94 protein-coding genes, 1 pseudogene and 4 riboswitches (2 of these 99 cut by a window edge) are annotated in these 115,343 nt (G+C 52.3%); of the genes and pseudogenes, 21 read left to right on the forward strand and 74 right to left on the reverse strand.

Going from position 1 to position 115,343, the window contains the following annotated elements:
• The 4 genes from MHH82_RS18350 to MHH82_RS18365 form a co-directional block, all read right to left on the reverse strand.
• A protein-coding gene (locus MHH82_RS18350; protein WP_015735825.1) for a VOC family protein crosses the window boundary here: on the reverse strand, positions 1-303 show its 5' portion. It extends 123 nt beyond the left edge of the window; only the first 303 of its 426 coding nucleotides appear in the window; the start codon lies at positions 301-303; its stop codon lies beyond the left edge, outside the window.
• Between the two features lie 113 nt (positions 304-416).
• Positions 417-1,220: a helix-turn-helix transcriptional regulator gene (locus tag MHH82_RS18355; RefSeq protein WP_340970036.1), complete on the reverse strand. Its 804-nt coding sequence runs from the start codon at positions 1,218-1,220 to the stop codon at positions 417-419.
• An 80-nt stretch (positions 1,221-1,300) separates the two neighbouring features.
• Positions 1,301-1,744, reverse strand: a complete 444-nt coding sequence (locus MHH82_RS18360; protein ID WP_340967221.1) for a hypothetical protein — start codon at positions 1,742-1,744, stop codon at positions 1,301-1,303.
• Positions 1,745-2,965 (reverse strand): aminotransferase class I/II-fold pyridoxal phosphate-dependent enzyme, encoded by a 1,221-nt coding sequence (locus MHH82_RS18365; protein ID WP_340967222.1) that lies wholly within the window; start codon positions 2,963-2,965, stop codon positions 1,745-1,747.
• A gap of 149 nt (positions 2,966-3,114) precedes the next feature.
• Here MHH82_RS18365 and MHH82_RS18370 point away from each other — a divergent pair, with 149 nt between their 5' ends.
• Positions 3,115-4,320 (forward strand): MFS transporter, encoded by a 1,206-nt coding sequence (locus MHH82_RS18370; RefSeq protein ID WP_251496670.1) that lies wholly within the window; start codon positions 3,115-3,117, stop codon positions 4,318-4,320.
• Between the two features lie 1,252 nt (positions 4,321-5,572).
• Here the strand turns inward: MHH82_RS18370 and MHH82_RS18375 are convergent.
• The 11 genes from MHH82_RS18375 to MHH82_RS18425 form a co-directional block, all read right to left on the reverse strand.
• A complete protein-coding gene (locus MHH82_RS18375; protein WP_015735831.1) occupies positions 5,573-5,902 on the reverse strand; it encodes a four-helix bundle copper-binding protein in 330 nt (109 codons plus the stop codon).
• A 245-nt stretch (positions 5,903-6,147) separates the two neighbouring features.
• Entirely contained in the window at positions 6,148-6,801 is a 654-nt protein-coding gene (catA, locus tag MHH82_RS18380; RefSeq protein ID WP_015735832.1) for a type A chloramphenicol O-acetyltransferase, read from the reverse strand.
• A gap of 356 nt (positions 6,802-7,157) precedes the next feature.
• Positions 7,158-9,401 (reverse strand): stalk domain-containing protein, encoded by a 2,244-nt coding sequence (locus tag MHH82_RS18385; protein WP_340967229.1) that lies wholly within the window; start codon positions 9,399-9,401, stop codon positions 7,158-7,160.
• A gap of 288 nt (positions 9,402-9,689) precedes the next feature.
• A complete protein-coding gene (locus tag MHH82_RS18390; protein ID WP_340967231.1) occupies positions 9,690-10,316 on the reverse strand; it encodes a histidine phosphatase family protein in 627 nt (208 codons plus the stop codon).
• Positions 10,317-10,346: 30 nt separating this feature from the next.
• Positions 10,347-10,721, reverse strand: coding sequence for a VOC family protein (locus MHH82_RS18395; RefSeq protein ID WP_015735835.1), 375 nt, complete (start codon positions 10,719-10,721; stop codon positions 10,347-10,349).
• Between the two features lie 84 nt (positions 10,722-10,805).
• On the reverse strand, positions 10,806-11,246 hold the full coding sequence (locus MHH82_RS18400) for a hypothetical protein (protein WP_015735836.1): 441 nt from the start codon (positions 11,244-11,246) through the stop codon (positions 10,806-10,808).
• A 51-nt stretch (positions 11,247-11,297) separates the two neighbouring features.
• Positions 11,298-11,810, reverse strand: coding sequence for a GNAT family N-acetyltransferase (locus MHH82_RS18405; RefSeq protein ID WP_036660828.1), 513 nt, complete (start codon positions 11,808-11,810; stop codon positions 11,298-11,300).
• A 189-nt stretch (positions 11,811-11,999) separates the two neighbouring features.
• On the reverse strand, positions 12,000-12,731 hold the full coding sequence (locus tag MHH82_RS18410) for a class I SAM-dependent methyltransferase (protein WP_340967235.1): 732 nt from the start codon (positions 12,729-12,731) through the stop codon (positions 12,000-12,002).
• Between the two features lie 160 nt (positions 12,732-12,891).
• On the reverse strand, positions 12,892-13,167 hold the full coding sequence (locus tag MHH82_RS18415) for a CD3324 family protein (protein ID WP_036660830.1): 276 nt from the start codon (positions 13,165-13,167) through the stop codon (positions 12,892-12,894).
• Between the two features lie 344 nt (positions 13,168-13,511).
• Positions 13,512-14,258 carry a type I methionyl aminopeptidase gene (gene map / locus MHH82_RS18420; RefSeq protein WP_036660831.1) on the reverse strand — a complete coding sequence of 249 codons (747 nt, stop codon included), beginning with the start codon at positions 14,256-14,258 and terminating at the stop codon, positions 13,512-13,514.
• A gap of 26 nt (positions 14,259-14,284) precedes the next feature.
• Entirely contained in the window at positions 14,285-15,025 is a 741-nt protein-coding gene (locus MHH82_RS18425; RefSeq protein WP_340967237.1) for a TetR/AcrR family transcriptional regulator, read from the reverse strand.
• A gap of 451 nt (positions 15,026-15,476) precedes the next feature.
• Between MHH82_RS18425 and MHH82_RS18430 the strand changes: the two genes are divergently transcribed.
• Together MHH82_RS18430 and MHH82_RS18435 are read left to right on the forward strand one after the other, a co-directional pair.
• Positions 15,477-16,757, forward strand: a complete 1,281-nt coding sequence (locus tag MHH82_RS18430; protein WP_340967239.1) for an XRE family transcriptional regulator — start codon at positions 15,477-15,479, stop codon at positions 16,755-16,757.
• A gap of 248 nt (positions 16,758-17,005) precedes the next feature.
• Positions 17,006-17,419, forward strand: coding sequence for a hypothetical protein (locus MHH82_RS18435; RefSeq protein WP_015735843.1), 414 nt, complete (start codon positions 17,006-17,008; stop codon positions 17,417-17,419).
• Positions 17,420-17,461: 42 nt separating this feature from the next.
• Here the strand turns inward: MHH82_RS18435 and MHH82_RS18440 are convergent, their stop codons facing one another.
• Positions 17,462-18,565, reverse strand: a complete 1,104-nt coding sequence (locus MHH82_RS18440) for a threonine aldolase family protein (RefSeq protein WP_340967242.1) — start codon at positions 18,563-18,565, stop codon at positions 17,462-17,464.
• A gap of 251 nt (positions 18,566-18,816) precedes the next feature.
• Between MHH82_RS18440 and MHH82_RS18445 the strand changes: the two genes are divergently transcribed.
• Positions 18,817-19,740 carry a cation diffusion facilitator family transporter gene (locus MHH82_RS18445; RefSeq protein ID WP_340967244.1) on the forward strand — a complete coding sequence of 308 codons (924 nt, stop codon included), beginning with the start codon at positions 18,817-18,819 and terminating at the stop codon, positions 19,738-19,740.
• Positions 19,741-19,896: 156 nt separating this feature from the next.
• Positions 19,897-20,106 carry a hypothetical protein gene (locus MHH82_RS18450; RefSeq protein WP_036660837.1) on the forward strand — a complete coding sequence of 70 codons (210 nt, stop codon included), beginning with the start codon at positions 19,897-19,899 and terminating at the stop codon, positions 20,104-20,106.
• 49 nt (positions 20,107-20,155) lie between these two features.
• On the opposite strand, the gene MHH82_RS18455 is transcribed toward MHH82_RS18450, so the two are convergent.
• From MHH82_RS18455 to MHH82_RS18480, 6 genes and pseudogenes are all read right to left on the reverse strand, one after another.
• Positions 20,156-21,943 carry an ABC transporter substrate-binding protein gene (locus MHH82_RS18455; RefSeq protein ID WP_340967247.1) on the reverse strand — a complete coding sequence of 596 codons (1,788 nt, stop codon included), beginning with the start codon at positions 21,941-21,943 and terminating at the stop codon, positions 20,156-20,158.
• Between the two features lie 179 nt (positions 21,944-22,122).
• The gene (locus MHH82_RS18460; protein WP_145038083.1) at positions 22,123-23,409 is read right to left on the reverse strand and encodes a histidine--tRNA ligase; all 1,287 of its coding nucleotides are present in this window, start codon (positions 23,407-23,409) and stop codon (positions 22,123-22,125) included.
• Positions 23,410-23,662: 253 nt separating this feature from the next.
• Entirely contained in the window at positions 23,663-25,732 is a 2,070-nt protein-coding gene (locus MHH82_RS18465; protein ID WP_340967248.1) for a catalase, read from the reverse strand.
• Positions 25,733-25,982: 250 nt separating this feature from the next.
• Positions 25,983-26,843 (reverse strand): RNA polymerase sigma-70 factor, encoded by an 861-nt coding sequence (locus MHH82_RS18470; protein ID WP_340967250.1) that lies wholly within the window; start codon positions 26,841-26,843, stop codon positions 25,983-25,985.
• A gap of 38 nt (positions 26,844-26,881) precedes the next feature.
• Positions 26,882-28,069, reverse strand: a pseudogene (locus tag MHH82_RS18475) (NAD(P)/FAD-dependent oxidoreductase).
• Positions 28,070-28,241: 172 nt separating this feature from the next.
• Positions 28,242-29,690 (reverse strand): aminotransferase-like domain-containing protein, encoded by a 1,449-nt coding sequence (locus tag MHH82_RS18480; RefSeq protein WP_051425306.1) that lies wholly within the window; start codon positions 29,688-29,690, stop codon positions 28,242-28,244.
• 101 nt (positions 29,691-29,791) lie between these two features.
• On the opposite strand from MHH82_RS18480, the gene MHH82_RS18485 reads away from it, so the two are divergent.
• Positions 29,792-30,709 (forward strand): DMT family transporter, encoded by a 918-nt coding sequence (locus MHH82_RS18485; RefSeq protein WP_036660846.1) that lies wholly within the window; start codon positions 29,792-29,794, stop codon positions 30,707-30,709.
• 112 nt (positions 30,710-30,821) lie between these two features.
• Here the strand turns inward: MHH82_RS18485 and gcvH are convergent, their stop codons facing one another.
• Positions 30,822-31,211, reverse strand: coding sequence for a glycine cleavage system protein GcvH (gene gcvH / locus MHH82_RS18490; protein WP_036660848.1), 390 nt, complete (start codon positions 31,209-31,211; stop codon positions 30,822-30,824).
• Positions 31,212-31,381: 170 nt separating this feature from the next.
• Positions 31,382-31,504: riboswitch (glycine riboswitch) on the reverse strand.
• A 185-nt stretch (positions 31,505-31,689) separates the two neighbouring features.
• Positions 31,690-31,792, forward strand: a riboswitch (glycine riboswitch).
• Positions 31,793-31,795: 3 nt separating this feature from the next.
• A riboswitch (glycine riboswitch) is annotated at positions 31,796-31,901 on the forward strand.
• Between the two features lie 108 nt (positions 31,902-32,009).
• Between gcvH and gcvT the strand changes: the two genes are divergently transcribed.
• Genes gcvT through gcvPB form a run of 3 tightly spaced genes read left to right on the forward strand, consistent with a single transcriptional unit; the run spans position 32,010 to position 35,922 of the window.
• Positions 32,010-33,122 carry a glycine cleavage system aminomethyltransferase GcvT gene (gene gcvT / locus MHH82_RS18495; RefSeq protein ID WP_096774154.1) on the forward strand — a complete coding sequence of 371 codons (1,113 nt, stop codon included), beginning with the start codon at positions 32,010-32,012 and terminating at the stop codon, positions 33,120-33,122.
• On the forward strand, positions 33,119-34,468 hold the full coding sequence (gene gcvPA / locus MHH82_RS18500) for an aminomethyl-transferring glycine dehydrogenase subunit GcvPA (protein WP_036660850.1): 1,350 nt from the start codon (positions 33,119-33,121) through the stop codon (positions 34,466-34,468). Before gcvT ends, gcvPA begins: the two co-directional genes overlap by 4 nt.
• Entirely contained in the window at positions 34,465-35,922 is a 1,458-nt protein-coding gene (gene gcvPB / locus MHH82_RS18505; RefSeq protein WP_036660851.1) for an aminomethyl-transferring glycine dehydrogenase subunit GcvPB, read from the forward strand. The genes gcvPA and gcvPB overlap by 4 nt, the downstream gene beginning before the upstream one ends.
• Before the next feature lie 365 nt (positions 35,923-36,287).
• On the opposite strand, the gene MHH82_RS18510 is transcribed toward gcvPB, so the two are convergent.
• Complete coding sequence (locus tag MHH82_RS18510) at positions 36,288-37,934, reverse strand: DUF4901 domain-containing protein (RefSeq protein ID WP_036660852.1); 1,647 nt, start codon at positions 37,932-37,934, stop codon at positions 36,288-36,290.
• Positions 37,935-38,053: 119 nt separating this feature from the next.
• On the opposite strand from MHH82_RS18510, the gene MHH82_RS18515 reads away from it, so the two are divergent.
• Complete coding sequence (locus MHH82_RS18515) at positions 38,054-38,836, forward strand: arylamine N-acetyltransferase family protein (protein WP_036660853.1); 783 nt, start codon at positions 38,054-38,056, stop codon at positions 38,834-38,836.
• Positions 38,837-38,880: 44 nt separating this feature from the next.
• Here MHH82_RS18515 and MHH82_RS18520 read toward each other — a convergent pair whose 3' ends face one another.
• A complete protein-coding gene (locus tag MHH82_RS18520) occupies positions 38,881-39,360 on the reverse strand; it encodes a nucleoside deaminase (RefSeq protein WP_015735860.1) in 480 nt (159 codons plus the stop codon).
• 221 nt (positions 39,361-39,581) lie between these two features.
• Between MHH82_RS18520 and MHH82_RS18525 the strand changes: the two genes are divergently transcribed.
• The 3 genes from MHH82_RS18525 to MHH82_RS18535 all read left to right on the forward strand — a co-directional run bounded on the left by MHH82_RS18525 (position 39,582) and on the right by MHH82_RS18535 (position 42,301).
• On the forward strand, positions 39,582-39,926 hold the full coding sequence (locus tag MHH82_RS18525; RefSeq protein WP_051425307.1) for a hypothetical protein: 345 nt from the start codon (positions 39,582-39,584) through the stop codon (positions 39,924-39,926).
• A 62-nt stretch (positions 39,927-39,988) separates the two neighbouring features.
• Positions 39,989-41,695, forward strand: a complete 1,707-nt coding sequence (locus MHH82_RS18530) for an ABC transporter ATP-binding protein (RefSeq protein WP_340967259.1) — start codon at positions 39,989-39,991, stop codon at positions 41,693-41,695.
• A 258-nt stretch (positions 41,696-41,953) separates the two neighbouring features.
• Entirely contained in the window at positions 41,954-42,301 is a 348-nt protein-coding gene (locus MHH82_RS18535) for a hypothetical protein (protein ID WP_015735863.1), read from the forward strand.
• 75 nt (positions 42,302-42,376) lie between these two features.
• Here the strand turns inward: MHH82_RS18535 and MHH82_RS18540 are convergent, their stop codons facing one another.
• Complete coding sequence (locus MHH82_RS18540; RefSeq protein ID WP_009593355.1) at positions 42,377-43,036, reverse strand: response regulator; 660 nt, start codon at positions 43,034-43,036, stop codon at positions 42,377-42,379.
• The gene (locus tag MHH82_RS18545) at positions 43,033-43,860 is read right to left on the reverse strand and encodes a sensor histidine kinase (RefSeq protein WP_015735864.1); all 828 of its coding nucleotides are present in this window, start codon (positions 43,858-43,860) and stop codon (positions 43,033-43,035) included. Before MHH82_RS18545 ends, MHH82_RS18540 begins: the two co-directional genes overlap by 4 nt.
• A 245-nt stretch (positions 43,861-44,105) precedes the next feature.
• Between MHH82_RS18545 and MHH82_RS18550 the strand changes: the two genes are divergently transcribed.
• Positions 44,106-44,951: a chemotaxis protein gene (locus MHH82_RS18550; RefSeq protein WP_145038061.1), complete on the forward strand. Its 846-nt coding sequence runs from the start codon at positions 44,106-44,108 to the stop codon at positions 44,949-44,951.
• A gap of 144 nt (positions 44,952-45,095) precedes the next feature.
• On the opposite strand, the gene MHH82_RS18555 is transcribed toward MHH82_RS18550, so the two are convergent.
• From MHH82_RS18555 to MHH82_RS18580, 6 genes are all read right to left on the reverse strand, one after another.
• Positions 45,096-45,575, reverse strand: a complete 480-nt coding sequence (locus MHH82_RS18555) for a GNAT family N-acetyltransferase (protein WP_340967265.1) — start codon at positions 45,573-45,575, stop codon at positions 45,096-45,098.
• Positions 45,576-45,651: 76 nt separating this feature from the next.
• Entirely contained in the window at positions 45,652-47,508 is a 1,857-nt protein-coding gene (locus MHH82_RS18560; RefSeq protein ID WP_340967267.1) for an ABC transporter ATP-binding protein, read from the reverse strand.
• On the reverse strand, positions 47,505-49,292 hold the full coding sequence (locus MHH82_RS18565) for an ABC transporter ATP-binding protein (protein WP_340967270.1): 1,788 nt from the start codon (positions 49,290-49,292) through the stop codon (positions 47,505-47,507). Before MHH82_RS18565 ends, MHH82_RS18560 begins: the two co-directional genes overlap by 4 nt.
• Before the next feature lie 231 nt (positions 49,293-49,523).
• On the reverse strand, positions 49,524-49,772 hold the full coding sequence (locus MHH82_RS18570) for a hypothetical protein (protein WP_036660860.1): 249 nt from the start codon (positions 49,770-49,772) through the stop codon (positions 49,524-49,526).
• A 213-nt stretch (positions 49,773-49,985) separates the two neighbouring features.
• Positions 49,986-50,468 carry a tetratricopeptide repeat protein gene (locus MHH82_RS18575; RefSeq protein ID WP_145038054.1) on the reverse strand — a complete coding sequence of 161 codons (483 nt, stop codon included), beginning with the start codon at positions 50,466-50,468 and terminating at the stop codon, positions 49,986-49,988.
• Positions 50,469-50,605: 137 nt separating this feature from the next.
• Positions 50,606-52,843, reverse strand: a complete 2,238-nt coding sequence (locus MHH82_RS18580) for an MMPL family transporter (RefSeq protein WP_340967273.1) — start codon at positions 52,841-52,843, stop codon at positions 50,606-50,608.
• Between the two features lie 170 nt (positions 52,844-53,013).
• Between MHH82_RS18580 and MHH82_RS18585 the strand changes: the two genes are divergently transcribed.
• Positions 53,014-53,652: a TetR/AcrR family transcriptional regulator gene (locus MHH82_RS18585; protein ID WP_340967275.1), complete on the forward strand. Its 639-nt coding sequence runs from the start codon at positions 53,014-53,016 to the stop codon at positions 53,650-53,652.
• Between the two features lie 108 nt (positions 53,653-53,760).
• On the opposite strand, the gene MHH82_RS18590 is transcribed toward MHH82_RS18585, so the two are convergent.
• The 4 genes from MHH82_RS18590 to MHH82_RS18605 form a co-directional block, all read right to left on the reverse strand.
• Positions 53,761-54,402: a nitroreductase family protein gene (locus MHH82_RS18590; RefSeq protein WP_015735873.1), complete on the reverse strand. Its 642-nt coding sequence runs from the start codon at positions 54,400-54,402 to the stop codon at positions 53,761-53,763.
• Positions 54,403-54,524: 122 nt separating this feature from the next.
• Complete coding sequence (locus tag MHH82_RS18595; RefSeq protein ID WP_015735874.1) at positions 54,525-54,974, reverse strand: RrF2 family transcriptional regulator; 450 nt, start codon at positions 54,972-54,974, stop codon at positions 54,525-54,527.
• A 127-nt stretch (positions 54,975-55,101) separates the two neighbouring features.
• On the reverse strand, positions 55,102-57,105 hold the full coding sequence (locus MHH82_RS18600; RefSeq protein ID WP_340967276.1) for a Na+/H+ antiporter: 2,004 nt from the start codon (positions 57,103-57,105) through the stop codon (positions 55,102-55,104).
• A gap of 190 nt (positions 57,106-57,295) precedes the next feature.
• Complete coding sequence (locus MHH82_RS18605) at positions 57,296-58,054, reverse strand: SDR family oxidoreductase (protein WP_251496717.1); 759 nt, start codon at positions 58,052-58,054, stop codon at positions 57,296-57,298.
• A gap of 222 nt (positions 58,055-58,276) precedes the next feature.
• On the opposite strand from MHH82_RS18605, the gene MHH82_RS18610 reads away from it, so the two are divergent.
• Positions 58,277-58,885 carry a TetR/AcrR family transcriptional regulator gene (locus MHH82_RS18610; RefSeq protein ID WP_015735877.1) on the forward strand — a complete coding sequence of 203 codons (609 nt, stop codon included), beginning with the start codon at positions 58,277-58,279 and terminating at the stop codon, positions 58,883-58,885.
• Between the two features lie 189 nt (positions 58,886-59,074).
• Here MHH82_RS18610 and MHH82_RS18615 read toward each other — a convergent pair whose 3' ends face one another.
• Positions 59,075-59,491 carry an Lrp/AsnC family transcriptional regulator gene (locus MHH82_RS18615; RefSeq protein WP_015735878.1) on the reverse strand — a complete coding sequence of 139 codons (417 nt, stop codon included), beginning with the start codon at positions 59,489-59,491 and terminating at the stop codon, positions 59,075-59,077.
• A gap of 169 nt (positions 59,492-59,660) precedes the next feature.
• Between MHH82_RS18615 and MHH82_RS18620 the strand changes: the two genes are divergently transcribed.
• Positions 59,661-60,641, forward strand: a complete 981-nt coding sequence (locus tag MHH82_RS18620) for an oxidoreductase (protein WP_340967281.1) — start codon at positions 59,661-59,663, stop codon at positions 60,639-60,641.
• Positions 60,642-60,871: 230 nt separating this feature from the next.
• On the opposite strand, the gene MHH82_RS18625 is transcribed toward MHH82_RS18620, so the two are convergent.
• The 14 genes from MHH82_RS18625 to MHH82_RS18690 all read right to left on the reverse strand — a co-directional run bounded on the left by MHH82_RS18625 (position 60,872) and on the right by MHH82_RS18690 (position 81,364).
• Complete coding sequence (locus MHH82_RS18625; RefSeq protein WP_340967283.1) at positions 60,872-61,882, reverse strand: LacI family DNA-binding transcriptional regulator; 1,011 nt, start codon at positions 61,880-61,882, stop codon at positions 60,872-60,874.
• A 136-nt stretch (positions 61,883-62,018) separates the two neighbouring features.
• The gene (gene iolB / locus MHH82_RS18630; RefSeq protein WP_340967285.1) at positions 62,019-62,819 is read right to left on the reverse strand and encodes a 5-deoxy-glucuronate isomerase; all 801 of its coding nucleotides are present in this window, start codon (positions 62,817-62,819) and stop codon (positions 62,019-62,021) included.
• Positions 62,820-62,868: 49 nt separating this feature from the next.
• Entirely contained in the window at positions 62,869-63,900 is a 1,032-nt protein-coding gene (gene iolG, locus MHH82_RS18635; protein WP_340967287.1) for an inositol 2-dehydrogenase, read from the reverse strand.
• A 24-nt stretch (positions 63,901-63,924) separates the two neighbouring features.
• On the reverse strand, positions 63,925-65,370 hold the full coding sequence (locus tag MHH82_RS18640) for a CoA-acylating methylmalonate-semialdehyde dehydrogenase (RefSeq protein WP_340967290.1): 1,446 nt from the start codon (positions 65,368-65,370) through the stop codon (positions 63,925-63,927).
• Positions 65,371-65,422: 52 nt separating this feature from the next.
• The gene (iolC, locus tag MHH82_RS18645; RefSeq protein WP_340967293.1) at positions 65,423-66,436 is read right to left on the reverse strand and encodes a 5-dehydro-2-deoxygluconokinase; all 1,014 of its coding nucleotides are present in this window, start codon (positions 66,434-66,436) and stop codon (positions 65,423-65,425) included.
• A gap of 257 nt (positions 66,437-66,693) precedes the next feature.
• A complete protein-coding gene (gene iolE / locus MHH82_RS18650; RefSeq protein ID WP_340967295.1) occupies positions 66,694-67,608 on the reverse strand; it encodes a myo-inosose-2 dehydratase in 915 nt (304 codons plus the stop codon).
• A 232-nt stretch (positions 67,609-67,840) separates the two neighbouring features.
• The gene (gene iolD, locus MHH82_RS18655; protein WP_340967297.1) at positions 67,841-69,706 is read right to left on the reverse strand and encodes a 3D-(3,5/4)-trihydroxycyclohexane-1,2-dione acylhydrolase (decyclizing); all 1,866 of its coding nucleotides are present in this window, start codon (positions 69,704-69,706) and stop codon (positions 67,841-67,843) included.
• A gap of 127 nt (positions 69,707-69,833) precedes the next feature.
• On the reverse strand, positions 69,834-72,056 hold the full coding sequence (locus MHH82_RS18660; RefSeq protein ID WP_340967299.1) for a glycoside hydrolase family 88/105 protein: 2,223 nt from the start codon (positions 72,054-72,056) through the stop codon (positions 69,834-69,836).
• Positions 72,053-73,828 carry a hypothetical protein gene (locus tag MHH82_RS18665; RefSeq protein WP_340967301.1) on the reverse strand — a complete coding sequence of 592 codons (1,776 nt, stop codon included), beginning with the start codon at positions 73,826-73,828 and terminating at the stop codon, positions 72,053-72,055. Before MHH82_RS18665 ends, MHH82_RS18660 begins: the two co-directional genes overlap by 4 nt.
• A gap of 25 nt (positions 73,829-73,853) precedes the next feature.
• Positions 73,854-74,729, reverse strand: coding sequence for a carbohydrate ABC transporter permease (locus tag MHH82_RS18670; RefSeq protein WP_036660879.1), 876 nt, complete (start codon positions 74,727-74,729; stop codon positions 73,854-73,856).
• Positions 74,730-74,755: 26 nt separating this feature from the next.
• Positions 74,756-75,658, reverse strand: a complete 903-nt coding sequence (locus MHH82_RS18675) for an ABC transporter permease (RefSeq protein ID WP_036660881.1) — start codon at positions 75,656-75,658, stop codon at positions 74,756-74,758.
• Positions 75,659-75,742: 84 nt separating this feature from the next.
• Complete coding sequence (locus MHH82_RS18680) at positions 75,743-77,368, reverse strand: extracellular solute-binding protein (protein WP_251496734.1); 1,626 nt, start codon at positions 77,366-77,368, stop codon at positions 75,743-75,745.
• A gap of 440 nt (positions 77,369-77,808) precedes the next feature.
• Positions 77,809-80,115, reverse strand: a complete 2,307-nt coding sequence (locus MHH82_RS18685) for a helix-turn-helix domain-containing protein (RefSeq protein ID WP_251496737.1) — start codon at positions 80,113-80,115, stop codon at positions 77,809-77,811.
• A 199-nt stretch (positions 80,116-80,314) separates the two neighbouring features.
• On the reverse strand, positions 80,315-81,364 hold the full coding sequence (locus tag MHH82_RS18690) for a Gfo/Idh/MocA family protein (RefSeq protein WP_015735893.1): 1,050 nt from the start codon (positions 81,362-81,364) through the stop codon (positions 80,315-80,317).
• A gap of 190 nt (positions 81,365-81,554) precedes the next feature.
• Here MHH82_RS18690 and MHH82_RS18695 point away from each other — a divergent pair, with 190 nt between their 5' ends.
• Positions 81,555-82,442, forward strand: a complete 888-nt coding sequence (locus MHH82_RS18695; protein ID WP_015735894.1) for a helix-turn-helix transcriptional regulator — start codon at positions 81,555-81,557, stop codon at positions 82,440-82,442.
• Between the two features lie 170 nt (positions 82,443-82,612).
• On the opposite strand, the gene MHH82_RS18700 is transcribed toward MHH82_RS18695, so the two are convergent.
• From MHH82_RS18700 to MHH82_RS18740, 9 genes are all read right to left on the reverse strand, one after another.
• Positions 82,613-84,982: a DUF4962 domain-containing protein gene (locus tag MHH82_RS18700; protein ID WP_251496746.1), complete on the reverse strand. Its 2,370-nt coding sequence runs from the start codon at positions 84,980-84,982 to the stop codon at positions 82,613-82,615.
• Complete coding sequence (locus MHH82_RS18705) at positions 84,966-87,200, reverse strand: heparinase II/III domain-containing protein (RefSeq protein ID WP_340967309.1); 2,235 nt, start codon at positions 87,198-87,200, stop codon at positions 84,966-84,968. The genes MHH82_RS18700 and MHH82_RS18705 overlap by 17 nt, the downstream gene beginning before the upstream one ends.
• 8 nt (positions 87,201-87,208) lie before the next feature.
• Positions 87,209-87,976: an SDR family NAD(P)-dependent oxidoreductase gene (locus MHH82_RS18710; protein ID WP_015735897.1), complete on the reverse strand. Its 768-nt coding sequence runs from the start codon at positions 87,974-87,976 to the stop codon at positions 87,209-87,211.
• Positions 87,977-87,991: 15 nt separating this feature from the next.
• Positions 87,992-89,863, reverse strand: a complete 1,872-nt coding sequence (locus MHH82_RS18715; protein ID WP_015735898.1) for a cache domain-containing sensor histidine kinase — start codon at positions 89,861-89,863, stop codon at positions 87,992-87,994.
• Entirely contained in the window at positions 89,860-90,909 is a 1,050-nt protein-coding gene (locus tag MHH82_RS18720; RefSeq protein ID WP_340967312.1) for a response regulator transcription factor, read from the reverse strand. Before MHH82_RS18720 ends, MHH82_RS18715 begins: the two co-directional genes overlap by 4 nt.
• Positions 90,910-91,019: 110 nt before the next feature.
• A complete protein-coding gene (locus MHH82_RS18725; RefSeq protein WP_340967313.1) occupies positions 91,020-92,597 on the reverse strand; it encodes an extracellular solute-binding protein in 1,578 nt (525 codons plus the stop codon).
• 125 nt (positions 92,598-92,722) lie between these two features.
• Positions 92,723-93,595: a carbohydrate ABC transporter permease gene (locus MHH82_RS18730; protein WP_036660892.1), complete on the reverse strand. Its 873-nt coding sequence runs from the start codon at positions 93,593-93,595 to the stop codon at positions 92,723-92,725.
• Positions 93,596-93,613: 18 nt separating this feature from the next.
• Positions 93,614-94,576: an ABC transporter permease gene (locus tag MHH82_RS18735; protein ID WP_015735902.1), complete on the reverse strand. Its 963-nt coding sequence runs from the start codon at positions 94,574-94,576 to the stop codon at positions 93,614-93,616.
• Between the two features lie 6 nt (positions 94,577-94,582).
• Positions 94,583-94,765, reverse strand: a complete 183-nt coding sequence (locus MHH82_RS18740) for a tautomerase family protein (RefSeq protein ID WP_009590941.1) — start codon at positions 94,763-94,765, stop codon at positions 94,583-94,585.
• A gap of 293 nt (positions 94,766-95,058) precedes the next feature.
• Here MHH82_RS18740 and MHH82_RS18745 point away from each other — a divergent pair, with 293 nt between their 5' ends.
• Positions 95,059-96,252: a glycoside hydrolase family 88 protein gene (locus MHH82_RS18745; RefSeq protein ID WP_340967317.1), complete on the forward strand. Its 1,194-nt coding sequence runs from the start codon at positions 95,059-95,061 to the stop codon at positions 96,250-96,252.
• 18 nt (positions 96,253-96,270) lie between these two features.
• Here the strand turns inward: MHH82_RS18745 and MHH82_RS18750 are convergent, their stop codons facing one another.
• From MHH82_RS18750 to MHH82_RS18810, 13 genes are all read right to left on the reverse strand, one after another.
• Complete coding sequence (locus MHH82_RS18750) at positions 96,271-97,356, reverse strand: sensor histidine kinase (protein ID WP_340967320.1); 1,086 nt, start codon at positions 97,354-97,356, stop codon at positions 96,271-96,273.
• Entirely contained in the window at positions 97,353-98,045 is a 693-nt protein-coding gene (locus MHH82_RS18755) for a response regulator transcription factor (protein WP_340967322.1), read from the reverse strand. The genes MHH82_RS18750 and MHH82_RS18755 overlap by 4 nt, the downstream gene beginning before the upstream one ends.
• A 160-nt stretch (positions 98,046-98,205) precedes the next feature.
• Positions 98,206-99,042 (reverse strand): sugar phosphate isomerase/epimerase family protein, encoded by an 837-nt coding sequence (locus tag MHH82_RS18760; RefSeq protein ID WP_340967324.1) that lies wholly within the window; start codon positions 99,040-99,042, stop codon positions 98,206-98,208.
• Complete coding sequence (locus MHH82_RS18765; RefSeq protein ID WP_096774193.1) at positions 99,043-100,116, reverse strand: Gfo/Idh/MocA family oxidoreductase; 1,074 nt, start codon at positions 100,114-100,116, stop codon at positions 99,043-99,045.
• 183 nt (positions 100,117-100,299) lie between these two features.
• On the reverse strand, positions 100,300-101,319 hold the full coding sequence (mglC, locus tag MHH82_RS18770; protein ID WP_096774194.1) for a galactose/methyl galactoside ABC transporter permease MglC: 1,020 nt from the start codon (positions 101,317-101,319) through the stop codon (positions 100,300-100,302).
• Positions 101,291-102,829 carry a sugar ABC transporter ATP-binding protein gene (locus MHH82_RS18775; protein ID WP_285857466.1) on the reverse strand — a complete coding sequence of 513 codons (1,539 nt, stop codon included), beginning with the start codon at positions 102,827-102,829 and terminating at the stop codon, positions 101,291-101,293. Before MHH82_RS18775 ends, mglC begins: the two co-directional genes overlap by 29 nt.
• Before the next feature lie 117 nt (positions 102,830-102,946).
• Complete coding sequence (locus MHH82_RS18780; RefSeq protein WP_374705882.1) at positions 102,947-103,972, reverse strand: galactose ABC transporter substrate-binding protein; 1,026 nt, start codon at positions 103,970-103,972, stop codon at positions 102,947-102,949.
• A gap of 199 nt (positions 103,973-104,171) precedes the next feature.
• Complete coding sequence (locus MHH82_RS18785) at positions 104,172-105,170, reverse strand: substrate-binding domain-containing protein (protein ID WP_340967333.1); 999 nt, start codon at positions 105,168-105,170, stop codon at positions 104,172-104,174.
• Complete coding sequence (locus MHH82_RS18790; protein WP_340967335.1) at positions 105,163-106,995, reverse strand: cache domain-containing sensor histidine kinase; 1,833 nt, start codon at positions 106,993-106,995, stop codon at positions 105,163-105,165. Before MHH82_RS18790 ends, MHH82_RS18785 begins: the two co-directional genes overlap by 8 nt.
• A 7-nt stretch (positions 106,996-107,002) precedes the next feature.
• Positions 107,003-108,637: a response regulator gene (locus tag MHH82_RS18795; RefSeq protein ID WP_340967337.1), complete on the reverse strand. Its 1,635-nt coding sequence runs from the start codon at positions 108,635-108,637 to the stop codon at positions 107,003-107,005.
• Between the two features lie 196 nt (positions 108,638-108,833).
• Positions 108,834-110,192, reverse strand: a complete 1,359-nt coding sequence (locus MHH82_RS18800; RefSeq protein WP_340967340.1) for an MATE family efflux transporter — start codon at positions 110,190-110,192, stop codon at positions 108,834-108,836.
• A 318-nt stretch (positions 110,193-110,510) separates the two neighbouring features.
• On the reverse strand, positions 110,511-111,671 hold the full coding sequence (gene purT / locus MHH82_RS18805; protein WP_340967342.1) for a phosphoribosylglycinamide formyltransferase 2: 1,161 nt from the start codon (positions 111,669-111,671) through the stop codon (positions 110,511-110,513).
• Between the two features lie 82 nt (positions 111,672-111,753).
• Positions 111,754-111,834: riboswitch (ZMP/ZTP riboswitch) on the reverse strand.
• A 60-nt stretch (positions 111,835-111,894) separates the two neighbouring features.
• On the reverse strand, positions 111,895-112,770 hold the full coding sequence (locus MHH82_RS18810; RefSeq protein WP_340967343.1) for a LysR family transcriptional regulator: 876 nt from the start codon (positions 112,768-112,770) through the stop codon (positions 111,895-111,897).
• Positions 112,771-112,881: 111 nt separating this feature from the next.
• On the opposite strand from MHH82_RS18810, the gene dapA reads away from it, so the two are divergent.
• On the forward strand, positions 112,882-113,757 hold the full coding sequence (gene dapA / locus MHH82_RS18815) for a 4-hydroxy-tetrahydrodipicolinate synthase (RefSeq protein ID WP_036660911.1): 876 nt from the start codon (positions 112,882-112,884) through the stop codon (positions 113,755-113,757).
• A gap of 265 nt (positions 113,758-114,022) precedes the next feature.
• Positions 114,023-115,343: the 5' portion of a PAS domain-containing sensor histidine kinase gene (locus tag MHH82_RS18820; RefSeq protein WP_036660913.1), read on the forward strand. 122 nt of this gene lie beyond the right edge of the window; only the first 1,321 of its 1,443 coding nucleotides appear in the window; its start codon is at positions 114,023-114,025; its stop codon lies beyond the right edge, outside the window.

Below are 115,343 nucleotides of genomic sequence, written 5' to 3' on the forward strand. Positions count from 1 at the left end.
TCCCGCTCTACTGGCTTGCTCCATCACCTCATCCACTTCTTCCTTGCTGCCGACGTTGTGGCCGATCGTGAATTCCGAAGAGCTTGGGGACGATAAGGGAACATTCGCTTCAACCGACAGATCCCTGCGATTCCATATCGCCAGCTTCACACCGGCTTGCAAGTCAAAAAATGCTACAGCCCCATGCTCAAATTCAGTGCCAATGATTCCTTCGGTCGGGAGCCCGAGTCCGTCACGATAAAACTTCAGGGACCGTTCCAGGTCATCAACGCCAATCGTAAGTACGGATATGCTTGCTCTCATTTTACGTTACCTCCTGTACATCATCATTGATACTTCTACCCCATTGTCGTTCAACACCCGAATGAAAGATTGTAAAAAACGGACAAACCTTGCCGCCGCCATGCATGCAAAATTTATGGTTGAAAAGCCTGCTTCGGCGACATGCCGTATAAGCGTTTGAAGGTGTTAATAAAATGAGGCTGATCATAATATCCGTATTGGGCAGCGATATCAGGAAACCGATTAGGCTTGGAACGGCGCATCTCCTGCAGCAAATTCTGGAATCGTATGATGTCCGTCATTTCCTTCGGCTTCATGCCCAATTCCTTCTGAAACGTTCTTCTTATGTTTCTCTCGCTGTAATTCATTTTTTCGGCCAGGGCATGAATCGTTATTCTCCCCTTGGAGGCGTATAAATGCTGCATGCCTTGCTCCACCAGCGGCTCAGAACGTATGTTACTCCGTCTTAACGCGTTGAATAAAAACGTCTCGATCAGCTCGATGCGTCGGGCGGAATCAAGAGCTGTCACCATTTCTTCGTTCAAGTGATTCACTTCTGCCCCCCACGCTTCATCCAAGAGGATGGGACCCTCCCGAAATTCGGAAGCGGGAAATTGGATGAACGGACGAACGGTTTCCGCATAGAAGCGAATACCGAACAGAGACTGCTCCTGCGTGAGTATCGCCGCTTCATAACGGGACATCAGACCCGTAACGAAGCCGGTGGCCGAGGCGGTCCGTGCCTTCATATTAAATATGATATCCACGCAACCGTCGGGAAGGATGCGATGGAGCGGAGCTTGAATGGACGTGACTCGGTATTCCAAGCTCCAATAACAGGCTACATATGGCATCAATGGCTGGCACGGCCTATACTCCGTATAGGCATAATCTGAAGCAGAAGATTGAATCTCTATGGCCGGTGCTTGTACAGGCATAAAATTCCGCAAAGTGCTCACCCTTAATTATGCTTGAATTAGCAAACAACTTGAATGGAAAAATGTAGTCTTAGCGTCTATCAATCATGCTGTCCTGCTTGAATCTGCAGGTTCATAATTTGACCGTTTCGCGACGTAATGTAAACCTTCCAATCCCCCGTTACTCCACGCCCGTCATGCATGGCGAATGTCCGGGTTCCCTCCGTGCCGGCTTTGACATCCGCGTATCCGAATTCCTCCGTTCCCCGGTAGACCTTCAGCATCACGTGGCCCGTGCTGTTCTTGTTATGAACCTTAACGGTTAATTTGCTGCCCTGCTCCGGCATGGTGGTAAACGTGTTTTCGTACGCATTGACGCTTTGGTACTTATCCAAGTCTATATATTGCACCGTAAAAGGCGTGTTGCTGTCAGCACCCTCAACTTCCTCTATGTACGATGCCTGGTGATGAACGAGTTCGCCCGCACTCTGAGGGAACAGCGCCAGCGTCAGAAACATGGCGAAGCCGACTCCAAGCCATTTCATTTACGGCGAAACACCTCCAATAAATTTCCCTATGCGCACCGCCGCCTCGCGCAGCGCTTCCTCTTCCTGGACCAGCGCGATTCGCACGTAGCCTTCACCTTCAGAGCCAAAAGCATCCCCTGGAATAACCGCCACGCCTGTATTCAACAGCAATTCGCGGGCGAACCGCCGCGAACTCCATGCTTCCTCGCGAAAAGCTACAGGCAGCCGCGCCCATAGAAACATCGTGGCCTGCGGTTTAGGGACGTCCCACCCCGCTTCGGCCAAGGAAGCTGCGAGGACATCACGGCGCTGTTCATACAGCGAAGCAACACCTCGTTCCTCGTTGGAAGCAGCCATGGCTTGACGCAATGCATGGACCGCCGCTGTCTGAACCGGCTTGAACACGCCGAAATCGATGTTGCTTTTGTATTCCCGCAGCGCGCCGACAGCTTCCACATGACCGGCAAGAAAACCGATGCGACAGCCTGCCATATTAAAGCTTTTGGAGAAGGAATGAAACTCCACCGCGATGTCGATGGCGCCTGGAGCCTGCAGTACGCTTATCGGACGATAACCGTCAAAGCCCATTTCGGAATAGGCCAGGTCATGGACGATGAGCACGTCCCATTTTTTCGCCAAACCGACCAACTTTTCAAAAAAAGCAAGATCGGCCTGAACCGCAATCGGATTCCCCGGAAAATTCAGCAGGATGAAGGTCGCTTTCATCCAAATCTCCTCCGGTATGCTGTCCAGATCGGGCACGAACCCCCGCTCTTCTTTCAGTGGCAAATACCAAGGCGTTACCCCTGCGATCGCAAGGGCTCCGGCATAAATCGGATATCCCGGATTCGGAACAATAGCCAAATCCCCCGGATTGCATATGGCTTGAGCCAGATGCGATAATCCGTCCTGAGAGCCCATTAAGGCCAGTATTTCCGTATCGGGATCGACGTTCACGCCGAAGCGGTGCTTCATCCATGCTGCCGACTGCTCTCGGAATTCCATGGTTCCTCTGGTGCCCGGATATGTATAGTTATCTTCTTTCAGCGCTTCTTGGCTCAGGATCTCGCGTATATCCTCAGAAGGACCACGGTCAGGACTGCCAATACTCAAATCGATGATATGTCTTCCCGCCTGGGCAGCTTCTTGTTTCCATTCGCTGACCTCGGCAAATATCGAAGAACCGATCTGTGATAATTTGTCTGCACGCCATGATCGCTTTGAAGTTTGATTCGGCATGGTATTCACCCACTCCACTTTTTTTCCTATATTATAGCATGATGCCGGCTGAGCTTCTCTTGGAATTAAGATCTGGGGCTTGACTTGAAAAGCCTTTCATAACGTAAGATCGAACCATACAAAAAGAGAAACCAGGAGAAGAGACAACCATGACCAGATTGAGAGAAACCATTTTTATTATCGCGTTTACGTTTGCAGCCTTTGTGCTGGGTACCACCGAATATGTCATTGTTGGATTATTGAAGGACATTAGCGCAACTCTCAGCATTTCGCTTGCGGCTGCAGGTGTCCTCGTATCCTGCTTTGCTATCGCTTATGCGCTCGGAACGCCTTTTGCAGTGACGCTGCTCGGACGCATTCCACGGCATGTTACCATCCTGTCAGCGTACATTGCGGTGTTGGTGTTTAATTACTTGACCATCTTCGCCACCACGTATCCTGTCATGCTGTTCATTCGCATCATCACCGCCATTCTGTGCGGATTGACCTTGTCGCTGGCCATTGCCGCAACCAGCGAGCATATGAGCGCTTCCCGCAGGGCTGGCGCGGTTGCCTGGATCATTGGAGGTTTTTCCATAGCGAATGTCCTGGGCGTTCCCGTCGGGACGCAGATCGGCCAAATGGCTGGATGGCAAACCGCTTTTATCGTCACTTCACTTGTGGGGATCATCCCGCTTGCGTTCATGTTGGCCGTTATGCCCAAGAGCAATACGATTAGCGTAAGCTCCATGAAGCAGCAATTTGCCTTGTTCAAAAATCAACGGATTCGTCTTGCATTCTTCATTCCGGTTTTCGGCGTAGGCTCCGTATTTATCGTATACACGTACATCACGCCGCTGTTAGAGAACGTGCTGGGGATACCGCAGCAATGGATCAGCACCGTCCTGCTGGCTTACGGCGCTTTCACGATTCTAAGCAACTGGCTTGGCGCCAAGGTAGCGCAAGGCAATTCCAGGGTTAAATTGAAAGTGATTTTCACCATCCAAGCGATGATTATGACGGCTCTGGCCCTCACCCTATCGCTCCCGTGGATGGCATTGGCATCCTTGATGCTGGTCGCCTGCTTCTCCTTTGCACTCAGTACCGCCGTTCAGTTATACCTGATTGACTTGGCAGATGAATCTTCGCCCGGCTCCAAGGACTTCGCTTCCACGCTCATGCCGGTTGCATCCAACATGGGAATTGCGCTCGGCTCCCTTCTGGGCAGCCTGGTCGTGGACAGCATTGGCCTGGCCTACCTGCCGTGGGCCGCAGTTGCATTCGCTATCGGAGCTTTTGCCATAACTTCCCGCTGCCATCAGCTCGACCAAGAGCAATCGGAGTTAACGCTCCTGACATCGGTTAAAGCTTCATAGAAATATTTTAATCCTTCTCATGATCAGATGAGAGGGATTTTTTTGTACGGCGGAAATCGGTCATTCTCGCTATAACAGATACCTTATCACTAAAGCGGCACAGTAAACTCGTATTCATTCGATGGTCAACCAAATCCAAAGCCTATTTGGAATTCAAAAAGCTTACCCGTTATGTAACGGCGTAAGCTTTTTGTTATGCTGTTATTCAGTTCAGCAGGAATCGGCATGAGTCCAATATCATGCCGATTCGAGCAAATAGCGAATCCGCTGTCCTCACAATCTCCTTATTCGGCTGATTTCACCGAAAAAAACACCAGGGGTTGCGTCGCATTACCGATTGCCTAAGTAGGATAACGCCATAGATACAGCTTTGTTAAACCCCTTGGACTTGCCGATATTAGAGGACACTGGTTCCGCTATTCCTTTGTTTTTACCTATTTCATGGCATTATGCGGACAAGAGATCCGCTATTGTCGGATTTAGCGTGGATTCGTCCGTGATTATGGTGCAATAACGGATCCTGTGTCCGCTTGATCACCATAATAGGCCCATTTCGGCGAAATAGCGGATCCTCTGTCCTCATCGTCTCCTTATTCGGCTGATTTCACCGAAAAAAACACCAGGGGTTGCGTCGCATTACCGATTGCCTAAGTAGGATAACGCCATAGATACAGCTTTGTTAAACCCCTTGGACTTGCCGATATTAGAGGACACTGGTTCCGCTATTCCTTTGTTTTTACCTATTTCATGGCATTATGCGGACTTGAGATCCGCTATTGTCGGATTTAGCGTGGATTCGTCCGTGATTATGGTGCAATAACGGATCTTGTGTCCGCTTGATCACCATAATAGGCCCATTTCGGCGAAATAGCGTATCCTCTGCCCTGATGGACTCCATTTCGGCGTAATAACGGATCCTCTGTCCTCATCGACTCCATTTGGGGCAACTTTCAGTCTGTAGCAGAGCCTCCGTCTGTGTATATGTGTCCAATATCGTACCGATACCAGCAAATAGCGGATCCTCTGTCCACACAATCTCCCTATTCGGCTGATTTCACCAATATAGGGGTTGCGACGTATTACCGACTCACCCATTAGCTGTCCTCACAATCACCATAACAGTCTCACTCCAGCAGGCAGCGGTGCCCCCTCATTCTACATCTGCCCACTTAGTCTACATGTATCCAATTTCAGGACCATTCCAGCATATAGCGAGCCTCCGAATCGTCCATCTGCTCGATCGATCCCCTGCTTAAGCCGCCATCTCCCGGCATGCCTTCGCACATCTGAAGCAGGCTTCCGCACATTCCTGACAGTGCTTAGCATCATGCTTCTTGCACTCGTTTCCGCAAGCTTCACAAACATCGGCACAGATCCTGCATATTTCTCTGGCATACATGCTGTTCGTGGACATGGCCTGAGCCGCGAAATTACATATATCCGCGCACTGTCGATCCAATCGTATGCATTCCTTCATCATCGCAACATCCTGCTCCTCCAAACATGCGGTGTAACAATGGTTACAAGCCACCATACAGCGCAAGCATTCCTCGATGCATTTTTGAAATGATTCGTGTGACATACAACATTCTCCTTTCGGTGTTAGCGATTATAGGATTACCTTGTACCAAGGTTGTATGTCATTAACCAAAACTTGTGAAGATTCAATGAGGATTTTTTGGAGCATCGAGTTGTCGAGCTTAAAGGTGTGATTAGATTAGATAAAAAAAGACGACTGCGCAGCAGCCGTCTCTCCTTTTTCATGATGCCATGAATGCACCATTTCCCGTTAATATACTTCGAGTTGAGCATTCATCGAACATCCCATTATTTTAGCCAGTCCTCACAGGAATCCGCCATTTTTTGCAAAGCTTGAAAGAACATGCTGGCATGGTAACCATCACACACCGCATGGTGCACCTGCATTGAAACCGGCAGCAGCATACGCCCTCCCTGCTCGGCGTATTTGCCGCCCGTGATGATCGGCAGCAAATATTCTTTATCATTGGCAATATTCAGATTGAACCCGCTAAACCTTGCCCAGGGGATCATGGATATGGGAAACGTATTGGGTGGTGGATTCTCCTTAACGAAGATCCCTTTGACATCCCGATAACGTTCCATGTCCTGCTCATATAGATCATGGAATCGATCAAAATCGTTCACAAATTCAGTCCATAAACAGGAGAAGGTATGATCATCCTTGTGAAAAAAAGTATAACTTGGCGTCATGGAATCCCAGTACCCCAGCTGCCCCTCTGGGCTATACGAGGTTTTGAATTCTGCGCGTTCATTGACAACCCGGGTCACCATGTAAATAAAAGCCGGGTAAAGCTTATACCCCCGAATCTTCAGCGCTTGAAGCAACAGCGTGATATCCGTGTCTAGAGTCATGCTGTAGGTGCATTGATTTACGTTTGTGTAATGCTCGAAATACGGCAGTCTGTTCCACCGCTCAATATCAATGGTATGGAAATTCATTTTTTTGCCCTCCTAAAATAAAATCGTTCTATTTCAGGAGGGTACATCCACCGCTTTAACCACAAGCCATCACTCCAAAGTTTTATATATCAGTCAGCAAGCTCAACGATTACATTTAAAATCCCGTACGACTTTCACGCATCAGAGAAAAAGGCCGTGTTGAACGCTCATATTGCGTTGTGTCCCTATTATAAATCATCACGCTCTTAAAAAATAGAGAATGACAATCCATGCTCCCGCCTGCTTATGTACCTTTGAACTCAACTCAGCGCGTCTCGTCGACGGGATACGCTCAAAAGAAAAGGCTTCGCTCCTCAAGCAGAAGCTCAAGTTGCAAAGCCTTTATCCTTCCAATCTTAATGAATCACTTCCGGCAATTGGGTAAACAGCAGGTTTACCGGCAAATTGCTTCCCGGCGCAGCCGTCAGCATGATTTCAACCTTTTGCTCGTAATCGCCCGTACGGTAGAGAACCGCTTGCTCTCCTGGGGATACCTGGCCCAAGGAATAAATCGGTACGATCGTTCCATTCATCATGGCATAACCCGAGTACTTGCCGCCCCGCGGGTTAAACGAGATCAGAGTATTCGGTGCTACGCGATCCAGCGTGATTTTATACAGGACGCCGAAGTTGCCGGTATTGTGCGTAATATCTCCGACCATAGGATCCATGCCTTGCAGGTTAGGGTCATCCTGGTTGTCTCCAAGAACGAGACGCTGGGATTCTGCCCCCACCAGCTCGGAATAACGAATGATCCGCGTCGAATCCGGATAGGTGCCGCGGTTATGAACGCCATCGCGATCCAGGATCGGCAGCGTGCTCAGCACCTTTAATGGATCGGATTTTTCGTCAATCATCACGACGTCAAACTGGATCGGAAGGTCGCTATACATATCCGAGTACAGGGAAATGACATGCCCCTGCTTCATTCGTATCTCGCTCAGCTCCGTCATGACCAGCTTCTGTTCGCCAGGTGCAAGCGTTACGGAAGTTCGCTTCGAACCGTCTTGCATGGATTGGAAATAGTTCAGCACGGACTTTTTGCCTGCTGCCGTCGCAATCGGCGATGGACCTGCAAATCCCAGGTAATCTTGTCTGAGCGTTACCGGGGTAGTGTTCTTGTTAGTTGCAATCACGTACATCTTCACATTTTTGTTCAGATTGTTCACGTGGTGAATCATGAAGCGCATGTCGCCTACCGCTGTCTCTTGATACACGATGCCCTCGCTGTTTACGGTTTCAGGGCTGTTGCTGCGGATCAGCGTGCTCGGCTCGTCGTAAAAATCATAATTGATTTTCGGACGCGAAGTGACGTTGCCGAGGAACGAGAATTTCTCTCCTTCCGGAATGAAGAGCATATTGAAATCGTCTTGCTCATACAACGTCTCGTTCGTTACGTTGATAGTCGTCTCGTAAGAGGAGCTAAGTCCCTTCTTATCGGTGACGGTCAACTTGATGGTGTACACGCCAGGCGAGAAGAAGGCATACTCTTTGTTCTCCCACTTGTACGTCAGGTCCTCGTTCTTGTCCTGGTCGTCGTAGCTTTGATCCGTATAGGTGATCAGCTCACCCATTTTATACTCCATCTTGTCGGTTTCGAACATGGCTACAGGCGGAAGGTTCGGCTGAACGACCGTAATCGATTGGCTGTATGGTTCACTCCAAGCTCCCGTCGAATCCTGAACCGAGTAAGTGACTATGTATTGACCTGGCGCATCAAATATATCTTGCTTGCCTTCCCAACGTTCGTCGATGATTTCACCTTGCACATTCTCAACCTGAGGTGTATAGGTAACTGTAGTCTGCCCTGCAAAGATCTCTTTAGGGCCTACCGTAAACTTCGCAACCGGCTTGCTTTCCAGACTCATGATAACACGCTTGCCAACATTGTCCACTTTATATTGAATGTCCAGCGCTTGCGTGATGGCTGTCAGCGGAACCATGAAGGTGCTCTTGGTTTGGTAAGAGGTGCCTTTCATCGTTTTGGTCACGCCGTTGACGGTATACTTGCTGCTGTCCGTTTTGAAGCGGAGCTCATTGCTTCCTTTGGTAATAATCGTTTCTTTGGTCTTCTTATCGTAAGTGACCTTGAAGCCTACACGATCCACAAGGGCACGAATGGGAACATAGGATACTCCCTTCTTGACTTGCATCGGCTGCGGTGCATTGTAGGTAACGCCGTCTTGGACCATCTTCGTGCTATTAAAATAAAGAATAAGTTCCTTGCCCGTCACGGATGGCGTGTTATTCTGGTTGTTCTGCCCTTCCGTAGTCGTTCCCGGTTCTTGCACTTCACCGGTTTCCGTCCCCGGCACTTCGGTCGTTCCTGTTTCGGTTGTACCTGTTTCGTTGGTTCCTGCTTCATCCGGCGCTTGAGTTCCTTCTGTCTCTGTCGTATCGGATGACTCTTGAACAGCGCCTGTAGCGTCTGTACCCCCGGATTTCAGTGATTTCGTTGCCGCTGAATTTTGCTCATACACTTCTTGGGTGACTGACGGTTGCGTTGGGTCTGCGGCATTGGCATCCGCGCTCGCCGGATAAGCTGCGGCCAGTTGGGCAACAGCCAATACGGTTAGCAATGATCGTTTCTTCAGTTTCATTACATAACTCCTTCTAATCCTTTTTGATATTTTAATGAGGTCATACTATTAGACGTAAATTTTGGTAAAAAAGTTTCTCTGAACTGTGAATAATATTTAAGATGATGTAGAACTTTGTTAAAAACCTATAAAAAATCCCGAAACAGCATCAAAGCTGTAACGGGACTAATAAGTCACACGGCAGATTTCATATAGATGCTCCTAGATATCATCAATCCACTAACCTTCCTCAGGTTCCGATTCATCACCATTTTGGAATATACAATATAGACATTGTAATCACCGAGCTCATTGTTCGACGTTCAGATGCTCCTGCAAATTCGTAACCGCAATAACCTTTCTCCCGCTTGCCGGGTCATATTTCCACAGATGAAGACCCGTATCACCTGTCGGAATATGAATGTCGGTATGATAAGGAAGATTCAAGAAGCTCCGAAATAACATCGAGATCATCCCGCCGTGAGAAACAATGCAGACGCTTTTCAACTCACGTTCGTTATCGAAGGTAGTAAACAGCTTGGACATGAATTGCTCGGCCCTTGCTCTGAGCTGTACTTCAGATTCCCCACCATCAATAGCATCATGCCGTTTCCTTCCGCCCAGGGGCAGAGGGTACTTTATCAAAGCCTCTTCTCTCAGCATCCCCGCGATAACCCCATTATTTTGCTCGATCAAATCAGGATCATAGGTGACGGGAACTTTTGTCGTTTCGGCGATCATGATAGCGGTCTGCTTGGCCCGCTGAAGCGTGCTGGAAAAAATCGCATCCAACGCATAAACACGATGAATCCAATCCGCCAGCAGCCGTGCTTGCTGTTGACCGAGGTCTGTTAAAGCATAATCTGCCCATCCTTCACATCGATTCAGAATATCCGCTTCCGACTGTCCATGTCTGACGACTAGAATTTCAACCATATGCAGTCCCTCACTTACATCCTTCAGCGTTTATTGTTTGTTGCCAACGGCGATCCAGCGCCCGTCCACATCCTCAAACACAAGCTCATGATTGTTATAATCCGTTATGGTTAACGGTCTGACAATCTTCACGTTCAATTCCATGAGCTCCTGCTCGATCTCTTGTTGTCCATCCGCAACAAAATAGGCATCGTACCCGTAACCGTAACGGATTCGATTCGGCACGACCTCCACGTCTGTCATCGTTAATACGATTTCAATGGAGTCCCTGTATAGGCACACATGCGGTTCGTCTGCATCAAGATAGTTCACGGCACGGAACCCGATTTCCTCATAAAACTGACTTGTCCTCTTGATATCAGATGTCGGAAAGATTTGCAAGCAATGGGAAAACCCTGTACTCATGGTTCTGTCTCCTTATCTCCTGTTCTAGCCCTCTTCATGACGACTCTACTGCTAATCCTTCATTTCCCGTATATCCCGGATCGCTCATGTGATCGGATCTTCTCCCGGATCCCCAGAAATTGACGCAATGCCAAACAGATGAAGAACCGCTAAGTAGAATGGGTAAAGCGCCAATCCCGCTATGGCAATGAGTCCTGTTACAGGGGTGGGTTTGTCGGCCGGATTCGTGATCGGGAACCATGCAGCCGTAATGTATACCAGCATCATGAAATAGGGAATCCATAAAATTAGAGCAAAAAAACTTGCTTTGCGACCGTTTAACCAATATCGGACCAGCTTCGGAACCCCCCAACCCGACAGAATGAATCCAGCAACGCAATAGACTAAGGTCAGCGCATTCACGTGATCCAGGTCCCACCCTGTCAATCTGCCAATCCGGTACACGTTGACCATCAGTTCAATCCCGGCAAAAGGGAACAGCGCATACAAAGCAGCCGCCATATTTAATCGAATGATGAAGTTCATATCCACTCTCCTTGCACGCATTCAACTGTAACCGATATGCGGCAGGCCGCTTTATGAAATCAGCTCTTTAATCAAATACAAGTTCAGATCATCATCCGCGCATACCATGTCGCCCGGCACCACAGGTTCGTTGTTGTACATGATCCCGTTGCCGTCCGGAATATAACCGCGCCGTACATATATTCTTTGAGCCGCTCCATAGTCTCTGTATAATCCCACCCCGATGCCGATACGCGGCAGTTTCTTGCTCACGATGATCTCGAATTCTTCTATGATCCGATTGGCGATCCCGTTTCTCCGATACTCGGGAAACACGTTCAGATCATTGATTTCCGGAATGTTCTGATCCCGAAAATACGGATAAGCCGACTCATATTTCAAATGCGATACGCCGGCCAGCTCACCCTGTACAAAAGCCAACAACGTGATGCGTATGCCGATTTGGTTTTCAAATTCACAACGATCATAATACTCATCCGATCTTTGTATCTTTTGCTGTTCAAATGTTTCTTTCCAAATACGTTTAAGGTCTGCGTTATCCAAAACTTTCAATGTAATGTCCATAGGGTTACCTCGCTGTTATGTATTGGTATGGTGAGTACCGTCAACCTCTATTTTAATGCTTTTCCTTAACTTGGTAAATCATTCCGCAGCAATTGATGCATGAAATCAAAACGGCCAAGACGAATGTCCCGGCCGCTGCCCGATTTTTACCACAAATAACCTGTTGCTAAGCAAAAAACTCGGTCTCTGCTACTTTCTGGCCGACATCAGCATAAACATCGGACGGTGACCTTCTTCCTCCCATTCGGGATGTGCCGCCAATTGTGCCTCAGAAGGACCCCAGTCCTCAACATGAGTTATGGTAAAGCCAAGCCCGATCAACATATTGAGATAGGTGCCCATCGTCCGGTGCTGCTTAATTACGCCTTCTGCAAGCCAATTCGTTGTACGCGGTCCTTCTTGCTGGTAATGATCAACCGGCCAAGTTTGATGCCCGCTAGGATGCTGAATCCATTCGGGACGGCTTGAAGCCGTGTATATCGGATGCTCGACGGAGCATACCAGGCTTCCCCCGGGTTTAAGTGAACGATGCACTTCCTTTAAGAGGCCCTGCAAGTTTTCAATATAATGAAAAGCGAGCGAGCTATACACCAGATCATACGTTTCAGAATCCAGCTCCAAAGTCTCCAGATCCGCTTTGATATAGCTAATGTTGGAGTCCTGCGTTTCGGCCTTCCCCCGTGCCAGCATATTCTCGGACACGTCAACCCCAATCACTTTTTCGGCGCCGCCATGCTCCCTCGCCCATCGGCTGAACCAGCCGAACCCGCAGCCTAAATCAAGAACGCTGGCACCGCTCAGATCCGGCAGCATCGATCGCAGCGTTTCCCACTCGGGAGCGCCGTCCAAGCCATGAACGGAACGACTTAATTGGCTGTAACCCTGAAAGAATCCTTCATCATCATAAATGTTTTGCGTCATAACCGTTATAGCACTTCCTTCGTCTAGAATATCTCTTCTAAACTTACTTCCTTCATGCGTGGTTCTCAAGTTTATGTTTGATTCTGCCTTAAACAGGATCAAACACCCAAAAAAAGCGATATCTGAAGATCGCCACCGATCCTTCAAATATCGCTGCATTCTAACTTCTCCTTCGTTCGGCCCGAATAATTCTTCGTATCGATTGCTCCGTTAAATAATAACGTTCAGACAAGGTACGAATGGAATCACCCTTCATATGACACTTGAAAATGTTCCGATTCCGCTCGTCCAGATCTCGCTTGGCTCCGGTTTGTTCTCCCCAGCCCTTGCGGTTCTCCGACTTTCTGGGAATATAAATATAACTTCCATCAATATACTGCTGAATGGTTTTGATTACGTGTTCCGGCAAAATATGTTGTGCTTTTTCGTATTTCATACTCCTTGCCCCTATCTACATGGAATCGTGTAAATAGTGAGCAAAGCCTGCACATGAAATATAACAGCGGCTAATTCATGTTGGAAGTAGGCTCCGAACAATTTCTCTGCCCGTTATTTCCGTGCAGCTTTGCCCGGAGCCTGATTTAACCACTTGAACGGTCGTGCTCCTAACGTGAGCCATCATCATTTTCACCTCGCCCGATTGGATGATACAAAGCATTCCCTTCCCTCTATTGTAACAAATTCGATTTCCCTTGTGTCAGGTTCAAATAACGAGATGACGAGTTCTCCCGATCCCACACCTACCCAGCAACCTAGTAGACAAACGAATGTAAAAAAAGCTTACTGGGCCGTTAAAATCAGCGGTCCGTCCGACGTAATAGCGATCGTATGCTCATATTGCGCCGACAGCTTGCCGTCGGCCGTTCTCGCCGTCCACTGATCGTCGTCGATCGTGATACGGAACGTACCTTCGTTGATCATCGGTTCAATCGTAAACACCATGCCTTCCTTTAACCGAATGCCTTTGCCGGCTACGCCGACATGCTCGTAGTTCGGCTCCTCGTGCAGACTCCGTCCGATCCCGTGCGCCAGCAGATCGCGTACGACCGAGAACCCGTTCGCTTCCGCATGTTGTTGAATCGCCGACGTTATATCGCCAAGCCGGCCCCCGGGGAGTGCCCGGGCGATCCCCAGATCCAGGCATTCCTTTGCCACCTTCATTATTTTTTGCGCCTCCGGCCGGATATTGCCCACCGGATAGCACCAGCACGAATCGCCGAACCATCCGCCGTATTCCACGACGATGTCGAGCTTCAGCAAGTCGCCATCCATCAGCGCCCGGTTCGAAGGAATGCCGTGGGCTACCACATCGTTGACCGATGTGCAGGTTTCGGCGGGGAAGCCGTTGTACCCTTTCGTAAACTGCTTGCCGCCCAGTTTGGTGATGTGTCTGGCAACAAAGTCATTGATCTCCCGGGTGGTGATCCCGGGCTCGATCAGTTTGGCCACCTCGCGGTAGCAGTCCGCAACGATTTGGCTCGCCGGCTTCATCTCTTCGATTTCCCTAGGTGATTTTAAAATGATCATCTATGTTTATTCGCTCCTTATCAGCTCTATAGTTTTAAAAACCGCACGATATCCCTGGCCTCCTCGTGCAGCATTCCTCGTCGAAGCGAGAGCGAGGCGCAGCCGACCAAGGCGGCCAGCAGCATTTCCGCGCGCTGCAGCCGATACGGCGGCTCCGCCGCGTTTGCTACGGCAGCGGCTGCCTCGTTCGCCGCACGCTCGCTTTCCAGCAGCGCGGCAATCGGCGCGAGCACCTCCCGGCGAAAGGCGGCCGTGAGCGGGGCCGAGCGCGCTTCAGGCAGCGCGGCAAAGCCCTCACCGGCCAGCTTATGCAGCAGGAATAGGGCGTGATCCTCCGCCCAAAACTGCAGCAGCCGGACGCCGGCGGCGGCGACGGGGCTTAGCTCTGCGCCAGCGGCCGTTTCGAGGCTTGTGCTGCGGGAATCCGCGGCAGCCGAGTTACCGATGTCAGCCGCCGTAGCCAAAGGCCAGCCCGCAGGCGCCTCTCCCGAAGCCGATGCGCACAAGACCTTCGGAGGGGCGTTCAGCGGGACCTCCAGCCATTCCCCGGTCCGCTCCAATGCGTCCCACAGGAGATCGTGGAGCAAATCGCCCTTATTGCTGTAATAATGGTATACCGTTCCATAGCCGAGTTCCGCCTGCGCAGCCACATCGCGGATTTCCAGTAAAGGCCCTTTATTCAAAAACACATCGGCAGCGGCTTTACGGATTTGCGCCAGACGCCGCAGCCGGATCTCTTCGTTTTGTTCCTTCGTGCGTGGAGTCATCTCGTCCGTTCACCTCTTTTATTTTTGACCTACTCTTATGTCAATATAAAACATCAGCTTGCGAATAACAAGAGTTTAGCTGGAGGATTTGCGCCTCAGCCTAGCCATCGGTGCTTGACCATGGGTTAGCCTTAAACGCGCGACCTGTTTAGAACATTGCTGCGCTAACGTTACTCAAGGCGCTTAAACGGTCCCAAAACTCAAATCATGGTCACCAACAACCTTTAGATATTTCCCCGCTTTTACGCACCCGCATACACTCTTCCGGTCAAGCACCGATTGATCGTTACAGGCCATAAATTCTGTTAATCCCCAGGCTGGGGCCAAAGCACGTTTTATTTCAGAATCTTAATACTAGGACCTTTCTCCTCATTTAAACGTTCATTCCGGCCGGCGGACGCCGAGCATGGTATACTCTTCCCAACAATTCCGTGATTAAGGAGCCTGTACCGTGTTAAAAGAACGCATTGACTACTTGTGCAAGAAGAAAGGAATATCCCGCAAAGAGCTGGTTGAAGGATTCGTGACCACCGCCCACTTTGCGAACATCCTTGCCGAACGATATCCTTTGCCCGAAGATCTTGCCGGGCATCTGGCTCAGCGCCTTCAAGTGCCTCCTACCTACTTGTTGGAGGCTGGAAACACCGATCAAGATACGCTGGAGACCGCAAATCGCATTTTTGAAGAGCTTTCCCAAGCGGCTTCGCTTCTATCAGAAGAGCGTATCCACGATCTACCGGATCGCCATGACTGTTTAACGGTGGAGCTCACCGTAGCTTTGATGAAATCCATCTATTACCAACAAGTGAATGATGCGGTATCCCATGATTACCTGCACCAGAACTACCTGAATTTTTACCTCGAGAAGTATGGGCGCCCCGATGATGCCGAGCTCCCGCTGCCTGCGAAGAAAGCGATGCTTTTCTACAAAATCCAATTCTACCGGTCCAAAAACCGTTATCATGAGGCTTTAAGCCACGCGAACCGGTTAAGCGAATATGTGCGGGAAGGGACCGATTTATGGCTGACTACGCAAAACTTCAAGATGGAGGCCAGCATTTTTTTGAAGTTATACGACCAGGCCAAGCAGGTGTTTGATGGAACGATGCGACGCGTTTATGAAGAACGGCTATTTCACCGCTTGACCGATCTGTACATCGCTTACAGCGGTTATTGTTACTCGATGGGATTGTATCAGGAAGCGCTGGTCACCCTCTCGATGGCGGAAGCCAATCTGGTGTATGCGGTAAACCAGGGGAATATGTTATCCACCATCATGAACAACCGGATCATCATGCTGACGATGCAGGGAGAGCATGAAAAAGCGGAGGAAGAAATCCGGCGCTTTGCGGAACTTCTCGAACGGGAATCGGCGGAGGTACGGGAGCAATTCCGTCCGATCCTATTGATTTACCGCTGCGAGTCGGCTGCGGCTCAAAAACAATGGGGGCTATTAACCCAGTACATACAAGAGCTCAAATCGTTAGAGCTGACAACGGATCAAGAGATGTCCGCATTTTTTTATCAATGCCAGCTCGCTTTGGCTCATGGACACCATGAAGAATTTATGGAGTATGCCCTGAAATGCCTGCCGTATTACGAATCCGCTCAGCTCACCATGCGACTAGAATCTTTATATGAAGCATTGGCGGCCGTATCGGAGGAATCAAGGAAATACAAGGAGTCCACCGTTTATTATAAAAAGCTGGTCTACCTGCTTCGAAACAAATAATTCATGCGTTAGAAGGTCGAAACGACCACCTTCATTCGCAAAACTTTCGTCATGACTTACCGTTCATTTGCTTTGCAACCGAATCAACCTGATTGAACCCTATGAATACCGCAAAAGTTTCTCCGAAACGATCAAGTTCATTCCATCATATTGCCCGAAGTTTTGTTTCCTTGCCAAACCATTGTCGCCACAGCTCCCCGAGGCTAACATTGAATTATAAATAATTCTTCTAAGCGAGGTGCTCGATTATGGGATGGTTTAGCAAAAAGAAAAGTCCGCAGGATGCGCTGGAGAAAGCAGATCAAATGATGAACAAAGGTTTGACGGGTATGATGATGAAGGGCTTAGTGCCGAAAGAACATCGACACGCCATCAATCAAAGTCTGGAGCAAGCGAAACAGGCACAGATGGCAGCGACCGGCGCCCTTTCGTTAACGGCGACCGCCCACGTACGATCCGTACGGGATACCGGAAAGCTGATCAATTTTGATCCGGTCGTCATCCTTGAACTGGATGTCACAGAGAACGGAGGAAAGCAATATACCAAAACGCTGGAAACGCTCGTATCGAAACTGCAAATTCCGAGAGCCGGTGATACCATCGGCCTCGCTCAGCATCCAGCCAATCCATCGGAACTGGTCTATATGGGGCTGATAAGCTGAATGCGCCACGTAAAAAGGACCTGAATCAGGTCCTTTTTGTTGTTATATGCCTGCAGCTTCCTGCAATTTTTCGTTCAACATTCGGAAGGCTTCGTGAATGCTCTCTTTTGGCGTCTTGCCGTACCTCTCTCCGATGTTGACTTCCGAATAACACTGAGCTTCCCCTGCCTCGTTCAGATAAGCGACCAATCCGACGCCCGTCGCACGGTACACATCAATCAGGATCGGTTCCAGCTGTTCCTTGTCCATTTCAAAGTACACATGGAACATATTCGATACGGGCACGGCAGGCTTCGTCTTCACGCCTCGGCACTGGCCGAACATCGCTGCGAGCTCTTTGGCTTCTTCGTAATACCGGCCCATGCTGCCTATTCTTTCCGCATAATAATAATCCGAGCTGATAATATACGGGTAAAGACTGACCAGATCGCCGCCATGCCTTCTCTTCCACACTTTGGACTTTGCCGTGAAATCGGTCCCGCCGGCCAGAATGGCGCCGGCAATCCCGCCGATGCCTTTATAGAAAGATACATACACGCTGTCAAAAAGAGCACAGATTTCTGCAGCCGTTTTCTGATAATACGGTGTAATCTCGAACAATCTTGCCCCGTCCAGATGCAGCTTGATGCCTTGAGTACGGCAATAGGCCGAAATGGCCTCCAACTCCGCGTAATCAGGCAGCTGCCCTCCGATTTCACGCTGCGGCAATTCCAGAAGCAGACATGCAATGTCACGATCCAAACGCTGCACGTCCTCAAGCGTAATCAAACGCTCCTGATCGCCAAGCAGAATCGGTTCGATATGATGCAGCTCTTTAAGCCCGTCCTCCTCATGAATCTCCAAATGGCAAAGCGGGTGATACGCCACTCGCTTCAGATCCGCATCATCGCACCAGATCCGCAAAGCAATCTGCTGCGCCATCGTTCCACTGGGAAAGAATACCGCCGATTCCTTACCCAGAACCTCTGCCATTCGCGTCTGAAACTCTTCGATGATGGCACCCTTGCCGTATGTATCCCCCATCTGCGACCCATCCGCGCTGCGAAATGCCTCGAGCAGCACTTCAACATTCCTGCGGCTATGGCCAATCAATGGGTATGCCGTTTCGCCGTAAGACTCGCCAAGCGATTTTCGTTGTTCTCCCATGTCGCAATAACTCCCCTTGTTTCATTGATTTTAAGCCTAATCTCTTTACATTGAATGAACCACCCTTTTAGCATACTAGATAAATGAGCAAGTGAAAAATAATTTTGATGACCTAACTTTTCGGAAAAACTTGACAATAGGAGAAGTCTGAAATAACATTGTATATGAGCATATGTTCATATTGAAATTTACTCAGCTTTTTGAATCATTCGTTCAACATTCTTATGGTTATCTGAAGGGAGTTTTCGATTATGCACCATCACAACCACCAGCACGGTCATGACCACAGTCACCATGATCACGCCCGCTCAGGGAATAAGAAAGGTCTTGCCATCGCCCTGATCATCACGCTCGGCATTATGATTCTAGAATTTGTGGGAGGCTTGCTTACCAACAGTCTGGCCCTGTTATCCGATTCCGGCCATATGCTAAGCGATGCCAGCGCTTTGCTGCTTAGTCTGATCGCTTTATGGTTTGCCGCAAGGCCCTCATCGCCGAACAAGACCTACGGCTTTTACCGTTTCGAAATACTGGCAGCACTATTAAATGGCGTCGCTCTGTTTGTCATCGCCGGCTTTATCGTCTGGGAGGCGATTCAACGCTTTGATGACCCGCCGGCGGTTGCCAGCGGCAGCATGATGCTCATTGCATCCATCGGCTTGTTGGCTAATCTTCTGAGTGCCTGGTTCTTGATGCGGATGGGCGATGTGAAGAACAATGTGAACCTGCGAAGCGCCTACCTTCATGTCATCGGCGATGCGCTTGGCTCCGTAGGTGCTATTGTCGCCGGGATTCTCATGATTGCATTTGGATGGTATATTGCAGATCCTATGATTTCCATTCTGGTTTCGATCTTGATCCTGAAAAGCGCCTGGAGAATTATACAGAATACCGTTCATATCCTGATGGAGGGTGCACCTGCAGCGATTAACCCTGATGAGGTAACGAAATCCCTGCTGTCCATTCCAGGAGTCACGGGCATCCATGATCTCCATATTTGGACGATTACGTCCAATTTCGACTCCTTGAGCTGCCATCTTGTCGTAAAGGATGACGTGACTGGTTATGAGATCCTTCAACAAGCGATTGATCTTCTGGAAAGTCGATTCCACATCGAGCATTCAACCATCCAGATTGAGAACAGCGCCATCACTCATAAAGAAAATAAAGTGTGATCTGGTTCCTACGGCAGTCTTTCCGTTCATGAAAAGGGGAAATTGGGCTGCCGAGGTTTACACTTTTTACAAGCTCGGTTGACCTCCATAATGAGACTATCAAGACATTCTACGTAAGTTACCACGAAATCCTGAATGTCTGATAGGGAGGTTGCCATGAATAACGATATATATACGCTGGAGAAGCTAAATGAATATCGGCAAGCACATTGGGACGAACTGGATCGTCAAGGAAGATTCATTATTCATGATGAGATCGGTGTTGGTGAATCGGAGTTAAATGCGAGGAATCGTCGACTTATCGATAAGCTTTACGGGTTCTTTCGAAAGCGGAGATCACGAAAAACCCATTCAAAAACCTTATAAGCCAAAAGAGCAAGCGCCGTTGTACGCGCTTGCTCTTTTTTTACGGGAATCACGCCCGCCAGATCTGCTTAAAATCCAGCCATCCCAGATTATTAATGACAACTCCCTTGTAAGAAGGATGCAAACTTGCGAAGAATCTTGTATGAATCAGGAATGATACATGCGCTTCCTCCCGCAGCCTCTCCTCGATGTTCGATAAAATGCTCAACCGCTCCTCGCACCGTTCGCTGGCAAGCGCGTCATCGATGCATTCTTTTACCCAATCCTGCAGGGACGGATCCAGGAACTCTTTGACAATGCTGCCCTCCTGCTCGTAATTCTCGATGATGCATACTTCTTCGCCCGGAAGAACTAAGCCGTGCAAAATGCAGTCCATACTGTTCACCACGTCGGGATGCAGCATGGTATCCATACGTATCTCCCGTATCATCAATGAAATCCCAACGGAAGCACACTGATTCTGGATCCATTCGGCATCCTTGATATGATTGGCCAGCGTTGCCATGATGACGGGGGAACCGTCGTAACCCGACTGTCTCAGCAGCGACTTGGCGAACTCGGGATCATAACGGTCTTTGCGGTAAGGCGCTTGTTCATCCACAATGAACCCTCTGGCCGGATAAAGACGATTGTCGCCCAGCTCCCGGATCATCTCCGAACGGTTCCGGATCAGATTGAATGCGCGGCGAAATTCGACGGATTGAAACGGCCCCTGTTTTTTCATATTCCATGTAATCAAAGTCGTGCAGCCTTCGGAGGATTCTATGATATCCACAGCATGATGGTCGCCGCCATGACCGAATTGCTCCGAATCCTGCAGCAGCCGCTCCCAACTGACGTTGCAATGCTCGGCATCTTCCGGCATCATAATGATTTGGATGCTGTCCAAATGCGGCCGCCCTTGATAATAGTGGGCATTCGCGTGAATGGTCAGCCTTTCCTCGGCCCATTCAACCACCTGAAAGGGCCCCGTTCCGACAGGAAGCCTCCAGAACTGTTCTTCATCGTGAATCAGCAGATGTTTAGGCACGATGGACATGCATATGGAACTGAGAAACCGGATGAAAATCCGATTCGGCTTATTCAGGATAAAACGGACCTCGCGGGGCGACACCGCCTCTACGCTGTGCAGTTCACGCACGATCCAAGCATTCCGTCGATCCTGACCCAAGCGCTCCACCGTGAATTTTACGTCCTCGGCCGTTAATTCCTTGCCGTCATGGAACAGAATCCCTTTACGAAGATGAAACGTCCAGCTCGTTCCATCCTCGCTGCTCTCCCAATGATGCGCAATCACAGGCATGTATTGATCCTTTGCTTTATCGTATACCACCAATCGATCGAATATTTGCTGGATCATATGAGCTTGAAAACTGTAATAGCACTCGGCGGGGTCCAAGGTTTCGATCAGCCGATAAACCGGCAGCCGCAGCGAATCCCTGGCTTCTTCCTCCCCTTCCTTCATCTCCTTGCAAAAGCCAAAATGCCCGTTCATCCACTCCACGTAGGAGTCGTTGGTCCGAATGCCTTGTCCGTAGGTACGAAGCAGCTCAAAGGCTTGCTTGTATTCCCCTTTCTCCGCGAGCTGCTGTGCCGCTTCCTGAAGCAGCTCTGCTTGATCCGCTTGAAAGGTCAGCTTGGACCGGTTTCCTCGCCCGCGTCCGGCTTTCCATAGAATCCAGCCCTTCTCTTCGAGCTTGCGCAAAACGAGCTTCGCGTTGCGCGTCGTGCAATAAAGCGTGTCGGCAATCTGCTCAAGCGTCACTTCCGTAGCGGTATGGACTGGAGCGTTAACAGCAAGCTTCCGGTGCAGCATGAAAAATTGTTCGTACAGCATTGCGATCCGCTCCCCCCTTGGTAAAATCCAATACGTTTATTCTACTTGGAGATCGTTTCGAGCGCGAGTACCTTTTCGGTAGAAATCCATTATATTCAAAAAAGAACGGCTCCATTCCCCTAAACCGTTAGCCTTAAACTGCACATCCTTGTTACATAACAGAAGCCCTTCGTTTCATATCAAGCCATCAAGTTCCGGCTTATGAACTCCTCCGCTTCCTTCAATTTTAAAGTAAGCTCCATGCCGTCGGACATGTTCTTCAATCGAAGCACGCCAGCCGCCGCTTCATCTTCGCCGATCAGAATGGCATAAGGGATGCCTTCCGCCGAAGCGGAGGCTAAGGTCTTTTTCAATTTGCGCCGCTGGGTAGCCAATCGGGTACGAATCCCGCGATTCCGAAGTGCCGCAGCAGCCATCAATCCTTCCGGGACAGCTTCTCCTATCGGGATAACCACAACGTGTGGCCTGTTCGTTTCAACCACCCGGTCCCGAAGCATCTCCATGATGGATTCCATGCCGAACGAAAGCCCTACCGTCGGATATGCCATATCTTCCCGTCCAACAAGCTGCCCGATGATCGCGTCATATCTGCCGCCGCCGCCCAGACTTGAACGAAAAGCATGGGACGCGTCGTAAATTTCGTAAACGGTTCCCGTGTAAAACGACAAACCCCGGGAAAGAAACGGATCAAATACGCAGATGTCCTGCAAACCGACACGCTGCAGCAGGCTTTGCAGGATTTGAACTTCGCGCGCGCCCCGCCCCGGCTCCAGGTTGTATGTTCTGGTAATCTGCTCAAACGTCGGTTCCTTGAGATCTACGAAGCTCAGGACGCGGCGGCAAATTTCCGGATCAATCACCTTATCCGCGAGCTCTTTCCGAACCCCTTCCCTCCCGATCTTGTCCAGCTTATCCAGTGTCAACATGACGGATGAACTTAGGTCGGCCGGTACGCCCATAGCTCCCAGGAGTTCACCCAGAAAGCCACGATTGTTCCACCTGAGGACGATCGGAATTTCAAGTCTTCGGAACACCTCGACTGCGAGCTGCATCAGCTCCGCTTCCGCTTCCGGACCCGCAACCCCCACCACATCGACGTCGCACTGCAGAAACTCCCGCAATCTGCCCCTTTTGACAGGGCCGTCCCGAAATACCTTCCCCATCTCATATCGCTTGAATGGCTGGCTGATGCCTGGGTTCAGCGCGATCACCTTGGCGAACGGTATCGTCAGGTCGTAGCGCAGCCCCAGCTGTCGCGCTCCCTGATCCGTCAGCTGATACATCTCCTTAAGTATTTCTTCTCCTCCAGCGTACTTGGAAGACAGCAGTTCCAATTCATTCAGGATGGTTGACTCCATCTCCGCGTAATCGTAACATTCAAACACTTCGCGAAGCGTCGATTGCACCTTTCTCCTTACAGCCTGTTCCTGTCCAAAATAATCATATGTCCCTTTTACGTTCTGCATCGCTGCTCATCCTTTCGTCCCGAGAAAATAAAAAACGCGCCGGACCTCATGGTCCCGCGCGCTTGGTATGCGGCAGGGAGGCCAACGCGAACAGCGTTAGCCCGCCCTGTAGATTTACAGGCGTGCTAACGCTGCTTGTGATGATGAAGTTGATTCGATTTGATGCTGTTCATGTCATAATCCCCTTCACTTTAAGCCATTGATTAAGGGGAATTATAGCGCAGCTGATCTATATATTCAAGGGCAATTCCTCTTAGATGGTTCGGGACCAATGGCGATGGGCCGCAATCGCATCAATGAAGGCTTGGCCGAACAGCTTCGAATCCTCATTCTCTTGAGCGACCACGATCCCTTCACCGCTCGCCGCCGGAAGCAGATTCATTCCTTCGGCGATGGCCGCGATCGGTTTGAAATGCTGATAAGCTTCCTTGATGAAGTCCAGCACCTTCTGCTCCGTCAGGAGCTCTGACACGCTTAGCGCCCCGCCCGCGACAAGCACCGCGTCGAATAACACGGAATCCGCCCCCAGGAGCGAATGTTTCACTTCCAGTTCTCCGCCGGATTTGCCTGCAATGACGCCAAGCTTCGGGCTAACCACTTCGGTGATGATGCCGGCTTGCTGAAGCTGCGCAAGCACGAACGGAAGCTCGTCCGTAAATCCATTGCCTGCAAGCACAGCCACCTTGCGCGTTAACGGGAGCTTCGCGGTGTTCATCATGCTGAGAGCCGGAGAGGAGTCTTGGGAAGCGGAGCCCCTGGTTTGGGGAGGAATGGTTCCTAACCCTTCCGAAATTCTTGTCGCGAGTTCGCTGTCCACATTCGCAAACAGGTCGACGATCTGCTGGCGGATCTCCTTCCGCTGCACTTTGCCAAGCTCGAACTGGAATGCGGATACGATATGCTGCTTCTCCACCTCGGACATGCTGTTCCAGAACAAAGCCGCCTGGCTGAAGTGATCCTTGAAGCTGTCGCTTCGGGCTTGCACCTTGCGACCCTCCACCTTCTCGGTATAATGCTCGTAGCCGCCTCGTTCGGCTGGAACGGGCTTCGGCGTGTTGCCCGCAATGCCGTTCTTATGATAGCTGACCGGCCCCTTATTGATGGTCATGCGGTGCATTCCGTCCCGTTGGTTGTTATGAACCGGTGCAATCGGACGATTAATCGGAATTTCATGGAAATTCGGCCCGCCCAGACGGGACAGCTGCGTATCGGTATAGGAGAACAGACGTCCCTGCAGCAGCGGATCATTGGTAAAATCGATGCCGGGCACGACATGACCTGGATGGAATGCAATCTGTTCCGTCTCCGCAAAGAAATTATCCGTATTGCGATTAAGCGTCATTTTTCCTATGATTCTGACCGGAATGATCTCTTCCGGCCATATCTTCGTCGGATCGAGGATATCAAAATCAAAATTGAATTCCTCGTCCTCCCCGATCATTTGAACGCCAAATTCGAATTCCGGATAGTTCCCCGTGTCGATGGCATCCCATAGGTCGCGGCGGTTAAAGTCGGGATCCTTTCCTGCCAGCTTCTGCGTTTCGTCCCACACGAGAGAATGAGTGCCCAGCACGGGCTTCCAGTGGAATTTCACAAAATGCGCCTTTCCTTCCTCGTTCACGAAACGGAAGGTATGCACGCCAAAGCCCTCCATCATTCGGAAGCTTCGCGGAAGCGAACGGTCCGACATCGCCCACATCACCATGTGCGCGCTTTCCGTGTTGTTAGCTACAAAATCCCAGAACGTATCGTGAGCGGACTGCGCCTGCGGAATCTCGTTATGGGGCTCGGGCTTTACCGCGTGAACGAAATCGGGAAACTTCATCGCATCCTGTACGAAGAATACAGGCATGTTGTTGCCAACCAGATCATAGTTGCCCTCTTCCGTATAAAATTTAGTTGCGAAACCGCGCACGTCCCGCACGGTGTCGGCTGAGCCCCTGGAGCCCGCCACCGTCGAGAACCGGACAAATACGGGCGTCACGACGGAAGGATCCTGCAGGAATTTGGCTTTGGTATAATCTTTCATCGATTCATATAACTGAAAATAACCATGGGCTCCAAAACCGCGGGCATGCACAATGCGCTCAGGAATTCGCTCATGGTCGAAATGCGTCATTTTCTCTCTGAAATGGAAGTCCTCCATTAACGTCGGACCGCGTTCGCCAGCCTTAAGCGAATGCTCGTCCTCAGAGACCGTAAGCCCCTGGTTCGTGGTCAAGCTCTTACCGTCATTGTCTACCGTAAATTGTTCCAGCTGTTGGTCCTTGCTCGTCTTGTTGTTGCTGTTGTTGACATTCGAATTGGAATTTGAATTGTCCATGATCGGAACCTCCTGGTATGTAGTAGATGTGTCTCTGACGAGTGTTTCCCTTGGTAACAGGTCCGCTTGCGAACCCGTCATCTAATTACCCTGCAATATGGAATACGAATCCAGTTTCATGCGACCTTCATAAAAAGCTCATGCAATCGAGCTGCAGGCTTAGCGCCGGGACATTCAACGTCTTTCCCTTGTCAATAAAAAAAGCAGCCTCCCTCTTCAGAGGTCGGCCGCAATGTAAAACTGTAATGGCTTAAATCCCTGTCAGTTTATCCGGATTTCTCACGATATAGATATCCTGCAGCAATCCATTCCGGATATTGAAGAAAACGACGCCCGTTACGTTCCCGGCTTGCCGGAAAACAACCCCAGTTTGATGGTTCAATTCCCTGACCTCGATCTCCGGCGCAACACCATCCTCCAGCAGTGCTTGGCGCAGAATGCCGCTAAGAAAACGGGCAACCCGCTCCCGGGTTTCGACCGGCCTTGCCGCCGCGATCACTTTACCGCCGCCGTCGGCCAGAAGGACGGCATCGTCCGCCAGCAGGGACAGGACATGTTCGGCGTTTCCCTCGGACAGGGCCGTGAAGAATCGCTTTACCCATTCCTCCTCGACGGACCCTACGCCAATCAGGTCCTCCTCCGTGATCCCCATTTTTCCTCTTGCCCTGCTCATAAGCTTGCGGCAGTTGGCCTCGGTTTTATCGATCAGCCCGGCGATTTCCGGGTAATCGAATCCCAGCGCTTCCCGCAGGACGAATACGGCCCGCTCCGAAGGAGACAGACGTTCGAGCAGAACCAGCATGGCATAAGAGAGCAGCTCGTGGTTCTCGACGGTCTCATAGGCCTCGCCGTAGGATTCGGGAATCGGCTCGGGAAGCCAAGGACCGAAATACTGCTCTCTCCGATTTCTGGCTGACTTGATCTCGTCGAGACAGCGATTCGTCACCATTTTGCACAAATAGGCTTTGGGCTCCCGTATTTGTTTGATGGGAAGGCTTTGGACCTTCACGAACACATCCTGTACCGCATCCTCTGCATCCGTAACCGTTCCGGTCATTTGATACGCCAGATGAAACAGAAGACCCTTATACTGTTCATACAGCTCTAACATACCGTCTTTACATCCTTTCAAGCAGGATTGTCCCTTATCTAACGAACCATGCTGGAATAATTCCACATGAACGATTTGACCTTGTAAGCCAGCTTTCCTGTGATCATCAGATCCATTCCCCAGGCACGTGACCACACCAGGCCGTGTCCGGGTCCCAATCCAACCGTATACCCTTCATTTACGCTCCTGTGCTTGGCGGCTGGGGTTCCGGTTACATCCGCCTGCACGATGCCGCCAAGCCGCGCCGCTTGCGGAATCGCTTCCTTGCATGTCATCCGGTCTGCGGCACCGCTTACGGGATCGACCACATGCGCGCAATCGCCGATGCCGTATACTCCCGGCGCATCCTTGACACGGTAGCTTTCATCGACAACGATCTGCCCGTCCGCCGTCACGGGCAGCCCCAGGCCTAGCAGCGCGGGGTTCGGAGCCAGACCAAGCGTCCACACCGTAAGGCCGACATGGATGGAAGCTCCTTCAAGAAAATGAAGCTTCCCCTGTTCCTCCTTAAGCGCTCTTCTCCCCTGATGAAGGACTATGCCAAGCTCGGTTAGATATCGTTCAAGCCGTTTCCCTACTTTGGCAGGCCCTTCGAGGAACAAGCGATCCTGAGCATTGAACAGATGCACCTGAATATGTGCCGGGTCTAAACGGAGCTTACCCGCCTCAGCCCGCATCGCGTGAATCAGCTCGGCCGACGTCTCGATTCCGGTAATGCCTGCACCGGCAACGGCAATGCTCATCAGCCGCTGCTTCTATTGCGCATCCGTTTCTGCTGCCGCAAGCCTAAGATTGGACTGCCAGCGTTCGCGGATACGTTCCGCCGCTTCCATGCCTGTCAGCGATATGCCGCCTTGTTCCGGTGCTGCCTGGCGCACGACGCTTCCAATCGCCATCACAAGGACATCATACTCCATCCTATGCTCCTGCCCTCTGCCGTCTTCCAAGTTCAGCAGCTTGCTTTCCTTGTCAATGTTAGTCACCCTGCCCTGTATGAAGCGGGTGCCTTCCGGCATGACCTGTTCCCACGGGACGGTTATGCTTTCCCCACTAACGGCAGGGCGGAATAAAAGCACTTTCCGCACATGGGCGGACCCTTGATCGATAAGGAACAATCGCAGCTTTCTTCCGTTCAGCCCTTTCTGGCAGCCTTTATGAATGGCTTTGAGGGCATGTATGCCGGCAAAGCCTCCCCCTACGACAACGCATGTGAAATCCTTTATCAATACAACCCATCTCCTTTGGTTTATGCGATTTGCACATAACACGAGAAGGGGGCTGTTTTTGTGACATGACTGCCAACCTTTTTTAAGGGAACTGACTGCTCTTCATCAGCAAGTCCCATAAAAACTCTCTTTGCTGTCCGATTCCTCCTTAAAATCATGCCAATATGTTGCGCTAATCCTGCTTCACACGGTCCGATATCTCAACGAGGCGACGTATTCCCTCATCCAGCTGAACCTCGCTGATATAAGAGTAACTAAGCCTGATCCAGGATTCCATCCGATCCAGCGGATCGCATATCCGTCCGGGAACAAACGCTACCGATTCCGCCAAGCATTGCTGCAATAACGCATCCACGTTGATCGTTTCCGGCAGCCGTATCCATAGATTCAAGCCGCCTCCCGGGCTGCTCCAGCTCCAATCCGTAGCCGCCAGCAGGTTCTCCATCCTCGCTTTTCGAAGCTCCAGCGCAATCCGAAGCTTGGCCACATGCTCCTGCAGCCTGCTGGAGAAGAAATAATGCTGAAAGATCTTTTGCGTCAACAAGGGCGTACCGTTGTCCGAAAGCGCCTTAACCGGTACGATTACCTTCATCAGCTCCGGACGTGCGGCCAGGACCGATATCCGCAGGCCAGGGGCAACGTATTTGCTGAAGCTTCGAATATGAATGACGTAACCCTCGGTATCGTAATAAAAAAAGGGCAGCGGCGGCGGATCTCCAAAATAAATGTCGTGATAAACCTCATCCTCCACCAGAATGCATTCATATCGTTCGGCTAGTTCAACCAGCGCCTTGCGCTGCGTTGCCGGTACCGTATATCCTGTCGGGTTTTGAAACGTCGGGTTCATGTAGAACAGCTTCGGCTTCTCCGTCCGCATCATATATTCGATATGTTCCAGGTCGTATCCTTGCGGCGTAATCTCGATGGGGAGCAGATTGACATTTTGCTGAACAAAAACATCAATCGCCGGGCTGTATGTCGGCCGTTCGATCAATACAGCATCTCCGCTTTTGACGAGCGAACGCGAAATTAGATCAATCGCTTGCTGGGATCCCGTCGTAATCAGCAGTTCTTCCGGATGAACCGCTATGCCCTGCTTCTCCATGAAATACCGGGCCATTTCCTCGCGCAGCTCCAAATCTCCGGACACCGAAGAATAAGTGCTTAATACCTTCGGATACATGTCAAACACTTGTTTGACGTGGTTGGACAAGAATGCATTCGGCAGCAGCGCAGGATCGATCAGCGCTTCCGACATCTGGTAATCGACCTGATGCCTGTGAATGTCGGACAAGCGGCTGCGATTGACGTACAGCGATCTGGCCTGATATTCCCAAGGCGGGCTGAATGCAAGGGATTCCGCCGAAACGTCTTCTGCCTTACTCGCCACAAAATACCCTGATTTATATTTCACTTCCACGATGCCATCCTCTAACAGCTGTTGATAAGCCTTCAACACCGTTAATCGATGAACCTTCAAACGCTTCGCCATAACCCTAACCGACGGCAGCTTGTCAGACTCCTTCCACTCCCCTGTTGCAATGCCTTTTGCAATGGTGTCATAAACCAGCTGCTGCAATGTTCGTTTTCCTGCCTTTTCATCCATCATCGAAAGCTTCATCCGTACTTTCCCCCTGATCTATTTGCAGGCGCATCTGTTCTATCAGACCCAAATCTGTTCTATTAACTACCTATTATAGTATAGAAAAAGGAGGATGCAGCATGATTATTTTTAACTACTTATTAATGTGCGCCATTTTCAGCACCACGTTTCTCGCGATCAAAATCGGCGTGGAGGCTGGGCTGCCGCCATTTCTCTCGGCGGGGCTTCGATTTCTTCTGGCGGGCGCCTTCATCTTCCTGTGGATGATATTGCAGCGCAAGGCAAAACCGAGCCTGCTCTTGCGCAAGGAATTCCTTCTGATCGGGATGACCAGCACGTTTCTGACGTTTGCGACGCTGTATTGGGCCGAGCAGCATGTAGCTTCTGGCATTGCCGCCATGCTGTCGGCTACGGGCCCCATGATGATCCTGATGATTCAATCCGTTGTCATGCGGAAGAAAGCCCGACGCAGCGATTACTGGGGCTGCGCGGTCGGATTTGCGGGCGTGTGCGTGCTCATCATGCCCAAGCTGGCGATCGGGAGCGACCTCATCTGGATTCTGAGCTGCATGATCATCCTTATAGGCGAAATCGGTTATAGCGTGGGCTCGCTTGCTACCCGCAAACTGTCCTTTGACATGCCGGATATCTCGCCGATTACGATCAATGCGGTGCAGATGATGCATGGGGGCTTGGCTTTATTGCTTCTATCCTTGTTCAGTGAACGCGGGCAATGGACTGGGCTGACAACGATGCCGGCCATAGGATCCGTCTTATATTTGACAATCGTCGGCTCGATGCTGGGCCATAGCCTGTATGCCTGGCTGCTAAAAGCGACGAATGCCTTTTTCCCGTCCACCTGGCTCTTCGTGTCGCCGATCATCGCGCTGGGACTCGGTGCATTTCTGTACGGCGAAACGATTTCACTTTATTCGGTCCTAGGCAGTTTGTTCATTATCGGCGGGATTCTGATCGTGAATCTGCCTGAGCTCCGGACACGTTTCATGTCGCGCCGCATGGCATCAAGCTCAGGATAAAGCGTGGCATGGTTCCCCGAATGAATGGACAAACGGAAACGGCTGCGACCCGTAATTCTCGTTACGTGTCGCAGCCGTTATGCTATGCGTTTCTATTGTTATGTTACGATCCCTAATCCACTTTGGCACGATAAGCATCCGCGGTCAGCAGTTTGCCTAGCGCTTCGTCCAGATCGCCTTCCACCTCTACCTCCATAATCCATCCGCCCTCATACGGCTCTCCGTTCACAAGCTCAGGCTGGTCTTCCAAGGAGGTATTCACTTTCGTAATGGTTCCGGAAACAGGGGAATACAGCTCCGAAACGGTTTTGACCGACTCAATGGTGCCGATGCTATCGCCTGCGGAAACCGCAGCGCCCGTCTCAGGAAGCTCTACGAATACGATATCGCCCAGCTGGCACTGCGCATGATCGGAAATACCGACGCGCACCACATTCCCATCAACCCTCAATGCCCATTCATGATCGTCGCTGTACACCAAATTCTCTCTGATTTCGCTCATTTTCGAATACTCCTCTTTTCTTAAAAAAATGAAATTAAGGTGAATGAAAAAAAGGACGCGAAAAAAGGCTTTCGCCTTCTCTCTGTCCTCGGTACCTGAGAGTTTGTGATCGGCCGCCTCTTAACGGTTCGATCTTTCCCCTTGGGTGGCTTGCGCACTCTCCAGAGCTGCGTCGGATGGCGGTTCGTTTACCTGAGAGATTACTCGTCAGCCCGGCAGGCATAACGGTTTGCTCCTTCGGTGCCGCTCGGGTTATCCCCAACTCGTTAGCGGTCTCTCCCATCCATCGTCATTCGCATATTCGGTTGGCTTATTCTCCCACAGAATAAAACAGGGACGAGTCGATGTCAAGATTTCTAACAAAAATTTTAAACATGAACAAATTTTTGATGAAATAAAGGTTGACACTTTATGGAGAGGCACGTTTATAATAATCACAAGAACGTAGGAAGATGACAACTCAATATGTTTCACGCGGATGATGGTATTGGGAGAGATTACCGACAGACTGACAGGTAGCGCCGAAGGAGTAAGCCGGATCACACGGTGAATCTCTCAGGCAAAAGGACCTTTACCGGACGCACCTCTGGAGAGAATTCTGAATAAGGAATCACCCACGGGGAAACTCACACACGCTTGACACAACACTAACATGACATGTGGGGTAACTCTCAGGTACAAAGGACAGAGCAGAAGGATTACGCAACGAGCGGGCTTTTTGAGCACGGCTTGTTATCCTTCTGTCTGTCCTTTTTTGGTGTTTCCCCGATAGACCATGCCAATTAAAGAGGTGAAGAGATGAGTTCATTACAACGTACACCGCTTTACCCGCTTTATTCCGATTTCCCTTCTACTCGCTGCATCGATTTCGGCGGCTGGGAATTGCCCGTGCAATTTTCCGGCATCGTGCAAGAACATGAAGCCGTACGCAAGCACGCCGGCCTGTTCGACGTCTCCCACATGGGTGAATTTATGATCAGCGGACAAGACGCCGAAGCTTTCATCCAGAACATGACCACGAATGACGTCACCCGAATTACGGTCGGTCAGGCCCAATATACGCTAATGTGTAATGACAACGGCGGTACGGTCGATGACCTGCTAGTTTATAAACTGTCGTCGGATCGATTCATGCTGGTTGTGAACGCATCCAACATCGATAAGGATCTTCAGTGGCTTCATGAACACGTCACAGGTGATGTCGCCATCCGGAACGTATCCGCGGAGACGGCACTGATTGCACTCCAAGGACCTGCCGCCGAGAACATCTTGTCGAAGGCAACCTCGGAGACGCTCGGCGATCTCCCCTCCTTCCATTTTATCCAGAACGCGCAAGTATGCGGCCATGCCGCCTTGCTCTCACGGACCGGTTATACCGGTGAAGACGGCTTTGAAATTTATTGCTCCGCCGGGGATGCGCCGGATATCTGGAGAGGCCTGTTAACCGCGGGGGAAGACCATGGACTCATTCCTGCCGGACTTGGTGCGCGCGATACGCTCCGCTTCGAGGCGAAACTGCCATTGTACGGACAGGAGCTTTCGAGCACGATCTCACCGCTTGAAGCCAGCCTCGGTTATTTCGTGAAGCTGGACAGCGGCGATTTCATCGGACGGGAAGCGCTTCAACAGCAGAAACAAGACGGTGTGCCGCGTAAGCTGGTTGGCATTGAGCTTATTGATCGCGGTATCCCGCGGTCCCATTACCCTGTATTCAACGGTAATGGTGAACCGATCGGTGAAGTGACCAGCGGTACTCAATCTCCCTCTCTCAAGCGAAATCTCGGATTGGCCTTGATCGAAACCCCTTATGCAAGCTTGGATTCCGAGGTATGGGTCGAGATTCGCGGTAAGAAATTAAAAGCCAAAGTGGTTAAAACACCATTCTATAAAAGAGGAGCTGCCTTATCATGAAGCATCGTTACTTGCCTATGACAGATCAAGATCAGGCCGACATGCTTGCCGCCGTCGGAGCGGAGACCATCGAAGACCTGTTTGCCGATATCCCTAAATCCGTCCGATACAACGGCGTCCTCCCGATGTCGAAACGGCTGGGCGAGCCAGAGCTGCTGAAGCATATGCGCCGCTTGGCGGACCGCAATGCCGATTTCGACCGGTATACCAGCTTTCTCGGAGCCGGATTGTATGACCACCACATTCCCGTCGTCCTCAATCATGTGATTTCCCGCTCCGAATTTTACACGGCGTACACGCCCTACCAACCGGAGATCAGCCAAGGCGAGCTGCAAGCGATCTTTGAATTTCAATCTTATATCTGCGAATTGACCGGCATGAAAGTAGCCAATGCCAGCATGTATGACGGTTCAACGGCACTGGCTGAGGCAGCGGCGCTTGCCAGCGGGGCAACCAAACGAAAGAAAATCGTTATTTCCCGAGCCGTTCACCCGGAAGCCCGGGAGATCGTTCTGACTTCGGCTCACGGCCTCGATCTGGAAGTCGTTGAAGTCGGCATCGTTAACGGCGTTACCGACCCGGATGCGCTCGCCGCTGCCGTTACGGATGACACGGCAGCCGTGCTTCTGCAATCGCCGAACTTCTTCGGCTGCATTGAGGACGTGAGATCGATCGAGCCCTTGGTTCATGATCAAAAAGCATTGCTCGTGCTGAGCGTAAACCCGCTGTCGCTCGGGCTGCTCGAATCCCCTGGCGTGCTTGGGGCCGACATCGTTGTCGGCGATGCCCAGCCGCTCGGCATTCCTGCCTCTCTCGGCGGACCGACCTGCGGATTCTTCGCGGTATCCGAACCGCTGATGCGCCGCATTCCCGGCCGGATCGTGGGCCAAACCGTCGATAAGGACGGAAAGCGCGGCTTTGTGCTGACGCTGCAGGCACGGGAACAACATATTCGCCGGGAAAAAGCAACGTCGAACATCTGCTCGAACCAGGCGCTGCTCGCGCTGTGTGCCTCCGTTTATATGTCTACGCTGGGTAAAGCCGGCATTCAGGAGGCAGCGCTTCTGAACGTGCGCAAATCCCATTACGCTGCCGACCTTGTCGCCAAGGGCTCCTTATCCCTCCCATTCAGCTCTCCGTTCTTCAATGAATTCGTAGTGAAGCTGACGGATGGAACCAACGTGAAGGAGATCAACTCGAAGCTGCTGGAGGCCGGTTATATCGGCGGTTATGATCTTGGCTCTTCGTACCCTGAGCTTCATGGATGCATGCTGATCGCCGTGACCGAACGGCGGACGAAGGAAGAAATCGACCAGTTTATTGGTGAATTGGAGGCGATTGTATGAAACCGGAAAAAGCCTTGATATTTGAACTCAGCAAGCCCGGCCGCGTCGCCTATTCCCTGCCCGAATGCGACGTACCGGAAACCGACGCCGCTTCATTCATACCGGAGAGCCTGCTGCGCAGCAAACCGGCCGAACTGCCTGAGGTATACGAAGTGGATGTCATCCGTCACTATACCGAGCTGTCGCGACGGAATTTCGGCATCGATAACGGTTTCTATCCGCTCGGGTCATGCACGATGAAATACAACCCGAAGATCAACGAGGATGTTGCCCGTTTTGCCGGTTTTGCCAAGATTCATCCGTACCAGCCTGAGGAAAGCATTCAGGGCGCACTGGAGCTGCTGTATACCCTTCAGAACGACTTGGCCGCATTGACCGGCATGGATCAAGTAACGCTGCAGCCTGCTGCGGGTGCCCATGGCGAATGGACGGGGCTGATGCTGATTCGCGCCTACCATGAGAGCCGCTGCGAGAAACGCACCAAGGTCATCGTACCCGACTCCTCTCACGGCACGAACCCGGCCAGCGCAACAGTAGCCGGTTACGACACGATCACGATTAAATCCAATGAACGGGGCATGGTGGATCTGGATGCCCTCCGCGCCGTCGTTGGTGAGGATACGGCGGCCCTTATGCTGACGAACCCGAGCACGCTTGGCCTGTTCGAGGAGCAGATCGTGGAAATTGCGGAAATCGTGCACGACGCCGGCGGTCTGCTGTACTATGACGGAGCCAATTCCAACGCCATCATGGGAATTACCCGACCAGGCGACATGGGCTTTGACGTGGTCCATCTCAACCTGCACAAAACGATGAGCACACCCCATGGCGGAGGTGGTCCCGGCGCTGGCCCTGTCGGCGTGAAAAGCCTGCTGATCCCGTTCCTGCCGAAACCGATCGTGTCCAAGCGCGAAGACGGCACCTTCTACTGGGATTACGACCGTCCCCAGTCGATCGGCCGCGTGAAGGCGTTCTATGGCAACTTCGGCATTCTGGTTCGTGCCTATGCGTATATTCGCACCTATGGACCGGAAGGACTTCGTCGCGTGTCCGAGCTCGCCGTGCTGAATGCCAACTACATGATGCATCGTCTGGCTCCTTATTACGAAGTAGCCTACCCGGGCTTATGCAAGCACGAATTCGTGCTGTCCGGCAGAAAGCTGAAGGAGTACGGCGTGCGAACCCTGGACGTTGCCAAGCGGCTGCTCGATTTCGGCTATCATCCGCCAACCATCTATTTCCCGCTCAACGTGGAGGAATGCATCATGATCGAGCCGACCGAAACGGAGAGCAAAGAAACGCTGGACGGTTTCATTGACACGATGATCCAGATCGCAAAAGAAGCCGAGTCTACGCCGGACGTTGTCATTAACGCCCCTTACACCACGGTTGTGAAGCGCCTGGACGAAACGACGGCCGCGCGCAAACCGGTATTAAACTGCACCTGCGGATAGCGCAGGAGTTGATCCGTTATAATAGCTTAACAGCTATCGACATGCTTTCTGAGAAGCCAGACCGCATACAGCGGCTGTTTTCTTGCAAGCTAAAGATTAGATGTGGTACGTCTCTGAATTTCATGCTCTCTAATCTCTTAAGAAAGGGTGTCCCTCACCGTACAAGCGGCTGTTGGGACACCCTTTTTAAATCGCATAATATAAGGCTTAATGCATCTGTGGGATCTCAGGCACACAGCAGCCCACTTGCCCTCACATGATGCTCTGACACCCTAGGGACAATGGCTGGCCCTTTCCATCTATCTCAATAAACCTGCTGCCATTCCTGGTACTACCCATGCCAACGATTCAGCATCGCTCAGTGCTCAGAATTTGGACCATATCAATTCTCCGCTAACGGCATCTATAAATTCCAAAAGATACTCTGAAACGGTTACTCCTGCTTTTGCTCGTCTCTTGTGCACGGGATCATAGATTAACCGGTAGTGGGCCGTGCCGTCATCACCATCCATATACCACCTGAGCGACACATCCAGCTGTTCCGCATATCGTGCGAGCGCCGAAGCCGCAGAAACCGCGGCCTTAAACCCGCAAGCCTCAAGCTCACGGATTTTCTCATGAGACACACTACGGTACAGAAGCACTTCTCCCGTCATCGTGCTTACGCAAATATTTACACGCTCCAGCCGTACCCGGTATTGATCCATATACAGCGGCAAGTGGAAGAATTCCCGATCTCGCTTCTCTGCTTCGCCCTCATCTCCCTCTTGTTCACTGTCCGTTACCCCGTCTTCCAAATCCCATTTCACTTCCAACCGCAAATACTTGGCGTATGACGGAAAAAATCTCTGCAAGAACAGCTCTGCTCGTTCCCAGCATTGCTCGCGAGTGAGCACCGTCTCTCCGTCGGAGCTTTCCGGTTTATAATGGTACGCCTCTAAGCTGCCTGTGGCCTTATCTATATGTATCATGTAAGCTGCCTGAAGATTGCGAAGCGTTTTTCCCCACCGCCGTTCAAAATATCGGTCCACCGATAACGGATCGGTCGCCGATTGATCCGCTTCATCCTCGTTCATATCGCTTTTGTCAAAGTACAATAAAATCAGGTTTTGATCGTCCCCCCTAGGCTTATCCAGAACATACCGCTCCGTATCAATGCCCAGCTGGGCCTCCCAGAACGGAATTAAATCTGAATTTTCATCTGAGCTTGAATGTTCGGTTCCGGTCCTTGATGGGAGAACAGGCTTAACGGTATAGACGTTATCTAAATTACCGGGATCCGCAGGCGTGATTGGAACAGTCGGCGGCAGCAAATCATGCTGCAGGTTATGTAAGGGTTCACCCGTAACGGCATCGATCTTACGACGCCCCTGAATAGGTTCATAAACCAGCCGATGCTGATCCTCCTCCCCCTCCATGTCATATATAGAGGGATACAGTGTGGTTATGATGGGCTGCATCTCCATATCCTGAAGGATCCTTTGCTTCGCAGCCTCCGCACTAACGAGCCTGTCCGGCCAAACCGGCAGCTCCATTCCCGGGAATTCTTCCGCCTTGTAAAGCACGATATTGAAATCGGCGTCAAGGCGGATCTCACAACCGGAGCGCGGCAGCGGCAATCCGCCGACCTCGGCCCTAAACTCAATCTCAACATAGTTTCGTTTGATCTCTGATCGAATCCAGGTAAGCGCTGCATAATTCGGATGATGCCGGATCATGAACGCTTTAGCTATGTCCGCTGCCTGCTCCGTCGTGCTTCCTGCTTCTACCGCGCTTCCCCGTATCGTGTCATCACGCTCTTGATCGATTTGAAGCCTCATCAGCTGACCGGTCTCCAGGCTTAATGAAACCTCAATTCGGCTGTTCTCGGAATGAGGGTCCTCCCAAATAAACGTTCTCTCTTTTTCATCGAACCCCTTAGGGGTGTTATCCTCCATGACAAGTTCATAATGCTCAGGTATGAAGGTGATCGTTCCTGCAGCTGCCCGGAGCGCCTGGATATCCATGGTCATATCCCGCTTCGCCTCCTTCTCCTTCTCTATTAGAAAGCTCTATTTTATGATATAAAGTATATAATTATATACGGCTTACTTCTACCAAGCTGACAATTTACGAAAGATGCGGTGATCGAATGAGTAACCCGACATATGGCCTGGACGTTAACCAGTATCTTGACCGTATTGGATATACGGGCCCGATTGTGAACAGCGCTTATATGCTCGCCAGACTGCAGGAGCAGCATGTGCATACCGTCCCCTATGAAAATCTCGATATCCTTGACCGAATTCCGCTTTCCCTGGATATTCCCCATCTCTACGATAAAATCGTCACCCGCCATCGCGGCGGCTACTGCTTCGAGCTCAATGCGTTGTTTGGCTGGCTGCTGCAGGAACTGGGCTTTAAGGTCACTCATTACTTCGGTCGCTTCTGGCGGGATGAGAACGATATGCCTGCTAAGCGGCGGCACCATATCCTGCAGGTGGATATCGAAGACCAGCGATATATTGCCGACGTCGGAGTGGGAGGCGCCGGACCTCGCCACCCCTTGGAGCTGGTAGATGGCCTGGAACAAACCCAGGGGAACGAAACCTACCGGCTGGTTCAGACCGAGGCTTATGGCTGGATGCTCGAGGAGTGGAAAAAAGATGCCTGGGATCCGGTCTTCTCTTTTACGGAAGAACCTAATCTACCGAAAGATTTCATCACCACCTCCTTCTGGTGCGAGCATGCCCCCGATTCGCCGTTTAATAAAACGGCCCGGGTATCCATACGTACCGCTGAAGGCAGAAACACCGTGGATGACGACGAGTTCAGAATCTACAAGTCCGGCGGCGTCCACACCTTTAAACCGGGAAATCCACAGGAATATGCCGAAGCGCTTCATACTTATTTCGGTATCCCTATCGATAAATAACAATAAACCGGGCTTCCCCCTAGCAGGGAGCCCGGTTTTTACGATTAATATTCAATTTTGCGCTCCGCAGAGCTCCACGCTTGGAATGGCAGCAAATAATCCGCTGTCCGAACCTGCTTCATGGGGATGGAACGCTGATCCATCGGCATGGCGATTTCATCGTATATGAAATGATCATCAAACCCGATCTCGGCCGCATCCTGCTTCGTGCTTGCATAATAAACGGCATCGGGCCTTGACCAGTAGATAGCCCCCAGGCACATCGGACAGGGTTCGCAGCTGGTATAGATCGTGCAACCTTTCAATTGAAAATCCTCTAAATGCAGGCAGGCTTCCCGTATGGCTTGCACCTCGGCATGAGCGGTAGGGTCGTTCAGCGCAGTAACCAAATTACGGCCCCTGCCGATCACTTGGCCATCCTTAACCACAATCGCCCCAAACGGACCTCCTTCCACATGTTGAACGTTTCGATGGGCTTCTGCAATCGCCTGATGCATCCAGTACTCATGATTATGATCGCTCATTATGTACAGCTCCCTTCCCATGTTCATCCCGATCCCGGTGTGCGTAATCAAACCATCCTCATCGACCGGGCGGCTAACTCTCATCATAGCATATCTTCTTTCGATCTCCTTCATTTTCCAATCTTTTCGCTAAAATGGATTGACGAACCGTATACAAACGTATACAATCACGAGTATTGGTATACAAACGTATACATTTGATGTTGAAGGAGGTTGGTTACATGCGGCAAGAGGAACCACATATGCCGGGCCAGAGCCGGTCGGAGCATCGCGACCGGGACAGCCACCGGCAAGGCGGACGCCACGGAAGACGGCGCGAGGAAGGGCATGGCGGCAGGGAAGGCGGGAAGATGGCGCAAACGTTCCGCCGGGGACGTGCGCTCTCTTTTCTGGACAACCTGGTTGTGAAACGGGAGACCCTGAAGAAACAGGTCAATGATCCGGACCTGCAAGCCATTCGGGACGTGGTCAGCGGAGAGCTGAAAGCGGTGGACCAGATCATTCAGGAGTACATTCAGGCTTTTGAATTGTATGATACGAGGCAGTCTCAGGACGGCCAGCAATAATGGCCCAGGCCATTCATAAACCAATAACCATGACAGAGGTAGGACTTGGAGCGTGATGATTTTTGATTAGAAAGTTTTTTTCATACTATCGGCCCTATAAGGGACTGTTTGTACTGGATTTTACGTGCGCCGTCATTGCGGGACTGCTGGAGCTTGCTTTCCCGCTTGCCGTCAGCAAATTCATCGACGAGCTGCTGCCCAGCCAGGATTGGCCGCTTATCCTGATTGCCTGCATCGTCCTGCTGTCCATCTATGCGCTGAATACCGCGCTGCAGTATATCGTGACGTACTGGGGACATATGCTCGGCATCAACATCGAGACGGACATGCGGGAGAAAATGTTCTCCCACATTCAGAAGTTGTCCTTCCGCTTCTTTGATAACAACAAAACCGGCCACCTGATGGGCCGTATCACGAACGATCTTAACGACGTCGGCGAAGTGGCCCACCATGGCCCGGAAGACGTGTTCATCGCCGTCATGACGCTGCTCGGTTCCTTCTCCTTGATGGCCTACATCAACCTGGAGCTTGCGCTGCTGACCTTTATCATCGTGCCGCTGATGGCATGGCTGATCATTAAGTTCGGCGGCAGAATGACCACGACTTATCGTCAATTGTTCCGAAACGTGGGCAATTTCAATGCCCGCATCGAAGACAATGTCGGCGGCATCCGCGTGGTTCAATCGTTTGCGAACGAAGAGCATGAGAATAAGCTGTTTCAGGAAGAGAACAAGCAGTTCCGCGCCACCAAGCTGCTGGCTTATAAAACGATGGCAAAAAGCACGTCCGTCAGCTATATGCTGATGCGTTTGATCACGGTCTTCGTGATGATCTGCGGCGCATGGTTCTTCATTCAAGGCAAAATCGAGATGGGAGAATTCATGGCATTCCTGCTGCTCTCCAACATCTTCTTCCGTCCGATCGAGAAGATCAACGCGGTCATTGAGAGTTATCCCAAAGGCATTGCCGGCTTTAAACGCTACCTGGAAATCATGGACACCGAGCCGGAGATCGCCGATGTGCCTGATGCCGTATCCCTTTCATCGGTACGGGGAGATATCCGCTTCGAAGGCGTAACCTTCGGGTACGAGCCTTCCCGAACGATACTGAATAACATTTCCCTTGCGATTCGTGCCGGAGAAACGGTTGCATTCGTAGGGCCGTCCGGTGCCGGAAAGACCACGATCTGCAGCCTTCTCCCCCGTTTCTATGACGTGGATCAGGGTGCGATCACGGTGGACGGGATCGACATCCGGAATATCAAATTGCAAAACCTGCGCAAGCATATCGGTATCGTGCAGCAGGATGTGTTCCTGTTCTCCGGCACGATCCGGGACAATATCGCTTACGGCGACTTGAATGCAACCGACCATCAAATCTGGGAAGCCGCACGGCGCGCTTCGCTGGATGAACTGATCCGAAGCCTGCCGGACGGCATGGAGACGGTCATCGGGGAACGCGGGGTTAAGCTGTCCGGCGGCCAGAAGCAGCGTCTGTCCATTGCGAGAATGTTCCTGAAGAATCCGCCGATCTTGATTCTGGACGAAGCCACCTCGGCACTGGACACGGAGACGGAAGCGCAAATCCAGAAGTCCCTGGCCGAGCTGTCCGTCGGCAGAACAACGCTAGTGATCGCTCACCGACTGACCACCATTCAGAGCGCGGACCGAATTATCGTCGTCAATTCGGAAGGCATTGCCGAGCAGGGTACGCATCAGGAATTGATTCACTCCGGCGGTGCGTACAGCAGGCTTCACCAAGTTAACTAATGAAACCGATGAATGATTTGGTTGTAGATGGAGATTCCACATGCAAGAATTAAACATCCCGCATTAATACTTAAAAGGATGGCTCCCGGCGACAGGGAGCCATCCTTTTTTTGCCGCACACCTATAAGAAGCATCCTGCTGATTTTGAGCAATCAGAAAAGTGTTGAGAGGATCCTTGCAAATTGTCCATGGATAAGAAAGTTGTCGCAGGGAAACATTAATGGCGTACTACAAAGACCATCGTTACAGGAGGGCTATATGTTTTATATCTACAGTGTCGGTTTGCTCTTCGGCGGACTGTCAATCATCAATTTGGTCTTCTCGTACCAAACCAAGCATATCCAGCATCTGTTCTGGCCTACCCTGCAGTTTCAGTTATGGATGCTTCCGCTCTTTGTCATTGCCAATATGTGCATCGGGTACGGGATCCGCTTTGGTTACAAAGCCACCGATCAGCTGGGGTACACGTTGATCTTCTCCAAATGTCTGGAGATCCTGATATCGTTGGGCGTGGCTTACTTGTTCCTGAAGGAGGTTCCCACCTGGAAAAACTGGGCGGGGATCGGCATTATTGCGCTCGGGATATTTCTGGTGAAGCAGAAATGAGCGCCTCTGGCGCACGGATGCCTGTTTTGCCTAAATTCATTCTTCGCCAACATCCTTCGGACATCGGTACCATGGTTATCGCTGTCTCTTCCCCATCCAGCCTTGTTCGAAGGCATAGCGGGTCAACTGTACCCGATTTTCCAAATGCAGCTTTTGCAGAATGTTCTTCAAATGGTTCTTGACCGTATTTTCGGAAATGCAAAGATCGCTCGAAATATCGCGGTTGGACAATCCCTCGGCGACGAGTCCCAGAATTTCCTTTTCCCGCGCCGTTAAGGGACTTTTGCTCGGGTCCGGCTTGTCGTATTGCGAAAATTCTTTCAGGATGCGGAACGCGAGTTCCCTGCTCACCGGTGCTTCGTCCACCGCAATGGCTTTCAGGTACTCGTGCCATGATTCGGGATTCAAGTTCTTTAACAAATACCCCTGGGCTCCACGCTTCAGGGCATCGAACAAATGGGCGATGTCGTCGGATACCGTGACCATAACGATCTTAACGTAAGGGAATTTGTCCTTCACCCGCTTGGTCGCTTCCAAGCCGCCCATGCCGGGCATCTGGATATCCATCAGGATGATATCGGGCATCCATATTTCGGTCAGTTCCAGCGCATCCTCACCGCTTTGCCCTTCGGCCACGACCTCAAAGGTCGGATCGCTGCTCAAAATGGTGCGAATTCCTTCTCTTGCCAGATCGCTGTCATCGATGATTAACACGCGAAAAGGTTGATTGTTCATGCCGTGCTCTCCTTCCGGATGTTGATAATCGTCTGGTCGTGCTGCCTTTCCATCTGGAACTTCCAGCCCATGGCCTCGGCCCGATCCTTCATGATTTTGATTCCATATCGGTTGCTGCCGAGCGGCTTGTCCAGATCAAAGCCTTTTCCATCGTCGGTGACAGTGCAATGCCAGCCCGAATCCGTTGTATTCGCGGTAATCTTGACGTGTTTTGCCTCGGCGTGCTTATGGATATTCAATAAGGATTCCCTGATCGAAGCCAGCAGCTCCACCTTTTCTTTGGCTGACAGCATGGCGTCCGGAATTCCCCACTTGATGTCGAAATGCAGGTCCGTCTCCTGCTTGATTTCCTCGATCAGGCTGCTCATGCTGTGCATCCACGGAATGGCTTGCGGATCTGCCGGGTAGCGGAGATTCGCAATAGCCTCTCTTACGTAGGTGTTGGTACGATGAACGCTTTCCTTGATTTCCTGATACGGAATGTCTCCCGTACGGCCTGACTTCTCGATTCGGTCGATCTGGGCGTTCAGCAGGAACAAGGACTGGGCAATTCCGTCATGGAGCTCCCGGCCGATCTTCTCCCGTTCATGCATGGCTGCTTGCAGTGCCCTCGATCGGTTCAACTCCTCTTGATTCCGTTCAATCAACGAAAATAACTGGGTAAGAAACAGTATGGAAACCAAAAAAACGATGACAGGTGCCAGCAGATTGCCAAGATCCATCGATATATAAGGCAGCAGGAACTCATGGCGAACATATTCCCATATGCCAATTGTCAAGGTTGGAATGATGAGTATCAACCATTTCATTTGTTTATAAGACATACCCTGCCTCCTATTTCAATATAAAAGTAATGTAATGACCCCGCCTTTCTTCCTACCATGTTACCATTGGTTATCCCTTCATTGTAACCAAAATCGTTCATGAGCGGAATGACTCAATAGAGCTACGAATAATCAACCGGATTCTCTCGTGCTGTAATAACCTATTTACAATTCAAGTGCTAATCGCTTATAAAGAGTAAAAGATATCCATTCATTCCATTTCCGATGAAGGGGGCTGCAGTTGGATGACGCAAAAAATTGCAGTGATCATTGTACACGGATTGGGAACACAAAAGAAAAGTTATGCGGATAAATTCATGAAAAACTTGAGGGACACCTTCTCAAGGACCTCCGGCATCCCGCATGAGCAGTTGGCCATGGAGGCCGTGCATTGGGCCGATGTTTTTGCGGCACGCGAGGATGAATTAATCGGCAGCAGCATTAAACCTTACCGTTTACGTTATCAGCACCTCCGGCAGTACGTAATCAACAATCTGGCGGATGCCGTGGCTTATCAGCCCGTGGAATCCGAAGATCAGAACTACGAGGCCATTCATCGGACGATCAGCGAGGCGCTGCACCGCCTTGCCCTGTCAGCCGGCCCCCGTGCTCCGTTATGCGTAATCTCCCATAGCTTGGGGTCCGTCATCGCCAGCAATTTTTTCTACGATCTGCAATTTTCCTCCCGCGGGCATCGTCTGGTCGTTAATCCCGAAGCACCGCTGGAGCGCGGAGAACTTCTGACCTTGTTCTATTCGCTCGGAACCACTTTGCCGCTGTGGAGCATGCGTTATCGTGACTTTGACAAGCCGATCGTGGTTCCTTCAGCTCAGCTGAAGCTCTATTATGAACATCTGCTGGGTGAATGGGTCAATTTCTATGATAAGGACGATATCCTTGCTTACCCCCTCAAAAGCATTAACGAAGAGTATGACCGCACGGTACGCCAAGACATATCCGTTAACGTGGGTAACTGGCTGACAAGCTGGAATCCGTTGTCGCACAGCGGATATTTCTACAGCAAACCGATTCTCGAATATATCGCTTCGCAATTGGAAGCGACCTGGCGAAGCATAAATCAGGTTAAATAAGCAATGCCGCAAAGACATAGGATCTTTGCGGCATTGCTTCATTATGATGATCCCATCGTAGAATGAACATAAGCACCTGTTCGAATGTTGATCGAAGATTGCAGCATGTTTTTCACTTTTTCAGCAAAAAAAGGTGCTGCTATATCAGATAATGGTTAGATTCATCACCCATTGCTCTCCGATCGGCCCCATTCTTCTTCTGCCTGTATCTTTGAAACCAACACTTGCATACAGCTGCTGAGCCGGAACATTCTTATGATTCACGACCAACACCACCTCATTGCAGGAAGGAAATTCTCTCCCAATAAATGCTGGCAGCGCAAGCATTCCTCGTTTGGCGTAACCTTTACGCTGCTGTCGATGATCAATGGAAAAAGCGGTCAGCAGCATCGCATGAGAATGACTTGTATACTCCTTGACGCGCTCCGTAGCGTGCAGGATAAAGAAACCTACAGGATGACCATCAGCTAAAATGACGATGGGGAACTGACCTTCCCCTAGGTTTATAACTTCTTTCGGATGAGAGGTGAATTGGACTTGGTCCTCCGGTAGCTCGAATTCTTTCAAGACGGGCAGATGTTCTGCCGTGCGGACAACAAGCTGAATTTGTTCTGCGATTGGCATAGGCCCTCACTCCTCTGTCTAAGGTGACGTTGATTTAATCAAGTCTTCTTTGCGTTGAACATTTGTTCCCGCCCCATTATCCTGTTTCTTCGCCGTACCATAGCTGTCGGAAGCTTTCGCTGGAAGCCAGCAGTTGCTCCGCCGTGCCCTCGGACTCAATCTCACCGCCGTTCAACACGATGATATGGTCAGCATGGTTAAGCGCGGCTTTCCGATGCGATACCACAAGACAAGTCGCACCTCCGCGCTCGCTGAACAGCCTCTCCCATAACTTGCGCTCCGTCTCAACATCCAATGCGCTGGATAAATCGTCGAATACGTAGAGTTCCGCATCCCGTACCAACATTCTTGCCGCGGCTGTCCGCTGTGCTTGACCGCCGGACAGCTTGACTCCGCGCGGACCCACCATCGTCTCCAGCCCATTTTGCAGATGTTTGATATCTTCTTCCATTACGGCCGCATGAAGCGCGCGTTCCAGACTGCCCGGCTGCTCGGATATCCCCAACAGAATGTTGTTTCGCAGTTTGTCGCTGTACAGCCTTGGGATCTGTGCAGTATAAGCACTTTGCGGCGGTATGAAGAAATCAGCCGGCTCCGTTACCCTTTCGCCGTTCCATCGGATTTCACCCTTTTCGGCTGGCAGCAAGCCCAGCAATGTGCGAACCAGCGTCGTTTTTCCGCTGCCTATCATCCCGGTTACGACCGTAAAGGTACCGCGCGCGAGTCTCAGATTGATATTCGAAATGCCCCGTCCGGTTTCGGGATACTGGTACGACAACCCTTGCGCTTCCAGCAGCGAGAGCGGAGGTGCCTCGATATATGCCGTTTCCATCCCGTCTTCGATCGGAGCGCCGGCAGCGTGATTGGATGCCCCATGCGCTTGCCCATATCCTGCGGCATGATGACCGGATTTCTCTTCATGGGTTCGCTTGCTCTTAACCTTGCCGATACCAATGTAATGGGCTGCGGTAAGCAGAGAAGCCGGTGCTCCTTGCAGCATGGATTTGATGCGCTGAAAGCTGACGCCCATCTGCTTGTAATACGTCATGAAATTGCCGACGTTCGATATAAGCTGGGTAACAAATGTTAAATAATATACAAAGAGGGACAAATCCCCGACGGTAAAATCGCCGTTTCGCATCTTAAGGCTTGCGAGCACGAGGATCAGTCCGGTACCGAGGTTAACGGAGTTCGTGAATACGGAGGACAAGGTTTCCGTCAGAAGTTTATCCTTCACCATGGATTGGCGCCGTTTCTCGCTCAGACTTACGAAACGCTCCACCACGCGTTTCTCCGCCCCTGCGACCTGGATCGCCTGCACGTTGGCAAACATTTCGCTAATCGCCCCGGTTACCTTGGCGGTCGATTCCCGGCTTGCCGCCCTGTATTTCTGGATGCGCGCGGTTGCGATCTGGGCTGCGGTCACCACCAGAATCAAAGGAACGAACACGAGAATCGTTAGCTGCAGATCGATGGATATGAGAATCCAGCTGGCGACAATGACGAAACCGACAAGCCCTAATGTATCTACTGACCAGCTCGTCGCTTCTTCGGCCTGATCCACGTCATCCCGGAAATTGCTGATGGCTTCTCCGGGCGAGCAAGGGATTGCTCGCGCGCCGGGCTCCTTCATGACATGCGACAGCATATTGCGGCGGAGCAAGGTGCTGATGCGGAAGCGGAAATGCACGTCTGTCATAAAGCCGCCGAAGATCAGCGCAATCCGTGCCAAGGCAGCGCCGATAAGCAGCACCGCAATCGCCCAAACGCCGTAAGGAAAAGAATAAGTGCCTTCCAAATCGTCGAAGAAGGCCTTGGTTAACAGTCCGGGAACCAGCGGTGCCATATGGATAAGGGACCACGCGAACAGGTTGATGAGGTACAACCCCGGGCGGTACATAATCAACCGCCAGAAAAAATGCCTAGTTTTCATGCCAGCACCTCCTCCATTCCAACGGCAAGCATGCGGCTGAACCGCGATTGCGGATCTAAGGCCAGCTCTTCCCTGCGGCCGCTTTCGAGCATTCTTCCGTTCTCCAGTATGAGAATCCGGTCGGCGCGCTGAACCGTAGCCAGACGATGGGCAATTATAATGCAGGTCTTCTCCTGCAGCAGACGCGAAATGGCTGCTTCGATCCGGTATTCCGTTAACGGATCAAGCCGGGAGGAAGCCTCATCAAGAATGACAAGACCCGGATCCGTCAAAAATACGCGTGCAAACGCCAGCAGCTGGGCCTCGCCCGCAGACAGGCTTCCGCCTCCAGAAGCCAGATTGGTATCCAGCCCTTCGGGAAGCGAGCGATACCAATCCCCTAGTCCAAGCTCTTCTAACACGGATATAATGCGGGTATCGGCTATGCCTTCATCAAACAAGGTCAGATTATCACGGACGGTTCCCTCAAGAATCTCAATATTCTGCGTGACCATGGCGACCTTCCGCCTTAGTTCATGGAGCTTGCAGTCCCGAATATCGGTTCCCGCCAGCTCGATGCTTCCCTCCTGTGGATCATAGAAGCGTAGCAGCAGGCGGGCGATCGTCGTTTTGCCGCTGCCTGTACGGCCGAGCAGCCCAAGAGTCTGGCCCGGCTCAAGGCGCAGCTGCAGATTTTCAAGCGTAGCCTGCCCGCCCTCTTCGTAAGCGAAGTTAAGGTTCCGGAATTCCACCGACAATGGGCCTGACGGAAGCGGCGCGCCAGGGCCGTCTTTGATCCGTGGCTCGGTTGCAAGCAGGTCGCGGACCCGCATCAAGCTGGCATCCGCTTTTTGCAAATCCTCCAATTGGGTACGAATCTTTTCAATAGGCTTGGCCAGCAGCTCCGTATAATAAAACACGAGATAGATGGAGCCGATCGTCAAGCCGCCCTGTCCGTTCTTCCACAGTATGGCGCACACGATAAAAGCCGCTGCATTGCCAAGCGCAAACACCAATATCGTGGTGCTCCACATCAAGAAAAATCCGATGAACGCACGAACGCGAACCGGCAGCATCCGCCTGGCCATCTCATAAAATCGATTCATGACATATCCGGCCGCCCCGTTGGCACGCGTATCTTCGGTTCCTTCGAGGTGTTCGCCGATGAATCCGTAGAAATCCGCATTCAGCTCGCGCCACCGCTTCCAGACCGGTATCGCAAATCGCCGGATATGTTGAATGACGTAAATGCTGCCGACCACAAACACCGTCATGACAAGGCCGATCCAGAAGTTCTCCCGATACAGCAATGCCAGGATCCCGATCATGAGGATCAGATTGCCGAACAGATGGATAATGAAACTGGAGAAGAAATTGGCGAGCGCATTCACATCGCCATCCACCCGTTCAATTAGAGATCCGGAGGTTTGGGTTTTGTGAAAGCTCATATCCAGCGACAGGCAGTGCTCCGCCAACTCGGCACGAAGCTTGTTGGTGGTCGTCCAGCCCAGGTTCTCGCTATAATAAGCAGCCGCTATGGAAACGCCTTGTTGAAGCAATGAAAAGAGAATAAAAAATCCTGCCGCATAATAAAGGGAGGACAGGCTTCCCTCTCCTTGAGCCGTATCGATGAAATACCGGATGATCTGCGGATTGATCAATTGGAGTCCAATGGAAAATAACAGCAGCACCGTCAGGGCTGCCAGAAGCTTCTTATGCGGGAATACGTACCTGACGAGCATCTCCCGATACATGCCAATCCCCGTGGTCCTTCGCTTGCTGTTTAACGTGTGATCGCTTTGCATTTCGTTTATAATCCCTCCGCTTCGGTTAACCCTATTGATAATAATAAGCTCCATGGTAAGATATGACAAGAACGTGGGTTCCCGTTTTTGAAATAAATTACTAGGAATCGTTATGGGACGCACCAGCACCAAGAAAAACCTGAGCCCTAGCTTCTGGATCACGCCAAGAAGACCAGCCCCTCGGCATGGGAGCTGGTCTTCTAACAGATTACGTATAGGTATCAAGATTTCTTATGTCTCTGCAACTATTTTCAAGAATTGATTGATCATTTCAGGGGTTATTTCCTGCTTCTCAGGCATGGTTGTTACGGCTGCGTTCTTGTCGACAGATTGAATGGCTACGTTGGATCTGACTCCATTCGAAGCGATACCGGTTCGGGCTTGACCATCATGAACGTTATCATGGTTGGCTAACATCATCATCAAAAAAGCACTTCCCAATCCGATCGACCACATACTCATTTTGTTTTTCTTGTTCATTTGCGTTGCTCCTTCCATCACTTGTAGTGACATACTTAGTATAAACTCCGAACCTTAGTGAGAGATGAAAGCAAACTAAAATCCAGTTAAGCAAGTGATGATAGGATCAATTTCAAGATAGTCCGTCTTTGGGCTGGATGCATAACATTGTTTTTTCACAGACTCGCACGAATCGTTCGTCTAACAAGAATAATAAAGTGATGCCGATAACGTTTATTTCCAAACCTGATCAAGCTTATCAGAATAAAAAGCAATGGCTCGCTGATAGCTCCTGGTCCCCTCGTCATTACTGGTTTCGCTTATTTCTCTAAGCAGCAGTTCCATCGCCTTGTCATACTGTCGCAAATTGTACAAGGTCATCGCGTAGAATACCCTGAACTCCCGCGCCCCGGGGTATTCCCGCAGTCCCTGCTCGAATATCTCCTTGGATTTGCCGTACATCCCCAATGTGCGGTATGTGCTTCCAAGTCCAAGCAAGGCGCCGCACCGTTCGGGATCCTTCAGCCCTAAAGAGATCGCCTTCTCGTAATAAGGAACCGCTTCGCTCTCAAGGCCCATCATATCATGCACCCAGGCCAGCTGATAATGGATATCCGGACAATCTTGAGATTGGGGCAGCAGCTCAAGGAGAATTGTTTTCGCTTCCTCCGGTTTGCCTTCGGCGCGAAGTTCAATGGCTTGTTGTATCGTTGTCATGGGGCACATCCCTCTGGAGTTTTATCCGCGTTTCCTACCTTATCTTACCAGACGCCATCCGCACTGGTCAAAATGCAACACCCACCTCATCTTATAAATAACCTAAAGATGAGGCGGGTGTCACAAGCTGCTAAGTTTTATGCTTTGTTCTCAACGTTCAAAGCTGGCTTTTCCTCAGCCGCCATATGGGCTTTGCCCGGCCAGAACGCCCACTTGCCCAACAGCGTTGTGATCGCGGGTACCAGGAAAGGTCTCACGATGAACGTATCCAGCATAACCCCGATGGCCGTGATGATCCCAAACTGTACCAACACTTGAATCGGAAGCGTGGCAAGTACGGCAAAGGTTCCTGCCAGGATCAATCCGGCTGAGGTGATCACCGAGCTGGTCTCTCCAACGCCTTCTTTGATCGCTTGCTTCAGCGGCATTTGCTTCCGCTTTTGCCATATGCTCGAGATCATGAAGATGTTGTAATCCTCGCCTAACGCAACCAGGAACACGAACGAATACAACGGAATCGCTCCCTGAATGGCTTCGGCTCCCAGGCCGTAATGAATGATGATCCAGCCAAGCCCGAGGGCCGAGAAGTAAGACAAAATGACGGTTGCAATCAGATAAACGGTAGCTACAACGGATCTCAAATACACCAATAAGAGCAGCGTAATCAAACCGATAACGACGGGGATGATCAATTTGGCATCATGCTCGCCAGCGATCTCGGTGTCGTACTGGGTAGCCGTTTGACCGGAGATCCACACGGCTTCGGCCGGATTGCCGACACCTGCCTTCTCCAGTGAAGCCTCCGCGATCTCCCGAAGATCCGGAATGTGCTGCATTGCTTCCATGGAGTAAGGATTCATGGACAGCTCGATTTCATAACCGATGATACCGTTATTCTCGGCCCCATTCTGCGGCTCGGATACGCGATCCACGTAATCCAGCGCTTTCAGCCGCTCCTCGAGGTCCAAAGCTTGCCCCCCGCTGTCCACCATCACGCGAACCGGCGCAAGCTCTCCTTCCGAGAACTGCTCGCCGATGACGGCGAATCCTTCACGCGAAGGTACATCCTCAGGGAAAGAGGATAAGAGATCGTAAGTGAACTTGATTTGGGACGAGAACGTCGCGAGTCCACCCAGTAATACCAATGCTGCCAAAACGACGGTCCAAGGCTTCGTTGTCACCAAGCGGCCGATCCGGCTCTCCTTCTCCTTGTGAGCGGCAGGAACCGGCTTTCCTTTTTTCCGGGCGCGTTCCGCTTGCATCTCCGGGGTTCTCGGAATGAAAGGATAGAACGAACCTCTGCCGAAAATAGCCAACAATGCGGGCACCAATGTCAGACTGGCTATAAACATGATGAGAATCGACAAACTGAAAGGCACGGCAAAACGTTGATATGCCCCGTACTGAGCCAGCAGCAGCGCGAACAGAGACAATACAACCGTGAAGCCGCTCATCGCAATAGCGCCTGATGAGCTGGTAATCGCCTGAAACAAGGCCTTGCGTTTATCGGGCTCGTGCCATAACAGCTGGCGGAATCGCGAGATCAGGAACAAGCAATAATCCGTTCCGGCTCCAAAGAGCAGCACGGTCATAATGGCGATGGACTGGGAATCCACCGTGATCCAGCCTTGATCCGCCATGAACCCGAGAATCGGGCTTGTTACCATATACGCAAAGCCGACCGCAACCAAAGGAATGAGGGCCAGAATCGGCGAACGGTAAATCAACAGCAGCAATATCAGAACAAGAAGCACGGTTGCAATCATGAGCGATACGTCGGCATCCTCGAACAATCCGGTTGCATCAATAGAAATCCCCACCGGTCCCGTTACGCGAGCGCTGATTCCGTCTCCGCTCTGGACGGCAGCCTGAAACGGATTGCTGCCCAGCAATTGTTCCGACCGCTTCTCCAGCTCGGCCGTTCCTTCCTTAAGCTGGTCCGTCTCCTGACCTTCTTCAAAAAATACAGGCATCACCAGCGTGCTCCGATCCTCTGATAACTGGGCGCTTAAGGCTTGCGGAGGCAGCTGATGGAAAGGAACAACGAACGTCTGATACGGGAGCGGATCGGACTCAAGGCTTGCCGTCAATTCCTGCAGCTTGGTCAGATCCTCTTCGTTTAATCCGTTTTCTTTATGCCATACGACGAGAGCCGGCACGCCGCCGTTGCTCGGAAATTCCTTGTCGGCCATCGCTTCCGCTACGACGGACGGAACATCCTCCTTCAGATTGGCGGCATTGTTATCCTCTTTATCTCCAACAGCCGGCCATAGCAAATTCAACGCCAGCGCGATGAGTATCCATACACAGAGCGTGACCCATTTGCTTCGCTTTCCCGCCACCCATTTTCCGTAATTCGGTCCTGATCCGTGCATATGCAGATCCTCTCCATTCCTACGTAGTCTTTATACTTCATCATGATTCTTCCTTCGTAAACCTTGATATTTCAACTTTGCAAATTAATTATATATACCGGTAGGTTAATTTTCAATATTTATTTTGAAAATGCGCCCCTCATGTCTTACACTATACACAGGAGGTCATCATGACAAAAATACGTAACCCCCGAAATCCCGGACGTCCCAAAGCAGCTGCCGATCAGATTCCCATCCAGGAAACGATCCTCTGGACCGCCTCCAAGATGTTCATGGAGAATGGCTACGAGTCCGTATCGTTGCAGCAGATCGCGAAGGCTTGCCAAGTGACCAAGGCTTCCATCTATTATCATTTCACAAGTAAACCCGAGCTGTTTAAAATAGCCGTAACCACGATTCTAGATAAAGCTTATGCTTCTACACATCGCTTTTTGCAGGAAGCCGATACCCTAGAGACTGGATTGATCCGGGTAGCCGAAGCGAAGATTGCCAAGCCTCATGCCGAAATGGAGACCATGATGCGGGAAGCGGAGCCTTTCTTGTCTAAGGAGCAAATGGCCGCTATCCGTGAGGGGGAACAGCGGATTCATGAAGTCCTTGCCGATCAGATTCATCAAGCCATGCAATCCGGCGAACTTCGGGAAGGCAACGCCTTGCTAATGGCACAGGCTTTCTCGGCCATGCTGATGCTGGGCAATCGTGAAGACACCCGAAGCGGTTATGCCAGCGCCCGTGATATGGCAGTGGACATCGTTGATTTATTCCTGCATGGAGCTGTAAGACCTGCCAATGAAAATGTCGATGTGTAATTCCAAGCTCAGCATGATCGGGCAAATTTCTTGAAGAGAAGAGTTTCAACGATAACAACAAAAAAGAACGGAGGTCCGTTGATGACCTCCGTTCTTTTTGATGTCTGTTTAGATTTCATTCCAGAACGCAACGTCTTCCAGCGGCAATCTTACCGTCGGCCGGCCTGGAGCGGCTGCTTTCCCGATGGCGATCAGCATCACGCTGCGGTAATGGGAAGGAATATGGAACTCCTCCACAAACCGAACCTTGTTATATCCGCCCATCGGAACGGTATCGTATCCTCTGGCGCGAGCGCTCAGCATCAGCTGCATGGAGATCAGTCCGGCATCCACGTCCACGATGCTTTCCTTAATGGACGGATCCAGATTCGCATACATATTTTCGGCCGTATGAATGAAGCGCTGCTTCACCTCTTCGGTCATATAACCGGCTTCTTCAGACATGGAATAAATCTTCTCGCCCTTCTCATACCATTTCAGATCGCCCAATACGGCGATGACGGCCGATGCTTGAAGAACATGCTCCTGATTGTTGGCGATCGGATGCAGCTTCTTCAAAAGGTCCGCATCATCGATCACAAGAAAACGCCATGGCTGCAGGTTGCTTGAAGAAGGCGCGAGTGTAGCATCCTTCAAGATCGCTTCCATCTCTTCTCTTGGAATCTTCACCGATGGGTCGTATTGACGAACCGAGTGGCGTTCCTGAATCACCGTTTGAAAATCAGGTTTTGTTGTCGTTGTTGTAGACATGGTTATCCCTCCAAATTTATATTGTGCAATATTCTGCACAGTTTATATCGCGGCTTAACTGTGTTGTTTAATGCACAGTATAAAGCACACCTAAATTCTTTGTCAACCCAATTTAGAAGGGTTCATTGAGCGATGTCCGCAATCGTGCGCGACTCCAGTATTTTCAAGGTACTCTCCTCAATCTCGGACAAGATGCCGGCAAAGGACTCCTTGATTTCCTCGGCAAAACAATGCCCTGCTGCGGCGTCCAGCATGCTGTCGCTAATCGAGCTGTGAACCTGAAGAATCGAGTATACTTCAGCCAGCGAAATATCGCGGGCGTTCTTCCGCAGACGGTATCCTCCATCCCTTCCTTCACGCGATTCAATCAGATCGGCTTGGGCAAGTGTTTTCAGCACGCGCCGAATCAACGTCGACTCCGAGTGGAGATACGATGCGATATCGCCGCTAGAACACTTCCCGGAGTGACGCTCAAGGGTCACAAGCGCTTGCACGGCAATACTGAAGGTTTTATAGGTGGATGGGCAGGCCATTGTCGATTTTTTGGAGGCCGCTTCTTTGTTTACGCTCATGTTCCTACCCCCTTTTAAGAATAAAAAGCCTTGAATGGATACTCACCGGCAGAAGCGGATGTTCCCATACAGCTTTTCATTATTGTAACGTAAACCTGACACTCCTTCAAGAACATAAGGCCGCTGCTTAATGGCCCTCGTCCTCGACCAGCGCTTGCGACTCAAACAAATTCGCCTCCCGGTAATTCACGTCCATTCTAAGCTGGCTTGCCTGCGTCCGGTCTATATCGCCTTGCTCGAACATGCTCTGAATCTCGTTACGCTCGGATTGAATCGCTTTAAGTTCCAGTTCCATGCGTTCACTGCTCAGCTTCTGTTTTCTTCGGCTCCAAACGCGATCATTCTGGAGAAAATGCTCCATTGCACGATAATCCGCGATCACCGCTTGCAAGATTTCCTTCTTCTCCGCCGGCTTCACCGCTTGAATCTCGCCGATCGCCGCGCGAATGGCCTCGAGCTTCAACGCCTTATACTGGTCCCAATCCGGATGATCCGGAGACATCGGCACTTCTTTGGGCTCGTTGTTTGTCAGCAAGTGCTTCAAATTCTGCCATAATGTTCTCATTAACAGCTTGATTTTGTATCGGCTGGCAAGCAGCATCTCGACTCTGTCAAGCGAGGATAGGAACAGCTCGGCAGCTCGCGTTGAGGCTTTATGTTCCTTAAGCCATGCTTCGGCAACGCTTCGCTCCGCCGCCAGGCCGATTTTTCTAACTGCGATCGTGGCTTCCCAGAACTCCTTCATGTCGCTCTTATCCGTGATATGAGATTGCTGAAGCCGCTTGGTATACGCATAGATGAGCTGGACCGCCTCTTCCTTGTTCTCGTCGGTCATTTCTTCCCGCACGGTGCAAAGACCCGCCTGCAGCATTCGGATCCGTGCTTCTTTTCCATGATCGATCATCGTCGCCGAATCGGCATGTTTCTCCCGGGTCAACAGCGGGAGCAGGACACTCGCGATCACCAGGGTTAAGAGAATGACGCCCGCACAGATAAACAGCATCAAGCTTCGCTCCGGAAAAGGACGGTTGTCCGCAAGGGTCAGCGGAATGGAGAAGGCCGCGGCCAGCGTCAATGCTCCCCTAACGCCCGAAAGGGCCGTCAGCAGGGAAGATTTGAACTGACGGTTCGTTGAAACCCATACCCATGCGAATCGCAGCAATATCAGCACAGCCGTTATCAGAAATATGTAACCGACGACTTGTCCGTTATTATAGGCAGGGTCGCTCCATATTTGATTCACGACGCCCGGAATTTCATGCCCTAGCAGAATGAACACTAATCCGTTTAGCGTAAAAAGAATGACGGACCAGGTGCTGTCCGATACCACTCTGAGCTTGATGGACGCCGAGCGCATGCGATCCCTCTCCACTGCGTGGGTGACGCCCGCCGCAACGACGGCCAGAATCCCGGATACATGAAACTCCTCGGCTATGAGGTAAATGATGAACGGCGTCAGGATGATGATCAGCATATGAAGAGTGACGTCCTCCATACCGAGCCGGCGCAGCAGCATTCTGAACCAGATCACAAGAAACCCCAGCAATGCACCGATGATGATTCCTCCGACCGCAATAACCAAAAAACTGCCGATAGCCTTCGTCAGGGAGAAATAACCCGTCACCGTTGCTGCAATTGCAAAGTTGAATGCAACCAGACCGGATGCATCATTCATCAGCGCTTCGCCTTCAAGCAAATGCATGATTTTACCCGGCAGCTTCACTCTTCCCGACAAGGAGCCTACCGCTACCGCGTCCGTAGGCGACAGTATCGCTGCCAGGGCGAAGGCCGCCGATAACGGGATTGCCGGAATGAGCCAATGAATGAAAGGCCCCGCGATGAAGACCGTAGCAAATACGAGACCCAGCGCCAGCAGCAGGATGTATGATCTCAGCTTCCATAACTCGTCGCGCGGGGTCAGCTTTCCATCATTGAACAAGAGCGGCGCGATGAACAGAACCATGAACAATTCGGGATTCAGCGGCACATGATGAAAACCTTGGACATAGGCCACCCCGATTCCGAGGGCGATCTGGATCAGCGGGACCGGAATGAACGGCAGAAATCGATGGATCATATTGGATATCCCGATCAAAACCAGAAAAATAAGGACCATTAAAAATATTTCCACCCTGCACTCGCTCCTTTCTGAGGGGATTCATCTATGTAACATTCACTTGCCTTTCAATAGACGGGTTTAGGTTATGTAGAATACCGATGGTTTATTAATGAGGCGGTAAAGTTTCAGCCTTTTGCCTGGATCATAAAAAGGCCCCCTAAAGAGTGTCCTTTAGGAAGCCTATTAAGCCTGCCGTTTCGTATTAATAAGCAGTCCAGCCGGCATCGGCTGTAACGACGGTGCCGTTGACAAAGCTGGCTTCATCCGAAGCGAGGAACAATACGACCTTCGCGACCTCTTCCGGTTCGCCCGCGCGTGGGTTCAGGTTCATGCCGGCCATGGCTCGTTCCATGCCGAACGAATTCGGCGCGTTAATGGTGGTGCCGATATTGGTGCTGACGCCGCCCGGAGCAACGGCATTACAGCGGATGCCCTGCGTCGCATATTGGAAGCCGACATTTTTGGTCAAGCCGACCACGGCATGTTTGGCCGCCGTATACGAAGCGCCAGCTCTGGACCCCATCAGTCCACCGGCAGAAGCTATGTTCACAATGACTCCGCTTTTCTTCTCCAAGAAGATCGGCAATGCTTTACGAATGGTTCTCATCGGCCCCGTTGCGTTGATGGCAAATACGCGCTCCCACAGCTCATCCGTCACGTCCGCTGCCGGTACGAAATTGTCCATGATGCCGGCATTGTTGATCAAGATATCAAGCGTTCCGTATTCTTTAACGGTGGCGTCCACCAACTGCTGCACTTCTTCTTCCTTGGCAACATTCGCGGCCACAGCCAAGGCCGTGCCGCCATTCGCTGCGATTCCGTCCACTACGGCTTGCGCCGCCTCAAGCCGAAGGTCGGACACCACGACTTTTGCGCCTTCTGCAGCAAACAATTCTGCCGTCGCTTTTCCCATTCCGGAAGCAGCCCCGGTTACAATCGCAACTTTACCAGATAATCTCATGCTTCATACCCCCATTATTCGTTGATCAAATTTTAATATCAGGCACAATATATCAACAGCTGTTCAATACCAGACATATGTCAAATCTAGTATAATCAAAGTATGATATAGGTCACAATCATTAAAAAACGCAAAAGTGTGCGTTAACGAACAAAATACGGGGATCTGTTTATATTTGAAATAATTAAATTCGTTATATTTTCACCGAAAGGACTCTTGCCTATGCAAACGAACAGAAAAAGGAGCGACCGGCGCATCGTCCGCAGCAAAGAGGCTTTAAAGCAGTCGCTGCTGTCGCTGCTCTCGCAAAAAAGCTTCTCCAGCATTTCCATCACGGAAATCGTCGAATCGGCCAACTATAATCGAGGTACCTTCTATACCCACTATGACAACAAAGAGGCTCTGCTGGATGATATCCTGACTCCGCTCATGGAGGAGCTAATCGCTTCATTTAGAGCTCCATACGGGGATGTCGACGTTTTTCATATCGATGAGCTGCCCGCCAACGCGGTCAAAATATTCGACCATATCCATCAAAATGCCGGCGTGTACACGTCCCTGTTCAAAAGCGATGTGCTGCCGCTGGTCCGGGATAAAATGTTCACCGCCCTTAAGCAAATCGCCTTGGAGGATTTGGACTATCCGGGCGAAGAGCTCAATCATGAACTTCTCATCATTTATAATATGAACGCCTTAATCGGCCTGGTATTCCACTGGATCGAGAACAATTTCCACTATTCCGTCCCTTATATGAGGGATCAGCTGATTCTTATGATCAACTGGAGGCCGCGAAGCGTTAGGACGCAGATCAAGCGGACGGACCCTACATGAAATCGGCGTTGATAACCTTGATACTGTAAGTAGAAAAACCATGAGCCCTTTCTTAAGCAAGTGAAAGGATTCATGGTTTTTCAACGTCGATCTGCCATAGAACACCATTTAAAATACGCTTTCTCCTTTCCTTCACAGGTTCCTCAGCGGTTAATCGATCATGAACCCGCTTTTCTTACAACCGGATTCTTATTCTTGTTGGTCTAAAGGCATGGATAGGACCGTCATCGTCGTTGTATGCCCATACTCGCTGCACTGATAGATAAAGGTTTCGAGAGACTTCATCGAACCTGTTTCGATTTTCATCAGAAAATTGTATTGGCCGCTGACTTGGTATATCTCGACGACCTCCTGCGATTGTTTGGCGAATGTCGTCAGACGGCCGCAATGACTGGCCTGGATCAGGATGAAGGCCGTTACGCCCTTCCCCATTTTTTCAGCTGAAAGAACCGTACGATACTCTGTAATTACGCCTTTCTCCTCCAAACGCTTCACACGCTCGGATACCGCAGGCTGCGTCATGTTGACCTTTCTCCCCAATTCGGAGAAGGAGATTCTTGCATTATGCTTTAACAGCTCCAAGATTTGAAGATCAATTTGATCCATGATTACACACTCCCTGCCTTCCCAACTACAATTTCCAAGTCGAATGTACGAAACAGCTATGATTTCAAAGTATTACGGTAGGAATTCCTTGATTATCATCTGTAACTATACGGCTCTGATTTATACAATGGAACTAGGTTAACAAGCCCCATTCTAGGAGGTAAATACAATGACGATCAGCCTGCACGATTCCATACGAATCGGAACCTTACCATTGAAGAACCGAATGATCATGGCTCCTATGCAGCAAAATCAAGGAACGCCGGATTCTCATGCAACCGATTATCATGTGAAATTTTACAGTGAACGGGCGGAACATGTCAGTATGATCATTATCGAATCTACCGTCGTGTCGGCAAACGGCCGGTTGTTCCCGGACGATATTGGAATATATACCGAACTGCATGCAGCTTCCCTACGCAGAATTGTCGATGCGGTCCATGCGAAAGGAACACCGATCTTCATCCAATTGACCCACGCTGGCAGAAAAGCATGGCCTACCGTCACCGAAAAAAGTCTGGCTCCTAGTGCGATTGCCTACGATGATCAATATGGACTTCCCGAAACGATGTCCCAAGCGGACATTATCGCGGTCATCGACCAGTTCCGGATGGCTGCCCGCCGAAGCCTCCAGGCCGGCTTTGATGGAATCGAGCTTCATGCCGCCCATGGTCATCTCCTCCACCAATTCCTCTCTCCACTGTCGAATCGGCGAACGGACGCATATGGTGGGAGCCTTGAAAACAGAGTCCGCTTCATCCAGGAAGTTCTGGCGGCCATCCGTACCGAAGTAGGAAACGACTACCCGGTACAATTGCGGGTTTCTGCATCCGACTTTGCCGATGGCGGCCTGACGCCGGCAGAGGTTGCGCTCGCCTTGACGTACCTTCAGTCCGAACTGGATGCCGTGCATGTATCTTCGGGTGGTCTCGTTCCTGCTGCACCTTTAGCCACGCCGGAAGGCTACCAAACACCTTATGCGGCGGTGATCAAACAATATGTAAACATTCCGGTAATCGCGGTCGGCAATATACGCACCCAGGCGTTCGCCAATTTCATTCTAGCAGATGGGATGGCAGATATGATAGCCATCGGCCGCCCATTGCTGGAAGATGCAAATTTCGGTAAAAAAATGCTGACCTTAGCTTAATGACTGCGAACTCAAGCAACATAGTCGTTAACTTGCGCAATTCAATAGAAAAGCCAAAGGCCGTCTCTGCAGGGAGCTTGGAACTCCCCTCGGAGACGGCCTATTCTTGAAGCCGATCAATTTTGCATCAGAACCAATTTGCCGATCCTCCTCAATAAACCGTGATCAAACGCCCCCATTGCTGTAGCAAAAGGATAGGAGGTTTAGAGTACCGTCAGGATCGAAACATCTTAAGCCGGCGGCAGGGTCGTCGATTGGCGGACGATCAGCTCCGGGGGGAGCACGATTGGACGGGCAGGATCACCCTTGCCGGACAGCCCCCTTACGACAAGATCAACCGCCATGCGGCCCATCTGCTCGATCGGCTGGGCAATAACGGTCAGCGGCGGATCGGTTACGCTGGCCAGAATCGTATCGTCAAAGCTGACGACCGAACATTCCTCCGGTACGCGCAGTCCGAGTTCGCGGGCCGCCCGAAGGGCACCGACCGCCAACAGGTCGTTGCAGCAGAACAGTGCCGTGGGTCTTACCGCTAGCTCCAGCATGGCTTTAGCTCGCCGGTAACCATCCTCGATCTTATGGTCACAGGCTGCAATACAGCCGGGGGACAGCTCCAAACCGTGTGAAGCGGCAGCTTCAACAAATCCCCTTACCCGCTCGCTGCTGCTTGTCACCCGTTCATTCTCAGCAAGCACTGCGAGTCTGCGATGACCCAATTGTAGCAGATGCTCCGCAGCCAGCCGTCCTCCCTCCAGGTCATGTACCCGGACGCTGCTGGCATCAAGCGCAGGATTGTCCCGGGCAATAAGCGCTATCGCCAGCGAATGCTCTTGAAGCGGCTTAAGCAGCTCGCCATGGGATATACCCGTCCCGATAATCACGCCATCCACCTGCTTCTGCCTCAACAGATTAACGTAGCGCTTTACTTTCTCTTCTTGGTTGTCCGTGCTGCAGATGATCACGCTGTAACCGAGCTGATGTCCTTGATCCTCGACGGAGCGAGCCATCTCGGCAAAAAACGGGTTGGAGATATCGGGAACGAGCAATCCAAGAGTAAAGGTTCTTTTGCCGGCGAGGGCGGAAGCAATCGCGTTCGGCCGATAGTTCAGGCGCTTCATGATATCCAGAATTTCCTCACGCCGTTCGCGGCTGATCTTGCCCTTGCCGTTGATGACATGAGAAACGGTGGCAATGGAGACGCCGGCTTCGCGCGCAACGTCATAAATAGTCGATCTTATCATCCCTTGTGCTCCATTTGTTTAATTTTGGAATTTCAATTTATTATGCGCCTTCCTCTCTTTTAGCGCAAGGCCGATTTGTTTTTAATGCCGCCTGCAGACATTCAATCAAAAACCCTTGCCTGGATCTTATCTGACTTTATCTCATCAGCCAGTCATGATCCGGGTCGTTGCGGAATTTCCATATTCGCTTCGGACCTGCCATGACGTTCAGGTAATACACGTCATAACCCGGAGGGGCGGAAACCGGATGGTAGCCTTCAGGCACCATCACGGCCTCGCCGTCTTTAACCGCCATCGTTTCGTTCAGCGACCGGTCATCCGTGTAGACCCGCTGCACGGCAAACCCCTGCACCGGCTCAATCCGGAAATAGTAGGTTTCCTCCAGCAGCGACTCCTCCGGCAGCTCGTCGCGGTCATGCTTGTGGGGCGGGTAACTGGACCAGTTGCCTCCGTCCGTGAACACCTCGACCACCAGCAAACTGTCGGCCGGCTTTTGCTCCGGCAAAATATTGTGCACCAGACGCGACATGCTGCCGCTGCCCCGGTTCTCGACGCCAACATCCTGCGGCTCAATCAGACGTGCCCGATGATTCCCTTGCCCCGGGGCAAGGCACACCGCCAGCTCTATTTCAGTAAGAGCCTTGACCTCATACTGCTGTTGCGAAGGCACATAAACGGTGTAGGGGGGCGTCTTTTCGAACACGCTCATGCGTTTGCCAATGTTGTCCCAGCTTTCTCCCCCGGCCTTCACGCCGGCCCGCCCGGACAGGAGAACAAGGGCCGCCTCCTGATCTCCCGTGGCCCGGCTCAGCGTCTGGCCTTCGCTCAAACGGAAAACCTGGAAGCCTACATACTCCCATCCTGCCGTCTGCGGGGTAATCGACAGCACGCATCCGTCCCGGTCCGGAGTCGTTGCGGGTACAATTAAGTTCGGCATGGTCTTTCTCCTCCTTGGTCGTGGATCAGATCTGCAAATCACGAAGCTATTATCCCACTGAAGTACCGGCGGTCAGCTCGGCCAGCTTCACCGGACGGCCCTGTTCCAGCGAGCGTTTAGCCGCCAGCGCAATCAGCTCCGCCTGCAGTCCGTCGTGACCGCTAACCGGCACTGGCGTGCCGTTCTGAAGGCTTTCGATAAACTGCTTCGCCTCGTTCATGTACGCTTCCGTGTACCGTTCCAGAAAGAAATACAACGGCTTGTCACGGGTGACGCCATCCGGGCCGCTGACCACCGTGGTGCTTGGATAATCGTTGTCGGCGGTCACGCTGCCGCCGGAGCCGAATACCTCCACCCGCTGATCATACCCGTAGACGGCTTGGCGGCTGTTGTCGATGACGCCGAGCGCGCCGTTTTCAAACCGAAGCATCGTCACGGCTGTGTCAATATCGCCCTGCTCGCCGATGGCGGGGTCCACCAGCACCGCGCCTTGGGCAAACACCTCGACCACCTCGCTGCCCGATAGGTAACGGGCGATGTCAAAATCATGAATCGCCATATCCATAAACAGGCCGCCGGAACCTTTAATATATTCCGGATGCGGCGGGTTCGGATCGCGCGAGGTGATCTTGATCAGATGCGGTTCCCCGATTCTTCCCTCGGATACAATCTCCCGAACGCGTCTGAAGTTGTGGTCGAACCTACGGTTGAAGCCGATCTGCAGGCTAACGCCTCCCGCTTTCACGGCCGCCAGCGCTTCGAGGGTCTGGTCCACGCTCAAACTGACCGGCTTCTCGCAGAAAATATGCTTGCCGTTTGCGGCGGCCTGCTTAATGAACGGGACATGCGTATCCGTCGAGGAGCAGATCAACACGGCATCGATATCCGGGCGTTCCAAGATTTCGATGCTGTTGTTTGTGACGACGGGGATGGCCCGCGACGCCGCCCAGGCACGCAGCTCATCGCCGGCGAACAGGTCGCTGATGGCTGAAATTTTCGCGCCGGGGATGCGCAGCAGGTTATCCGCATGGATTTTGCCGATTCGTCCGGCACCGATGATTCCGATATGAATGGTTTTCATATGAACGTCTCCTCTGCTTCAGGGCTACCAGCGCGCCGTCACCATTTTTTTGCGGGTATAGAATTCCACGCCGTCCGTGCCGTTGGCATGCAGGTCTCCATAGAAGGAGTTTTTCCAGCCGGAGAACGGAAAGAAAGCCATCGGCGCAGGAACGCCGAGGTTTACGCCCAGCATGCCGGCATCGATATGTTCGCGGAACTGGCGCACATCGCTGCCATTCTGCGTGAACAGACAGGCCCCGTTGGCGAAATCGGAGCGGTTCGATATGTCGACGGCCTCCTCCAGCGTCTCTGCCCGCATGATGGACAACACCGGGGCGAAAATTTCGTCCTTCCAAATCTTCATCTCGCTTGTCACTTCATCAAAAATCGTCGGTCCGACAAAATATCCGGTTCCGTTCACGGCCTCGTCCTCGCGACCGTCACGAATCAGCTTCGCTCCTTCCTGCTCGCCCGCTTCAATATAAAAGAGCGTACGCTCCTTGTGGGCTTGCCGGATTACCGGCCCCAGGAAGACGCCTTCGTCCGCTCCGTTGCCGATGGAGATTTCATCGGCCGCCTGCTTCAGCTTCGCGATCAGCGGTTCGGCTACGTCCCCTACGGCCACCACCACGGAGCAGGCCATGCAGCGCTCACCGGCAGAGCCGAAGGCAGCGCTGACGATCTGGGTGACGGCGGCGTCCAAATCGGCTGTCGGCATCACGATGCTGTGGTTTTTTGCTCCGGCCAAGGCCTGTACGCGCTTGCCATGGGAAGAAGCGGTTTTGTACACATGCTCCGCCACCGGTTGGGAGCCGACGAAGGACACGGCGGCGATGCCGGGATGCTCCAGCAAAGCGTTGACTACATCATGGGCGCCGTGAACGAGGTTCAGGACGCCGTCCGGCAGGCCCGCTTCCGAGAACAGCTCTGCCAGGCGCTGAGCCAGGAGCGGCGTACGTTCCGAAGGCTTCAGCACGAACGCGTTGCCGCAAGCGATGGCGAGCGGAAACATCCAGCATGGCACCATCATCGGAAAATTGAACGGCGTGATGCCGGCCACAACGCCAATCGGATACCGGTACATGCCGGATTCCAAATGGGTGGCGATGTCCGGAAGCTGTTTGCCCATCATCAGCGTCGGCGCCCCGGCGGCAAACTCGACGCATTCGATGCCGCGCTGGACTTCGCCGTAGGCTTCGGCATAGCTTTTGCCGTTCTCCGCCGTAATCAGGCGTGCCAGCTCCTCCCAATGCTCCACGAGAAGCTGCTGGTACTTGAACAGGATCCGCGCGCGCCGCGGCACGGCGGTCTTGGCCCAGTCGCGTCCGGCTTTGGCAGCCGCTTCCACCGCTTGGTCCACGTCCTCCTTGGTGGAAAGCGGGACGTAAGCAAGGATTTCTTCCGTCGCCGGGTTATAGACCGGTTCGCTGCGTTCCGATCTAGAAGGCACGAATTCTCCGCCGATATAATTGTTCAGGATTTGCGTCATGCGAGTTAGCCCCTTTCGATTGAATCAGTCAGGATAAATAATGATTGCTGCTTCAAGAATTGGCGATAATTTCGCCTCGCTTGCAGCGCTCGATATAATCGAGAACCGCGGCGCTTGTCGGCATCGCATCGGAGCAGCTGTGGCTGGAGATGACGATGCTCGCTGCAGCACTGCCGAACTCCATGCAGCGTTCGATAGCCCAGCCCTGCATTAGGCCGTACAGGAAGCCGGCGGCATACGAATCCCCCGCTCCGAACGTCTTGATGACCTTCGCCGGAAAGCTTTGAGCTGTATGGCTCCCACCGCCGGGGGTATAAGCGATGGACCCCTCCTTGCCGTGCTTGATAATGACGATTTTGGCCCTGTAATCAAACCACTTGGCAGCCGTGACGCGGTCGCTTCGTTCCGGGTTGCCGCCGAACTGCTCCATCATATCGAACTCTTCGCGCGTGCCGAGGATAATGTCGCATTTTTCCGCCGCTAAATTGTAATAGGTTGCCGTCTCCTGCGGTGATTTCCATGTGTACGGACGGTAATCGAGGTCAAACGTGATCACGGCGCCGTGGCGCTTGGCATAGTCCAGAGCCAGAAACACGGCTTCCCGGGAGGGGCTGGCCGCGAGCGCGGTCCCGGAGATGAGTATCATTTTGGCGGATGCGATCAGCTCCTCGCTCACTTCCCCCGTCTCCAGCAGCAAGTCCGCGGCGTTGTCCCGATACATCAGAATGCTGCAGTCGGTCGGGCTCCTGATCTCGGTAAAAGCCAGACCCGTTACGGCCCCCGTGTGGTCGGTGGAGACGCCGTTCGTCGCAATCCCGTTATCCTCCAGATATTTGGTAATAAAACGCCCCATCTGATCGTCCGCCACCTTGCCGATGAAGCCTGTATTCAGGCCTAGGCGGGCCATCCCGATACAGATATTGGCGGGGGATCCGCCCACATATTTGGTAAACGTGATCGTCTCTTCCATCGGCCGGTTAATCTCATTGGCGTTCAGGTCGATGCACAGTCTGCCCACGGCCACGAAATCCATCGTTTTTTCGTTATTGAACGTGATTTCACTCATGGATAAACCTCCTCGTTCGGATCAGCCCTGGCCGAGCAACCATATGATTCGGACTCCATGGCTCCGCTCTTCTATGGACCGTTATCACTTACAGCTTTCGTAAGACTTTCGGTTATAATAAATTTCCAACCCGTAAACACTTCCCGCTCAAGCCGCCCACATTTGAGTTCGTTACTGGGGGGATGAGTATGTTACGATTCCTCCCTAAACGGGAGTCATGTCGCCTTGAGCCAAGCTCGACCCTCGAGAGGTGGACTTCAACCCTGTATCTTTGTCAGTCCGTCCAAGCTGTCCAAGTATTCAATCGCCCGTTGAGCGTACTCCTTGGCCGGATGCAGCGCCGGATCCTGCTCACCCTCCAGCATCGCCCAGCCGTCATAGCCGCGTTCGACGAGCTCTCCGATTATCGGCGCGAAATCGATGCATCCATCGCCGGGAACCGTAAACACGCCCCTGCGGATGCAGCTTACGAAATCGCAGTTGTCCTGTCTCGCCTGTTCCAGCACATCAGGCCGGATATCCTTCAGGTGGATATACGCGATCCGGTCATAATGCTTGCGGAGCAGCTCCAGGGGGTCGTTCCCCCCGTAATAGGCATGACCGGTATCGTACAGGAGAGACACCAGCGAAGCGTCGGTCATGGCCATCAGCCGGTCGACCTCGTAAGGCTGCTCCACAACCGTACCGCCATGATGATGATAAGCCAGCTTCATGCCGTAATTCGCCGCAATCTCCCCTGCCTGGTTCAGCCCTTCCGCCAGGCTTTCCCATCCGGCGTCATCCAACCGCAGCACGATGCTCTCATTCGGCGTCCGGCGGGGATCGAAATGCAGCGAGCCGCCTACCTCCGCCGTGCTGATGACTTTGCTGCCGAACCCCGCCAGAAACTCCGCATGCCGGCGGTAGTCCTCCAGTTCCTGCTTCCGGTAATCGGGATCGGAGAACAGCACCGATTTCCACTGGGAAACCAGCTGGATACCGCGGGCATCCAGCTCCCGCTTCAGAACCGCAGGATCCTTCGGGAATTTACGGCCCATCTCCGTGCCTTTCAGCCCCAAAGCCGCAATATCGTCCACAATCGTCTCAAACGCCGTGCCGTCCCCATGCTCTTTTACATCCTCGCCGACCCAGTTGATGGGATGGATCCCAAGCTTAAACAGCCTGTTGCTCATATTCAGCACTCCTTTGCTTTGTGAGGTAGGGGCTTGCTTCCTTGCTCAAGTGCCCTTAACCGACGGCTTCCTTGCCCCGAACACCTTCATGGCCTTCCGTCTATCGGGCTACCATGACAGCCTTTGTTGTCTGCACCGCGCTTGCTTTCTCCCGCGCAGATGTTTCGCGTTGGATGACGGTTGTCAACCACATCCCTAGGCTATAAAGTTAAAGGCCTTTCAGCGCAGCCGCTTAGTAGGGCCTGGCTTCCTTGCTTCGGGCCGCCATCTGGCGCTGCGCATCGGTTACCTTGTTAGAGGAAGATACCTCCGGCACCTCTACGCGCCACCAGGACTCATAACCGTCGGTGTTCGTTCCCGGAACGACCGGAACTTCGATCAGCGTCGTCACCTTTTCCTTCCTTGCCTGGAGCAACGCTTCACGCAGCTCTGCCGGGGTGCGGCCCTTATAGGCTTTGGCACCAAGCGCGCGTGCGTGGGCGGCAAAATCAATCGGAAGATAATCGCCGGTGAGTCGTCCCGTGTCTTCCTCGCGACGCCGAAACTCGTTGCCGAAGCCGTCGCTGCCGTTGCTCCGCTGCAAATTGTGAATGCATTGGAAGCCGTGGTTGTCGAACAGCAGTATCGTTATCTTGCGGCCTTCCTGCAAACTGGTGACCAGCTCCGAGTGCATCATCAAATAACTGCCGTCGCCCACCATTGCATAGACCTCGCGGTCCGGTTCGGCCAGGGCCACGCCCAAAGCGCCGCTCACCTCATACCCCATGCAGGAGAAACCATACTCCATGTGGTACGTCTTCGGCTCGGCCGGCCTCCATAACCGGTGCAGATCCCCTGGAAGACTGCCTGCCGCACAGACGATGACCGATGACGGGGAGATGACCTCGTTAATGACGCCGAGCGCCCTTGTCTGCGACAAGCCGTCGGGATGCTCCGCAGCGTACAGACGGTCTACCTCACTGTCCCACTCGGCTTTCAGCCCGGCAAGCTCGCCTTTTTCGTACTCGGCTTGATAGCTATTTTGAGACAGGATCTCCTTCAGTGCCTGCAATCCTTCCTTCGCATCGGCGATCAGCGATTCGCCGCCGAGCTTGGCTCCGTCCGCGCTGTTGACGTTCAAGTTCAGGAACGATACGTCCTCCCGTTGAAACGCCCATTTGGAGGACGTCGTAAAGTCCGAATAGCGGGTGCCGATGCCGATTATCAGATCGGCCTTTGCCGCTGCGCGGTTCGCCGCCAGCGAGCCGGTTACGCCCATCGCCCCCAGGTTCAGGGGGTGATTCCAGGGAAGCGCGCTTTTACCGGCCTGCGTTTCAGCGACCGGGATGCCGAAGGCTTCCGCAAAGGCAGCCAAATCCCCGGCAGCCTCGCTGTAGTGCACGCCGCCTCCGGCGATGATGAGCGGCCGCTTGCTTGCTGCAATCTGCGCCGCCGCCCGCATCAGTCCTTGTGCCGCAGGCGGTCGGCGGTCGATGGCGTGCACGGTTTTCTCGAACAGCGAATCGGGGTAATCGTAAGCCTCAGCCTGCACGTCCTGCGGCAGCGCCAGCGTGACCGCTCCCGTCTCCGCCGGATCCGTCAAGACGCGGATCGCCTGCCGGGCCGCCGCGATCAGCTGCTCCGGCCGGGAGATCCGGTCCCAGTACCGGCTCACCGGCTTGAATGCATCGGCGGCCGATACGGTGTAGTCCGACGAGGCTTCGATCTGCTGAAGTACCGGATCAGGCTGGCGGCAGGCAAAGTTGTCCCCAGGCAGCAGCAGAACCGGAATACGGTTCACGGTTGCCGTTGCCGCTGCGGTGACCATATTCAGCGCGCCGGGTCCGATGGAGGAAGTGCAGGCCCAGATTTGCCGCCGGTTCTTTTGCTTGGCGTACGCCGTCGCTGCGTGCACCATGCCCTGTTCGTTTTTGCCCTGCATATAAACCAGATCCCCGGCGCTTCGTTCCAAAGCCTCGCCAAGGCCGGTCACGTTGCCGTGTCCGAAGATTCCCATTACCCCGCGCACAAACTTCGTCTCCACCCCATCGACGGAAACATACTGTGCATCCAAAAACTTCAGCAGCGCCTGTGCCATCGTTAATCGAGTCGTTGTCAACCGGTTCATCTCCTTTTCATCGTCAATATATCCTGTGAAGAAAGCTATTTACGAATTAAGCGCTTAACTCATCGTACCGAAACGCCTAACCAGTTAACGGTTAAGCGCTTTAATGAAAGTGTATGCCTTACTTGCCGTTCAGCATGCCTTTCAATTTCATGATCTCCGCGCACGCCAGCATCATGATCCCGATCCCGTGGTTGTCATTGACCACCGTGAGCAGATCATGCTTATAATAATCCCCGGTGAATGAATAACGGGATCCGCTGCACACGCCGTGCACGCTGCCGTGACGGTCGATGGCCTTCTCGGTCAACCCCTGCCATGCTCGAATGGCTGCATCGGTAAAAGGTGCCGGTTCCTCCAGCCAACCGAACCGGACGCCTCTGGCAAAGGCATAGGCGAACATGGCCGAGCAGGAAGCTTCCTCGTAAGCTTCCGAATCGGTAATAACCTGCTTCCAGAGTCCCGACTCCCCCTGATAAGAAGCAATTCCGGCGCACAATTTACGGAAAAACTCAAGCAGCGCAGGCCGGTCCTTATGATCCTCCGGCAAACGTTCCAGCAGTTCCGATAAGGAGAACAGGCTCCATCCGTTTCCACGCCCCCAAGGAATTCGGGTCGCTTTCCCGTATTTGAAATCGAATACGTGGCTCATCACGCCTTCCTCCGGCATGAACAGATACTCCCGGTACCTCAAAAACTGCCTGGCCGCTTCGTCCAGGTAGGAGGAATCGCCTGTCATCCCGGCGTAGCGTGACAAGAACGGCGTGCTCATGTACAGATCATCCGCCCACATCGTATCTGCGGAATACTCCAAACCGCACAGACGATAGAAAGCGCCGTCCTCCCGGCGTTCCAGGCGGTTCATCATAAAATCCGCAATGTCCTCCGCGACTTTTACAACTTCCGGATTGCCGCTTTCCTTATCGTCTTCCAACATCGCCGAGCCGAACGAACCACAGTTGTCCAGCATCTTGATCAGCACCAGCTGATGGTTCACGGACGGAAAACCGTAGGTGTCCCGGTCCCAGACGGCGTATTCGTACCATTGGGTGCAGATGTCGATATGCGCCCGGGCATATTCCGCGATATCGGACCGCTCCAGCGCTCGCGATGCTTGAAGAAGTCCATACATCGTGACACCGAGCGGATAGTCCCAGCGCCCGAAATTGGTGGCGGACCCGGAGGTCCATTTGTTGCTCAGCATGGCGTTCTCATAGAATGGCCTGACCCGGTAACCCGGCGCATCCAGGGACCAGCCGGTCAAACCGCGGCCGTCCGCACGCGGAAACAGTCTCTTGACCGAGCACACCTCTTCCGGCGTTTGCTCCTCCACTGCGGCCAGCGGCCCGGCATACATCCACGGAGACGGCGCGCCTTGTACCGGGACGGGAAGCACAAACTCCAGCTCTCCCTGCGAAGTATAGGCATGAAGCTCAACCCCCCATCCCGACGGCCCGCCGTGGCTTCGTACCAACAGATCCCCTCGGCAGGCCGAAGCGGGCAGCTTGCAACCGAAGACGCCCCCCTCAATGTCCATGACGGAATCATCGCCGATCCAGATCTCCGTCCTGCCCAGGGCGCTGCCCTTGAACTCAACATGGTCAACGCCGGCAGGCACCTTAAGCCGGCTCCATGCATACCCGACAGCCGGTGCCTCCGGCAGGCCGAATATCCTCTCGAAGTTCGGTTTATCCGCTTCCCCCTCACTCCAGGCTGTGAGCGGAAGCCAATCCATGCCGGTTTCTACTTCGGACCCGTGAGCGTTCGGAAAGACGCCGCTTTCGCCGAGCGTGCCGGCAGCCAGCGGTCCGACATATGCCCAACCGGCGGTGTCCTTCCGGTCTGCAAAAGGAGACAGCACCTGCAGAATGCGGACCTTGCCCTCCACGGCTCCGAAGCGGCAGCCGAATCCGGCTTCGGTCCTCCGGACCTCAATCAACAATGTGTTCCAGCCCGGGCTCAGCACCAGCGTAATGGCGATTTTGGCATCGGGCTTCATCTCGTCCTCGGCACCCGAACGATACATCAGCCGCTCGTTCAGATAGAAGCGGACCGGGCTGAACGGCATGATCGCGGCATCCAGCGAACGTTCATCGTCGCTCCACACCAGACCAAGGGCGTAGGCGGCCTCCCCTTGCTTCGCTTCCCGGAACCGGTCGCCGAAGTTGAAGTCATAATATCCTTCCTCGGTCTGAAGAATACCCGTTTCGCCGAACGGCCGCAGCGCGAACGGAATTTCCGGATTCGCCCCGATATAGCGCCCTGCGATCGTCTTCAGTATCCCGGCATCATCGTCGCCCATCCAATACCGGATGCTTTCACGGGCTTCGATATAGCTTGTCATGAGGATCCTCCCCTTTCCGTTCGGTCAAACCTCGCCGCTGGCGAAAGCTTGATATGAATCTCCTTCACGAAGGGGGCCACCACATTCAGCAGCAGCGTTCGGAAGCCGAGCGGATAAGCCGCTTCCCGGACGCCAGCCGCCGTGTGCTGCAATCCGCCACTACTGATTTCCAACCAATCGCCGTCCATCTCGTAACGAATGCTCCCTTCCATCCAGAATTGGGCATCCCCGCCTGCTGGAGCAAGCTCTCCGCCGCTAAGGTTGCCGGCCGCCGGAAAAATCAGCGAGATTTGCGACACGACCTCCTCCGGCTCCGTCGAGGAAATGACCAGCTTCCAGCCGTCGCTGGCTTCCACCACTTCCACCTCCACCTTGTGCCGCTGGACATGCGTCTGCGGACGAGATTGATGCGGCAGCAGATACCAAGGGCTGACGCCTTCCTTTGCGCTTTGAGGCAGAGCTGCTTCCGGCACCGGCCCGTTATAGCCTTTTTCCTGTTCGCCGGATAACCGGTATCCCTGCTCCAGCATCGTCAGCCGGCTCATCTTGACAAAGCCTGGATCGAAATAGGAAGCGAACTGCACGCCCAGAAGGCGAGCTGCTCCATGACGCAGAGAAAAGAAGGAGGACATCTCCGTGCTTACGGTCACGCTGGTGCGGCCCTCACGGATTCGCGCAACCGGAGCGCCAAAATCCGTGTGCATCCGGCTGTATCGGATAACGCCGTGATGGCCGGCATCGGCAAATCCGGACAAGTAGCGCTCCCTTGGAAATTCGCCGTTCAGCACGACGCGGTAATGCTCCGGCATGGGCGTTGTCTCTGCCCCCTCGCGCATGAGACCCGGATCCAAGAGCAGCCGAACGGCTGCGTTGGTCGGTGCTCCGCCGGGATGTTTCAGCAGAGACAACGACTGTTCCGCCATCCCTTGAAATACCGGATCGCGGTCCAGGGAAGCCATCATCAGAGACGGCAGGAAGTACCCCGACATATCAAAACTGTGACCATAATCCTGCCGTCCGGAATATTCCGTGACGATCTCCCCGTCCGGGTGGACCAAATAAGTCATCATCTTCAGATTGGCCCGTACCGGTATCAGCAGCTCCGGACGCTTCAGCAGCCTGGCCGCGTGAATCAGCATGACGTCGCTGACGACGTTGTAGATCCCGTTGCTGCGCTCGGTCCATTCTCCGTCCAAGGTGGCGTCCATGCCTTCGGCGAGCCACTCCTCCGCCCTGTTCAAGGCATCCGGCGAATCAAAAAGCTCATTCAAGAAGCCCAGCGCCGCGCAGATCACCCATCGGTGGTTCGGCGTATGGCAGCCTCCGCTAATCAGCGCAGGCAAGGTGCGCTCCAGAAACAGCAGCATATCCGCAGCCGCTTCCTTCAGCTCCGCCCAACCGTCAGCCAGAATCAGCTGTGCGGCTTGCGCATATCCAACCACCACGAAGGCGGTATCCGGGGGGGAATGGAAATTCGTCCAGCCGGGCGAAATCGTACCGTCGCCGTGCTGAGCCGCTAGCATATAACGGGCCGAAAGCGCAAACCTGTGAGCCAGCTCCTTATCGCGGTAATATACGGATGCCGGATTGCAGAGTGCTGCTGCCCATATCGCCATGGCGGTCGGCGTCCCTGTATTATGGTTGGGCGATGGCAAACCGTTCTCCATGGTGCGCACCCCGCCGCGCCAGCGATGCGTTTCCTCTAAGATCTGGCGGTCCATCCCCTCCCGCACCCAGCTGTCATTGACTTCAAAAACCCTGTTCAGCATCATACAATCCCCCTAATATCCGTCATCCTTAACCCTTCACGGCACCCAGCATCACGCCGCTGACGAAGTAACGCTGCAGCCACGGGTACACAACAAGAATCGGCACCGTGGCAAATACGACGCTTGCCGCTTTCAGGCTTTCCGTGGTTGCTCTGACACCGGCTGCCGGTCCCTCGTTGCGGGTCAAATCCGTAATCATATTGTTCTGTACCAGCTGATACAGCTTCAGCTGCAGCGGATACAGCTCTTCCTTCGTAATATAGAGCAGCGTGTCCTGGAATCCGTTCCAGCGCCCAACCGCGTAGAACAGGCTCAGCGTCGCGATGACCGGCAAAGACAGCGGCAAAATGATTCGAAGCATCGTTCCGATTTGGCTCGTACCGTCGATCTCGGCCGCTTCCTCCAGACTTTCCGGAATTCCGTTGAAGAAGGAGATCAGGATAATCAGATAAAACGGACTGATCAGCCCCGGAAGAACAAGCGCCCAGATCGTATTCAGCAGGTTCAGGTCCTTCACGAGAATGTACTCCGGGATAATGCCCCCGCTGAAGAACATGGTCACAATGATGATAAACATAAACACTTTGCGGCCCTTCAGCTTCTTTTTCGTCAACGGGTAAGCGGCAATCATCGTCATAACCATGCACAGCACCGTCGTCAGCAGCGTCAGCATAATCGTAAAGCCGAGAGAACGGATCATGCTGGAATCCGAGAATACGGATTGATATGCCTGAAGGCTGAACTCCACCGGAAACAACGTCACCTCGCCGGACGTTACCGCCCGGTTGGAGCTGAAAGAAATCGCGATAATATGGAAAAAAGGCGCCAGACAGAGAAGTACGAAAACCGCCAGCAGGATCATGTTTACGGAATCAAAAAAGCGGTTCGACACACGCTCGCTCATGAGTGAATCTCCTTTCTGCAAAAACGTTAAATGATGGACTCGTCCGTCAGTTTTTTGGATGCATAGTTGGCGCCGAGGATAAAGACGAGCCCGACGACAGCCTGGAACAGGCCGACCACCGTAGCCAGGGTATACTGCCCGGATTCCAGACCCGTCCGGTACACATAGGTACTCAGCACGTCGGAATAATCCATGACCGCTTTATTGCCGATGACAAACGGACGGTCAAAGCCGATCGAGATCATATTGCCGAGGTTGATGATGAGGAGCGTCACAATCGTCGTTTTCAGGCCCGGCAACGTGATATGCCAGATGCGCTTGAACCTGCCCGCTCCGTCCACTTCTGCCGCTTCAAACAGTTCCTTGTTGATGCCGGTCAAGGCAGCCAGATAGAGGATGGTTCCCCAGCCGGCGCTCTGCCACACCCCCGTCGCGAGGTACGTAATGAGCCACGTGTTTTTTTCGGTTAGAAAAGGTACCGATTCAAAACCGAGCGCCATCAGCATGTTGTTGATCATGCCGGATTGCGTGCCGAACACCTGGTATACGATGCCGCCTATGATAACCCATGAAATGAAATGGGGAATATACAATATCGTTTGGGACAAACGTTTAAACCACTGGATTCTAAGTTCATGAAGCATGATGGCGAGAATCAAGGGCGCCGGAAATGATACCACAAGGTCCAGCAGGTTGAGCATCAGCGTATTGCGGAGGGTTTTATAAAAATCCTGGGTCTGGAAAACTTCGCGGAAGGCATCCAGTCCAATCCATTCACTTCCGGTGATTCCTTGGAAGAAGTTGAAGTCCTTAAAGGCGATCTGTACGCCCCACATCGGGCCGTATTTGAAAATAATGAAATAGACCAAAGGCAGAACAAGCAGTGCGTATAATTGCCAGTACCGGCGCAGGTAAACGGTTCCTCTCATCTGTATCATCCTCTCCTTGCTCATGACGCCGGGAGCGAAGGAACGGCCTCTTGAAGAAGCCGTCCTTTCCTTTTTCCCGCTGGTTTACTTGGGTTGCATCTCCTGATAAACTTTGGTCCGCTCATCAAGAATCGCCTGGCCGCCGCTGACCATGTAATCCTTCATGGTCGCTTCAAATGTTTTCTCGAAATCTTCCGGTTTCGCCATGGCCGTCTTCACGATCATCTCTTCGTATTTGGCCTGCAGGTTGGTGCCGTATTTCGCCTCAGCCTCGATCGGACGGTCGAAATTGACCGGCTTAAACGTATCCGTTGCCGAGATTTCCACGGCCTTGCGATGCAGATCCTGGAACTTTTCCGGGAAGTTGGTTGTCAGTTTCTCCCGGTTCTGCGTTTCGTCGCCTACAAAATTACCGTTGGCGATAATGGCAATGTCGCCGCTGTTGTAAAGCCGGTCAATCACCTCTTGAGGAGCGTCGGTCTTCATGACGGGAATGCCGTCCACCATTTCGTAGTTCTCGCCTTCCACGCCGTTTTGCAGCGCCAGCAGATTATCCGGGTCAGCCATCCAATTCAAGTATTTGATCGCTTCTACAGCATGTTGGCTTGTTTTCGGAATCATGATGTACATGCCGTTTGGAGCGTATTCCGGCTTCGCATGCTTGCCTTCGGAGTTGGTGAATGGATCGATCGGCGTAAGCTTGGCGTCCGGCTGGTTTTTGAGCAGCGTGTCATAGGTGCCGTCCGCGTAGTACATGTTCGGATAATCCTCCGTCAGGAAGCCTGTAAGACCGTTGGTCACGTCCTGGGTCAACTGCTTCTTGTCTTCGTCCAAGCTGAAGTCGCGGCTGATCAGCCCTTCGTTGTAAAGCTTGTTGAAAAATTGCAGCGCATCCTTAAAGCCCGGAAGCAGCGTCGGATAGTCGTTGGCTCCAAGCTTTTGCAGCAGCGTGTACTTCTGTTCTTCCGTAGTCGGCTGAATAAAGGACCAGATCAGCGGATCGTACTGAGCCGGTTCGATCGTCATGCCGAAGGGAATGACCTTGCCGCCGGTTTCGCCCGGATCCTTTTCTTTAAAAGCTTTCAAGACCGCGTACAGCTCATCGGTCGTTTGAGGCGCATCCATGCCGAGCTTTTCCAGCCAATCGGCGCGGATAAAGGAAGAATACTTGCCAAGGAAGGCCCGTTTGCCGGGAACGGCGAACTGCTTGCCCATGTACTGGCCGTATCTCATCGCGTCCTCATCGAGGAATTCCTTCAGATTCGGACCGTGCTCGTTGATCAAATCCGTCAGTTCCGTCAATCCACCCTGCTCTGCGTAGCGGTTGAAGGTCGGCGTGTCATACGTAAATACGATATCCGGCACATTGCCGCCGCTGGCCATGAGAACGTTCAGCTTCTTGATCTCCTCGGAACGGGGGACCGGTACGAATTCCATCTTAATGTTGTTAGGGGTTCCAAAGTTGTCCTGGATATATCGGGTAAGATAACTGTCGGTGATGGTATAAGGCTTCGGTGTATTGCCTCGGTCAAAAATTTCGACCTTCAGCGTAACCTGCTTGCCGTCATTGGAGCCGGAATCCCCGCCCGAAGCATTGTTGCTGCTGCCAGAGCCTGAGGAACACCCGGATAATACAACTGTTCCGACCAACAGCATGACGAGCGTGAGCTTTGCGAGCTTGCCCCATGTTTTCTTGCTTGCTGCCATCATTACATCCCCTTTTCTATTTGGATTATGTCCCTGCCGATTTGCGCCGATCTTATTCATGATAGAAAGCTGCGGATTCATCCGAATTGCTTCGGACCACGTAATGTAAGCGCTTAACCTCTCAGGTGTTCTCAGTATGCCTCAAGGGCAAGCGGATGACAATAAACCAAATTCCAAACGTGAGAACCCGCTTCGTTACAAGGTTTCAACGTAGAGAAATGACAATTTTCGTTATCTAAACCGTTTTCTAATCATGACTTTAATGCTTGATATATCCGGTGATTGTTCCGTTTGCAGAACCCTTTCACATAACCCGTTGCATTCGGTACGCATACCGACATTCTCCAGAAAATACGAAACGGGTGCTGCTTCCGGCCGGAAACTTCTGCACCCGTTTCTGGATAAACTATAATCATAAACCGTTTTCGTTATCGAAGCGCTTTCTAGGATCCGAGCTCCGTCCCCGGCGCAGGCTTCATTTGCAGCTTGCGGTAGTCGCCCGGCGTCACACCCGACGTCCGTTTGAACACCCGCCCGAAGGTAATGGAGTTGGCGTATCCGATCTGCTCCGCAATTTCCTGTATCGAGAGGTCGGTCTGCGCCAGAAGCTCCTCCGCCCGCTTCATGCGCAGCTGTACGAGGAAATCCACGAATTTCATATCGTATTCCATCTTAAACAGATAGCTTGCATATTTTCCGGAAATCTGAAAACGGTCGCTCAGATGTTTCAGGGACAAATTCGGATCGTCAAAATGCTCTTCTATATAGTGCTTCATCTCGCTGATCATGGCACGGTAGCTCTTGGTTTCGCTAAGCGCAACATAGGTGCGGTAAATTTCCGTCAACTGATCGGTGATCCTGCTCTGCAGCTCCTCTAAGGTTGCGGCTCCGGCCAGTACATGCTCCCTCCCCTCCGACAGCTGGTTCCTCAGCTCGTCGGATAACACACCGACCTCCCGGGACAGCAGCTGAAGCATGCTGTTGACCAGAGAACGGATCGTATCGTCCTTCAGACGCTCTGCCTTGAATGAAACAAACATGTCCTTCAGACGGGTTCTCCAGCCTTCATTATTTAATCGGAAGTCCTTGACCAGCTCCGAAATTTCATTCAGGTAAGGAAGCAGGCGGCTTAAATCTCCCCGGGGCAGCTCGTCGCCGACCAGCACGGCATGATCGCCCATCGCCAGCCTGTGGCCGAGCGCCTCGGAGGCTGATTGGTGCGAAGCGCCTATTTCATGCAGCCCGGCAACCGTGCTGCCCAGCCCGAACCTCACCGACAAACGAAGCTTTTCCTCGACCCAGCTCCGACATTCCTCAGCTGCGCGGATCAGGGAAGCACGCGTCTCCTCCTTCACCTCCGTAAGCGCGATCAGAATGCCTACGCGGCTGCCGGCGATCCATTCAATCCAGCTGTTGAAGCCGGCATTGCGTGCAAGCTCCTGAAACACGTTCATCAAGGCAAACTTCAGCACGTTCTGGTCGCGGACGGTATGAACATCCTGAAAACCGCTGTAATCATTGATTTCACCGAGCAGGATGACGTAACCCGCGGGCTGTTCCAACAGCTTCATCGGCGTCAGCTCTGCCATCCGGGATAACAGTTCCTCTTCCGGCTTCTGCCCGCTGATCAGGTCCATGAACAGCTGGCTGCGCTGAAGCTGGAGATTCTCGTGCCGCTTTTTGTCATAGTCCATGGACCGGCTGATCAGGCTTTCAAGCGCACTATCGATCATGGAAAGCTCATCCTTGGCGGCCTGGGGCATGTTGAGCTGAATGGACTCGATGCGGTTCATCATGGCTTTGATCGGCTGATAATTCCGCCTGGTAACATAGACGATATAAATAACGGCAAGCACCACGGTTACGAAGCCGATCACGATCCAGATGTAGGACACGACCGACACCCAGGCATAGAGCTGCCCGACCCGGAGACCGCTTTCAAAAGTCCATCCCAGCTGATCCGATTGCAGCGTCGTCAGCACCTTGCCTTCTTTGGCCCGCTTATCCTCTCCGATTTGGGATGCTTCAAATATGAGATCTCCGCTGGAGTCCAAAATATTCAAAAAGGAAACGCTGTCATTTATCATCGGATTGATCATCTGCTCCACCCGGTACATGCTTACGTTAATGACGAGCAGCCCTTGGCTTCCGAAGGGAAGCGGCAAATTTTTATACATGGAGATGACCTGCTTTGGTTCGTTCTCCCCGAGTCCCGTCATGGATCGAACGGCGGACCACCCCCGGTAGTCGTGCTCTTTCACGGCAAACTCGATATAAGAACGGTCCGGAAAAGTCGAGAGCGGGCTTTGGCCGCTGGTGGTCAGCACCGACTGATCCGAATGACGGTATAAATAGACCGATTCGATCAGGTCGCTGCCCGATTGTAACCCGCGGAGACGTTTGACAAGCGAGTACATCAAATTTTGGTCGGATGACGGGTTGCTGAACAGATAGCTTGAGTATAGGGCACTCGTCTCCACTTCGTTCAGCACGTTCATCTCGATGGCGTTGATGGAACGATCCAGATCTTCCATAATAAAACGCGTGGAAATTCCGTTCGCCTTGGCTGCCTCTTCGCGCGAGGCCTCATTAAACATGATGAATGAAAGAAACACCAGGATCGTAATCGTGATGAGGAATATGGGAAAATAGGAGAGAAGCAGCTTGCGGTACCAGTTTTGCTGCAAAGAAGTCATTCCTTTCTCTTCCAGGTTAAGCGTTTTACTTATGCTTGTGCTATATTGTAGCATGTCCTTGTCCCTCCCTGGAAGAGGGCTGTCTTCGAAAGTAGGACGCTTATAAAGCATTAAAACGAGGACATCCATTGTTACAATAAAAAAAGCCGCGATGATCGCGACTTCTTCTATGCTTATGTTCACGACCCGCCCGTAACTGCAAAGCTATTCGAGCTCAGAGGCAGGATACGTTTCGAGTACTCCTCAGCCAAGATTAAACGCCCATTCCGTTCATGAACTCCGAGATCATGATTTTCCGTCCGGTCTTGGCGCTTTCCAATGCAGCCAGCACCATCGCCATGCTGTATACGTTGTCGCTGCAGTCCGTTTCCGGCTTGATGCCGGCTTCCAGTGCGTGAAACATATTTTCCAGGCAGCCATGATGTCCGGTCTTCGCCATGGCAGGCAGCGTGCCTTCGATCCGCTCATACTTCCGAATGAAGCTTCCCGATTGATCCCCTTCCGCCACGACCTCCGCATAGATCTCGTCATGTCCGTCCCAGATTGCCGTTCCCCTCTCTCCCGTGACGCGCCAGGCGGCTTCCCAGGAGGTTTGAGCGCCTTCGGCACACCAGGACCCGCGGTAATTGAACACGGAGCCGTCCGACATTTCATAGATGCATATCGCCATCGCATTGCCGGCGTACCAGGAACCGGGCGGGTTGAACTCCTGACAATATACGGATACCGGATCGGCTCCGCTGATCATGCGGGCCTGATCGAAGGTGTGAATGGCCATATCAAGCAGCAGGGGACTGTCCATCAGGTCCCGAAATCCGCCGAAATGCGCGCCAAGAAAGAAATCCGCCCCTATGAATCCAGGCTTTCCGATCGCTCCGCTATCGATCAAAGCTTTAAATGCCCGTATTCGCGGATCAAATCGGCGGTTTTGCATGACGGCATGGGTTCTGCCTGCAGACTCTGCCAGCTTCACGATATCCAGACATTCCGTCATCGATTCTGCTAACGGTTTTTCGCTGAATACATGACACCCGTGCTTCAGCGCAGCCGTGCTAATCCCATAGTGGCTGGCGGGAATGGTCACATCGAATACGATATTCGCACCGCTTGAAGCAAGTGCATCGTTAATATTGTCATACGTCGGACAGGAAAGACCGTGCCGATCGGCAAATGCCTTCGCGAAAGTCTCCTGAATGTCCACGAGACCCACGATTTCAACGTCCTCCCGCCCTTTTGCATAATCCGCCCAAGTATTCGCCATGCTCCCGCATCCCGCGATAACAACTTTAAACGCCGTGGTCATATTTCCATTACTCCCCCTGAATACGTCATCGTTTGATTAACCGCTTTCAATTCATTGCCTAGTGGTTGTAATCATTCCGATATTGGCTTAATGTAGATGAAGCAACTTCATTATAATGGCGATACACAACAATATCTCTATACAACCTTGTGCAATACCACTCTTATCTTGCGGTTCGAGGTGAATTCGTATGTCCTATCCTAGAGAGCTTCATGAGAATACCAGGCTTGGCGATAAGGCGTATCCCGTACAGGTATTTCATAACCTCTGTCCCGGTGCCAAAACGAAGGATTGCATCCTCTATCTCCACTGGCATGAGCATTTTGAGATCCTATGCATGCGCCAAGGGCGCGCCGTCTTCCATATTGATACCACCCCATATGACGTTAAGGCTGGAGAGTTCATCATCATCCCGGGCGGCAGTCTGCATGTGGGTTATGCCCTCGAGGATGGCGATGTGCGGTTTGATTGCGTCGTGGTGAATGCATCCCTGTTTAACGATTCTCTTCATGATCCTGTTCACTCGCGTTATGTCGCTCCATATATGGAAGGCCGGCTGCGTTTTCCCGTCAAGCCTGCGGAGAGTGACCCGGCTGGCGCAGATTGCTATCCGCTGCTGGATGAAGTCATTGAAGAGCTTGCCGTCCGCCGACCGGCTTATGAGCTTATTGCCAAGTCGAAGCTGTACACCCTGTTCGTTCTGCTGGCGCGCACATTCATGCCTGTACAGCTCGCGGAGAAAACGCACGAGCCTTATTTTGCGAATCGGGAGCGTTATAAAAAGCTGATACAGCATATCGAGAACAACATCGGCGAGAAATTGCCGGTGGAGGCCGCCGCTGCGGAAGTCGGTTTGAATCCGTTTCATTTTTGCAAAATGTTCAAGCGTTTAACGGGCCGCACCTTCGTGGATTACGTCAACCTGACCCGGATGAATGAAGCGGAACGGCTGCTTCGCGAAAGGACGTTGACCATCACGGAAATTGCCGGCATCGTCGGCTGCAGCAACCCGAATTATTTTACCAAGCTGTATAAACAGTACAAGGGCATGACGCCTTCCCAGGCAAGGATGATATAAAGCTGCGAGTGATACTGATTCCTTGGCTGTATTTCAAGCTGCTCCCCTGCTCGATGATAAATTGGCACCATGCATACTCCTTCCTATTAGCAGAAATAAGACTCAACTCCAGCAAAGGCTGCTGTATGTTGAGTCTTTTGGCATTCGTTATCGCATCGGCGCTACCCCGCTTAATACGCCTTGGGCACCTCCACTTTCCTGGTGTTCCCGTCCTCGTTCGTGAAATAGATATGAACCCCATGGTCCTGATCGTCCAGAAAATACGAGACGTATTTACTCTCATCCACCTTCATCGGCACCAGGAGAGTCGCGATGCGATGGCTTGAAGCTGACTTCGTCTCCGCATGCAGATGCCACTGATTATCCAGCCCTTCGATCTCTTCGGGATCGACGTTGGTGAATTGATTATGCTGATTCAGCGATAGATCGCCTGAGGAGCAGTACACGAATCGCCCCTCCATCTCCGCTTTGCTGCCCATCACTCGGAAGGTCTGCCCCGACAGCTTCATCCGGTTCAAGGTATGGAACAGCCACTCGATGCTGGCTGGCTTGGCAAGGTCCACCGTATCCAATATCACAACATAAGATTCGTCGAAGAAATAGATTTCGCGCACATAACGCTCCAGGTAGGGGACATTCGCCCGATAGGCCTGCGTTGCGTTCATGCGGGCATACCCGAAGCCTGCTGCAGCGTCGACTTGCTCCACCCTGCCGCTGGCCTCGATGCAGAGAACCTTGTCTTTTCCCGCATACTGACCATGGCCATCGATAAGAATATTATTCGTGGAATGTGTCTGCCTACGCCAGTTCATATGCATCGTGCTGCCGAAGGCGATATAGTACCCGCTCTCGATCGCCAGCGGCTCGCCGTATGCGTGCAGCAGGAAGCCGTTCTGGTCACCGTGACTGTGGCTCATCGAGCCGTATCGGCTGCTCTTCGCAAGCAGCATGATGTGTTCATCCGGATCATCCATCCGGTGATGCATCGCCACCCAGTCAATATCGCGGAACCATTTGACGGATTGAATGGCCCCTTCATTGGATTCCGAAGCGTCCGATAAGGCAAAGGGAACGGTATCCGATGGAGGAACGGCTTCCACCTGAGGAAAGTCATGCCGATACAGCATATCGTCAAACCGGAAATCCCACCAGCCGTAATTATAAAATTTGGAGTCGGCATCCGTATCCGATTTGGCCACTTGTTCGAAATACCATTGATACAGCCCGTTTCCCGTAATGCCTGCAAACTGGCGAATATTGAAGGCCGTCTTCAGGCTGACAGGTTCTCCGAGGTAGGACTGGTCGCCGAAGCTGGCCCGAATCGTATCCGGACTGCTGCAATATAGCGGAAAATCGCCGGTGCGCCCGAAAAACGGACGTATATAAAAATCGATCGCTACGTAATTGCGGATGAGATTGAGCGCATCGATCACGAATGCCATGCCGGTTGTCCAATAGAGCGGCCCTTCTGCCCAGCCCCCGTCCTCTCCGCCCCATGGGGAGTAGAGGCAGGCGTAGTATTCCAGCGTGTAATCCAGCCATGTCCGCGCGCTCGCTTCTTCATGAAGCAAGGCGATGCAGGCTGGGACCAGAGCCGAGGATAACGAACGAACCGCATGGCTGTCGTAAGGGACATGATGGATCTTCGAGCGCTCCATCACATGGAAGGCCACCTGCTCGGTACGGCGCAGCAAGGCGCCCCTGACGAGATCAACCTCCTCAGCGCCGAGGTAATCGTGAAGCCAGTCGTACCCCCAGGCAAGCGCCCCGACCATGCGGAAAGCGGCTTCATCGTTGTAATCGCGGGACGTTGTTCCCTCCGTATCCCAACGGGCCGCGTGGAGCAGCCACGTTTTCGCTTTGGCTATCAAAGCATCATCCTGCAATATAACTCCTGCCACGCTTAAATGCCGGACGGCATAGAGCGTTTCCTGGCAATCCATGTACATTTGTCGCCACAGCTTCGCGACGCGCTTGTTGCCCGGATAACGCTCCGGTTCCGGGATTAGCGGCTTATTCACCCATGGAAGGACCGATCTCTCGTAAAAGGCCTGCCAGCCGCAGTAATCTTCATCCTTGCGGAGACCTTCCCGGAACGCCTCAATCCCCTTTTCGTCCAACCATAACCGCGGATGACCGGTATGCGTGCGTTCGTACCTTTCCGCTCTGCCAGGCAGGGGAGTCTCGGGCAGCCCCTCCGGGACATGAAACATTCGGGATTGACTCCAAGAAGAACGGTTATGCTCCAAGTCCGCGGTATCCTCCACTTGCTCACCGGTCAGCAAGGCATAGCGCCAATAATAAGTACCCGGCTCCAGCGGTCGATCCGGAGTGTATAAGTTATAGGGAATCGGCGATATCGTCGTCGTGGCCCCCGTTTCATACGAGGGTGAAGTCGAGATCTGCAGCATATAACGGTCGTCCTCAAGCTGTCCCGGCATCCAGGTGAAACGGGGAGGATTCTCGAGAAGCTTACTCCCTTCGTCCGGTTGATACGGCACGGACAATAATCCGCTTTTCGGTTCAAACAAGGTTTTCATCGAGCACCCTCTCCTTCAACCCGTTGTTGGTCATTGTAAAGCTTCTTGTCGTCCTCCCATCCGACAGATGGAGCCAATCCCCGTCCGCAGCATGCGTCCATCGCAAGGATATCGGCTCATTTCCGGCACGATAAACGACGATGAAGCGGGCTTTCGAATCCAATCGTTGAAGCCGGATTCCTTCCATGGGACGGCTGGGATCGTCAGCAAGCCCAGGTGATTCCACTCGTGAGCATACCGTTCCTTCAAAGGTGGCAAAGGATGCTACCGCAAGCGCTCCTGACTCGTTAGCGATATGAAGGTCAACCTGCATACCGTCTCTGGACCATACATTAGAGGAGCGCTCTTTTACGTATGCGCGTCCGTCCTCGTTTCCCGGTTCCGCCGACCCGCTGTACTGAACCTCATCCGAAGCTTGGCGAAGCTGCCCTGTGCCGACGTAATGAAACCACCAATCCACGGCGGCCGGTTCATCCAATTCCACTTCGAACCAATCCAGCAGCCAATCTTCCGCCATGATCAAATGCCGGTCCAGAATGCCATGATCGTAGGCTTCATCGGCCCGAACCCAAATATAGGAACGGTTTGGAGCGGATTCATACCGCATGCATTTGCCTTCGGCCGGATTCTGCGAGCGGCCGCCTACGGAGACGGTGTTGTGGCAGGCAGTATGGGGGTACCATTCCTTTTTCAGAACCGATCCATAAGGTACAGTTCCACGATCTGGCGAAAGAGGCTGATCCCCGGCATGAATCATCAGATTCAATTTATCAAAGTGACCATGCGAACCGCCATGGGGGCCAAAATCAATCAGCGCTTGAAGGCCTTGGGGATCGTTCGTCCTTAACAGGGCGAACCCGCTGTGAGGAAGAAAAACGGAATTACGCGATTCGCCGTCGGCATGATTTAAGTTACCGCCTGCGATCCCCCCCGCTTCATGAGCTGTCAGATCACGATCTGCTTGCATAGCGTCTCCCGGTCTTGGGACCTCACGGGTGACCTGTACTTCGATAATATCCCCCGTTTCCCATATCTCGCCCGATTTCAACATAGGCGAGTTCCTTATGCCGGGAGCCGCCATACCGTTTCGGCCATCCCATGATCCCGTGCCGTACAGCAGTGCCTCCAGCATGCCGATTCTGCCGGCTTCTCCATTCAGTTCCCGATATGCATGGCCAAGCAATCGTCGATAGCTCTTATCCCCAAATACGGATAAGCCGATCTCCGCAACTTCCGCAATTTCTCGCGCGAATGGGGCCCTGCGATAAGGACCATCGTGAAGTGCAGGCAAGAAGCCGTTTGGGTCTGATAATCGAACCAGGACCGATAACATTCCCTGCATGCATTGGCCTTGCTCCCCTCTCAGGGAAAAAAGCTCTTCACCAACCCTGCTCCCCATTTCCGCAGCAATCAGGTAAGCACGGAGCACGAATACGTGATAGTAAATGCTGCCTTCAAATTCAAGCTGATCGGGCTTGACGGCAATGGTGAGATGATGGCGCAGCCCGCCTTCCTGCTCAACCAGCTGCTTCAGCTTCTTCGTTTCGCCTTGCACCGCATAGATACAGAACAAAGCGGCGATCAGCCAAGCGGTATAGTTGTTCTCAGGATTTCCGCGTTCCCGGGACAAAATATGATGATATTCCGTCATGCTGCTCTCCAGCATGTGCAGGAACCGGTCAATCTTCCGAAGATCCGCCTCATCAATCCATACGCCCTCATCCCGCAGAAGCAGATATCCACGAAGAAGCGTCGTTGCCCAGATGGCTTCGGTTAAAGCCTGATGGAATGCTCTCCCTTTCAGCATCCATGGCTGCGCATCCGGGTGGACAGGATACAGCGGAAATTGCTCCGCATATCGAACGATCAGCCTTTTTCCAAGATCGGCGTAAACCTTCTCCCCCGTGCCCGCATAGACGGCGGCGGATTGCAGAGCATATCGGGCCATGGCCTGATGCTTGAATACCAGCCATGCTCCCCGATACGGTTCTCCTTCCCATTCGCAGCCATACGGACAGCGAAAGGTGCTGCCGTCGGCTTCCAGAGGATCAAACAACAGCTCCGTGTGATGTTCGGGACAAACGAATTGGTGCCACCAGCCGCCGGGCTCGAGGGGAACATCCAGCTTCCGGTTAATTACTTGGTCCAGCTCGGCCTTCAGGATATCGATCGTTTGCACGCCCCACGCATACGAGTTCAGCTTCGCCTTCACCTTCATCCAATCCCTCATCGCATGAACATGCCGCCGTTGATTTCGATCGTCTCACCTGTTATATAAGAAGACAGCCCCGAGACGAGAAACAACACGGAGCCGGCGACATCGTCCGGCGTGCCTTCTCGCCCAAGCGGAATGCCCTGAATGGTAGCTTTGCGCGCATCATCCGGGGTAAAGGTCGCGTGAAACGCCGTTTGCCCGATAAAGCCCGGGGATACGGCATTCACATTAATCCCGCTTGAAGCGAGCTCCTTCGCCAAGCCTTTGGTAAAGCTCAGGACGGCAGCCTTGCTCGCTGCATAAATGCTAGCACCCGGTCCGCCGCCGTTGTGCGCCGCCACGGAGGTCATGTTCACGATGCGGCCTTGACCGGCCGCTTTCATCCCCGAAATGACCGCTTTGCTCACGAATACCGTGCTTTTCATATTGACGTCCATGATCTTGGCGTAGAGCTCCTCGGTCATTTCCGCATTTGCCAGCCGCTGGACCAAATGCCCCGCATTGTTAACCAGAATCGTTACCGGTCCGCCAAACGCCTTTTCCACTTCCGCCACAAGCGCCTCCGCCTGTTCTGCTTGCGCAACGTCTGCGCGAAAAGCATGGGCTTCGCCGCCAAAATCTCGGATCTCGGCAACGGCCTCTTCGGCAGCCTCCTTGCTGTTCAGATAATTCAGCGCTACCTTGGCTCCGCTTCTCGCCAGCATGATGGCAACCGCCCGACCGATTCCTCCGCTAGATCCTGTGACTAAAGCGACGTTACCCGATAGATTGATTTGCATGTTGATCCCTCCTGATTAGGTTTGCAGCTGTTTCAGCCTGTTTTCTTGCTCACATTTTCTTTCCATTCGCGGCATCGTCATGACGATGCTTGTGCCTTGACTCGGCGAACTATGAACCGTTATCCCGTACGCTTCGCCGTAAACCATCTGAATTCGCCGATGGACGTTCACGATGCCGATGCCGCCTCTGCGCCTGGCGCGTTTCCCCTCTTCATCATCGACCAGGCGGTTTTCCTCGAGCCTTTTGCGCAGTTTATGAAGCTTATGGTCCGCAATGCCTGCCCCGTTGTCCTCGACAATGACCAGCAAATTGTCTCCGTCGACTCTCGTATCAATTCGAATGTAATGCCACGCCTCGATTCCTTCCGGAAAGGCATGCTGGAAAATATTCTCCACAATCGGCTGCAGGGAGAGCCTGACCATCTTCTCCAACAGGAGCTCGGGCGGCGTTGCCACCTCGATCTCAAAATCGCGCCCGATCCGATGCTTCAAGATCATCATGTAATGCCGCACATGGTTCAGCTCGTTGGCAATCGTGATTTCCTCCAGATTGGTCTGAATGGAATATCGAAGCATGAAAGCCATGGCCTCCACCATGTCCGAAATTTCGTCCGAATCCTGAACGATCGCGTAACAATTGATCGTTTCCAGCGTGTTGTACAAAAAGTGAGGATTAATCTGCAATTGAAGCGCCTGAAACTCGGCCCGCTGGCGCTCCAACTGGATGTCCTGCAGCTCCAGCTGCGTCTTCTGATTGTGGAGCTCCGTGTCGTATACCTGCTCGATCATGTCGGACAACCGGCTGACCATGAGATTGTAGCTGTGGATCAATCCCCCGATTTCATCCTCGCGCGGTTTCACGTCGGTGATGTGCGTCCAGTTCCCCTTCTCCGTCTGCCTCATCCCGTTCTTCAAATTGCGGATCGGATTCACGATCGATTTCCCGAATCTGTATGCCAGAACGAGCGCAATGAACAAGGTGACAAAGCCTACGATAATGGTGGTGGAGCGGATGCCCGAAATCGGCGCCCGGAGCTCATCCAGCGGCATCATAATGACGAGGCTCCAGCCCGAATATTCGGACTGGCGCGAGATGATCATCGCTTTCTCGCCTAATACCGGTTCAATGAAGCGATGATCGCCCTTGGCGATAATGCGCTTCGGCAGGTCCGTGGTCGTGATTCCCTCCATATCCACGTGCTCTGGGGCATAAACGACCTCGCCTTCACGATCCAGGATGAAAAAGAAACCCTGTTCCCCCAGGTCGACGCCATTCCATAAACCCGAAAGCTGATCTTCATTGAATTCTACTGCAAGCACGCCTTTAACGTCGTAGGAATTCATTCCACGGATTTTGCGGGCAACCGTAATGACGTTGTCGCGATCCTGTTCCAGCAGGCTGGTCTTCAAGATGACGATCTCCCCGTTCCCCGGCGTCTTCTCCGTCAATTCACGAAGTCGGTCCGACGGATCGATCGACATGGCGGAGAAATTCTGGTTCTGATCGAAAATCGAACGGCCATGGAACCCCAGAATATACATCATATGGGTCTGCGTGGGGTATTGAATGAAAATCTTCTGAAAGACATCCTTTCGGATGAGATGGGTGAACCGGTAATGCTCGTAACTGTCGCTGGGGTCCATATCCAAAAATCGTTTCACCGAATCCTGCAGCAAAATCGTATTGCTGATCCGCTCGAACATTTTCAGCTGATTATCCGTTTGCCTTGCGGCGTTCGTGATGACGGTGGTCATATACTTCTCGACCTGCTCGTCAATCGCTTCGGATGATTTCATGTAGAAGAAGACGCCGACCGTGGTAAGCGAGAACATCACGACGATGAAGAAGTACAGGAAGATTTGACGGGACAGGCTCTTACGCATCATTCGATCCCCAGCATCTCCCGGTATTCGGAAGGGGTGTAACCGGTGACCTTCTTAAAGGTTTTGGTAAAATGGGGATGATCCGCATACCCCACTTCGAACGAAATGTCCGTTATTTTATAATGCGGAATGGCAAGGAGCTTCTTCGCCTTCTCCATTCGTTTCTTGATCCGGTAATGGACAAAGGTCTCGTCCGTCATCTGCTTGAACAGCTGGCTGAAATACGACGGGTTGAGTCCAAGCATGTCGGCCACCTCATCCAGCGAGAGATTGCGGGACAAGTTACGCTCGATATAGGCTTTCGCTTCCTCTACAGGCTCCTTCGCATTTCCTTTTCTCTTCTCGCGTATGAGTTTCACCGTCTGATTCACGGCCAGACGAAATCTCTCGAAATAATGATGGTTCCCTCCGGGCGCAGGCCCCGATATTCCCGTCATGCGTTCGAACGAATATACGTCCCTGCCGTTTAACTGCTTGATCAATTTCGCGTACAGCTCATCCAGCAGCTCCTGAAGCTGGATCGATTCGAACCGGCGCTCATTGCAATAGTCCTCGATTTCCTGCAGCTTCATCTGGATATCGTTCATTTGCAAATGCCATACGGCCAGCTCGAGCTGCTCCAGCCAATCCTCCAGCTTGGAAAGCGGAAAATAGAACCGCTGCTTCTCCTGCATGGATATTCGATCCGCCATCAATTTGTTCATGGTGTTATGTACCACCGATTTGGTCACGGGCTTGAGCAGATATTCCTTAACCCCATACGACATGCATTTCTGGGCGTATTCGAAATCGCCGTAACCGGAGATGACAACGACCGTGATATCGCCGTATGTTTCATATAACTGCTTGCTTAACTCCAGGCCGTCCATCTTGGGCATCTTGATATCCGTAAATATGAAGTCCGGTCGTGCCGTCTGGATCGCTTCCAATGCTTCCATGCCGTTTCCGGCCGTTTCCGCTTGAATCATGGCCGGATCCGTCTGCGTGATCAGTTTCGCCAAGCCCATCCTTATCATAGGTTCATCATCAACGACCAGAATGCGGTACATCACCTATTCCCCTTTCAAAACAGCGAGAGTAGTTTAGCTTTAGCAAGATACTCCTCTGCTTGGACAAGCAGAGGAGTCATTCTTCAACACTATACTAAAACATGCCCCGCCTATTCGAAAGCGTTTTCTTTTTCGTTGTATCGTTTTGTGGCTTCCTCAATAATCTCTTTACCGCCCTTCGACAGATACTCCTCGAGCACCTTGCCGTAGTTATCGATCGGCTCCCTTCCGTATACCATGCGGAGCACGTACTCCAGAATCAGCGGAGGCAGTTCATCCGATTTCGGATTCAGCTCCGGATATTTCACCATCGCCTCCAGTCTCGGGTCGAATTCGATTCCGCGGCGGCCCTCAGTCGATAACATGTTATCAAAAGCATCAATCAGCTCTTTGCCGGAATCGGACAATTCGGACACGCGTTTGTTGTACGTTGTGTCCTGCACCAGCCACAGCCAGTAGTTCAAATAACGCATCTTATCCGCGCCTGCCGCGTCCGTCGGCACCTCGAAGACCGGCTTTCCGTCGGTTACCTGATAATCCTCGCCCTCGATGCCGAAGCTGAAGAACAATTCCGCGTCCTCACTGACCATCCAGTTGAAGAACTTCACGATATCCTCCGCTTTGTCCTTCGCCTTCGCGTTGATGAAGAAGGAACGCGTGACCGGATTATAATGGGCATATCCCCCTTTACCGTCAGGTCCTACTGGCGAAGGAATCAGCGCCACTTTCGCGTCCGGCACATTCTCCTTCAGCTGGGTTCCCCAGATCGGAAGCTCGTTGGCATTCATAGACCACATGCCGGCTTTGCCGCTCGTGACGATGGATTTGAAATCCGCGCTTTCAATGGTCGCGAATTCCTTGCTGATCAATCCTTCCTCATGCATCGTCTTATAGATCTGAATGGCCTGCTTCATATTTTCTTCGTCAAAAAAGGTGGGCTTTACTTGCCCGTCCGGGAACACCTTGAATTGGTTCAGGTAACCCAGCACGTCATAGGCTCCGAAGAAGGTATCGGCATATTTGAAATTCTGACGTCCCGCATAAGGCTGCTCCACCCCGGCTTCCTTGAACGCGCGCAGAACCTCCATCGTCTCTTCCACCGTTGTCGGGATCTCCTTGCCTACCTTTTCCAGCAGGTCGGTCCGAATCCATGTGGCCCGTCTGGACGGATTGGACAAGATTTCGGGAATCCCATAGATATTGCCCGTCTTGGAATCCGTCATCCGCTTCCAGGCTTCCTCGGGGATAAACTTAAGCAGGTCCTGCCCATGCTCCTGCAGCAGGTCGTTGAGCGGAAGAAAGACTCCGTTCTCCACGGCACCCGCCAGCTCGGGACCGCTGATTCCGCCAGTTCCCTGCACCACATCCGGTATGTCGTTCGTTGCGAACATCTGCACCATTTTATCCTGATATTCGTTATGCGGAATGAGACGGATATCGAGGTCCGTATTCGTCATTTTCTCTAGCTCCAGCACGTACTTATCCTGGTTGATATCCGGATTCTTCTCAACGTAGGAAACGTTAAGCGTCCGCATCGAAATGGAAAATTTCGTGGCTCCCGCTTCATTCCCGCCTTGGCCGTCGCCCCCGGCGTTGGCTCCTCCGCCTCCGCCATTATTGCCCGCACAGCCGACGAGCATGGCCAGTACAAGACCTGACGTAAGCGCACGTGTCCAGCTTTTTCTCATGAATACCCCTCTTTTCAAGCTAATATAGTCGCTTATAATAGCGCTTTCAAACTTATTATCAGTATAGAGAGCCGTCTGGGCGGGAACAAGGAATGTCTTTGGCTCGGTTTGTCGTTTTTTTAGGGCTATTCTTTGATCGACCCGATCATCATCCCGTGAATGAAGAAGCGCTGCAGAAACGGATACAAGAGAATGATGGGCAGCGTGGCTACCAGAATAACCGCCATCTGAATGCCCTGCACGGACTGGGAGCTTGCTTCGAACGCCATGTTGCCCGTATCGGTCAGGCCCTCGTTCACCAGAAGTTCCCTCAATTTTACCTGGAGCGGATACTTGCTGCGGTCATTGATATAGTAAAGGGCATCCATATATTTGTTCCAATTCGTTACGGAATAGAATATCCCTACCGTCGCCAGCGCCGGCTTGGATAACGGAAGCACGATGCTCCACAGGGTACGGACCTCGCTGCATCCGTCGATTCGGGACGAATCGATCAGTTCGCCCGGAATTTGGGTGAAAAACGTGCGAAGCACAAACAGGTTGAATGCGCTGATCGCCGATGGCAGCATCAAGGACCACAGCGTGTTGACGAGATTCAGCTCGCGCATCAGAATGAATTGCGGGATGAGTGGTGCCGTAAAAATCATGGTCAACAGGATGATTATCATGATGGTTTTTCTGCCGACGTATTCGGGCCTGGAGAGCGGGTACGCCAGCGAAGCGGTTGCTGCCAGATTGATGAAGGTTCCGAATATCGTAATATAGACGCTGATCCCGAATGCCCTCCAGATGGAAACATCGTTGAATACATGCTTGTAGTATGCAAAGGTAAATTCCACCGGCCAGAACATCACTTCTCCGCGATCGATAGCGCCCGGGCTGCTGAACGACTGGGCAATGACATTTAGGAATGGGAGCAGCATGGTGAGTGCAAGAAAGGTAAGGATGATATAGTTCAATACAAGAAACATTTTTCTGCCTGCACTGTCATATTTCACGTTGGTGGTCACTCCCCTCTAATACAGCGACTCGCCGGTCGCTTTCTTGCTGATGGTGTTTGCAATGGCGATCAGGAACAAGCCGACAACGGACTTGAACACCCCGATGGCGGTGGCATAACTGTACTGAAGCTGCTGCAAGCCGGCTTTGTAAATATATGTGTCCAAAATTTCGCTGGACTGGATGTTAAGCGGGTTCTGAAACACGAATACGCGTTCAAACCCGTAATCCATGAAATCCCCGATCTTGAGCAGGAACAGGATCGTTATCACGGGAAGCAGCGCTGGCAGGGTAATGCTTAGGGTCTGGCGCCATCTCCCCGCTCCGTCGATTTCGGAGGCTTCGTAGAGATCCGGATTGATGCCTGCGAGCGCCGCCAGATAGATGATGGTTCCCCAGCCGACATCTCTCCATAATCCGGAGCCCACCAATACCGTTCGAATGTAGGAATCTTCGCCTAGGAAATAGATCGGTTCGATGCCGAACCACCCGAGCACCACGTTCACGATCCCCGATGATGGGGACAGGATGCCCACAAAGATACCGCTTACAATAACCCATGACAGAAAATGCGGCGCATAGAATATCGTCTGGACAATTTTCTTGTAAACGACCTGGCGAACCTCATTCAGCAATAAAGCCAGGACGATGGGGGCCGTAAAAGCAAACAGAATGTCATAAGTACCCAGCAGAAGCGTATTGCGCAGAATTTTCAGAAAATCATAGTGCTGGAACATTCGCCCAAAGTGCTCAAGGCCCACCCAGGGACTTCCCGTTACGCCCGCAAACAAATTGTAGTTCTGGAATGCGATCACGGAGCCCATTAACGGAACATATTTGAACAATGCGAAGAACAGCAGTCCCGGCAGCGATATGAAGTACAGCGCCCTATATTTCCACATGAATCCGAGCAGCTTTCTCCGTTTATCAAGCTTTCCCTCCAGAATCGGGCTTACCGCTGCTTTGTTTGGCTCGGCCATCTGTCATCACCTCTTGTTTCTCAAATGGGCCGGTGCGTTGTCATCTATCGGAATTTCGTCAAACCGGATGCTGATAAATTCAGGCTCCCGGTCAATGATCCGCGACAGCTCCTTTGTAAAAACGTCAACGATTTCGTTCTTCTGCTCATCCGTGCGTCCTTCGTACATTTTAATCGTAATTTGCGGCATCGGCTGATCGCCTCCTTAGGAAATGGATGTGATGAATATCCTTATCCTATAGGTTTTCATGACCGGGCAGCAATGGAGGAAGATCGGTTCCTTTGTGTTTTTTTTAGGTGGATCGGCGGCTTGTGTTTTTTTAAGTTCGGCTTGTGATTTCAACAGTTTTTAAACGGCTGGTCTAGAAATTCGAAGCGTTCTGTGGAACAATGGTTCAAAGCAGATGCCAAGCAGATGCCAAGCAGATGCCAAGCAGATGCCAACACGGGCCGCTCGATGCCATCAGTTATGGGAGGTTAGCGATGAACGGACAAGTGAAGGAAGAGGTAACGACCTATGCGTCGTTATGGGGAAAACTCGAAAAGAAAGTAACGCGTATGACGGGTCAGCTCCAAGGCAAAGTTCCCCATGCCACAAAGAACGGGATCTATGATTCCACCCGGATCGATTGGTGGACCTCCGGTTTTTGGCCGGGGATGCTATGGATGATGTATGATATGACCAAGCAGCCGCAGTATAAGGAATGGGCTTGGGAATGGGATATTCGGCTTGAAGAGGCGCTGATCGGAGACAGTAACTTTCATCACGATGTAGGTTTTCAATTTCTGCCGACGGCCGTCATCAAATATAAACTGACCGGCGATCCGGATGCCAGGCGGAGAGGATTGTTGGCGGCTACCCTGCTCGCAGGAAGGTATAACCCCGTCGGCAGATTCATTCGCGCTTGGAATCAGGTGAAGCCTACCTCGTGGAACCACGGAAACGAAGGCTGGTCCATCATCGATTCCACCATGAATCTCTCCCTCTTGTTCTGGGCCTCCGAGGAGAGCGGCGATCCGAGATTCGCTCATATCGCCAGGGAGCAGGCCAATACGGTTGCTGAACATTTCATTAGACCCGACGGCTCGGTTCGGCACATCTGCCGGTTTGACCCGTTGACGGGCGAATATATGGAATCGCTTGGAGGGCAAGGCTTTGGACCGGAATCGGCTTGGAGCCGGGGAGCAGCCTGGGCTTTGCACGGGATGGCGAACACCTATCGGTATACCGGCGATATTCGGTATCTCGACGCTGCCAAGCGAGTCGCTCATTTCTTTGTGGCTTCCCTTGAGGAAGATTCCATTCCGCTTTGGGATTTTCGGGCGGAGCGCAAGGATTTGGAATCCCCCGATCATGACGGGACGGAAACATCCCCAATGGCACCGGTGCCAAGGGATACATCCGCGGCATCCTGCGCCGCATCCGGGCTGCTTGAAATCGCGGACCTCGTCCCGCAAGCCGAAAGCGCTCTGTACCGCAGCAGCGCCTTGAGTATCATCGACTCTTTGACGAACCGTTACGCCGAATGGGATGACCCGGATTATGAAGGCATACTGAAAGAAGCCACAGGGCATCTGCCTGCCGGACAAAATATAAACGTCTCGCTCATCTATGGCGATTATTATTATGTTGAGAGCGCAGCCAAGCTAATGGGATGGAAAAACCGGATCTTCTGATCCGGTTTTTTGTCGTGTTTATTCATTCTTTTTCGGAATCCGAATATAGAAGCAGCTGCCGCCAACATGCTCATCTCCGCTTTCGGCCCACACGTGACCGCCATGAGCGGAAACCAGCTGCTTGACGATGGTCAGCCCCATTCCGCTTCCGCCGCTTAACCGATTCCTCGACTTATCGCCCCGATACAGCCTTTCGAATATATACGGCAGATCGGATTGGGAGATGCCCTGTCCCGAATCCCGAATTCGAATCAGGGCATCGGCCCCTTCGTCCACGAGATCGGCTTGCACCGTACCGCCGGACGGGGTGTAGTGCAAGGCATTGCTTAACACATTGATCAGAATCTGGTGCATCCGGTCTGGATCCACCTCGACTGCGATCGACGAACTGCCGGCATATTGCAAACTCACTTCTTTTTCATGATACATCGCCTTCGCCAACGTGACGGCTCTCTCCATAATATGGCTCAGGTCCTGCTCGGACCGGGACAGCTGAAACTCCGGGGATTCCATATCGTGCAGCTCCTCCAGCTCCGTGACGAGCTGAATCAAACGGTCGATTTCATCCAAGCAGGTGCGGAAACGGTCTGCAGTCGGCTCCCATACCCCGTCCTCGAGTGCACGGGTGTGACTCTTTAAGGTGGTTAGCGGCGTTCGGAGCTCATGCGCGATATCCTGCGTCATGTTCCTGCGAAGCAACTCCTGTTTCTGCAGCTGTACTGCAAGCTCATTCAGCGAAGCACCAAGCCCCGCAATTTCATCGTACCCTCCGGCTGCCACGCGGATATCCCAATTTCCCTGCGTCATCATTTCTGCCGCCCTCTTCATCTGGACGAGGGGAGCCGATATCCTTCTTGCTACATAGATTCCTATTATGGAGGCTATGGCAATCGATAACAGGCAGGTTAAGATAATCGATTGCATCTGCGCCTGCTCCAGATGATAGTTCAGCTCATCCATTCCGCTGTGTCCGCTGGACTGCTGCTGGTACATCGCGATATGGTAATGGTTCGTCACGATGTTGATCACGGTAAACACGATCAGGATCCCTGCCGTGATGCTGATAATGATGGCGGCGAGCCTCAGGTCAAGCCGATGCTTCAAGCCCCGTCACCTCCGAAGCGATAGCCGAATCCGTAAACGGTGAGGATATATTTCGGCTGCTTTGGGTCGGATTCAATCTTTTGACGCAGATTCTTTATATGCTGATCGATGATGCGGATGTCGCCGATAAAATCGTAGCCTAATACCCGGTCGACCAGTTCCTCGCGAGAGAAGTTCCGCTGCGGGTATTTGGCCAACAGCAGCAGCAGTTTATATTCGCTCGGCGTCAAATTCACGATTTGTCCATGGCTGGTGACCTCATGCTTCATGGAATGGATGACCAATGCGCCTCCATCATACACAATGACGTCCGCGAGCAGCTTGCTGTCATCCCCCCGCCTCAAGACAGCCTTGACCCTTGCCACGACTTCCCGAGGGTCGAACGGCTTCACGATGTAATCATCGGCTCCGATCGCAAATCCGCCGATCCGGCTGCTCTGAGCCACCTTAGCCGTTAACATCACGATGGGGACCGAGCTAAACGTTCGAATTTCCTTGCATATCCGTTCACCGTCCATATCCGGCAGCATGAGGTCCAATAGGACAAGGTCCACGGCTTGTCCTCGCAGGCAATCGAATGCCTCGGCACCGTTCGCCGCTTCCAGCGTCAAGTAACGTTCTTTGTTCAAATAAGATACAAGAACTTCTCGAATATTCGGTTCATCATCCACGATTAATATGGTTTTCATTCCGGTATCTCCTTATAGAATCCTTCATCAGTACAAGTCAACTGTAACATAAGTCTCCATTGTAACTGAAACTTGTGAAGATTCCATGAGGATGAACAAGATGGTCCATGAAGCCCATGAGATTGTTGGGCTTCATGGTATACTAATGCATTTCGTTTTATCACGTGGCATTTATAAGAGACTTCAGATAAGAGACGCTTTGCGGCACCTGGCTTTCATGCAAGCCATGAAGAATCAGCGGCCCGTTAAAACGATAAGCGCGCAGGAGCTGAATGTATGCTTCATAATCCAGTTCTCCGGTACCGGCAGCCCTGTACCGGAATCCATCTACAGTCGAATAATCCTTGGCATGAGCGATAATAACATGTTCACCGAGCAGTGACAGCGCTTGATCTACTACATCAGTCAAAGGCTTACCGTCGTTCGGGTTGAACAAATTCGCTGCATCCAGTACCACCTTCAACCGCGGAGTACGCATCGTATCCAGCAGCTGTCTGGCTTTAACGGCATCGCTGATCACATTGGCCGGCTCCGGTTCAACGGCCAGCTCGAGCCCGAATTCCTCTGCTATATTCACCAGTGCCTGCATGGTGATCAGCAGATCATCCCATGCTTCCGGCGAATCGTTGTCCGGATGTCTTCTCCACATATCGATTGGATCCCTCGTCCCTGTGCACAGGGTAATGACCGACGTCCCCATGAAATGGCACATCGCTGCCAAATGGCGAAACCGGCGAATGTCATGCTGCCGTTTCTCCTGATCGGGGTGGATCATATTAAAGGTCCCGGATACGGCCGCCATATGAAGATGCCGATTCTCGCACGCAGCTTGTATATGTGCCGCGGTCCCCAGATCGACGGCCTCCGGCAGCGACGGAAGAGCGGCGCAGGTAAGATTGAACTGGATGACCTCCAATCCGGTTGCTATGACAGCGTCCAAGTTTTCTTCCAGTGTCGGCCTCTCAAACGTCTTGGAGAATATGCCCAATTTCATCATTCATACGCCTCCCGATACTTCAGCCAGCTTTACCGTCTTGCCGCTCTCAACGGATCTGGCGATCGCCGCCATCGCGCGCATGGCTGCTACTCCGTCATCCAGATTGGCTCCTCGCATGGGTGCCTGCTCCAGAATCGTATCCGCGAAGCCTTCAACCTGCAGCTTGAAGAAATGCGCATCTTCGCCTAGCGGCCTGTGATAACAACCGTCGCGCGAGGAGAACACCTCGACGTCGCTTGACTTGAAGAGCCACGGATTGTATGTCTTGCCAACAACGCTTCCGTGTTCACCGTAAATTTGAAAGCCTTCATGCCAGTCCATCCGGACGGCGACCGTAAGATCCAGATGCCCTACAGCGCCCGATGCAAACTGAACCGTGACGAACCAGTTATATGCGCCGAATTTCTGCGTATTCCATGCCGTCACGCTCACCAGGTCCCCCCCTAAAAAGCGGGCCGTATCCACCAGATGGCTGCCATGCGTCAGCATGTAATAACGCAGCTTATCGAGCTTCGGATTACCTTCCGGCCTCAGGGCATTCGGACTAAGCCGCACCAACGGCTGCACGTTTTCGGTGACCGTATACCGGTAGGTGGAATCGCAGTACCATGCTTTCAGGGCCAGCATCTCCCCCATCTCTTGCTCAATAAACCGTTTAGCATAAGCGATGCCGGGATCAAAGCGTTTCATGTTTCCGATTTGGACAACACAACCGGAATCCCTTGCTCTCCGCTGCAATTCCTCACACTCTTCTACGGTGACGCCAAGCGGCTTCTCCACGAGAACATGTTTACCTGCCTCGATGGCTTTAAGGGCGGCTTTCACGTGAAATTGATCCGCGATGCCAATGATGACAGCTTCCACCTCGGGATCTGCCAGCATCTTGTCATAATCCTTGTAGGTTCGTACCGGCTGATGGATTTCGGCCATGCGGTTCAGCAAATCCTCCGCTACGTCGCATATCGCATAAAGGCGTGCATTGCGCGCCCTCCGGCAAGCTTCGAAGTGTCCGTACTGCGATATGGGGCCGCAGCCCAGCACGGCTGCATTCAATGTCGTTCTATTCTCGGCCATGACAGCACCTCCTGTAGTTGATGATTTAGAAAAAACGCCGATCGACGTACTTTCTCAGAAACGGACCGCGGTTAGAGGAAGTTTTTCTTGCGATTATTGAATTGTTCAGCTCCGCTGAAAACTAATAAATTCTATAATCTATGGCAAAAGCCGCAGGATATACTCCTGCGGCTGCATTCCCTCTTATTTTTTTGCCATGTATTTGCGAATGTCAAATGCTACCGCTGCCACGATAATAAGCCCTTTGATGATCAATTGCCAATAGGGACTGACGCCGATAAAGGTTAACCCGTAATTGATAACGCCGAAGATCAGAACCCCGGCCATCACGCCGGGCACCGTGCCGATGCCGCCAGCCGTGGATACGCCTCCGACCACGCATGCCGCTATCGCATCAAGTTCATACATGTTGCCATAGTTGTTGGTCGCACCACCGGTTCTTGCAGCCTCCAGCACGCCGGCGATGCCGTACAGTGCACCGGAAATAGCGTAGATCGCGATGAGATTGCGAGCGACATTGATCCCCGATACATGCGCAGCTTGCACGTTGCCGCCAATGGCATACATATTTTTGCCGAGCCGGGTCTTGTTGAAGATGACCCAGCAGATGAACGCAACAAAGATAGCGATGATGACGATGTAAGGGAGTGAGTAACCGCCGCCGAAGTCGATGTAGCCGCTGCCCCACACGGTAAAATCCGGTCGTAAGCCGCCGATCGGTTGGGACTGGTTCGGCTCCATATCAAAATAGATGGAATTGACGCCGTAGATCCCGACCATCGTACCGAGCGTCGCTATGAACGGCGGCACATGCAGCTTGGCAACAATGAAGCCATTGATTAGACCGACGACAAGCCCCGCTACGATACCGATCAGGATCGGCAATAGAACCGATACCTGGGGCAAATCCGGGAAAAAGCGGTTCGCATAAACCTCCGTTTGCAGCATCGAAGCCGATACGACCGCGGTTAAGCCTACGACGCGACCTGCGGAAAGGTCTACCCCGCCAGTGATCAGAATGAATGCCGCTCCCAGCGCGATGATCAATCTGGTCGAGGATTGCTGCAGGATATCCCGCAATGTGGAAAAGGCCAGAAAGTTGGGATCTGCGACGGCAATCCCGATGACGAGCAGTATCAATACTACGAATATGGCGCGCTGCGCCAAATAATCTTTAACCTTGACGATGGCTTGCGTATTCATCGACTTCCCCTCCCGGATCGGCCGACCGCTGCTGTGCGGCCAGCCGCATGATTTCCTCTTCGCTTGCTTCCTGCCCTTCCAGAATTCCCGTCATCCGCCCTTCGCTCATCACCATGATCCGGTCGGACATTCCGAGCAGCTCGGGCATTTCGGAGGAAATCATAATGATGCTCTTCCCTTGCGTCGCCAGCTGCGTAATGATGGAATAAATCTCGAATTTGGCACCCACATCGATCCCGCGGGTCGGCTCATCCAGCAGCAGGATCTCGGGCTCCGTAAGCAGCCATCTCGCCAGCAGCACCTTCTGCTGGTTCCCGCCCGACAGATTTCGAATCTGGGTATTGACCGACGGCGTCTTGGTTCTCAGCTTCTCCACGTTCGTTCGCGCATCCTCGATGCCTCTGCGTTCATTCAGCAGGAACGCCCAATTCTGATACCTTCGAAGATTGGCAATGACCGTATTCTCGTAGACCGAGAGTACCGGGAATATGCCGGTGACTCTACGCTCCTCCGTCAGCAGTGCCATGTTGTTTTTCTTCGCATCGGAAGGCGACTTGATCTTCACTGGTTTCCCGTTAATCGATATGGTTCCGGAGGCCACCGGACGAAGCCCGAAGAGAGCCTCAACCAATTCCGTGCGCTGAGCGCCGACAAGGCCGCCAATGCCCAGAATCTCGCCCTTTCTCAGCTCGAAGGATACATTCTGAAACGAGTTCGGATTAGTGGAGCTTAATTGGCGGACCTGCATCCGGGTTTCGCCCGGAATGTTCGTCCGTTCAGGATAGCGCTCCGTCAAATCCCGCCCCACCATACGGGTAATGATCAAATCGGTCGTCAATTCTCCTGCCTGCCAGGTTCCCACGTACTTCCCGTCCCGCATGATCGTGACATCATCGGATATGCGCAGAATTTCTTCCATTTTGTGCGAGATGTAGACGATGGACACGCCCTGCGACCGCAGCCTGTTCATGATGCTGAACAGATGCTCCACCTCGTTCCCGGTCAGAGATGAGGTAGGTTCGTCCATTACGATCACTTTGGATTGATAGGACACCGCTTTGACAATCTCAAGCGATTGGATCTTGGACACAGAAAGCGCTCCTGTCCTTGCTCTGGGATCAATATCGATATCAAGCTCGCGTAACAGCCGGAGCGTGTCCGCTGCCATCTGTTTCTCGTTCACGAATTTCAAGGGCCAGAAGCCCGTCATCGGAAATCTTCCCAGCCATATATTCTCCATCACATTGCGGTGCGGCACGGGATGAAGCTCCTGATGAATCATGGATATTCCGTGATTTAATGCATCCTTGGAGCTGTTGATGGCGACCTTGTCGCCGTTTAAGTAAATGTCGCCTTCATCAGGCTTGTAGATGCCGAACAAACATTTCATCAGCGTTGATTTGCCGGCTCCGTTCTCGCCCATGAGCGCATGCACGGTTCCGGGTCTTACCTTGAACGTTACGTCGCTTAATGCCTGAACGCCTGGAAACGCCTTCGATATATTCCGCATCTCCAGCACATACGATTCCGCCACTTTGAATACCTCCTTCGCTTTTCCGGGCCAAAAGAGTCCAATATAAAGGGACAACGCTACGATGAGCCGCTGCCCCTTCTTATAACCCTGCCATTATTTCGCGTCGGCGATATTGTCCTTCGTTATTTTTTTGTAGGCGATCCACACGTATTTACCGTCGGTTATATCAAAGCCGGTATTCTCCTTGTTCGGCGTTTCCCCTTTGGAAAGCGCGGCCGCAATGGCAACGGAAGCTTTGCCCTGGCTCTTGGCGTCGTTAAGCACGGTTCCGAGAAGGGTTCCGTCTTCCAGCGCCTGGACGGCGGGAGCCGTCGCATCGACGCCCACGACCGGCATGTACTTGTCGCCACTGAAGTAACCTGCCGCTTTCAATGCCTCAATCGCTCCGAGCGCCATATCGTCATTGTTGGCCAGCACCGCTTCAATCTTGTCGCCATGGGACGCGAGGAAGGTTTGCATCTTCTCCTGTCCTTTCACGCGGTCCCACATGGCGGTATCCACCGCAAGCGCTTCCACTTCAATGCCGGCGTCTTGAATCGCCTGAACGGAGAATTTGGTCCGCAGCTCGGCATCCTGATGGCCCGGCTCCCCCTGCAGCAGCACATACTGCAGTTTGCCGTCCCCGTTCTTGTCTGCCTTCGGATTCGCTTTCCAATAATCGACGATCAGCTGTCCGGAGATCGTGCCGGATTCCTCCGCCTTCGCCCCTACGTAATAAACCTTATCCCATTTGTTCATGTCTTCCGCGATCGGCTCCCGATTCAGGAAAACCACCGGCGTATTGGCGGTTTTCGCCTTGTCGATAATGACGCCCGCTGCCGTGCGATCCACGGGGTTGATAATCATGGAGCTGTATTTTTTCGAGATAAACAGATCAATTTTCTCATTCTGGGTCGGCTGCGCATTTTGACTATCCACGATATCCAGTTTGGCTACGCCATTCGCTGCATCGGACATCGCATTTCGAACGCCTGTCATAAAGGTATCGTCGAACTTGTAAATCGCCACCCCGACTTGAGGCGTGCTGCCGCCTGCCGCGTCGCCGCCCGTGCTATCGCTGCCGGTTGAACTGCTCCCGCCGTTGTTGCATGCCGCCGTGGTGAGCATCATGCCTGCCATAAGGACAAACAGCCATTTTTTCTTCACTTGGGTTGACCTCCCTGATTCATTCGATATTTCAGTGCTGGCTGCGGCACTCCGAAGCCGTATCTCACTGACTACCGCCATTATGCCGGAATGACCCTGATATTCGAATTCAAAATCCTCCTGATTTCTAGCAAAATTCTCATCACTTTATCGGTTTGCTTATGTGACTTCCTTACTTCACAAATGGAAACAGCACCTTCTGATTATCCATCCAGAACATATTGTCGGCATCAATCACCTTGGTCTCAAGCACGATCGGCTTATCATATCTCGAACCGTCCATGACCTTCACAGCCTGCTCTACGCCCAAGTAGCCCGTGCTGAAGCCGTTCTGTACCACGAGTTTATGAAGGACGCCATCCTGAAGAAGCTGAAGCTGTCCCAGATCGCTGCCGAAGGTGACAATCTTGATCTCACCTTGAACCTTCCGCCTTGCGACTTCTTTAGCCGCTCCCAAGGAAGCCTGGATATCGAGTGCCAGAATTCCGTCGACGGCGCCCTGATCCAGCAGCTGTTTGGCGGCCTGCCAGCATGCATCCTCGCGTTTGCCGCAAGCCGCGCCGCCCGCTATTTCAATTCCGCCGATATCTGACCATACCCGTTTGGCTCCCTCTTCGCGGGCGATCAAGTCGGGGTCCTCCCTGTCGGAACGCAGGATGGCTACTGTACCCCGACCTTCAAGCAAGTCGGCCAGCTGCTCGCCCGCCTTGCGTCCGGCAGCTTCATTATTGATCGCGATCGCGGATAAGATGCCTGTGGTCATTCGTTCATCATTCAATGCAATCACGGGGGTACCCGCTGCCGCTGCCTTATCGCCTAATTCCTGCAGCACTGCCTCCGATGCCGGGTCGATCAAGATTGCGGAGGCGCCCTTCTCCAACATCTTCAAAGCGGCCTGCAGCTGCTCCGCCTCATCGTCGCTAGGCTCCAGGGAAACATAATCGAGCGCCAATCCGTTTTCCTTGGCGGCCGCTTCGGCGCCTAAACGGATCGCATCTCCCTGCTCTTCGGCGTGTACGGGAGCCACAAGGGCAATATGTTGAAGCTCGGGCTCCTCATCCGGGTCCGTATCGGATGAACACGATGTTAAGAGGATCAGGACAGCGACGAGTGCAGCGAAAAAGCCCCTAGGTCCAATCGGTAACCGCAGCGGCCGAAAAGTTCTAATCATGCTCGCGTCCCTCCTCGTCCATATCGTGAATGACCGGAATCCGTATGCGAACGGTAGTGCCCGCCTCCTGCTCGCTCTCGAATTCCAGCCCGTACCGTTTGCCGTAATATAGACGAATTCGGTCATGAACATTTCGAACGGCCACGCCGGAACCGGCCGTATTGATAAATTGAACAGGGTTATGAGGCGTCTCTTTAGCGTCCAAGATCCCTTCAACCATCTCGGGTGTCATCCCAACCCCGTTATCCGTAACCGTCATTTCCAACCATTCGCCTTTTACGGCTGCCCCTATGCGAATATGCCCCTGATCCACCATATACTCGATGCCGTGCACGATGGCATTCTCGATTAAGGGCTGAAGCACCAGCTTGAGGGTGTAACAGGATAGCGCGGCTTCGTCCGCTTCGATCGCAAAATCGAATTTCTGTTTATATCTCATCTGTTGTATGGTCAAATAATGCCGTGCGTGCTCCAGCTCTTCCCGGACGCTTATCGATGTCTTCCCTTTGCTCAAGCTCAAGCGAAACAGCTTCGACAAGGAAGTAATCATCGTAATGACCTCCTCCTTCTTGCTCATTCCTACCATGCGAACAACCGAATTCAGGGTGTTGTACAAAAAATGAGGGTTGATCTGGGCCTGCAAGGCTTCCAGCTCATATTTACGCTTCGATTCCTGCTCCTTCACAATCTGTTTCATGAGCTGCCGGATCTTATTCAGCATCAGGTTGAAACGGCTGGACAGCTGCACTACTTCAAGCGGCCCCTGCAACGGGAGCTCCACGTCGAAATCGCCCCGTTCCACGGCTTTCATCGTTCTGCCCATGCGGCGGATGGGCCGGGTGAGCATGGCCGAAAGAATCAGGGATACCGCGATGGCCAGCACCAAGACAATGGCAACCACCCGGACCAAATAACGGTTGACCTCTTCCCTTGTGGTCATGATCTCATCCAAATAGGATACGCCCACGATTTTCCAGCCTATGTTGACGACCGATTTGACCGTATTGAGCCGCTTGACCCCATCCGATTCATCAATGTAGCTCTCCGAGGAGGTCAGCGCCCGCTCAACGCTCTCATTCCGAAGCCCCATGTAGATTAATTGCTGCTGTGGATGGTACACGATATTTCCCGCTCCTTCGTCAATGATGTACGCATACCCGCGCTTCCCCAGACTGATGCGGCTGCTCAGCTCGTCGATCTTCTTGAAGTTGATATCCACCAGCAGAATGACGTACATCGGCTCCCCGTCATGAACGACCGTAATGCCTTTGCTCATCGTGACGACCCATTCAAACGTTTGGTCGTATAAATTCTGAACATGGGGCAGCGAGAAGCTCAGATGGTCGGAGACTCTCATGGCCGAGTGAAACCAGCTCTGCTCCGTCACCTTGGCGCTGGGCTTGACCGGAATGGCCGGATGGTTCCGCAGCATGTCGCCCTGATCATTAAACAAAGCGATGGAGACGATGTCATCTCGGCTTCGCATGATCGTATCGAGCTGTTTTGTCACCTGTTCATCGTCCCACTGCCCGTCTGCCAGCATATTTTCCTCGATCGCCCGATACAGCTGCGCCATCCCGTCCACGTAATCCTCGAGATTATAGCTAACCTGGTCCACGATTTGCTGGGCATTCAGGAATACGCTTTGCTCTGCCGATCGCGAGAATTTATTGAAGAGCAGTACGGCTACCACGATCACAATGAGCAGAATGAACGCCGAGAAGGACCACATGATGATGGATTGAATGCTGTGCGCCCGGAATCGCTTAACCCATCGTTGAACAAAAGGTAGGACCGAGTATCGCTTCGTATACGTGATTTTCATCGATGCCCTACCCCCTCGCTTGTGCCCGATATTCCTTAGGCGAAACGCCGACCTGCTTCTTGAAGCAGAAGCTGAAATAATTCGGATCGGCAAACCCGACGCGCTCCGCGATTTCGAAAGCCTTCAGGTCGGTGGATCGTAAAAGCTCCTTGGCCGTTTCCATCCGCAGCTGCATTAAGTACTGCACATAGGTCATTTTGAGCTCTTTTTTGAAAACGCCGCTAAAATAGCCTGTGCTGATATGCAGGTGCATGCACAGCTTCTGCAGCGATATATCCGGGTCGCCGTAATGCTCCCGCGTGTATTGGAGCGCTTTCTCCACGATGTCTTTATAGGCATGCTGCCTAGAGCTGGAGATTTGCTTGCGGATGGCCAAACTGACATCCTGAAGCCAAGCTTTAGCCTCCTGTAGTCCGGAAAACTTGAAGATCTCGGCATGCAGCTGATACCCCGCTCCAAACATCTCCTCAAGCTCGATCCCGGATTCTTTAGCCGTTCGAAGTATGGCCGTTACGACTTCCAGGAGATAGATCTGAACCTCTTGAATCGTGCAGGATGCTCCGATCAGCTCATCGAATATGTGCGTAATCGCTTCACTTAATTCCTCCGCGGTTCCGAGCTTAAGATTGCGGATCAGCGCTTGCTCCTGCAATTCGTCCAGGCGGACCCCTTCCTGCCTCGGACTCTCCACGTCATCGATGAAGATGACTTTCTCGGCACCGAGAATCAGCCGGTAGTCCAGCGACAGCAGCGCATCCTGGTAGGAGTGCTTAAGATCAGACAGAGTCCGGACCCTGGAACCCACGCCGATCGTAACCGGCAGCTTCAGATAGTGAAGAATGCTTTTGAGCAAACGATCCAGTGCGACCTGCAGGTCGCCAAACCACGACTCGTCCTCGCAGCCGTCATTCGTAATCAAGAACACGATGCTATCCTGATATATGAATGCGCTTCCAAAAGAAAGGGGATCCATCAGCTCTTTCGCAATGTTCAGCATGGCGTGCAGCATCAAGTCCATATCGCCGGAATGCCGCAGGGAGCTTGATGGAGCACTCTCCTTATGCTCAGCCGCCGGATATAAAGCCATCACCGCGACGAGATAACAGGCGCCGTTCAGCGGAAGGCCGTAATTCCGAGTTTTCTCCTCAATGATGGAGCGGGGCAATTTTCGGGTTAACAGCGAAGCCAGGAACGATTCCCGAAGCAAAGGCAGGCTTGTCCGGTAATGCTCCTTCAATTGGCGAACGTCCTCACGCTCCGCCACCTCCATATCGATTTTGTCCTTGATCTTGCCTAATAACTCCATGAAGCTTTCGGCAGAGAACGGCTTGAGCAAATACTCATCCACGCTGAGCGTAATCGCTTGGCGGGCGTAATCAAATTCGTCATAGCCGGTCAAAATCACGATTTTGCACAGCGGCTGATGCTCCCTTAGCCATGAGGCCAGCTGCAGCCCATCCTGAAAAGGCATACTGATATCGGTAATAACGACATCCGGCTCCAACCGCTCCGCAGCCTCCACGGCCTCTCTTCCGTTCTCCGCCGTCCCCTTGATCTCGAATCCGCAGGCTTCCCATTGGATTTCCTGAACGAGGCCTTCTCTCACATCGGCTTCATCATCCACTAACAGCACTTTATACAATGCGACCCCTCCCGTTTCTGTCCTGTTCGGTTGCAAACTGAATCTATAGTGATCTTACCTCGCCGCGCCAAAATTGGGAATCTTCCACATTATGTTTTTTGCAACAAAAAAAAGAACGAATGCACGACTCCAGCGAAACAGCGCTTCCCTGTTCCTGGAGTCATGATTCGTTCCGAAATCGATTGTGCAGCATTCCTTACGCCTGAACGGGTACGGAGACGGGTTTTACCGGCGTGCTCAACCTCTTGATGCTCAGATAGTAAGCGATGCCGAGCGGGATGACGGCGCCCAGCCAAGCCAGCGGATTTGCCAGGCTTGCACCGAGGAAGCCGATCTGCGCGGTCAGGAAGATAGCAGCCAGTACCCGCATGATCAGCTCCATGATGCCCGCCACAGTGGGAATTAAGCTCTGACCAAGCCCCTGAAGCGTGAAGCGGTAGATGAAGAGCAGCGAAAGAAGCAGATAGGTGCTGCCGTTCGATAAGAAATACAGCCTGCTGAGCGACAGCAATTCCTCTTGGCCTTGACCCACAAAAAGGCTGACGGCGGCAGGACCCGCGAATATAACCAGCAGGCCCACGGCGATGCTGAATGATCCCGAGAGCCAAATACACTGCTTAACCCCCAGTTTGATCCGGTCTATGCGATTCGCTCCGAAGTTCTGAGCGGCAAAAGTCGCCATCGTAATCCCGAAGGAACTCATCGGCTGCGTGGCGAGCATATCAATCTTCTGTGCAGCGGTATAAGCCGCAACGGCTGATGCCCCGAGACCGTTTAGCGTGATCTGCAGAATAATGGCTCCGATGGCGATAATGGAGGCTTGGAAGCCCATCGGAAAACCTACCCACATATGCTGGCGAATAAATTTCCAATCGATGGACCAGTCGGCATTCTTGAATTGAAGGAGCGGGACCTTCTTATGAATGTAGATCAGACAGAGCAGGCAGGAGAACAGCTGCGATACAACCGTGGCAAGTCCGGCTCCGGCTACTCCCATCTTAAATACGAGAATGAATAAGAGGTCGAGCACGATGTTCAGAATGCTTGCAACGACCAGGAAGAGAAGCGGCGTCCGGCTGTCGCCGAGAGCGCGGAGCAGGTTAGCCAGCAAATTAAACAGAACGGCCGCGCCGACGCCCCAGTTAATGACGATCAGATACGAATACGCATCATCCAAAATTTCGGCAGGGGTGTTCATCATGACGAGGACGGGTCTCGTAAATATAACGCTCACGATAGTGAGGAATACCGTGAACACCAGACTGATCCATACACTCGTTCCCACGCTTTTGCGGACGCCTGCGATATCCTTAGCTCCAAAACGCTGTGCCGTTATGATAGACAAGCCAGCCGTCAATCCCTGGGCAAAGCCGATGACAAAAAACAAAATGCTGCCTGTCGAGCCAACGGCTGCAAGTGCGTTCACGCCAATGGTACGTCCCACGATAAGGGTGTCCGCCATGTTGTAAAATTGTTGAAAAATATTACCGATCAAAAGCGGGATGGTAAACATGATAATCAGCTTGATCGGACTTCCTTGCGTCATGTCTCTCATGTAGATTCTCCTATGCCGTCAATAAACGTTCCTCTAGAGATTTATTTGAAATATTATGCTTCAAACAGCGCTTATCGCATCGAATGGAAACATTATAATGGGTGAGGGTCGTTTGTATTCTTGTGTATCTTATCATGAAAGAACATAAATTTCTCCCTATTTATTCCCGAAATCAAAACTAAAAGCAAGTACTCGTCATTAGAAGAGTCTGTACCCGATTTGGATCCCTGATTTCTCTATAACTGAAAAGGCCAACCGGTCATTTCGGTTGGCCTTTTCAACATGATGACATGTGATATCCCTATGGAATTCCGATGTTTATGCCTCTTCGACGGCAAGCTTATCCAAGGCCAGCTTCGCACGTGACCGCGCTTCTTCGACATCGCCGGCGGTTGACAGCGCGACTGCTACTCGTCTTCCGACCTTGGTTACCGGTTTGCCGAACATGCGAAGCTGCGTATTCGGAACGGCCAGCGCTTGATCGGCGCCTGTAATCGTATAGTCTTCCAGCTCTCGGCCGGCTTTCAGGGGGCGGCTGGCTCCCGGCGTGATCAATTCGATCTCTGGTATCGGAAACCCGAGAATGGCACGGACATGAAGCGCAAATTCGGATAGATTTTGCGTGACCAGCGTAACCAGCCCAGTATCATGCGGACGCGGGGATACCTCGCTGAAGTACACCTTATCCTGGGCCAAAAATAATTCAACGCCGAACAAGCCGTATCCGCCAAGCTCGTCGGTAATCTTCCGCGCAATATATTTAGCTTCCTCGATTTGCGCTTCAGACATATCGTGCGGCTGCCACGATTCGATATAATCTCCGCTTTCCTGAATATGCCCGATCGGCGCACAGAAGCTTGTTCCATTGACGGAGCGGACGGTCAGAAGCGTGATTTCCGACTGGAATGAAATGAATTCCTCAATGATCACCCTTCCGTTCTGCACGCGGCCGCCTTCCATGGCGATGTTCCAGCAGGACTCGATATCCCCTTCCGAACGGCACACGCTTTGACCTTTGCCGGAGGAGCTCATCAGCGGTTTGATCACGCACGGAAAACCCATGTCCAGGACAGACTGCTTGAATTCCTCATAGGTATCGGCAAATCGATAGTCCGCAGTCGGCAGTCCCAACTCCTCTGATGCCAACCGGCGGATCCCCTCACGGTCCATCGTAAGCTTTGCGGCTCTGGCGGTAGGAATCACCCGAAACCCCTCATCCTCCAGCTTCACCAGCTCCGCAGTAGCCAGCGCTTCAATCTCCGGAACGATCAGGTCCGGCTTTTCCAACTCAATAATAGCGCGCAGCTTCTCTCCGTCCAGCATATCGATCACATGGCTGTGATCGGCAACGTGCATGGCAGGAGCATCGGCATAACGATCGACGGCTACGGTTTGGACACCCAATCGTTGTGCTTCAATTACGACTTCTTTCCCTAGTTCTCCGGATCCCAGCAGCAATATTTTTTTCGTTTTGAACATCGTTGTTTTATCCCCTTTTCATAGTTTCAGAGACGATAGAAGCCCAAGAAAATAATAAAGAGGTAAGGGAAATAAACTCCCTTACCTCTGCCCAGGCGTACGGCCGTTGTCATTCATGTGCTCCCTCATGGTTCCCCATGCTACGCCAGTCACACATAAACCTATACATTGTTACATAAATGATACTGAATCTTTTCGTTAAATGCAATATCAGCCTGCGTCCTTAGGATTTAGACTTCAACATTTCGATCATATCCTGAAGCGAGTGTGACAGCCATTTCTTAGGATGAACGACAATCTGGATGTCCAGTCGAATGTCTGGGTGTTGAAAGGGAAGAATCGCCAGCTCTCCCCTCTTGATTTCCTCCTCTGCTACCATTCTCGGCAATAGTGAGATGCCGGTGCCGGACATGATATATCTTTTGATTGCCTCGGGGTTGCCCAATTCCAAACCAATACGGACGGGAGCTCCGCTGGCGCGCAGCACTTTTTCCAACATGATCCGGTAATTGCAAGTATCCTCGGTCATAATCCATTCGTAATCAGCCAGATGCTCCAGCTCGATGACGGGCAACCTGAGAAGCGGATGATCCGGATGGGCAATCAGATGGAGGGGCTCTTCCCGGATCGGGATCCAATTCAATGAAGTGTCTTCCGGTTTGTTCTCCAGAATAAGCCCGAGATCGTACTCGCCCTCTCTTACCTTACTGACGATGCTATCTTCACGATCCGTTTGCAAGCGGATGGCAAGATCTTCATGCTCCTGTCTTAGCCGATGAAGGACGGATGGAAGAAAATATGCGGCAAGCGAATCGATCGTTCCAATCGATAAGATGCCCCCGCCTTGTTTCGTCAGCTTTTCCTTAGACTGCTGGAACAGATCCAGCATTTGGACAGCATACTTGAACAGCTCCTCCCCTGACTTCGTCAGGCGCAGGCCTCTGCCATACCGTTCAAACAGCTTGACGCCGTATTCCTTCTCCAGCTTCTGAATCTGGGTGGTAACGCTGGATTGTGCATAACCCAATTCGTCAGCAGCTTTAGTAAAGCTCTTTCGAACAGCAACCTCCCTGAAGGTTTGCAGATAGATCAGTTCCATCGCTCTCTCCTCATCAATAATATTGATAATAACTATCTATTATTATAGATAACACCGATCCCGATTCCCATGGTAAAGTAAAGCCACAATTCATGAAATGGAGGAAAGATCATGTTGAGTCCGCAAGATTTGAGAGGTATTTATGTTCCGGTGGTCACTCCCTTTTCACATGAATACGCATTGGATGTTCCGTCTTATCATCGTTATTTGGAGAATTTGTTATCCCATGACATTCAAGGATTGATCATCAACGGTACGACCGGAGAGGCGCCGACGGTAACTTGGGAAGAGGTCGTTCAAGTGGTGGAGGAAACGCGAAAAGGTCTGGACGGGCGGCAATTGCCGGTCATTATTGGTACGGGTACCAACGATACGTTCTCCAGCATGAAGCGGACGGAATGGGCAGGACATATCGGGGCAGACGCGGTATTGGTGGTCACGCCGTATTACAGCCGCCCTTCGATTGAGGGCATTATACAACATTTCTGCAAAGTCGCGGAGGTGGGGATACCGGTTATTTTGTACGAAGTTCCTTCGCGCACTGGAATTTCCTTACCGGTCGATGCCATTCGAAGAATCATGGAGATCCCCGGTGTCATCGGAATGAAGGACAGCACTGCGAGTACGGAGCTTATGAGAAGCTTGTCTCCATACGATACGAAGCCTGTTCTATGCGGGGACGATGTCCGCTTTCATGAGATGCTGCGTCATGGTGCATCCGGGGGCATTTTGGCGTCGGCCAATGTGAATACCGAGGCTTTTATTCGTGTGTATCAATTAGCTGCCCAAGGGGATTATTCTCGTTCCGAAAAGGAGTTTGAAGTGCTGCTTCCCGTTATTCATCAGTTGTTCGCAGAATCCAATCCAGCTCCGCTAAAATGGCTTCTTGCCAAGCAAGGCCTTATCTCATCCGACACCCTGCGCCTGCCGATGGGCCCCATTACGGATGAGCTCAAGCTATCTTTGGATCAAGCATTCAAAGGCTGAGAAACTTTAAATCATGGACGTAACAGGTTTCTCCTCAAGAGTGGCGGGACGCATTCGCTTCCTTGCCATGCTTGAATGGATGATTCGAAGCTATAGGGCGCACATGCTTTCAATCAGTAGATAATGGGATGGATGATACTGACATTTTACGCAAAAAAAGATATCCTGCTTAGATCTATCGCTTTAAAGGATTGATGAATGAAATCGCCCCACTTATAATATGGGTACATTCAATTCCTCCCAGAAATTTGAAAGGAGACTTGCAGTGCTGCCCTATTCCACCCCTAATCATGATTTTGCCTTTGAACAATCTGTAATCGGTATGGCTTTGGTATCGCTAGATGGAACGATTCTTAAGGTCAATTCGGCACTATGTGATCTGTTGGGTTGCTCGCCGCAGGAGTTAACTGCCGGGGCGCCGCAAGAAGAAAACAGCCTCCGCGAGTTATTGAATCGAGTGATTCAGAACGCTAGGGCTGCCCAGGGTCATCAGCCATCCATCCCCCCGGTTGAATATGCTTACCGTCATCCGTCTGATCGCGAGTTATACCTTAGTGCACGCTGCAGCGTTGATCACGATCCGGAGCGGGGGCCCAAGGGATACTTGGTACAATTCGAGGATCGAACGCTGCTGAGACAGCTCATGAAACAGCTGGAGCAGAAGGAACAGAAGCTGAACGAGAAGGAAAATTCGTTTCTGCAGCTGCTGGAAGAGCTCCCTCTCTCCGTACTCATAACTAAAAAAGGCATTGTGCATTATGTTAATTCTGCCGCGCTCCGGCTCGTCAATGCGATGCACCTCCGTGACGTGCTGGGCATTTCAACCGACGTGATCGTCGACGCATCGTATCATCACACATTGATGAAACGCAGGGCAACGTATGCCGAGAGCGGAGAAATCGGAAGCGTCGATTATCTGATACGCTGCCTGGACGGGCAGGAAAAGATGGTCACGGGGTTCACGTTAATCATACAATATGAAGGCGAGAAAGCGGCCGTCGGCATCTTCAAGGACATTACGGAGCAGCGGATGGAAGAGGATCGCGTGATGCAATCGGAGAAGCTGACGACCGCCGGCCAATTGGCCGCCGGCATCGCTCATGAAATTCGAAATCCATTGACATCGATTAATGGATTCGTGAAGTTATTGCGATCCGCGGAACGCAGCAACGAGCTTTATTTTGAAATCATCGAATCGGAGCTCAAACGCATCGAGCTCATCGTCAATGAGCTCTTGGTGCTCTCCAAACCGCAGGGTGCCCACGTGAGCGGACCCATCGACGTGTCGGCCATACTGGATCAGATCATTACGCTGATGAAGGTGCAAGCCGCTCTCAAGAATATAGAGATCATTCCCCATTATCCACTGGTTCCGATCTATGTACAGGGCGAAGTCAACCAGCTCAAGCAAGTGTTCATCAATCTGCTGAAAAACGCGATGGAGGCGATGAATGACGGGGGAAGCATCACCTTGGACATTGTGCACAGCGGTCCCGAGGTGCAAATTATCGTGCAGGATGAAGGAGTTGGGATGACGCAGGATCAGATCCAATCACTGGGACAGCCCTTTTTTACAACGAAAGACA

This window comes from Bacillus sp. FSL K6-6540 (assembly GCF_038007545.1).

Excerpts from the sequence above, each read along its gene's own strand:
- MHH82_RS18625 (WP_340967283.1), bottom strand. The coding sequence starts at position 61,882 with ATGATAAGATCGACTATTTATGACGTTGCGCGCGAAGCCGGCGTCTCC.
- MHH82_RS18745 (WP_340967317.1), top strand. The coding sequence starts at position 95,059 with ATGAACGGACAAGTGAAGGAAGAGGTAACGACCTATGCGTCGTTATGG.
- MHH82_RS18525 (WP_051425307.1), top strand. The coding sequence starts at position 39,582 with ATGCGGCAAGAGGAACCACATATGCCGGGCCAGAGCCGGTCGGAGCAT.
- MHH82_RS18690 (WP_015735893.1), bottom strand. The coding sequence starts at position 81,364 with ATGACCACGGCGTTTAAAGTTGTTATCGCGGGATGCGGGAGCATGGCG.
- MHH82_RS18370 (WP_251496670.1), top strand. The coding sequence starts at position 3,115 with ATGACCAGATTGAGAGAAACCATTTTTATTATCGCGTTTACGTTTGCA.
- map (WP_036660831.1), bottom strand. The coding sequence starts at position 14,258 with ATGATCATTTTAAAATCACCTAGGGAAATCGAAGAGATGAAGCCGGCG.
- MHH82_RS18710 (WP_015735897.1), bottom strand. The coding sequence starts at position 87,976 with ATGCAAATCAATCTATCGGGTAACGTCGCTTTAGTCACAGGATCTAGC.
- MHH82_RS18450 (WP_036660837.1), top strand. The coding sequence starts at position 19,897 with ATGAATAACGATATATATACGCTGGAGAAGCTAAATGAATATCGGCAA.
- MHH82_RS18415 (WP_036660830.1), bottom strand. The coding sequence starts at position 13,167 with ATGAAATACGAAAAAGCACAACATATTTTGCCGGAACACGTAATCAAA.
- MHH82_RS18545 (WP_015735864.1), bottom strand. The coding sequence starts at position 43,860 with ATGTCTTATAAACAAATGAAATGGTTGATACTCATCATTCCAACCTTG.
- MHH82_RS18520 (WP_015735860.1), bottom strand. The coding sequence starts at position 39,360 with ATGAGCGATCATAATCATGAGTACTGGATGCATCAGGCGATTGCAGAA.
- MHH82_RS18610 (WP_015735877.1), top strand. The coding sequence starts at position 58,277 with ATGCAAACGAACAGAAAAAGGAGCGACCGGCGCATCGTCCGCAGCAAA.
- MHH82_RS18695 (WP_015735894.1), top strand. The coding sequence starts at position 81,555 with ATGTCCTATCCTAGAGAGCTTCATGAGAATACCAGGCTTGGCGATAAG.
- MHH82_RS18575 (WP_145038054.1), bottom strand. The coding sequence starts at position 50,468 with ATGACAACGATACAACAAGCCATTGAACTTCGCGCCGAAGGCAAACCG.
- MHH82_RS18400 (WP_015735836.1), bottom strand. The coding sequence starts at position 11,246 with ATGAACTTCATCATTCGATTAAATATGGCGGCTGCTTTGTATGCGCTG.
- mglC (WP_096774194.1), bottom strand. The coding sequence starts at position 101,319 with ATGAATACGCAAGCCATCGTCAAGGTTAAAGATTATTTGGCGCAGCGC.
- iolC (WP_340967293.1), bottom strand. The coding sequence starts at position 66,436 with ATGAGTGAAATCACGTTCAATAACGAAAAAACGATGGATTTCGTGGCC.
- MHH82_RS18515 (WP_036660853.1), top strand. The coding sequence starts at position 38,054 with ATGAGTAACCCGACATATGGCCTGGACGTTAACCAGTATCTTGACCGT.
- MHH82_RS18670 (WP_036660879.1), bottom strand. The coding sequence starts at position 74,729 with ATGAGCGAGCGTGTGTCGAACCGCTTTTTTGATTCCGTAAACATGATC.
- MHH82_RS18570 (WP_036660860.1), bottom strand. The coding sequence starts at position 49,772 with ATGAACAAGAAAAACAAAATGAGTATGTGGTCGATCGGATTGGGAAGT.
- MHH82_RS18665 (WP_340967301.1), bottom strand. The coding sequence starts at position 73,828 with ATGATGCTGAACAGGGTTTTTGAAGTCAATGACAGCTGGGTGCGGGAG.
- MHH82_RS18605 (WP_251496717.1), bottom strand. The coding sequence starts at position 58,054 with ATGAGATTATCTGGTAAAGTTGCGATTGTAACCGGGGCTGCTTCCGGA.
- MHH82_RS18395 (WP_015735835.1), bottom strand. The coding sequence starts at position 10,721 with ATGAGTACAGGGTTTTCCCATTGCTTGCAAATCTTTCCGACATCTGAT.
- MHH82_RS18460 (WP_145038083.1), bottom strand. The coding sequence starts at position 23,409 with ATGCAGAACGTAAAAGGGACATATGATTATTTTGGACAGGAACAGGCT.
- iolG (WP_340967287.1), bottom strand. The coding sequence starts at position 63,900 with ATGAAAACCATTCATATCGGAATCATCGGTGCCGGACGAATCGGCAAA.
- MHH82_RS18410 (WP_340967235.1), bottom strand. The coding sequence starts at position 12,731 with ATGACGCAAAACATTTATGATGATGAAGGATTCTTTCAGGGTTACAGC.
- MHH82_RS18540 (WP_009593355.1), bottom strand. The coding sequence starts at position 43,036 with ATGAACAATCAACCTTTTCGCGTGTTAATCATCGATGACAGCGATCTG.
- MHH82_RS18590 (WP_015735873.1), bottom strand. The coding sequence starts at position 54,402 with ATGTCTACAACAACGACAACAAAACCTGATTTTCAAACGGTGATTCAG.
- MHH82_RS18685 (WP_251496737.1), bottom strand. The coding sequence starts at position 80,115 with ATGCTACAATATAGCACAAGCATAAGTAAAACGCTTAACCTGGAAGAG.
- MHH82_RS18615 (WP_015735878.1), bottom strand. The coding sequence starts at position 59,491 with ATGGATCAAATTGATCTTCAAATCTTGGAGCTGTTAAAGCATAATGCA.
- MHH82_RS18405 (WP_036660828.1), bottom strand. The coding sequence starts at position 11,810 with ATGGACATTACATTGAAAGTTTTGGATAACGCAGACCTTAAACGTATT.
- MHH82_RS18480 (WP_051425306.1), bottom strand. The coding sequence starts at position 29,690 with ATGAAGCTTTCGATGATGGATGAAAAGGCAGGAAAACGAACATTGCAG.
- MHH82_RS18775 (WP_285857466.1), bottom strand. The coding sequence starts at position 102,829 with ATGCGGAATATATCGAAGGCGTTTCCAGGCGTTCAGGCATTAAGCGAC.
- MHH82_RS18740 (WP_009590941.1), bottom strand. The coding sequence starts at position 94,765 with ATGCCGCAAATTACGATTAAAATGTACGAAGGACGCACGGATGAGCAG.
- dapA (WP_036660911.1), top strand. The coding sequence starts at position 112,882 with ATGTTGAGTCCGCAAGATTTGAGAGGTATTTATGTTCCGGTGGTCACT.
- MHH82_RS18425 (WP_340967237.1), bottom strand. The coding sequence starts at position 15,025 with ATGACTCCACGCACGAAGGAACAAAACGAAGAGATCCGGCTGCGGCGT.
- MHH82_RS18435 (WP_015735843.1), top strand. The coding sequence starts at position 17,006 with ATGGGATGGTTTAGCAAAAAGAAAAGTCCGCAGGATGCGCTGGAGAAA.
- MHH82_RS18720 (WP_340967312.1), bottom strand. The coding sequence starts at position 90,909 with ATGTACCGCATTCTGGTCGTTGATGATGAACCTATGATAAGGATGGGC.
- MHH82_RS18470 (WP_340967250.1), bottom strand. The coding sequence starts at position 26,843 with ATGTTAGAGCTGTATGAACAGTATAAGGGTCTTCTGTTTCATCTGGCG.
- MHH82_RS18585 (WP_340967275.1), top strand. The coding sequence starts at position 53,014 with ATGACAAAAATACGTAACCCCCGAAATCCCGGACGTCCCAAAGCAGCT.
- MHH82_RS18365 (WP_340967222.1), bottom strand. The coding sequence starts at position 2,965 with ATGCCGAATCAAACTTCAAAGCGATCATGGCGTGCAGACAAATTATCA.
- MHH82_RS18785 (WP_340967333.1), bottom strand. The coding sequence starts at position 105,170 with ATGATTAGAACTTTTCGGCCGCTGCGGTTACCGATTGGACCTAGGGGC.
- MHH82_RS18375 (WP_015735831.1), bottom strand. The coding sequence starts at position 5,902 with ATGTCACACGAATCATTTCAAAAATGCATCGAGGAATGCTTGCGCTGT.
- gcvH (WP_036660848.1), bottom strand. The coding sequence starts at position 31,211 with ATGAGCGAAATCAGAGAGAATTTGGTGTACAGCGACGATCATGAATGG.
- MHH82_RS18560 (WP_340967267.1), bottom strand. The coding sequence starts at position 47,508 with ATGAAAACTAGGCATTTTTTCTGGCGGTTGATTATGTACCGCCCGGGG.
- MHH82_RS18550 (WP_145038061.1), top strand. The coding sequence starts at position 44,106 with ATGACGCAAAAAATTGCAGTGATCATTGTACACGGATTGGGAACACAA.
- MHH82_RS18755 (WP_340967322.1), bottom strand. The coding sequence starts at position 98,045 with ATGAAAACCATATTAATCGTGGATGATGAACCGAATATTCGAGAAGTT.
- MHH82_RS18810 (WP_340967343.1), bottom strand. The coding sequence starts at position 112,770 with ATGGAACTGATCTATCTGCAAACCTTCAGGGAGGTTGCTGTTCGAAAG.
- MHH82_RS18390 (WP_340967231.1), bottom strand. The coding sequence starts at position 10,316 with ATGGTTGAAATTCTAGTCGTCAGACATGGACAGTCGGAAGCGGATATT.
- MHH82_RS18715 (WP_015735898.1), bottom strand. The coding sequence starts at position 89,863 with ATGATGCGTAAGAGCCTGTCCCGTCAAATCTTCCTGTACTTCTTCATC.
- gcvPB (WP_036660851.1), top strand. The coding sequence starts at position 34,465 with ATGAAACCGGAAAAAGCCTTGATATTTGAACTCAGCAAGCCCGGCCGC.
- catA (WP_015735832.1), bottom strand. The coding sequence starts at position 6,801 with ATGAATTTCCATACCATTGATATTGAGCGGTGGAACAGACTGCCGTAT.
- MHH82_RS18580 (WP_340967273.1), bottom strand. The coding sequence starts at position 52,843 with ATGCACGGATCAGGACCGAATTACGGAAAATGGGTGGCGGGAAAGCGA.
- MHH82_RS18780 (WP_374705882.1), bottom strand. The coding sequence starts at position 103,972 with ATGGCAGGCATGATGCTCACCACGGCGGCATGCAACAACGGCGGGAGC.
- MHH82_RS18445 (WP_340967244.1), top strand. The coding sequence starts at position 18,817 with ATGCACCATCACAACCACCAGCACGGTCATGACCACAGTCACCATGAT.
- MHH82_RS18485 (WP_036660846.1), top strand. The coding sequence starts at position 29,792 with ATGATTATTTTTAACTACTTATTAATGTGCGCCATTTTCAGCACCACG.
- iolE (WP_340967295.1), bottom strand. The coding sequence starts at position 67,608 with ATGAGCAACAGGCTGTTTAAGCTTGGGATCCATCCCATCAACTGGGTC.
- MHH82_RS18440 (WP_340967242.1), bottom strand. The coding sequence starts at position 18,565 with ATGGGAGAACAACGAAAATCGCTTGGCGAGTCTTACGGCGAAACGGCA.
- MHH82_RS18510 (WP_036660852.1), bottom strand. The coding sequence starts at position 37,934 with ATGACCATGGATATCCAGGCGCTCCGGGCAGCTGCAGGAACGATCACC.
- MHH82_RS18455 (WP_340967247.1), bottom strand. The coding sequence starts at position 21,943 with ATGCTGTACGAACAATTTTTCATGCTGCACCGGAAGCTTGCTGTTAAC.
- gcvPA (WP_036660850.1), top strand. The coding sequence starts at position 33,119 with ATGAAGCATCGTTACTTGCCTATGACAGATCAAGATCAGGCCGACATG.
- MHH82_RS18640 (WP_340967290.1), bottom strand. The coding sequence starts at position 65,370 with ATGACGCAAATCCTGAACAATTATATCGGCGGAGAATTCGTGCCTTCT.
- gcvT (WP_096774154.1), top strand. The coding sequence starts at position 32,010 with ATGAGTTCATTACAACGTACACCGCTTTACCCGCTTTATTCCGATTTC.
- MHH82_RS18790 (WP_340967335.1), bottom strand. The coding sequence starts at position 106,995 with ATGAAAATCACGTATACGAAGCGATACTCGGTCCTACCTTTTGTTCAA.
- MHH82_RS18465 (WP_340967248.1), bottom strand. The coding sequence starts at position 25,732 with ATGGACAATTCAAATTCCAATTCGAATGTCAACAACAGCAACAACAAG.
- MHH82_RS18555 (WP_340967265.1), bottom strand. The coding sequence starts at position 45,575 with ATGCCAATCGCAGAACAAATTCAGCTTGTTGTCCGCACGGCAGAACAT.
- purT (WP_340967342.1), bottom strand. The coding sequence starts at position 111,671 with ATGTTCAAAACGAAAAAAATATTGCTGCTGGGATCCGGAGAACTAGGG.
- MHH82_RS18725 (WP_340967313.1), bottom strand. The coding sequence starts at position 92,597 with ATGAGAAAAAGCTGGACACGTGCGCTTACGTCAGGTCTTGTACTGGCC.
- MHH82_RS18700 (WP_251496746.1), bottom strand. The coding sequence starts at position 84,982 with ATGAAAACCTTGTTTGAACCGAAAAGCGGATTATTGTCCGTGCCGTAT.
- MHH82_RS18620 (WP_340967281.1), top strand. The coding sequence starts at position 59,661 with ATGACGATCAGCCTGCACGATTCCATACGAATCGGAACCTTACCATTG.
- MHH82_RS18675 (WP_036660881.1), bottom strand. The coding sequence starts at position 75,658 with ATGAGAGGAACCGTTTACCTGCGCCGGTACTGGCAATTATACGCACTG.
- MHH82_RS18660 (WP_340967299.1), bottom strand. The coding sequence starts at position 72,056 with ATGACAAGCTATATCGAAGCCCGTGAAAGCATCCGGTATTGGATGGGC.
- iolB (WP_340967285.1), bottom strand. The coding sequence starts at position 62,819 with ATGCCGAACTTAATTGTACCCGCAACGACTCCGGACCGGGACGGATGC.
- MHH82_RS18800 (WP_340967340.1), bottom strand. The coding sequence starts at position 110,192 with ATGAGAGACATGACGCAAGGAAGTCCGATCAAGCTGATTATCATGTTT.
- MHH82_RS18385 (WP_340967229.1), bottom strand. The coding sequence starts at position 9,401 with ATGAAACTGAAGAAACGATCATTGCTAACCGTATTGGCTGTTGCCCAA.
- MHH82_RS18705 (WP_340967309.1), bottom strand. The coding sequence starts at position 87,200 with ATGAAGGTGAAGGCGAAGCTGAACTCGTATGCGTGGGGCGTGCAAACG.
- MHH82_RS18765 (WP_096774193.1), bottom strand. The coding sequence starts at position 100,116 with ATGGCCGAGAATAGAACGACATTGAATGCAGCCGTGCTGGGCTGCGGC.
- MHH82_RS18735 (WP_015735902.1), bottom strand. The coding sequence starts at position 94,576 with ATGGCCGAGCCAAACAAAGCAGCGGTAAGCCCGATTCTGGAGGGAAAG.
- MHH82_RS18760 (WP_340967324.1), bottom strand. The coding sequence starts at position 99,042 with ATGATGAAATTGGGCATATTCTCCAAGACGTTTGAGAGGCCGACACTG.
- MHH82_RS18565 (WP_340967270.1), bottom strand. The coding sequence starts at position 49,292 with ATGCAAAGCGATCACACGTTAAACAGCAAGCGAAGGACCACGGGGATT.
- MHH82_RS18680 (WP_251496734.1), bottom strand. The coding sequence starts at position 77,368 with ATGATGGCAGCAAGCAAGAAAACATGGGGCAAGCTCGCAAAGCTCACG.
- MHH82_RS18360 (WP_340967221.1), bottom strand. The coding sequence starts at position 1,744 with ATGAAATGGCTTGGAGTCGGCTTCGCCATGTTTCTGACGCTGGCGCTG.
- MHH82_RS18535 (WP_015735863.1), top strand. The coding sequence starts at position 41,954 with ATGTTTTATATCTACAGTGTCGGTTTGCTCTTCGGCGGACTGTCAATC.
- MHH82_RS18595 (WP_015735874.1), bottom strand. The coding sequence starts at position 54,974 with ATGAGCGTAAACAAAGAAGCGGCCTCCAAAAAATCGACAATGGCCTGC.
- MHH82_RS18355 (WP_340970036.1), bottom strand. The coding sequence starts at position 1,220 with ATGCCTGTACAAGCACCGGCCATAGAGATTCAATCTTCTGCTTCAGAT.